This is a genomic window from Kitasatospora sp. NPDC023118, assembly GCF_055560875.1.
On record NZ_JBVHHW010000002.1, the window covers coordinates 221972 to 334202 of the forward strand.

The window sequence follows — 112231 nt, forward strand, 5'->3', positions numbered from 1 at the left end:
AGGTCGCCGTCCAGGAGCTGGGCGGAGCGCTCGGCGGCGCGGTCGGCTGGGACCTCAACCAGGCCTTCCGGCTGCTCGACTCGGCGGCCCTGCGGGAGGCGCTGAAGCACCGGGACGGCCCGTGCGTGCTCAGCGTCTCCGACGCGGTCTACCAGGGCGTCGTCCGGCACGGCCACGGCGGGCTGCCGACCGGCGCCTTCCACCGGATCACCGTCCAGGGCAAGGAGGGCGACTTCCCCGCCTGGCTGTACGGCCAGCCGGCGCCGGCCCCGGTCGCCGTCCCTCCGGCCCCCCAGGGCATTCCCATCGCGGCCGCCGCCCCCTCCACCGCCCCCTCCACCGCCCCTTCCACCGCCCCTTCGGCCGCCCCGGCCCCGGTCCCCGCCGCCGCCCCGGCCCAGAGTCGGACCCCCGCCACCTTCCAGTTCCTCGGCGGCTCACCGTCCTTCGGCGGCAACCTGATCGGCGGCGACCAGCACGTCGTCTCCGGCGGTGAGGTCCACGGCGACGTCAACACCGGCAACACCGTCGGCGGTGACCGATGACCGCCACCCCCGAGCAGGAGGCCGCCCAGCAGCCGGCCGACCCCGACCAGGACGGCGCCGAGCTCCAGGAGGCCCCGCCGGAGGAACCCCAGAACGCCTGGGAGGCCGCCCAGGAACTGCTGGAGCACGTCCCGGACGCCTTCGCCGGCCACGGCTTCCTCTTCGCCGGCGGCAACCCCCGCTTCGGCGGCGGCCTCGTCGGCGGCGACCAGCACACCGTCTCCGGCGGGCAGGTCCACGGCGACGTCGTCACCGGCCACAAGACCACCGTCTACCAGCTCGGCTCCGCGTTCGGTGCCCCGCTGCACGCCTCGGGCGAGGTCCCGGCGGAGGAACTCGCGGCCCTCGCCCAGGTCTTCCAGTACGGACCGACCTACGAGCAAGCCATCGGCCGGCTACGCGAACAGCGGGTCCTCATCCTCACCGGCCGGGCCGACACCGGCCGCCGCTACGCCGGACTGGCGCTGCTCGCCAACCTGGGAGCCCGCCGGATCCGCAACCTCGACCCCGACGTCTCCCCCGCCGCGCTGCTCACCGGCGCCGAACAGGCCGAGGGCTATCTGCTCGCCGACTACGCGACCTCCCGCACCCGCCCGCTGCGCCGACCTGACCTCGACCGCCTCCGCGAGACCCTCACCAAGCAGGACAGCTACCTGGTCATCACCACCGTCCGCTCCAACGCGATGCGCGAGTTGCCCACCGTCGACTGGCAGCCCCCCAACCCCCCGGACGTGCTGAGCAGCCATCTCCGCGCCCTGCTGGGAAACGCCTCGGCCGCGCAGATCCAAGCGCTGCTCGCCCTCGGTCCGACCCGGGCGTTCCTGAAGCACCCGCGGCCCGTCCGGGAACTGGCCGAGTTCGCGGTCAGGCTGTCCCAGTACTCGCCCGAGACGGACAACCTCCTGGACCTCGACAGGTTCGGCGGCGGCGTCGTCCAGGAACAGGTCGGCCGCTGGTTCGGCGACCCCGAACTCCCGCTACGTGAAAAGGCGTTCCTGCTCTCCCTGGCCGTCTTCGACCACGCCCCCTACACGCTCGCCGCCGAGGGCGCCGACCTCCTCTTCCGCCGGCTGGAGACCATCCGCACCGCCGGCGAGCCGGACGGCATCCCGCCCTTCGGCAGCTCGATCGAGGAGCGGATGACCCTCTCCCGGGCCGAACTCACCGAGGAGACCGAGCAGACCCCGTGGGGCCCGGTCCCGCAGCGGATGGCCTCCTTCCTCGACCCCCGCACCTCGCACACGCTGCTGCGCGAGGTCTGGGCGAGCCACCCCTCCGCCCGCCCCGCGATCACCGGCTGGCTGAACGCGCTGGCCACCGACTCCCGCGCCCTGGTCCGCACCCGGGTGGCCTCCGCCACCGCCCTGCTCGCCTCCGTCGACCTCTCCGCCACGATGAGCGGACTGCTCGGCCCGTGGTCCGGCGCCAAGGACTTCCGGCTGTGCGTCCAGGCCGCCAACAGCCTCGCCCTCGCGTACCACGCGGGCACCGCCGCCGTCCCGCGCATCCTGCGCAGCTGGGCGGCCGACGACAACGGCCACCGCCGCTGGACCGCCATCCGCTGCTACGCCCTGCTCGGCCCGCTGCTCCCGGCCCAGGCGCTGGAGGCCTTCGCGCTGGCCGCCGACCGGCTCACCGCCGGGGAACTCGACCAGCTCGCCGCCAAGCTCCGGCTCGGCAACCAGGCCCCGGGCGTCGACCAGCCCAACCGCTACCAGGTGCTCGGCCTGGTCGAGGCCGCCGAACTGCTGCTGCTCTCCCCCGAGGCCGAGGAGGCCCTGCGCGCCCTGGTCCGCTGGCTCTCCGGCCCGGCCGGCCTGCGGCAGCTCGCCCTGGCCACCTTCCTGACCGCCGCGCAGCGCACCGAGGACACCGCCGTGGGCCGGCCTCTGCTGCTCGACTGGTACGCCCGGAGCCCGCGCCCCGAACCGGGGGGCGTGGTCAGCGTCACGGTGCTGTCGGCCCCCGAGGAGCCGCCGCCGGTCCGGTCCCTGCTGGCCCTCCTGTGGCGTACGGCCCTCACCGACCGCCTCTACGGCACCGTCGCCCTGGGCGTGCTGCGCGGCTGGCTGATCGGTGCCGCCGACCAGCCCGAGACGGACTCCCGACTCACCGAGCTGTTCGACGACTTGGCGGTCACCGAGCGCGATCGCCAGCGGCTCGACCACCTCGTCCGCACCGTCCGCACCGTCCGCGACGGCGGCCCGGCCACCCCGCCGCCCGCGCCGTCCCCGTCCAGCGGCTGAAGCCGAAGCCCACCCGACCCGTCCCGATCCTGGAGCATCCGCGCATGTCGGCACGACACCGCCCCGACCTCCCCGCCGGGGACCTCAGTGACCCGGTCCTGAAGGTCCACCCGTTGGGCCACTCGCTCGGCCTGCCCAAGCGGCCGGCCGCCCGCGCCGACTCCGCGCTGGTACTGACCTCGCCCTCCGGCGAGCACCAGGTCTTCCTCCCGCCGCACCGCCCCGGCTTCAGCGATCTGGTCGGCCGCGGCTACCAGGCCGCGTACGAGATCGACCTCGGCCTGCACCACCTGCGGATGGTGGAGCGGCTGCCCGGCCGGGACGACGTCGGCGCCTTCGAGGCCGTGGTGGAGATCGACTGGCAGGTCACGGTCCCGGAGCTGGTGGTGACCAGCCGGATCGGTGACGTCCCGGCCGTGCTCGTCCCCCGCGTCCGGCAGCGGATGCGCGCGGTCACCCGCACCCTCACCACCGACCAGAGCGGCGAGGCCGAACTCGCCGTCCAGCAGGCGCTGGACGAGTACCCGGTCGCCGAGGCCGAGGGCCTGCGGGTGGGCTGCGCCGTCCAGCTCGACATCGACCAGGCCGCCCGCGACCAGAAGGAGCGGCTGCGCGGGTACCACTTCGACACCCAGGCTCATCCGCACGCCCTCCGGCAGGTCCAGGAGGCGAACGAGATCCTGACCGCGAAGGCGAAGTTCTACCAGTACCACCTGGAGCAGGGCGGGGTGGCCGCCTGGGCCCTCCAGGTCGCCGCCCACCCGGAGGACCTGCCGCGGGCGCTCGGCTACCTGAAGGACGAGCAGCAGGAGCTGGTCCAGGGGCAGCTCTCGGTGATCCGGCGACTGCTCGACCAGGACGCCCTGGAGGACTTCGAGCTGGAGGGCCCGCGCCAGGATGCCAAGGCCGCGTTCGAGGCCATCCTGCGCGCCCGGCCCGGCGCCCCGGGGACGCCCCGGCTCGACAAGGGCCCGAACCCGCCGCTCCCCCAGTGAACCCGCCGCTCCCCAGTGAACCCGAGGAACCCGTAGGCGCCGGCCCGTTCCCGCTGGTCACCGCCCTGCTGCTGGGCTGACCCGGTTCCGCACGCCCGTCCGCACCCGTCCGCACCCGTCCACACCCGTCCACCGCCGTACGGACGCCGCTGCCGCGCGCGTCCCGTCCCAAGGACTCCGTCATGACCGAACCGACCTATCCGGACGCTCCGCCGCCGCAGTACCCGACGTCCCCGCCGCCGTACCCGACCGTCCCGCCCCAGCATCCGCACGGCGCTCCCCAGCACCCGGCCGCGGCCCCGCCGCAGTACCCCACCGCCGCACCGGAGTACCCGGCCGCGGCCCCGCCGCAGTACCCGGCCCCGGCTCCTCAGTACCCCACCGCACCCCCGCCGCAGTACCCCACCGGCGTCCCGCCGCAGTACGCGCCCCCGCCCCAGCCCCAGCACCAGCCCCACCAGCAGCCCCCGCAGCAGCAGCCCCGCGTCCCCGCCCAGGGCTTCGCCCCGCCGCCCGCACTCGACCCCACGGTCGACATCGACCCGCACACCGGCCGGATCCACATGGCCGCCCGCCAGCGCGGCGCCGACGCCACCGCGATCGGTCAACTGCTGTTCCAGCTCCCGCACTTCCTCTGCAGCCTGCTGGTCGTCACGCTGGTCTCGCTGCTCCTCCCCTCCCCCGCCAACCTGCTGCTGATCGGTCTCTGGATCGCCTCGGGCGCACTGGTCTTCCACCGCCCCACCGAGAAGATCCTCGCCCGCTACCTGTTCCGGATGCGCCCGGCGCTGCACTCCGAGCTGACCCGCCTGGAGCCGATCTGGCACCAGGTGACGGCCAGGGCCGGGGTGAACCCGGAGTCGTACGACCTGTGGATCGAGGACCACAAGGCCGTCAACGCCACCGCGGCCGCCGGGCACATCGTCGGCGTCACCCGGTACGCGCTGGAGACCCTCCCCGACGCGCAGCTGGCCGCCGTGCTCGCCCATGAGCTCGGCCACCACCGCGGCGGTCACGCCTGGGCGACCCTCCTCGGCTACTGGTACTCGCTGCCCGCCCGGATCGCCTGGGTGGTCTTCCGGTTCGTGGCGGTCATCGCGTTCCAGATCGCCTCGATCTTCTCGCTGCTCGGCGCCCTGGTGGTGGGGCTGGTCGCGGTGGTCCTGGTGGTGGCCGTGGCCTTCTCCTTCCCGCCGCTGCTGCTGGTCCTCGTCACGCCGTACCTGCTCGCCGCGGTCGGCCGCCGCTCCGAGCTGCGGGCGGACGTCCAGGCCGCCGAACTCGGCTTCGCCGACGCCATGATCGAGGTCTTCCACGGCTTCCTGAGGGACGAGGAGCAGGCCATGGCGATCGCCGCGCGGGAGAACGGCGGCCGCGCCGTCCGCCCGGGCCTCGGCCAGCGGCTGCTCTCCAGCCACCCGGACACCCACACCCGGATCCGTCGCCTGGAGGACTGGCGCGCGGCCGCGGCCACCGGCGCGCGCTGAACCCGCCAGCTGAGCACGCCCGGTAGCCGGAAACGCCGCAGGGCGGCCACCCCGTGAGGGGTGACCGCCCTGGCGATCAGCGGCCGTCGCCGGCCGAAGAGGTGACTCAGCCGGTGTACGGGCCGTAGTCGTAGTCGTCCAGCGGAACCGCCTGACCGGAGCCGGCGCCGAAGGGCGACAGGTCGTAGTCGTCGTAGCCGACGGCCGAGTACATCGCGGCCTTGGCCTCCTCGGTCGGCTCGACCCGGATGTTGCGGTAGCGGGGCAGACCCGTACCGGCCGGGATGAGCTTACCGAGGATGACGTTCTCCTTGAGGCCCAGCAGCGGGTCCGACTTGGCGTGGATCGCCGCGTCGGTGAGGACCCGGGTCGTCTCCTGGAAGGAGGCGGCCGACAGCCAGGACTCGGTGGCCAGCGAGGCCTTGGTGATACCCATCAGCTGCGGACGGCCGGAGGCGGGGTGACCGCCCTCGGCGACCACACGACGGTTCTCCTGCTCGAAGCGGCCGCGCTCGACCAGCTCGCCCGGCAGCAGCTCGGCGTCGCCCGACTCGATGATCGTCACGCGGCGGAGCATCTGCCGGATGATGATCTCGATGTGCTTGTCGTGGATCGACACACCCTGCGAGTTGTAGACCTTCTGGACCTCGGCGACCAGGTGGACCTGGACGGCACGCTGGCCCATGATGCGCAGGACGTCGTGCGGGTTGGTGGCACCCATGGTCAGCTTCTGGCCGACCTCGACCGCCTCGCCCTCGCTGACCAGCAGCTTCACACGCTTCGAGACCGGGTAGGCGATCTCGTCGGTGCCGTCGTCCGGCGTGATGACGATCTTGCGGGTCTTCTCGGTGTCCTCGATCCGCGCCCGGCCGGTGGCCTCCGAGATCGGGGCCACACCCTTGGGGGTACGGGCCTCGAAGAGCTCGACGACACGCGGCAGACCCTGGGTGATGTCGTCACCGGCCACACCACCGGTGTGGAAGGTACGCATGGTCAGCTGGGTACCGGGCTCACCGATGGACTGGGCGGCGATGATGCCGACCGCCTCACCGATGTCGACCAGCTTGCCGGTGGCCAGCGAGCGCCCGTAGCACATGGCGCAGGTGCCGACGGCCGACTCACAGGTGAGGATCGAGCGGACCTTGACCTCGGACACGCCGTGGCGGATCAGCTCGTCGATCAGCACGTCACCGAGGTCGGTGTTGGCGGTGGCCAGCAGCTTGCCGTCGACGGTGATGTCCTCGGCGAGCATGCGGGCGTACACGCTGGTCTCGACGTCGTCGGCCTTGCGCAGCACGCCGTCGGCGCCCACGGAACCGATCGACAGCTTCAGGCCGCGCTCGGTGCCGCAGTCCTCCTCGCGAATGATGACGTCCTGGGAGACGTCGACCAGACGACGGGTGAGGTAACCGGAGTCGGCGGTACGGAGGGCGGTGTCGGCCAGACCCTTACGGGCACCGTGGGTGGAGATGAAGTACTCCAGCACGGTGAGACCCTCACGGAACGACGCCTTGATGGGCCGCGGGATGGTCTCGTTCTTGGCGTTCGACACCAGACCACGCATACCGGCGATCTGACGCATCTGCATCATGTTTCCACGAGCACCCGAGTCGACCATCATGAAGATGGGGTTCGTCTTCGGGAAGTTCGCGGCCATGGCGTCCGCGACCTCGTTGGTCGCCTGGGTCCAGATGCCGACGAGCTCCTGCTTGCGCTCGTCGTTGGTGATCAGACCGCGCTCGTACTGCTTCTGGACCTTCTCCGCCTTCGCCTCGAAGCCCTCCAGGATCTGGGGCTTGCTCGGCGGGACGATGACGTCCGAGATCGAGACGGTGACACCCGAGCGGGTCGACCAGTGGAAGCCGGACGCCTTCAGGTTGTCCAGGGTCGCCGCGACGACGACCTTGGGGTAGCGCTCCGCCAGGTCGTTGACGATCGCGGAGAGCTGCTTCTTGCCCACCTCGTAGTCGACGAACGGGTAGTCCTCGGGCAGCAGCTCGTTGAAGAGCGCGCGGCCCAGGGTGGTGCTCAGGCGGAAGGGCTCGCCCTCGAACCAGGTCTGCTGGCCGTCCTCGTCCACCGGAGCGGTCCAGCCGCGCGGCGGGACGGTGCCGGCGCCGAGGCGCAGCTCGATCGGGGCCTGGACGTCCAGCTCGCGGGCGTCGAAGGCCATGATCGCCTCGGCGGTCGACGAGAAGGTGCGGCCGGCGCCCTTCACGTTGTCGCGGTCCGAGGTCAGGAAGAACAGACCGAGCACCATGTCCTGGGTCGGCATGGTGACGGGGCGACCGTCGGCCGGCTTCAGGATGTTGTTCGAGGACAGCATCAGGATGCGGGCCTCGGCCTGCGCCTCCGCGGAGAGCGGCAGGTGGACGGCCATCTGGTCACCGTCGAAGTCCGCGTTGAACGCGGTGCAGACGAGCGGGTGGATCTGGATGGCCTTGCCCTCGACCAGCTGCGGCTCGAAGGCCTGGATGCCGAGGCGGTGCAGGGTGGGCGCACGGTTCAGCAGGACCGGGTGCTCGGCGATGACCTCTTCGAGCACGTCCCACACGACCGGGCGGGCACGCTCGACCATGCGCTTGGCCGACTTGATGTTCTGCGCGTGGTTCAGGTCGACCAGGCGCTTCATCACGAACGGCTTGAAGAGCTCCAGCGCCATGGCCTTCGGCAGACCGCACTGGTGCAGCTTGAGCTGCGGGCCGACGACGATGACCGAACGGGCCGAGTAGTCGACTCGCTTGCCGAGCAGGTTCTGGCGGAAACGACCCTGCTTACCCTTCAGCATGTCGCTGAGGGACTTCAGCGGGCGGTTGCCCGGGCCGGTGACCGGACGGCCGCGGCGGCCGTTGTCGAACAGCGCGTCGACGGCCTCCTGGAGCATGCGCTTCTCGTTGTTCACGATGATCTCGGGGGCACCGAGGTCGAGCAGGCGCTTCAGGCGGTTGTTGCGGTTGATCACGCGGCGGTACAGGTCGTTCAGGTCGGAGGTCGCGAAGCGGCCACCGTCCAGCTGCACCATCGGACGCAGGTCCGGCGGGATGACCGGGACGCAGTCCAGCACCATGCCGTTGGGCTTGTTGCTGGTCTGCAGGAACGCGGAGACGACCTTGAGGCGCTTCAGCGCACGGGTCTTCTTCTGGCCCTTGCCGGTGCGGATGATCTCGCGCAGGCGCTCGGCCTCTTCGGCCAGGTCGAAGGTCTCCAGGCGGTCCTTGAGGGCCGCCGCGCCCATCGAGCCGGAGAAGTAGGTGCCGAAGCGGTCGCGCAGCTCGCGGTAGAGCAGCTCGTCGCCCTCGAGGTCCTGGACCTTGAGGTTCTTGAAGCGGGCCCACACCTCGTCGAGGCGGTCGAGCTCGCGCTGCGCGCGGTCGCGCAGCTGCTTCATCTCGCGCTCGGCGCCCTCGCGCACCTTGCGGCGCACGTCGGCCTTGGCGCCCTCGGCCTCCAGCTCGGCCAGGTCGGTCTCGGCCTTCTTGGCGCGGGCCTCGAGGTCGGCGTCGCGACGGTTCTCGATCTGCTGACGCTCGACCGAGACGTGCGCCTCCAGGGACGGCAGGTCGCGCTGGCGGCGCTCGTCGTCGACCCAGGTGATCATGTAGGCGGCGAAGTAGATGACCTTCTCGAGGTCCTTCGGCGCCAGGTCGAGCAGGTAGCCGAGGCGGGACGGCACACCCTTGAAGTACCAGATGTGGGTCACCGGGGCGGCCAGCTCGATGTGGCCCATCCGCTCGCGGCGCACCTTGGCGCGGGTCACCTCGACGCCGCAGCGCTCACAGATGATGCCCTTGAAGCGGACGCGCTTGTACTTACCGCAGTAGCACTCCCAGTCCCGGGTGGGGCCGAAGATCTTCTCGCAGAAGAGGCCGTCCTTTTCGGGCTTCAGGGTGCGGTAGTTGATGGTCTCCGGCTTCTTGACCTCGCCGTGCGACCACTGGCGGATGTCGTCGGCGGTGGCCAGGCCGATGCGGAGCTCGTCGAAGAAGTTGACGTCAAGCACTGGTCGTCAAGCCCTCTTTCGTAATTCGAGAGTCTTATCTGTGGTCTGAGGGGGGCCTGGGGGCGGGCCGGCCGCTCGGGGCAGCCGGCCCGGCCTCCGTCAGACCTCTTCGACGCTGCTCGGCTCGCGCCGGGACAGGTCGATGCCGAGCTCCTCGGCGGCGCGGAACACGTCCTCGTCGGAGTCCCGCATCTCGATGGACTGGCCGTCCGAGGACAGCACCTCCACGTTGAGACAGAGCGACTGCATTTCCTTGATGAGAACCTTGAAGGACTCGGGAATGCCGGGCTCGGGGATGTTCTCGCCCTTGACGATGGCCTCGTAGACCTTGACTCGGCCGAGGACGTCGTCGGACTTGATGGTGAGCAGCTCCTGCAGTGCGTACGCGGCGCCGTACGCCTCCAGGGCCCACACCTCCATCTCACCGAAGCGCTGACCACCGAACTGCGCCTTACCACCGAGCGGCTGCTGGGTGATCATCGAGTACGGACCGGTCGAACGGGCGTGCAGCTTGTCGTCGACCAGGTGGTGCAGCTTGAGGATGTACATGTAGCCGACCGAGATCGGCATCGGGAACGGCTCGCCGGAGCGGCCGTCGAACAGACGGGCCTTGCCGGTGGAGTTCACCAGGCGCTCACCGTCACGGGTGAGGGTGGTGTTGTCCAGCAGGCCGGTGATCTCGTCCTCGCGGGCGCCGTCGAAGACGGGGGTGGCGAGGTTGGTGCCACCCACGACCTGGTCGGCACCGATCGCCTGCAGGCGCTTGGCCCACTCGTCGGCGAGACCGGAGACGTCCCAGCCCTGCTTGGCGAGCCACCCGAGGTGGATCTCCAGGACCTGTCCCGGGTTCATTCGGGACGGGACACCCAGCGGGTTGAGGATGATGTCGACCGGGGTGCCGTCCTCGAGGAAGGGCATGTCCTCGACCGGGAGGATCTTGGAGATGACACCCTTGTTGCCGTGGCGGCCGGCGAGCTTGTCACCGTTGGTGATCTTGCGCTTCTGGGCCACGTAGACGCGGACCAGCTGGTTCACGCCCGGGGGAAGCTCGTCGCCCTCCTCGCGGTCGAAGACGCGGACGCCGATGACCTTGCCCGACTCACCGTGCGGGACCTTCAGCGAGGTGTCGCGGACCTCACGGGCCTTCTCGCCGAAGATCGCGCGGAGCAGGCGCTCCTCGGGGGTCAGCTCGGTCTCACCCTTCGGGGTGACCTTGCCGACGAGGATGTCACCGGTGACGACGTCGGCGCCGATCCGGATGATGCCGCGCTCGTCGAGGTCGGCGAGGACCTCCTCGGAGACGTTCGGGATGTCCCGGGTGATCTCCTCGGGGCCGAGCTTGGTGTCACGGGCGTCGACCTCGTGCTCCTCGATGTGGATCGAGGAGAGGACGTCGTCCTGCACGAGGCGCTGCGACAGGATGATCGCGTCCTCGTAGTTGTGGCCCTCCCACGACATGAACGCCACGAGCAGGTTCTTGCCGAGAGCCATCTCGCCCGCGTCGGTGCAGGGGCCGTCGGCCAGCACCTGGCCGGACTCGACCCGGGCACCCTCGTCCACGAGCACCTTCTGGTTGAAGGAGGTGCCCTGGTTGGAGCGGGTGAACTTGGCGGCGCGGTACGTGGTGTACGTGCCGTCGTCGTTGGCCACGGTGACGTAGTCGGCCGAGACCTCCTGGACCACACCGGCCTTCTCGGCGGTGATCACGTCGGCGGCGTCGACGGCACAGCGGTACTCCATGCCGGTACCGACCAGCGGGGCCTCGCTCTTCAGCAGCGGCACCGCCTGGCGCATCATGTTCGAGCCCATGAGCGCGCGGTTGGCGTCGTCGTGCTCGAGGAAGGGGATCATGGCGGTCGCGACCGACACCATCTGGCGCGGCGAGACGTCCATGTAGTCGACCTCGGAGCCCGGCACGTAGTCGATCTCGCCGCCACGGCGGCGGACCAGGACGCGCGGCTCGGCGAAGTGGTTGTCCGCGGTCAGCGGAGCGTTCGCCTGGGCGATGACGTAGCGGTCCTCCTCGTCGGCGGTCAGGTAGTCCACCTGGTCCGTCACGAGGCCGGTCTCGTCGACCTTGCGGTACGGGGTCTCGATGAAGCCGAAGGCGTTGACCCGGCCGTACGAGGCCAGCGACCCGATCAGACCGATGTTCGGGCCTTCCGGGGTCTCGATCGGACACATGCGGCCGTAGTGCGAGGGGTGCACGTCACGGACCTCGAAGCCGGCGCGCTCACGGGAGAGACCACCGGGGCCGAGGGCGGACAGACGACGCTTGTGGGTCAGGCCCGACAGCGGGTTCGTCTGGTCCATGAACTGCGACAGCTGGCTGGTGCCGAAGAACTCCTTGATGGAGGCGACGACCGGCCGGATGTTGATCAGGGTCTGCGGCGTGATCGCCTCGACGTCCTGGGTGGTCATGCGCTCGCGCACGACGCGCTCCATGCGGGCGAGACCCGTACGGACCTGGTTCTGGATGAGCTCGCCGACGTTGCGCAGGCGGCGGTTGCCGAAGTGGTCGATGTCGTCGACCTCAACCACGATGTCGCGGCCGGTCTCGTCGCGCCACTCGGTCTCACCGGCGTGCAGCTTCACCAGGTACTTGATCGCACCGATGATGTCGGGCTCGGTGAGCACGCCGGAGTCCAGCGACTCGGCGTTGCCCAGCTTGCGGTTGAGCTTGTACCGGCCGACCTTCGCCAGGTCGTAACGCTTCGGGTTGAAGTACAGGTTCTCCAGAAGCGTCTGCGCGGCCTCGCGCGTCGGCGGCTCGCCCGGACGCAGCTTGCGGTAGATGTCCAGCAGCGCGTCGTCCTGGCCCTGGGTGTGGTCCTTCTCCAGGGTGTTGCGCATCGACTCGTACTCGCCGAACTCCTCGAGAATCATCTCGTTGGTCCAGCCGAGAGCCTTGAGCAGCACGGTGACGGACTGCTTGCGCTTGCGGTCGATGCGGACGCCGACCATGTCGCGCTTGTCGATCTCCATCTCCAGCCAGGCACCACGCGAGGGGATGACCTTGCAGGAGTAGATGTCCTTGTCGGACACCTTGTCCAGGGTGGAGTCGAAGTACACACCCGGGGAGCGGACCAGCTGCGACACGACGACACGCTCGGTGCCGTTGATCACGAACGTGCCCTTGTGGGTCATGAGCGGGAAATCGCCCATGAAGACCGTCTGAGACTTGATCTCACCGGTCTCGTTGTTGGTGAACTCGGCCGTGACGAAGAGCGGAGCCGCGTACGTGAAGTCGCGGTCCTTGCACTCGTCAATGGAGTTCTTCGGCGGCTCGAAACGGTGGTCGCGGAAGGTCAGGGACATCGACCCGCTGAAGTCCTCGATCGGGGAGATCTCCTCGAAGATCTCCTCCAGACCGGACTTGGTGGGGACGTCCTGACCGGACTCCAGCGCCTCCTCGACCCGGGTCTTCCAGGCCGCGTTGCCGAGCAGCCAGTCAAAGCTCTCGGTCTGCAGGGCCAGGAGGTTCGGGACCTCGAGGGGCTCCTTGATCTTCGCGAAGGAGACGCGGAGCGGGGCGGTGGATGCGGCGGAATTGTTCGAGGCGTTGCGCGGCGCGGCCAAGAGGGGGGTCCTTCCGAGGGCTCGGAGCTCACTACGCGCGTACCAGCCGGGCCTGCTTGAGCCTAGGTACCGCCTCCCGCCACTGGCCTCTGCCGGAGTCGAAACCCCAGGTCAGAGCCGCTTTGCGGAGGCGATGCCAGACCCCTTCAGGGCAACGCAAACTCCGGGCGACGAGTCACGGAGAAGCTAACAGGCAGCGCAAAGGGACAGTGTAGCCAAAGGCCACACTGCTGTCCAGCTCTGATTCGGAGACCGAATCGGAGACTCCTCCCGGTAGCCGGCGGGCGCGGGCGCCCACCGGGTACTGCTCTAACTCACGTGGAGTCATTTCCCGCCGGAGCCACTGGTTATGCATCCAGCCGCAAACCAACCGGGCGGACTCGCGCCTTGAGAATCGCGCGCCGCGCCGGGTTCGTCAAGGGCCCGCCGGCGGTGCGGACCTCGACCCGTCCATCGGCCCGAAGCCCTCCGGCGTTACAGAAGCCGTGGTGGGGGCCACCGTCGATGACGGTGATCACCATACTCCTCGGCGCCGACAGTGCCGAGTGAGCGTTCGGCCACACCGGTGGTTCGAGACGGCCTCCGGAGACGCGAAAAGGCCGGGCCGACCACCCGCAAGGGTGATCGGCCCGGCCTCAGGCCCCCTCAGAGGGGGCGAGAAGTCACTTGACGGTGACCTTGGCGCCGGCACCCTCAAGGGCGGCCTTGGCCTTCTCGGCAACGTCCTTGGCAACCTTCTCCAGGACCTTGGCACCAGCGGTGTCAACGAGGTCCTTGGCCTCCTTCAGGCCGAGGGAGGTCAGGGTGCGCACCTCCTTGATGACCTGGATCTTCTTGTCGCCGGCGGACTCGAGGATGACGTCGAACTCGTCCTGCTCCTCGACGGCCTCGGCGGCCGGGCCGGCAACGCCGGCGGCGGCCACGGCGACCGGGGCGGCGGCGGTGACGTCGAACTTCTCCTCGAAGGCCTTCACGAAGGCAGCGAGCTCGATGAGGGTGAGCTCCTCGAACTGCGCGAGCAGCTCGTCCTGGGACAGCTTCGCCATGATTGGCGTCCTTCCACTAAATCGGCAGGTGGTGCCGGATGTACGGGTTGGCGGGCGTACGGGCCCGCAGCGAGGCGTGAGCCTGCGGAATTACTCCGCGGCCTCGTCCTCGGCGGCGGGAGCCGGCGTACCGGCACCGCCCTGCTCGACCTTGTCGCGCAGCGCGTCCACGGTGCGGACGAGCTTCGACGGCAGGGCCTGGAAGAGCGCGGCAGCCTGGGACTGCTTGGCCTTCAGGGCACCCGCCAGCTTGGCGAGCAGCACCTCGCGGGACTCGAGGTCCGCGAGCTTCTTGATCTCATCGGCGGACAGCGCCTTGCCGTCAAGGACACCGCCCTTGATGATGAGAGCGGGGTTCTCCTTGGCGAAGTCACGCAGAGCCTTCGCCGACTCCACCGGGTCACCGGTGACGAAGGCGACAGCCGTCGGACCGTTGAACAGGTCGTCCAGCTCGGAGATCCCGGCCTCATTGGCCGCGATCTTGGTCAGCGTGTTCTTCACCACGGCGTACTCGGCGTTGTCGCCGAGCGAGCGACGCAGGGTCTTGACCTGCTTCACCGAGAGACCGCGGTACTCGGTCAGCAGCGCCGCGGAGGAGCCACGGAACTTGTCCGTGATCTCGGCAACGGCAGCAGCCTTGTCGGGCCTGGCCATAGGCTTACGCCTCCTTCCGTGATGTCGAAGTCCGGCCGACCGCGAAAGTCGACCATTCACACCTCGAACCGACCGGACGGAAGGAAAGCTCTTGCAGAAATGCAATGAGCCCCGGTGCGCAGGCGCACGGGGCTCGAAACGACCTCAACGGGCGGCCACGCGAACGCGGACCCGGAAATCGAAGCTCCAGACACACCTGCGCGGGCTGCCTGCGCTAAGCGCAGATCCTTCGGCCACCGGCTCCCTCACGGGCGCTCGGCGACAACCAGCGGTCTTTGGCTTCGGCAACAGTAACCGGACCGTTCGTGCGGCGCAAATCGCCCTCGGACGGGTGAAGGCCCGGGGCCGGCTCAGCGGGCCAGCGGGGAGATCGTCCGGACCCCGGTGTCCACGGTGTCCGTCTCGGCCGGGGCCTGGGCCGAGAGCAGCGGCCCGGCGAAGTCCGAGTAGAGCACCGAATCGTCCGCCCGGCCGCTGTCCCCGTTGCCGGTGCGCTGCAGCCGGACCAGCTGGTCCTTGTCGTTGAGCCAGAGGTCCACGGTGAGCGAGAGCGAGCCGCCGGGCGCCAGGGCCGCCCGCAGGCCGTCCCGGCGGGCCTGGCTCAGCTGGGTCTGGGCGGCCGCGTACTTCTCGGCGGTGGTGGTCACCCGGTAGTGCTCGACGGTCGAGTCCTCGTACTTCTCCTCGCCGACGAAGGTCGGGTCCACCCCGTCCGCGGTGGCCGCGGCCAGCGCCTCGACCGGGTTCAGCAGGTCGACCAGCCCCGCGTACGGGACCTCCTTGTGACCGTCCGGCCCGGGCGGGACGGAGAAGCGCTCCCAGTGCTTGCCTCCGTTGCGGGCCGCGGTCGCGGCGTCGCCGCCCTGGTAGGCGACGGTGTCCACGACGATCAGCTGCTCGGCTTCGGCCGGGGTGGAGCGCTTGATCTGCAGCGCCGTCTTGGGCGCCCAGAACAGCGGGCCGGAGCCGGCGTCGGCGCCCAGCCGGTAGCTGACCTTGGCCCGGCGGGCGGTCTGCGCGGCCAGCTCGGCGGAGAGCAGCACGCCGTGCGGCGACCGGTCGGTCGGCTTGGCCGGACCGGTCGGGGCCGCGCTGGTCGACGGGCCACTGGCGGACGTCGGACTGCCGGACGGCGTGTCGGCGGCGTCGTCGCCCCCGCCGCAGCCGGTCAGCCCGCTCGCGAGCACGGCGACCGCGGCCAGGGCCGCCAACCGCTGCCGTGCCGCCATCGTCCGTTCCTCTCTCACCCGGGCCACCTTGCCATCCGGACCGGGGTCAGCCGGTGGCGGCCCCCTCGTTGCGCTTCACCGGGTCGGGCCGCGCCACCGGGTCGGACGAATCGCGCACCGGGACGGAGCCCGGGGCGCCGTACGGCGGGCGGACGCGTCGGCCCGCGCAGAAAGACCCCGGGCGCCGGACGCGCCCGGGGTCGGTGACCCGGTCGGCCCGGACAGAACCTCGGCGGTCCGTCCGGGCCCTCCCGCTGCCGACCGTGGTCAGCTGTTGCCGCCCGCGAGCTTCTGCAGCTCGGAGGCCTCCACGGTGTCGGACGGGTCGGGCGAGGTGGTGGTGACCGCCACGCCGTAGTCCGTGTAGAGGACGGCGGCCTTGAAGGCGCCGGCCTTGGTGTCCCCCGTCTCGGTGCGCTGGACGACGAGCTGGTCGGCGTCGACCCAGACGTCGATCGTCTCCTGGGTGATGCCGGCGGTGGCCAGCTTCTCCTTGAGCTGGTCGAGCTGGTCCTGGGTCATGCCCTTGCCGGCCGCCGCGGCGATGTCGTTGGAGTTGAGCACGCCGGTGTAGTGGGTGGTGTCCTTGCCGGCCACGGTCTCCTGGCCGACCTCGGTCACCTTGCCGGTGGCGATCAGCGTGCGCACGCCCTCGACCGGGTCCGCGTCCTTGAGCTGGTTGGACGCACCGCCGGTGGCCTTGGCCTGGTCGGCCTGGCTGTAGTGCATCCAGTGCTTGCCGCCCAGGGCGTCGACGGCCTGGCCACCGATCTTCATGAACATGCCGTCCTTGGTGAAACGGTACGGCGCGGACTCGCTGCCGGTGATGTTCGCGATGACCTTGCCCACCGGCGAGCCGGACATGTCCATCGTGAGCTCACCCTGGAGGCCGTCGGCCCAGGCGATCGCGCCGGTGCCCTTCATGGCGACCGAACCGATCGTGATCGTCTCGTTGACCTTGGCCGACTTGGCGGCGCTGGTCTTCTGGGTGACCTGCTCCAGGTAGACCGCCGGGCTCACCTTGGTCGGGGTGGTGGCGGCGGACGGGGTGGCCGCGGCGGCGGCCGAGCTCGGCGCGGCCGGGGCCGCCGAGGCGGCGTTCTTGCTGTCGTCGTTGTTGTTGCAGGCGGTCGCGGTCAGCGCCAGGGCGGCGAGGACGACGGCGACGGCGGTCTTGCGGGTTCCAGCCATTGGTTCCCCCCTTGAGAACCTCCGGGCGCGCGGTGCGCCCGGAGGCGATAGCCGGTGGTCGGTGCGGATCGAGCGGGTGCGGGACCGGCTCAGCCGAACAGCTTGAGCAGGTCGGCCTGGGAGCCGAGGTCGCCGGCGGCGGGCGCCTCGATCCTGTCGCCCTTGCCCAGGTCGGAGTACTTGACGGTGACGGCCTGCGACTCGCCGTTCGTGTCGCCGTACTCCTGGTACTTGACGAGCTCCTGCTTGCCGTTCAGCCAGAAGTCGATGGTGAGGGTCTTGCCGTCCTCCTCCAGCTTCTTCTGGACGGACTGGCGCTGGTCCGCCGTGAGCGTGGTCATCCCGGCCACCAGGACCGAGGTGTCCTCGACCGCCCGCAGGTGGGTGGTCTGGACGCCGTCCACGGTCTCCTGGCCGACCTTGGTCAGCTTGCCGCTCTGGGCGGCGACGGTGAGCTGGGCGACCGGGTTCATCATCTGGCCCATCACCAGGAAGGCACCGCCCATCTCCTCCGAGGCGGGCACCTTGACCCAGTGCTTGCCGCCCAGGGCCGGGCCGCTGGTGTCGTCGCCGCCGACGTAGGCGTCCGTCCCGACCACCCGGACCTTGAGCTTCTTTCCCGACATGTCCATGGCCACGTCCGCGGCCACCTTGCCCGGGTCCTTCCAGTCGGCGGTGCCGCCGCCACCGGGGTTGGAGGTGTCCGCGGAGGTCATGGCGACCTTGCCGTTGCCGGCCTTCTGCATCACCAGGGCGGAGGCGGCCAGCGCGGCCTTCGGGTCCCCGGTCAGCGCGGCCGCGAGCGAGCCCGGGTCCTTGGCGTCGGCGCTCTTGGCGTCGCTGCCGCCCTTGCTGCCGCAGGCGGTGAGGGCGGCCAGCAGAACGGCGGCGGTCGCGACGGTCGAGGCGAGGCGCACAGCGCGCATGGAGGTACCCCCGTAGGTTCTTCGGAAGAGCCGATCCTCAGCTTCTTCTCACGCGGACTCTAACGGATCGCCGGATCCCTTCCGCACCGGATATCCCCCTCCCGTCACCCGGTTGCGGCGGCTGTCGTGTCCCCCGTGCCGGAGGCTGAGACGTCCGTCGTGGTCACCGTGGTTCCGGCGCTCCCCCGGGCCGTCTCACGCAACCTCAACAACCGCTGGCCGGGACCGATCCAGACGTCGTAGCCGATCTCCGTCACCCCTTGCCGGCGGTACCAGTCGACCACCACTGCGAGCTGCTGCGGGCTCAGCTCCCGGTCCGCGCCGAAGTAGTCGGCCACCGGCGCCGAGCCCTGGTAGTGCGCGACGGTCAGTCCGGCGAGCTGCTCGCCGCCGAGCGAGCCGAGCCGGTCGGTCTGGGCCATCGCGTACGCCCGGCTGCCCGGGTTGGTGACCAGGTCGGTGGTCCAGCCGCCCGCGTAGCCGTCCGGGTCGGCCCCGGCCTTCGGGTCGAGCGACTCGGCGGTGGCGCGGTCCGCGTGCTTGGCCACGCCGCCCTGGTAGGTGAGGTCGACGGCGCCGTCCCGGAGGGTCAGCTGCCCGGTGCCCAGTTCGTCGGAGACGGTCAGCGCGGCCTCGTCCCGGTCGCCCCAGGCCAGCGTGCCGCTCGCGGTGCGCTTGCCGGACGCGCTCTCCCGCACCACGTCGATCCGGGCGCCACCGGTGTCGTCCAGCGCCTGGGCGGCCGTGAGCACCACCTGCTTGGGCGGCACCGGCGCCGGCTCACCGGGAACGCGGGTGCCGGGGGCGGCCAGGACGCTGCAGCCGGTGACGGCGCCGAGCAGCAGCAGGGCCGCCGCGAGCGCGGCGGGGCGAAGGGCGGGCGGCACGGCACACTCCTGCGGTCACAGGTTCTCCACATGATCTGACCGGCAGAGCGTACGACGCTTCGGGCACACGTTCCCATCCGCCCGTGTCCCGATCCGGCAACCGTTTCGGTGACCCTTCCAGCGGCCCTTCCAGCGGCCCTCCCGGCGCCCCTTCCGCACCGACGAACGACGGCGGGCCCGCACCCCCGGTGAAGGGGGTACGGGCCCGCCGTACGGACTGCTCTAGAGCACTGGGGCTCAGACCGCGGCCGGGTCCTCCTCGACGAGGAGGTTGCGGGTGCGGTTCGGGTCCACCTGGATGCCGGGGCCCATGGTGGTCGAGAACGCGGTCTTCTTGATGTAGCGGCCCTTGGCGGCGGACGGCTTGGCGCGGAGCACCTCGTCCAGCGCGGCGGCGTAGTTCTCGACCAGCTGCTCGTCGGTGAAGGAGGCCTTACCGATGATGAAGTGCAGGTTCGAGTGCTTGTCGACGCGGAACTCGATCTTGCCGCCCTTGATGTCGTTGACAGCCTTGGCGACGTCCGGGGTCACGGTGCCGGTCTTCGGGTTCGGCATCAGACCACGGGGACCGAGCACGCGGCCCAGGCGGCCGACCTTGCCCATGAGGTCCGGGGTGGCGACGACGGCGTCGAAGTCCAGCTTGCCCTTCGCGACCTCGTCGATCAGCTCATCGGCACCGACGATGTCGGCACCCGCAGCACGCGCGGCCTCGGCACGCTCGCCGGTCGCGAAGACCAGGACCCGAGCGGTCTTACCGGTGCCGTGCGGGAGGATCACGGTGCTGCGGACCATCTGGTCGGCCTTGCGCGGGTCGACGCCCAGACGCATGGCGACCTCGACGGTGCCGTCGAACTTGGTGGTGCTGGTCGCCTTGGCGAGGCGGACGGCCTCGAGGGGGGCGTAAAGGCGCTCGCGGTCGACCTTGGCGTCCGCGGCCTTCAGAGCCTTGCTGCGCTTCACTGCTGCTCCTGAATGGTGATTGGAGTTGTGGTGTCTCGGGCCTGCGCAGGCCCTACCACAGAGGACGAGACTGTGACACCAGCCCCTGGCGGGACGGGGATCAGCCCTCGACGGTGATGCCCATCGACCGGGCGGTGCCGGCGATGATCTTCTCCGCCGCGTCCAGGTCGTTGGCGTTCAGGTCGGGCATCTTGGTGGTGGCGATCTCGCGGACCTGGGCGCTGGTGAGCTTGGCGACCTTGGTCTTGTGCGGCTCGCTGGAGCCCTTGTCGATACCGGCGGCCTTCAGGATGAGGCGCGCGGCCGGCGGCGTCTTCGTGATGAAGGTGAAGGAACGGTCCTCGTAGACCGTGATCTCCACCGGCACGATCATGCCGCGCTGCGACTCGGTCGCGGCGTTGTAGGCCTTGCAGAACTCCATGATGTTGACGCCGTGCTGGCCCAGCGCGGGGCCGACCGGCGGCGCCGGGTTGGCGGCACCGGCGTTGATCTGGAGCTTGATAAGCCCCGTGATCTTCTTCTTCTTGGGAGGCATGTCTCTCCGGGTCCTTCCGAGAGGTGATTGCTGGTGCGTGCGGAACCGGGGCGACACCCGGCCGCCAGCACACACATCGGACCAGGCTAACGCGTCCGCGCCGCTGGACCAAAACGAAATCCGGGGCAGGGCCCTCGGCCCCGCCCCGGATCCGAAGACCGTATGACTAGTTCTTCTGGATCTGGTCGAAGGAGAGCTCGACCGGGGTCTCCCGGCCGAAGATCTCGACCAGGCCCTTGACCTTCTTCGAGTCGGGGTTGATCTCGTTGATGGTCGCCTGCAGGGTCGCGAACGGGCCGTCGGTGACGGTGACCGAGTCGCCGACCTCGAAGTCCAGCACCTGGATCTCGGTCGGCTTGACCGGCGAGGGCTTGCCGGCCTCCTTGGCGGCCTGGCGCTCGACGTCCGGGGCGAGCATCTTGACGACCTCGTCCAGGGTCAGCGGGTACGGGTCGTAGGCGTTGCCGACGAAGCCGGTGACGCCGGGGGTGTTGCGCACGACGCCCCAGGACTCGGGGGTGAGGTCCATGCGCACCAGGACGTAGCCGGGGAGCTTGTTCTGGCGGATGGTCTTGCGGTCGCCGTTCTTGATCTGGACGACCTCCTCCTGCGGCACCTCGGCCTGGAAGATGTACTCCTCGACGTTCAGCGAGACGGCGCGCTGCTCCAGGTTCTGCTTCACCCGGTTCTCGTAACCGGCGTAGGTGTGGATCACGTACCACTCGCCCGGCATGAAGCGCAGGTCCTCGCGGAACTTGGCGACCGGGTCGACCTCGACGGCGTCCTCGACGGACTCCTCGACGACGTCCTCGTCAGCGGCGAGCTCCTCGTCGCCCTCCACGTGCAGCGCGGCCTCCTCGGCGGGCTCGCCGGCCTCGGCCTCGTCGTACGCCTCGACCTCGTCCTCGTCGCTGTCCGAGGCGTCCACGATCTGCTCGGCGGTCTCGACGTCGTCAGCCAGCTCGGCCGCGTCCAGCTCGGCGGCGACATCCGCCTCGCGGACGGTCTCGTCGGCGTCGTACAGGGGGGACTCAGACACGGTGGCTGCTTCTTTCCTGGAGATGGTGAAGGTGGCGCGCTCCGAAACCGGACCGGCGCGCCGCCGCTCGCGCGGGCGCCAGGAGAGGTCTCGGAGACTTCAACAGTACCGAGTCCACGGTACGCGCGCGTACGTCCGCCGCCGACAGCTCGACCCGGGCCGAGAATTCGGCCCGGGTCGGGAGGTGGTTCCGAAGGTGAGACGGCCGGTCAGCCGAAGACCAGAAGGCTCAGCTTGGAGAAGCCGTAGTCCAGGCCGGCGACGAAGGCCATCACGACCACGACGAAGGTCACCACCACCGCGGTGTAGTTGGTGAGCTCGTTCCGGGAGGGCCAAACGACCTTGCGCAGCTCGGCGATGATCTGCCGGTAGAACAGGCCCATCCGCGCGAACAGGCCCTTCTTGGCCCGCTTGCCGGACTTCTTCTTGCCGGACTTCTTGTCGCCCTCGGCAGACGTGGTCTCGGCAGCGCCGTCGGCCCCCTCGGGGTTGCCGCTCTCAGGCGTTGCGGTGGAGCCCGTGGTCTCCGTCACTCGTCCTCACCTGAATCCGGGTCCGGCCGAACATCACCTACGTACCCGTTTGAGGCACGAGCGGTCGGCTTAAGCGGTGCTGATCGGTGCCCTCTCCGCATCAAGCCCGCTCGCTCTGTGGAGCGAACGGGCTGATAACGGATCGAGCAGCAGGGCAAGAGGGACTCGAACCCCCAACCGCCGGTTTTGGAGACCGGTGCTCTACCAATTGAGCTATTGCCCTACGGAGCCTCGCGGCTCCTGGTGGCGACCAACCTACCGCATCTCCCCCCGCTGTCTGCACAGGCGGTGAAAGCTCCGGTCTTTTTCGGTGGGCCGTCGAGGAGCGAGTGTACGTGGTCGAGGGGTGTTTGGTCGAACCTCTTCTTCCGAGGCCACCGGCCGCCCGGCAGATGTCCGGCCCGGCGCGGCGATCACCGGCGGATCGGCGGGAGCCGCGATGCGGACGGAGCCGTACGGATACTGGAACCGCGATGCCCGGTCCGTCCCGGTTCTGCGACGATGCAGGCATGAGCGCTTCCACCCCGCAGCCCGACCAGTCCATCCGCCCCGCCGACCGCCGGGTCTCCGCCCGGATCGGCGCGATCGCCGAGTCCGCGACCCTCGCCGTGGACGCCAAGGCCAAGGCCCTCAAGGCCGCCGGCCGCCCGGTGATCGGCTTCGGTGCCGGCGAGCCCGACTTCCCCACGCCGGACTACATCGTCGAGGCGGCCGTCGAGGCCTGCCGCGACCCGAAGAACCACCGTTACACCCCGGCGGGTGGCCTGCCCGAGCTGAAGGCCGCGATCGCCGCGAAGACGCTGCGCGACTCCGGCTACCAGGTGGACGCGGCCCAGGTGCTGGTCACCAACGGCGGCAAGCAGGCGATCTACGAGGCCTTCGCGGCGATCCTGGACCCGGGCGACGAGGTCATCGTCCCGGCCCCGTACTGGACCACCTACCCGGAGTCGATCCAGCTGGCCGGCGGTGTCCCGGTGGAGGTCGTCGCCGACGAGACCACCGGCTACAAGGTCTCGGTCGAGCAGCTGGAGGCCGCCCGCACCGAGAACACCAAGGTGGTGCTCTTCGTTTCGCCGTCCAACCCGACCGGCGCGGTGTACACCCGGGCCGAGGCCGAGGCGATCGGCCGCTGGGCGCTGGAGCACGGCCTGTGGGTGCTCACCGACGAGATCTACGAGCACCTGGTCTACGGCGACGCGGAGTTCACCTCGCTGCCGGCCCTGCTGCCCGAGCTGGCCGACAAGTGCATCGTGGTCAACGGTGTCGCCAAGACCTACGCGATGACCGGCTGGCGGGTGGGCTGGGTGATCGGCCCCCAGGACGTGATCAAGGCCGCGACCAACCTGCAGTCGCACGCCACCTCGAACGTCTCCAACGTCTCGCAGCGCGCCGCGATCGCCGCCGTCGCCGGCGACCTGTCCGCGGTGCACGAGATGCGCACCGCCTTCGACCGCCGCCGCAAGACCATCGTGCGGATGCTCAACGAGATCGAGGGCGTCGTCTGCCCCGAGCCCGAGGGCGCCTTCTACGCCTACCCGTCGGTCAAGGGCCTGCTGGGCAAGGAGATCCGCGGCCGGCGCCCGCAGACCTCCGGCGAGCTGGCAAGCCTGATCCTGGACGAGGTCGAGGTCGCCGCCGTCCCGGGTGAGGCCTTCGGCACCCCCGGCTACCTGCGGTTCTCCTACGCGCTCGGCGACGAGGACCTGGTCGAGGGCATCAGCCGGATCCAGAAGCTGCTCGGCGAGGCCCGCGACTGAGACGCACCCCGAGGTAGTTCCGGCACGGACGTCAATCCGACATACGGGATTCACCCGGCACACCGCCCTCTTTCACCCCTTCGGGGGACGGAAAGGGGGCGGTTCCCGTTTGGGGGCCGCATACGGCAGTATCAGCGGATGGAACGCCTGTTGAACCCGCGAGACGTCAGCGGCCTCCCGAAGGCCCACCTGCACCTGCACTTCACCGGCTCGATGCGGCCCGCCACCCTGCTTGAGCTGGCCGACAAGCACGGCGTCCGGCTGCCGGAGGCGCTCAGCTCCGGCGAACCGCCCCGACTGCGGGCCACCGACGAACGCGGCTGGTTCCGGTTCCAGCGTCTGTACGACACCGCCCGCTCGGTGCTCCGGGACGAGTCGGACATCCGCCGGCTGGTCCTGGAGACGGCCGAGGACGAGAAGCGGGACGGCTCCCGCTGGCTGGAGATCCAGGTGGACCCGACCTCCTACGCGCCCCGGCTGGGCGGGCTGATCCCCGCGCTGGAGCTGATCCTGGACGCGGTGGAGCACGCCGCCGGGGCCACCGGGGTGGGCATCCGGGTGCTGGTCGCGGCCAACCGGATGAAGTCCCCGATGGACGCCCGGACACTGGCCCGGCTCGCCGTCCGGTACGCCGACCACGGCGTGGTCGGTTTCGGCCTCTCCAACGACGAGCGCCGCGGCCTGGCCCGGGACTTCGACCGGGCCTTCGCGATCGCCCGCAAGGGCGGGCTGCTGGCCGCCCCGCACGGCGGTGAGCTGGCCGGGCCGGAGTCCGTCCGGGACTGCCTGGACGACCTGGGCGCCGGCCGGATCGGCCACGGCGTGCGGGCCGCCGAGGACCCGCGACTGATGGCCCGGCTCGCGGACCGCCAGGTCACCTGCGAGGTCTGCCCGTCCTCCAACGTCTCGCTCGGCGTCTACGAGCGCCCCGAGGACGTCCCGCTGCGCAAGCTGTTCGACGCCGGGGTGCCGCTGGCGCTCGGCGCGGACGACCCGCTGCTGTTCGGCAGCCGGCTCGCCGCCCAGTACGACCTGGTCCGCGGTGTGCTGGGCTTCAGCGACGCCGAACTCGCCGAGCTGGCACGGCAGTCGGTGCGCGGCTCGTGCGCGCCGGAGGCCGTGCGCAAGGAACTGCTGGCGGACATCGACGCCTGGCTGGTGGACGGGCGCAGCGCCGCTTAGAGCTTGACGCCCACCATCACCGGCTCGTTCACGAGCTCCACCCCGAAGACCTCCCTGACCCCGTCCCGGATCTCCCGGGCCAGCGCCAGCAGGTCCTCGGCGGTGGCCGAGCCGCGGTTGGTGAGCGCCAGGGTGTGCTTGGTGGAGAGGGTCGCCGGGCCACTGCCGTAGCCCTTGCCGAAGCCCGCCTTGTCGATCAGCCAGGCCGCCGAGGTCTTGGTGCAGCCCTCCGGGGCCGGGTAGGCGGGGGCGTTCTCGGCGCCCGGGCGGGTGCGGAAGGACTCGTACTGCGCGGCCGTGAGCACCGGGTTGGTGAAGAAGGAGCCGGCCGACCAGGTGTCGTGGTCCGCCGGATCCAGCACCATGCCCTTGCCGGAGCGCAGCTTCAGCACCGCCTCGTACGCCTCCCCCAGCGGCACCCGCTCGCCCTGCACGACGCCGAAGTGCTTGGCCACCTCGGCGTACTTGACCGGGGTGGAGAGGCCCGCGTGGTCCGTCAGGGCGAACCGCACCCGCAGCACCACGTAGCGGTCCGGCTCCGCCTTGAAGCGGCTGTGGCGGTAGGAGAACGCGCACTCGGCGTTCGTCAGGGTGACCACCCGGTCGTCGGCGCGGTCGTACGCGACCACCTCGGTGATCGTCTGGGCCACCTCCTGGCCGTACGCGCCGACGTTCTGCACCGGGGTCGCGCCGGCCGAGCCCGGGATGCCGGCCAGGAACTCGACGCCGGCCAGGCCGTGCTCGCGCACCGCACGGCTGACCGCCTCCGACCACACCTCGCCGGCCGCCAGCTCCAGCACCGCGCCGTCCAGGGCGAAACCGGTGGTGGCGATCCGCAGCACCGTGCCGGGGAAGCCGGCGTCGCCGATCACCAGGTTGGAGCCGCCGCCCAGGACCAGCAGCGGCTCGCCGGCCGCGTCGGCCTCGCGGACGGCGGCGATCACCTCGTCATCGGTGTGGGCGGTCACCAGGCGGCGGGCCGGGCCGCCGAGCCGGAGCGTGGTCAGCGGGGCGAGGGGGGCGTCGTTTTCTACCAGCACGCCCACCAGCGTACGGGTGCGGGGGCGGCCGACCCGCCGCCCCCGTGGCCGGAGCCGCCCGTGCTCAGGCCTCGGCGGGCTCGGCGGCCTCAGCCTGCCCGCCCTCGGGCTCGGCGACCTCCGCAAGGACGGAAACCGCCCCAAGGGCCCGCCGAGCGGGCCTCCGGGCGGCCGATCGGCGACAGCCCGATCAGCGGAGGGGCCGCGGCTCAGGTGAGCCGGACGACGGCCTTGGACATCCCGAGCACCTTCTGCCCGCCGGTGGTGGCCAGCAGGTCGACCTGCACCTTGCGGTCGTCCAGCTTCTTGGCGACCTTGGCGGAGACCTCGACCACCGCGCCGACCCCGTCGTTCGGCACCGGCACCGGACGGACGAAGCGGACGCCGTACTCGACCACCGCGGCCGGGTCGCCGGCCCAGTCGGTGACCACCCGGATCGCCTCGGCCATGGTGAACATGCCGTGCGCGATGACGTCCGGCAGGCCGACCTCCAGCGCGAACTTCTCGTTCCAGTGGATCGGGTTGAAGTCGCCGGAGGCACCCGCGTACTGCACCAGCGTGGCGCGGGTCACCGGGAAGGACTGCGCCGGGAGCTCCGTGCCGACCTCGACCTCGTCGTAGTTGACCGTCATGCCGCTCACTCCCCCGCCTCGTCGGCGGCCCGGGCCACCAGCGTCATGATCGACGTCACCACGTGCTCGCCGCTCTCGTCCGCCACCTCGCCGCGCACGGTGAGCACGTCGTTGCCCGCCAGCGACTTGATGTTGTCGATGGTGATCGCGACCGTCAGCCGGTCGCCGGCCTGCACCGGGCGGGTGTAGACGAACTTCTGGTCGCCGTGCACCACCCGGCTGTAGTCCAGGCCCAGGTCCGGGTCCTCGACCACCTGGCCGGCCGCGCGGTAGGTGATCACGAACGGGAAGGTCGGCGGGGCGATCACGTCCCGGTGGCCGAAGGCCTTCGCCGCCTCCGCGTCGGTGTACGCCGGGTTGGCGTCCCCGATCGCGATCGCGAACTCGCGGATCTTCTCCCGGCCGACCTCGTACGGCTCGGTGGGCGGGTAGCTACGCCCGATGAAGGAGGGGTCGAGCGCCATGGCAGCTCCTCGAAACGCGGGTGGATACGAAAAAACTCCGGGCCACACCCCCGTTGAGGGATGCGGCCCGGAGTAGAAGACCTGAGTTCACACAGGCCCGACGCCCTGCGACAGGGTCAGCGGGTCTCGCGGTGCGCGGTGTGCGAGTTGCAGCGGGGGCAGTGCTTCTTCATCTCAAGACGGTCCGGGTCGTTACGCCGGTTCTTCTTGGTGATGTAGTTCCGCTCCTTGCACTCCACGCAGGCCAGCGTGATCTTCGGGCGGACGTCGGTGGCAGCCACGGGAGTGCCTTCCTTGGACAACGAATAAGAACACAACAAGAGTAGCCGACCGGGAGTGCGATCTCCCGACCGACTACGCGGGGTAGCGGTGACCGGACTTGAACCGGTGACACAGCGATTATGAGCCGCTTGCTCTACCAACTGAGCTACACCGCCACAGTGATCCGCAGGACAGCCTGAGCTGACTGCTTCTCACCAGAGCCCCCATGCGGAATCGAACCGCAGACCTTCTCCTTACCATGGAGACGCTCTACCGACTGAGCTATAGGGGCGAACGAGGAAGAGATTACACGTTCCGCGCCCAGAGGTGAAATCCGTATCCCGAGGCGAAGACCGCAGGTCGGCGAGGTGGACGGACGACCGATCCAGGGCAGGGCGTTCGACAGGCCCGCGAGCCGTACGCCCCGACCCGATACGACTATTGCCCGCCTCCCGGCGCCCCGCCCCCGCGCGCCATAGGCTCGACCCTCATTGACCGGGACACCGGCCGATCCCCACGGAGTCGATCCCGACCGGTCCCCCACCGGTCCCCACTGGGCAGCGCGAGAAGGAGCCGGCGATGGACAGCGCAGCCGCCGACGGGCCGCACTCCGGGCCCGGCCCGGCGGCCAACCCGCTCGGGCACGGCCCGGTCCTGCTGCTCACCGACGCCCGACTCGCCGACGGACGGGTGGTGGACGTCCGGATCAGCGGCGACCGGATCCAGGCCGTCGGCACCGTCGGCAGCCTCGGCCCGCTGCCCGCCCTGCCCGGCGCGCCCACCGTCACCACCGGCGCCCGGATCGACCTCAAGGGCTACCTGCTGCTCCCGGCCCCCGCCGAGGCGCACGCCCACTACGACGCCGCCTTCTCCGCCGCTCTGCCCGCCCCGCCGCCGGAGACCCCCACCGACCTCACCCGCCGGGTCACCGAGGCCGCGCTCACCTCGCTCGGCTACGGCGCCACCGCCCAGCGCACCCACGTGCGGATCGGCGACGTGCACGGGCTGCGCCGGCTGGAGGCGGTGCTCACCGCCCGGCAGGCGCTGCGGGGCCTCGCCGAGCTCCAGGCGGTGGCGATGCCCCGGCTGCTCACCGGCCGGGCCGGCGCGGACGGGCGGGCGCAACTGCGCGAGGCGCTCAAGCTCGGCGCCACCGCGGCCGGCGGCTGCCCGGAGCTGGACCCGGACCCGGCCGGGTACGTGCAGCTGCTGCTGGAGGCCGCCCGGGAGGCGGACTGCCCGGTGGACCTGCACACCACCGCCGCCGACTCGGCCCAACTGGCCCGCTTGGCCGGCGCGTTGGCCCCACTTCGGCCGCGGGTGTCGCTCGGGCCGTGCGGGGCGCTGGCCCGGGGCGCCTCCACCGTGCTGGCGACCAGCGGGGTGCGGGTGGTCTGCCTGCCGCAGAACGGCGGGTGCACCGGGCTGGAGGGCCGGGTGACCGGTCTACGGCCGGGCCTGCTACGGGAGTTGGCCTCGGCCAGGGTGCCGTTGGCGGCGGGCAGCGGCGCGCTGCGGGACCCGTCCAACCCGGTCGGCCGGGCCGATCCGCTGGAGTCGGCCTATCTGCTCGCCGCGGGCGGGGAGTTGGACCCGGACACGGCGTACGACGCGGTGGCGAACCAGGCCCGGGCGGCGCTCGGGCTCCCGCCGGTCCGGGTGGACGCGGGCTTCCCGGCGGAGCTGCTGGCGGTGCGCGGGGACAGCCTGGCCGGGGCGCTCGCGGGCGGGCACAGCCGACTGGTGGTACACAGCGGCCGGGTGGTCAGCCGGACCAGCGCGGTGCGGGAGTTCGCGGACACCGTGGCGCTGGCGCTGCCCCGGCAGTCCGACGGCGCGGACGGCTGAGGCCCGTACCGGGGAGGGCACGTACCCGGGACGTCACGTAGCGGCGAAATCAAAGGGGCGCGCGACGTGCGTCGCGCGCCCCTCCCCCACCTGCTGGCCGCCTTGGCGGCGGCTGGAGAGCGGCCCCGGGCTTCCCCCACACGGAGCGGGGCCCGCTCGTTCCAGCACTGACGCTACGCCCACGGAACACCCCCGCCGACCGGCCTTGACGCTCTCCTGTCGCCCGCCGAGCCGCCCTTGACGGTTCGTTGACGCCCTCAGGGCACGTAGCGGTACCCGATCCCCGGTTCGGTGACCAGATGGCGCGGGCGGGCCGGGTCCCGCTCCAACTTGCGGCGCAGCCCGGCGAGGTAGACCCGCAGGTAGTTGCCGCGCGCCTCCTGGGCCGGGCCCCACACCTCGCGCAGGATCTGCCGCCCGGGCACCAGCCGGCCGGGGTTGGCGAGCAGCAGGCTGAGGATCCGCCACTCGGTCGGGGTGAGCCGCACCGGGCCGCCCGGGCCGGTCACCGTGGTGGCCGCGAGGTCGACGGTGTGGTCGCCGATCACCGGCCGGCCCAGCGGGACCTCGCCTAACGGCCGGCGCAGCACCGCGCGCAGCCGGGCCAGCAGTTCGTCCATCAGGAACGGCTTGGTGAGGTAGTCGTCGGCGCCCGCGTCCAGGGCGCCGATCTTGTCGGCGGCGTCGGTCCGTCCGGAGAGCACGATGATCGGCACCGCGCTGCGGCTGCGCAGTCCGCGCAGCACGTCCATGCCGTCGATGTCGGGCAGGCCGAGGTCGAGCAGGACGGCGTCCGGGACGGAGTGCGCGGCCCGGTCGAGCGCCTCGCCGCCGCTGGCGGCGGTGCGCACGGCGTACTGGCGGGCGCTGAGGTTGATCCGCAGGGTGCGCAGCAGGGCCGGTTCGTCGTCGACGATCAGGACCTCGCACCTGTCGATGGTTCGCTCGCTTCGGTCACTCATACGGTGGTTCCTCCCCGGGGGCGGCTGGCTCGGTGGCGGCGGGCTCGGTGGCGGCGGGCAGGGTGAGCAGCATGGTGGTGCCGCCGCCGGGGGTGTCCTCGACCTCCAGGCTGCCGCCCATCGCCTCGGCGAGGCCGCGGGAGAGGGCGAGCCCGAGGCCGACGCCGGTGGTGTTGTCGGTGTCGCCGAGCCTCTGGAAGGGCAGGAAGACCCGGTCGCGGTCCTCGGGGGCGATGCCCGGGCCGCGGTCGATCACCCGGATCTCGACCTGGTCGGCGTGGTGGCTGGCGGTGACCAGGACGGGCGCGCCGGGGGCGTTGTGGCGCAGCGCGTTGGTGATCACGTTGGCGAGGACGCGTTCCAGCAGCGGCGGGTCGGCGAGCACCGGCGGGGCGCTGTCCAGATCGAGCGGCTGGATCGGCGCGTACGGGTCGGGGAGGCTGTCGAGCGCCCTGGGCAGGATCTCGTCCAGGTGGGTCTCGGTGAGGTGCAGGGTGAGCGCGCCGGCCTGGAGGCGGCTCATATCGAGCAGGTTGTCGACCAGGCGGGTGAGCTTGACCAGTGACTCGTCGGCGGTGGCGAGGAGTTCGGCCTGGTCCTCGGGCGAGAACTCGATGTCGGGGCTGCGCAGCGAGCCGACCGAGGCGCGGGCGGCGGCGAGCGGGGTGCGCAGGTCGTGGCTGACGGCGGCGAGCAGGGCGGTGCGCATCCGGTCGGCGGCCTTGATCGGCTCGACCTCGGCGGCGACCACGGCCAGCCGGTCGCGCTCCAGCGCGGCGGCGACGTGGGCGGCGAAGGCGGTGAGCACCCGCTGGTCGGCGGCGGGCAGCCGGCGGCCGGTGAGGACCAGCAGGGCGTCGACGCCCACCGGGACCTCGGTGGTCTCGTGCTGCCCGTCGCCGTCGTCCGGGTGCTCGGCCTCGCTGTGGGCGAGCACCTCGCCGCCGGCGCGGGAGAGCAGCGCGACGGCCTGCATGCCGAAGGCCGTACGGGACTTCTCCAGCAGGGCGGGCAGCGCGTCGGCGCCGCGCAGCACGCTGCCGGCCAGGGTGGAGAGAGTCTCGGCCTCGGCGGTGGCGCGGGCGGCCCGGGTGGTGAGCCGCCCCGCGTGGTCGACCACGGTGGAGACGGCGAGCGCGATGGCGGCGAAGACCACCAGGGCGACGATGTTGTTGGTCTCGCCGATGGTGAGGCTGTGCACCGGCGGGATGAAGTAGTAGTTCAGCAGCACCGAGGCGATGAAGGCGGCCAGCAGGGCGGACATGGCGCCGCCGAGCAGGGCGACGATGACCACGCCGAGCTGGAAGATCAGGGCGTCGGTGGTGAGGTTGATGGTGTCGTGCGCCTGGGAGAGCACGGCGGTGAGCAGCCAGGGCAGCACGAGGCCGGCCAGGTAGCCGGCGATGGTGCGGCGCCGGGAGTGGCGGCGGCCGAGCGAGGGCAGCCGGCCGCGGCCGGTGAACTCGTGGGTGACCATGTGGACGTCGATGTCCTCGGAGGCGTCCACGGTGGTCTGCCCGGTGCCGGGGCCGGTGAGGAAGCGGTTGATCCGGCCGCGGCGGCTGGTGCCGAGCACCAGCTGGGTGGCGTCGTGGGCGCGGGCGAAGGCGAGCAGCGCGGTGGGGATGTCGTCGCCGACCACCACGTGGTAGCTGCCGCCGAGGGACTCGACCAGCTGCCGCTGCTGGGCGAGCGCGCCGGAGGAGGCGCCGGCCAGGCCGTCGCTGCGGGAGACGTGGACGGCCAGCAGCTCGCCGCCGGCGGCGACGGCGATCCGGGCGGCCCGTCTGATCAGGGTCTCGCCCTCGGGGCCGCCGGTGAGGGCGACCACGACGCGCTCGCGGGTCTCCCAGACCCGGTCGATCTTGTGGCTGGCCCGGTAGTCGCGCAGGCCCTCGTCCACCCGCCCGGCCACCCAGAGCAGGGCGAGTTCCCGCAGGGCGGTGAGGTTGCCGACCCGGAAGTAGTTGGAGAGCGCGGCGTCCACCTTCTCCGCCTTGTAGACGTTGCCATGGGCCATGCGCCGGCGCAGCGCCTGCGGCGCCATGTCGACGAGTTCGAGCTGGTCGGCCCGACGGACCACCTCGTCCGGGACGGTCTCGCGCTGGGGGATGCCGGTGATCTTCTGGACGACGTCGTTCAGCGATTCCAGGTGCTGGATGTTGACGGTGGTGATGACGTCGATCCCGGCGGCGAGCAGCTCCTCGACGTCCTGCCAGCGTTTGGCGTTGCGGCCGCCGGGGATGTTGGTGTGCGCCAGTTCGTCCACCAGGACGACGGCCGGGCGGCGGGCGAGCACCCCGTCGAGGTCCATCTCCTCGAACTCGGCGTCGCGGTAGGAGCGGTGGACGCGGGGCAGGATCTCCAGACCGTCGGTCATGGCCTCGGTGTGGCGGCGGCCGTGGCACTCGATGTACCCGACCACGACATCGGCCCCGCGCTCCTGTCTGCGCCGGGCCTCGTCCAGCATCCGGTAGGTCTTGCCGACCCCCGGGGCGGAGCCGAGGTACACCCTCAGCCGGCCGCCGCGGATGCCGGAGCCGGGGGTGAGGTCGCGGGCCATGGGCACTGCTCTTTCCATCATCGGGAGGTGACAGCCGGGTGGTGCGTGCGCGTGCGGATACGGGGGCGGCCGACCCGGGCGCGGGAGGCATCCTCCCTCGCCCGGGCCGGCCCGGTCATCCACGCACGTGGTGGGACGTCACTGCTCGGTCACTTCTGCTCGCTGATGGCCTTGTTGAGGAGGACGACGTTGACGCCCTCCTGGCCGAGGAAGCCGGCGGACCGGCCTTCGGTGTACGTGTCGACCAGCTTGGCCACCGTCTCCGCCGGCAGGTTGCGCTCCTTGGCGACCCGGTTGACCTGCTCCTTGGCGTAGGCCACCGAGATGTGCGGGTCGAGGCCGGAGCCGGAGGCGGTCAGCGCGTCGGCCGGGACGCTCGCCGGGTCGACGCCGTCGAAGGCGGCGACGGCGGCGCGGCGGTCGTTGACGGCCTTGAGCAGGTCGTCGCTGTTCGGGCCCAGGTTGCTGGCGCCCGAGTTGTCGCCGGCGTAGTTGTTGGCGGAGGGCCGGGGCTGGAACCACTTCGGGTCCGGCTGGGCCTCCTCCTTCGGGTCGTCCGGGTTCTTCTTCGGCAGGTTGAAGTTCTGGCCGATCAGGCTGGAACCGACCGCCTTGCCGTCGGACTTCACGATCGAGCCGTTGGCCTTGTCGCTGAACGCGACCTGCGAGATGCCGGTGACCAGCAGCGGGTAGGCGATTCCGAGGATCACGGTCAGCACCAGGAGCACGCGCAGGGCGGTGAAGTGGGTGCGGACGGTCGTCGGCAGGGGCTTGGACATGGTGTTCTCTCCTTCCCTGCGTCAGTTGAGGCCGGGGATGAACTGGACGATCAGGTCGATCAGCTTGATGCCGACGAACGGCACCACCAGGCCGCCGAAGCCGTAGACCCCGATGTTGCGGCGCAGCAGCGAACTGGCGTCGGACGGGCGGTACTTCACGCCGCGCAGGGCGAGCGGGATCAGGCCGATGATGACCAGGGCGTTGAAGATGATCGCCGAGGTGATCGCGGACTGGGGGCTGTGCAGGCCCATGATGTTGAGGTGGCGCAGGCCCGGGTAGACCCCGGCGAACATCGCGGGGATGATCGCGAAGTACTTGGCCACGTCGTTGGCGATCGAGAAGGTGGTCAGCGCACCGCGGGTGATCAGCAGCTGCTTGCCGATCTCCACGATCTCGATCAGCTTGGTCGGGTTGGAGTCGAGGTCGACCATGTTGCCGGCCTCCTTGGCCGCCATGGTCCCGGTGTTCATCGCGACGCCGACGTCGGCCTGGGCGAGGGCGGGGGCGTCGTTGGTGCCGTCGCCGGTCATCGCGACCAGCTTGCCGCCCTCCTGCTCCTTCTTGATCAGGGCCATCTTGTCCTCGGGCGTGGCCTCGGCGAGGAAGTCGTCCACGCCGGCCTCCTCCGCGATCGCCTTGGCGGTCAGCGGGTTGTCGCCCGTGATCATGATGGTCTTGATGCCCATCCGGCGCAGCTCGTCGAAGCGCTCCCGCATGCCCTCCTTGACCACGTCCTTGAGGTGGATGACCCCCAGGACCTTGGCGGGAGCGTCGCCGATCTTCGTCGCGACAACGAGGGGCGTGCCACCCGCGGCCGAGATCCCGTCGACCAGCGTCGACACCTCGTCGGTGACCGGACCGCCGTTGGCAGTGACCCAGTTGGACACCGCGGCCGCCGCGCCCTTGCGGACCTGGTGAACCCCGTCGGCCTCGTCCAGGTCGACGCCCGACATGCGGGTCTGGGCGGTGAACGGGACCCAGGTCGCGTGGGTCAGCTCGCCCTGGGCGCGGGCTCGCAGACCGTACTCGGTCTTGGCCAGGACCACGATCGAGCGGCCCTCGGGGGTCTCGTCCGCGAGGGAGGACAGCTGAGCGGCACTGGCGAGCTCGTCGGTGGAGACGCCACTCACCGACAGGAACTCGGCGGCCTGACGGTTGCCCAGGGTGATGGTGCCGGTCTTGTCGAGCAGCAGGGTGTTGACGTCGCCGGCGGCCTCGACGGCGCGCCCGGACATCGCCAGCACGTTGCGCTGGACCAGGCGGTCCATACCCGCGATGCCGATCGCGGACAGCAGCGCGCCGATGGTGGTCGGGATGAGCGCCACGATCAGGGCGACCAGGACGATCATCGACTGCGGGGCGCCCGCGTAGGTGGCCATCGGCTGCAGGGTCACCACGGCGACCAGGAAGACGATGGTCAGCGAGGCCAGCAGGATGTTGAGCGCGATCTCGTTCGGCGTCTTCTGCCGGGCGGCGCCCTCGACCAGGGCGATCATCCGGTCGATGAACGACTTGCCGGGCTCCGAGGCGATCTTCACCACGATCCGGTCGGACAGCACCTTGGTGCCGCCCGTCACCGCGGAGCGGTCGCCGCCGGACTCGCGGATGACCGGCGCGGACTCACCGGTGATCGCCGACTCGTCCACGGACGCGACGCCTTCGACGACGTCGCCGTCACCGGGGATGATCTGCCCGGCCTCGACCACCACGTGGTCGCCCAGCCGCAGGGCCGTCCCCGGCACCTCCTCCTCGGCGTCACTGGCGGGCCAGTTGGTGAGCCGGCGGGCGACGCTCTCGGTCTTGGTCTTGCGCAGGGTGTCGGCCTGGGCCTTGCCGCGGCCCTCGGCCACGGCCTCCGCCAGGTTGGCGAAGATCGTGGTGAGCCAGAGCCACACGGTGATGGCCCAGGCGAACACGGACGGACTGGCGATCGCGGAGATCGTGGTGACCACCGAGCCGACCTCGACCACGAACATCACCGGGTTCTTGACCATCACCCGGGGGTCGAGCTTCTTCACCGCGTCCGGCAGGGACGCGACGATCAGCTTCGGATCGAGCAGACCGCTCGCCACTCTGTGCGGCGCGGCGGGCTCGGCCTTGTCGGCCGGTGCGGGGTTGAGCATAGGGGTGGACATCAGGAGAGACCTTCCGCGAGCGGCCCGAGGGCCAGGGCCGGGAAGTAGGTGAGGCCGACGACGATCAGGACGACGCCCGACAGCAGGCCCACGAACAGCGGCTTGTGGGTGGGCAGGGTGCCCGGAGTGGCCGGAACCGGCTGCTGCTGCGCGAGCGAACCCGCCAGCGCCAGAACGAAGACGATCGGCAGGAAACGACCGAACACCATGCACAGGCCCAGCGCCGTGTCGTACCAGTCGGTGTTGACGGTGATGCCCGCGAACGCCGAGCCGTTGTTGTTGGCGGCCGAGGTGAAGGCGTACAGCACCTCGGAGAAGCCGTGCGCACCGCTGTTGAGCATCCCGGCCCGCTCACCCGGCAGAGCCATCGCCACACCGGTGCCGACCAGCACGATGGTCGGGGTGGTGAGGATGTACAGCGAGGCGAACTTCATCTCGCGACCGCCGAGCTTCTTGCCCAGGTACTCGGGCGTGCGTCCGACCATCAGACCGGCCACGAACACCGCGACCACGGCGAGGATCAGCATGCCGTACAGACCGGAACCCACACCGCCGGGCGCGATCTCACCCAGCATCATGTTGAAAATCGTGATCCCACCGCCGAACGGCGTGAACGAATCGTGGAACGCGTCCACCGCACCGGTCGAGGTCAGCGTCGTCGAGGCGGCGAACAGCGTGGAGGCAGCGATGCCGAAGCGCTGCTCCTTGCCCTCCATCGCGCCGCCGGCCGCCTGCAGGGCGGTGCCGTGGTGCTGCGACTCCGCGAAGGTCAGCAGAGCCACCGAGGCGACCCAGAACAGGCCCATCACGGCGACGATCGCGTAGCCCTGACGGTTGTCACCGACCATCCGGCCGAAGGTACGCGGCAGCGCGAACGGGATCACCAGGATCAGGAAGATCTCCAGCCAGTTCGTGAACCCGGTCGGGTTCTCGAACGGGTGCGCCGAGTTGGCGTTGAAGAAACCACCACCGTTGGTGCCCAGCTCCTTGATGACCTCCTGCGAGGCCACCGGCCCGCCCGGGATCTTCTGCGCGTCACCGGCGAGACCGGCCACCTCGTGGAAACCGTGGAAGTTCTGGATCACGCCGTTGGCCACCAGGACCAGCGCGAACACGATCGAGACCGGAAGCAGCAGGCGCAGCGTGATCCGGACCAGGTCCACCCAGAAGTTGCCGACCCGATCCGTCCTGTTCCGGGTGAAGCCCCGGATCAACGCGGCGACGACGGCGATACCGACGGCCGCGGAGACGAAGTTCTGCACCGCCAGGCCCGCCATCTGCACCAGGTGGCCCATCGCGGACTCACCGCTGTAGGACTGCCAGTTGGTGTTGGTGACGAACGAGATCGCGGTGTTCCAGGCCTGGTGGCCGTCCATCTGCGGAACGCCCAGGTTCAGCAGCAGGAAGGTCTGGAGGCGGATCAGGCCGTACAGGAAGAGCACCGAGACGGCCGAGAAGGCCAGCACCGAGCGCAGGTACACCGGCCAACGCTGATCGGCGTCACCGTCCACACCGATCAGCTTGTAGACGCCGCGCTCGACTCTGAGGTGCTTGGCGGTGGTGAGGAACTTGGCGATGTAGTCGCCAAGGGGGCGGTAGCACAGGGCCAGCGCGCCCACCAGGGCGAGGGCCTGCATCCAGCCCGCGAGAGTGGATCCCATGTCAGAACTTCTCCGGGAAGATCAGCGCCACGACGAGGTAGCCGACGAGCGCGACGGCCACGACCAGACCAGCGATGTTCTCGGCACTCACAGCTTCTCCACCCCCCGCGCGATCAGGGCGATGACGGCGAACACGGCGACCGTGACACCGACGTAGATGAGATCGGACATGGGCTCCACCAGACTGGCTAGAGGATGTGCTCGCGAGCGGACAGGACGGCCTCGCGCGGCACCGGCGGACGACCGGCAGACGCAGCAAATCAGCCGTCTAGGGCGCGTTAGGGGGCCCTGACGCCCTCCATACGGGTGAAAGCTGGTCGTTGACGCGACCTTGACGCTCGCTTCACCGGGCCGAGACCGTCGTAATCGGGCCGAGACCGCCGCGATCCGGCCGAGACCGTCGCGATCCGGCCGGCACCGGACACACATCAGGCCCCGGTGCGAAACGCAGTCGCACCGGGGCCCGTTCATTGCACCTGCCAGGGCAGTCGGGTCACATCCGCATCCGCAGCCGGCAGACCACCGCGTCGGTGTGCCGGCGCAGGGCGCGGTCGATCACGGCGCCGCGCCGGTTCTGCAGCGCCCGCTGCCACCAGTGGGCAGGCTCGACCTCGGGGATCAGCACGGTGAGCCGGTCGTAGGCGTGCTCCTCGCCGAGCCTGTTGACGAACTCGGCGATCGGCAGGCCGAGGCGCCGGTGGTCCTCCGGTATCTCCAGCAGGGGCACGCCCGGCTGCCACAGCTCCCAGTCCCGGCGCAGCGCCTCGGCGTCGGCCGGCTCGTGCACCACGGTGACCGCGAGCACCTCGTCGCCCAGCGAGAGCGCCGCCGACAGGCCGTCCCGGGTGAGCCGGGTGATCGCTGTCACCGGGACCACCACCAGGCTGCGCTGGCGGGTCACCGCGTCCGGCACCCGGCCGAGCTCCAGGCGCTCGCCGATCCGCTCGTAGCTGCGGTGGATCGCCTCGAACAGCACCACCAGCAGCGGCAGGGCCACCACGATGCCCCAGGCGCCCTCGGTGAACTTGGTGCCGGTCACCACGAGGGTGGCGACGCCCGTCAGCAGCGCGCCGAAGCCGTTCAGTGCGGCCTTCCACTGCCACCCGGCCGGGCGGTTCAGGAGCCAGTGCCGGACCATGCCGACCTGGCAGATGGTGAAGCCGACGAAGACGCCGATCGAGAAGAGCGGCACCAGGCTGTTGACGTCACCCCCGGAGCCGACCAGCAGCGCGGCCGACACCGCGGCGAGGAACAGCACGCCGTACCGGTACACCTGGCGGTCGGCGCGCAGCGCGAACACGTGCGGGAGGTGGTTGTCCCGGGCCAGCAGGTCCATCAGCACCGGCAGGCCGCCGAAGGAGGTGTTGGCGGCCAGGCCGAGCAGGACCACGGTGGCGAACTGGACGACGTAGAAGCCGGCGCCGTGGCCGAGCGAGGCGTCGGCGAGCTGGGCGAGCACGGTGACGCCCTCGACCGGCTGGAGGTGGAAGCGGCCGATCAGCACGGCCAGGCCGATCAGCATCACGCCGAGCAGGGCGCCGAGCGCGACCTCGGTGTGCTGCGCCCGCTTCACCCGCGGGGTGCGGAAGGAGGGGACGGCGTTCGCCACCGCCTCGACGCCGGTCAGCGCCGAGCAGCCGGCCGCGAAGGCCTTGAGCAGCAGCAGCGCGCCGACCGCGGTGGCGTTCTCGGCGAGCACGGAGGCGTGGCCGGCTGCGGCCTCGGTGCTGGCCGGGGCGTCCCGGAACAGGCCGACCGCGATGATCGTCAGGATGGCGAGGACGAAGACGGCGGTCGGGACCATGAACCAGCGCGCCGACTCGGCGATGCCGCGCAGGTTCACCGTGGTGACCAGGGCGAGCACGCCCAGGCAGAGCCAGACCCGGTCGTCGTACAGGCCGGGGACGGCGGAGGTGAGTGCGGCGACGCCGGCGGTCACCGAGACCGCGACGTTCAGGATGTAGTCGATCACCAGCGAGGCGGCCGCCGTCAGCGCCGTCCGGCGGCCCAGGTGCGCCTTGGCCACCGCGTAGGAGCCGCCGCCGTCCGGGTAGGCCGCGATCACCTGCCGGTAGGAGGCGACCAGCACCGCGAGCAGCACGGCGATCGCCACCGTGACCGGCAGGGTGAAGCCCAGCCCGTACGAACCGGCGGCGGCCAGCACCAGCACGATCGATTCGGGGCCGTACGCGACCGAGGCCATGGCGTCCAGCGAGAGCGCCGCCAGCCCGCCGAGCGCGCTGAGCCGGTGGCGCTCGTCACCCGCGCCGGTATCGGGCGGTTCGTCGGCCGTCACGGCCGGAGTGGAGATGGCGCTGGACATCGGACCGGACCTCCGCAGTCGGTAGTTGCTCCGAATCCTGCGGTCCGCGCGCCCGGCACTCCCCTGGCCCCTACGCGTTCCTGACGCCGCCACGAGCGCCTTTGACGCGCTCTTGACGCGACTGCCGTCGCGGCGGGAGGGACGGGAGGGGCGGTTGGCGGGGGTGGGCGAGCCGTTGTCCCGGCGGGCGCCGGTTGGGAAGACGATCAGCTCAGTCGAAGGACTCCCACCCCCGAGCTCCCACTCTGCTGCCTGCACGGCGTAATTGCAAGCAATGTGCAATAACTGGCGCCACTCGGCGTCCGGGTAAACGAAACAGCCCCTGATCCGCGTTTCCGCAGATCAGGGGCTGTTTTCTATCCTGTGGCTGGTGCAGGGTTCGAACCTGCGTAGCTTGCGCGACAGATTTACAGTCTGCTCCCTTTGGCCGCTCGGGCAACCAGCCAGGATTTCCGCTTCCCGGGGCGACGCCCCGTTCGACTTGGTAAACCATACCTGATCCCGGGGGGTGCTCCGCCACTCGATAGATCACGCGACGATCAAGAAGCGTCGCGCCGCTGTCACGGGCGGGGCCGGGGTGGCGCTGGATAGGCTGGGGCGGCGGACGCCCGGTGGGGCGGGCCGTGCCAGTGAAGCCAGAGCATCAAGGAGACCAACACCCATGGCCGACTCCAGTTTCGACATCGTCTCGAAGGTCGAGTGGCAGGAGGTCGACAACGCGATCAACCAGACCTCCCGTGAGATCGCCACCCGTTTCGACTTCAAGGGCGTGGGTGGCGAGATCAGCCGCTCCGGCGAGAAGATCGAGATGAAGGCCAACGGCGAGGAGCGCGTTCGGGCCATCCTCGACGTGCTGCAGACGAAGTTCGTCAAGCGCGGCCTGTCGCTGAAGGCCCTGGACGCCGCCGAGCCGCAGCTGTCCGGCAAGGAGTACAAGATCTTCGCGAACGTGAAGGAGGGCATCACCACGGAGGATGCCAAGAAGGTCGCGAAGATCATCCGGGACGAGGGCCCCAAGGGCGTCAAGGCCCAGGTCCAGGGCGACGAGCTGCGCGTCAGCTCGAAGAGCCGCGACGACCTCCAGACCGTCCAGGCCCTGCTCAAGGGCAAGGACCTGGACTTCGCGATCCAGTTCGTGAACTACCGCTAGCAGACCCCGCTGACCTGCGGACACGCTAGTTCTTCGGCCCGGGAGGGCACATCGAGGGCACAGCGCTGGAGACATCGAGCGCTGTGCCCTTGGTGCCTCACCGTTTCCGGGCAGCCGCACGACTCGCCGCCCACCGAACCAGTTTCGGCAGTGCGCCGTCCGCCGCCAGTTCGCGCAGTGCCTCAGCCCCGCCGGGGCAGCCGATCAGGTCCGAGATCGCCAGCTGGCGGCGGACCGTTGTGGATGTGCAACTCGCCTATCGTCCGGGCCTGAACAACCGGTCCGTGGAACTCACCACCCGTGATCCGATTCTCCACCCCGACATTCTGCCGACGTCTGGTCTTGTGGAGGGCGATTCCAGCCGAAGAACGCATGCCCCGGGTGGACAAAGCGGCGGATGTTGCGGGCCTCGGTCCACTCGGTCGGCCAGCACCACGGCTAGTGCTGTGACCGGGACGGTTCACCGTGACCGGAAGGCGGCTCGCGGGACGAGCGCACGCGAAAAGGCTGGTATTACTGGGGCATGCAGGAAGAGACCGCACGCTCCGCGATCGACACGTTCATCTCCGCGTTCAACGCCTCGGACGAGAGCTATGTGCCTGCCCTGCTCTCCCAGGCCCTGACCTCAGACGTGGTCTTCTGGGGGCCGTTGGGCCGCAGCGAAGGAATCGCGGCGGTCGAGCGGTTCGTGCTGGACATCCGGCGCCACCCGGCGGGGACCGGCACGATGGTGCGCTGCTCAGAGGTGGACATGCCTGACGAGTGGGCCCGGTACCGGTGGGTCTTCACCACGCCGGATGGAGGCCCCCGCCTGGCGGGAACGGACGTCGTCCATCTGCGGCGGAGCCTCATCGACCAGGTCATCGTCTTTGCGGGGGAGATCGAGCCGTCCGCCTCCTGAGTCATCTGTCGCTGTCCTTCTCCTGAACTTGCCCCCCTTCGGCGCTCGGGGGCTGCGGTTCGCAGTTGGCCCGGTCAGGGGTGAGCGAGCAGGTGGTTACAGGTCTTCGCGCGAAAATCACCCGGATCTACGAGGAGCACCCCGACGAGTGGCCGTGCTCCACCGTTGAACCGGTGCAGGCCGGGGCACATTCAGGGCACATGCGGGCGGAAACGGCACTGACCGGTGAAACTCCCGACAAGAGCTTTCCCAGGTCAGCGCCATGATCGCCGTAAACTCGCAGGTCAGCGCGGCGCTGGTGCAGTACGTGAACTACCGATGACGTCGGTCCGGTCGGACCACGGCACGGCCCCGCTCCCGGGTTCGGGGGCGGGGCCGTTCGCGTCGGCGGGTGGCGTCAGTCGGCGGCGGGTCGGGGGTGGGCGGCGGCCAGGGCCTGTGCCTGGGCGCGCAGGGTGTCGAGCTGCTGCTGGAGGGTCTCGACGGCGGTCGCTTCGCCGGTGCTGCGGTGCGCGGCCAGCCCGACCGCGTCGAACTCGTCCGCCCGCCCCGGGGTGACGGACGCGCCGAGCCGGCGCAGCGCCCGGGAGATCGGGGTGCCCTCGGGGGCCGGCTCGAACTCCCCACCGACGAGCGGCCCGAGGACCACCCGTCCGTCCTCCCAGACGGCGGCGCGCTGGGTGCCGCTGCCGCCGAAGTACTCGGCCTGGACGCAGGCGATCGACCCGGCCTTGGACCAGGCGGCGAGCCGCAGTTCGAAGCCGTCCGAGGGCCATCCGAAACCGGCTCCGCCACCGACCTTCGGCATCGCGTCATCGCCTTGCAGCGCCGCCAGCACGGCGGAGGTGACCGGGATCAGGGCCAGCCCCTGGGCCAGCGGCACCACCCGGGCCGCCGGGACCTCCGCCGCCGCCAGCGTCAGCAGCTCCAACGTGCCTATCAGCGCCTGGAGTTCATAGGACATGCCGGACATGGTGTCCCACCGCACTGACAGTCGGCCCGAAATTTATGATTCCGTGCCCACTCGGAGACCGTAGAGCAGGGTGAAGAGGGTCACGTCCACCGCGTCCTCGGACGTACTCGGCCCTTCCTCGCTCAGCTCGTCGAGGATTTCGCCCAGTTGGGAGCGCAGGCGGGTCAGCCGGTCCGGGTCGAGCCGCAGGGTGAAGTTCGCGAACAAGCCGGGCGAACCGTCCTTCGTGGCGCTGAAGTCCAGTCGGCCGTCGGCCACATGGGCACGGAAGTCGCCGCGCAGCCGGTCGATCGCGGCCAGCATGGCGTCGTACGCCTCGGAGCGGGCCGGGGAGTCCGTGGTGAACATCGCCGGGGCGAACCGGATCGAGTCCTGGGCAGCCCTGCGGGTGATGCTCGACCTGCTGGTGTTCCGGCAGGTCCCGGACCGGCTCCGCGGCCGGGTGATCGCCGCGACCATCACGCTGCTCACCGCCGGGATGCCCGCCGGGGCCTTCGCCGCCGGCCTGCTGCTGGACCACTTCTCCCCCGCCGTCGCGCTGGCCGCGATCGCCGGTGTGCTCGCCGCCGCCCTGCTGCCCGCCACCGCGAGCCGCACGCTGCGCCGCGCCGTCTGGCCCGCCGCCACCCCGGGCGCCGAGCCGGGCTGAACGCGGGCCGCCGAGCAGGCTGACCGCGGGCATGACCGCGGCCGACCGGGCATCACCCGCACGGGCGTACGCCGCGTGCGGGGGCCTCGGCAACCGGGTGAACTGGCCGGGTACGGCCCGCCCCGGGCCCCTTCCCGGCGGCCACCCCGCGCACCCGACCGGGGCCGTACCGGAGGAGAACCGATGAGGTCCACGGACGCGCCATCACCCGACCGGGAGAAGCCGGACGGCCCGGCCGCCGGCTCCGCCATCCGGGAGTGGACCGGGTCGGCGGCCGGCCGGGTGGCGAGTGCCCCGCGGACGTCCTGGATCACGCCCGCGCTGATGACCACCGGTTCGGTGGCCGGCCCGCGCTCCGCGCCGACCATCCGCGGCACCGTCCGCAGGTAGCCGCGGCGCCGCCCGCAAGCAGCCTCCAGGAGCGCCGAATGACCGACGAACTCGCTCGTCGAATAGCCGAGTCGATGCCCCGAGCGCGGGCCGATCTGGCCGAGCTGGTGGCCATCCCGTCCGTCGCCGACCCCCGGCAGTACCCGCCGGAGAAGTGCCGGGAGGCCGCCGAGTGGGTCGCCGCCGCCTTCACGGAGGTGGGCCTGCGCGACGTCCACCTGGAGGAGACCCCGGACGGCAGCCTCGCCGTGGTCGGCCACCGCCCACCCCCGCCGGGCGCCCCGACCGTGCTGCTCTACTGCCACTACGACGTTCAGCCCCCGCTCGACGAGGCCGCCTGGACCTCCCCGCCGTTCGAGCTCACCGACCGCGACGGCCGCTGGTTCGGGCGCGGCGCCGCCGATTGCAAGGGCAACATCGTCATGCACCTCACCGCGCTGCGGGCGCTCGGCGACGACGTCCCGGTCGGCCTCAAGCTGGTGGTCGAGGGCTCCGAGGAGCAGGGCACCGGCGGCCTGGAGGAGTTCGTGCCCCCGCGGGCCGGGGAACTGCACGCGGACGCGCTGCTGATCTGCGACACCGGCAACGCCGCCGTCGGCATCCCCACCGCCACCACCTCGCTGCGCGGGGTCGTCACCGTGGTGGTCACCGTCCGGGCGCTCAAGGGCGACATGCACTCCGGCACGTTCGGCGGCCCCGCCCCGGACGCCCTGGCCGCGTTGATCCGGATGCTCGACTCGCTGCGCGACGCCGACGGCGGCACCCGGATCGACGGCCTGGACTGCGCCGGCACCTGGAGCGGGGCCGGGTACGACGAGGCACGGTTCCGCTCCGACGCCGGAGTGCTGGACGGCGTACGGCTGACCGGATCCGGCACCGTCGCCGACCGGCTCTGGGCCCGCCCGGCCGTCACCGTGCTCGGCATCGACTGCCCGCCCGTGGTCGGCTCGGCCGCCGCCGTCCCGGCCGTCGCCCGGGCCCGGGTGAGCCTGCGGGTGCCGCCCGGCACCGACGCCCGCGCCGCCCAGGACGCGCTGGTCGCGCACCTGGAGGCGGCCGCGCCCTGGGGCGTGCGGACGGAGGTCGAGCGGGAGAGCGCCGGCTCGCCGTTCCGCGCCGACACCGGCGGGCCCGCGTACGCCGCGCTGGACACGGCGATGCGGGAGGTCTACGGCAAGCCGATGTCCTTCCTCGGCCAGGGCGGCTCGATCCCGCTCTGCAACGTCCTCGCCACCGCCTTCCCCGAGGCGGAGCTGATCCTGATGGGCGTCGAGGAGCCGCGCTGCCTGATCCACGCGCCGAACGAGAGCGTCGACCCGGGAGAGATCCGGGACATGGCCCACGTGGAGGCGCTGTTCCTCCGACACTTCGCCAACACGCGCTGAACGTGCTGGAGTTGGAGGAAGTCCGCCCGGACACCGAGGAGGAAGAACCGTGCCCCGTCCGTTCACCACCGAGGACTACACCGCCCGGATGGCCCGGGCCGCCGCCGACGCGACCGCCGCCGGGCTGGCCGGTCTGGTGGTCGCCCCCGGCCCCGACCTGACCTACCTGTGCGGCTACCAGCCCACCGCGATCACCGAGCGGCTGACCGCCCTCGTCCTCACCTCCGGGCGCGAACCCGCCCTGGTCGTACCCAAGTTGGAGCGCCCGGACGCCGAGAAGGCGCCCGGCGCCCCGGCCGTCGAACTGCTCGACTGGTCCGACGGCGAGGACCCGTACGCCGCCGCCCACCCGCTGTTCGACCCGGCCGGGCGGTACGGCGTCTCCGACAACGCCTGGGCGATGCACCTGCTCGGCTTCCAGGCCGCGCTGCCCCGCGTCGCCTTCACCTCGCTCACCGAGACCCTGCCGATGCTGCGCGCGGTCAAGGACCCCGAGGAACTGGAGCGCCTCGCCGCGGCCGGCGGGGCCGCGGACGCCGCCTACCGGGGCATCCTGGAGGTCGCCTTCGCCGGCCGCCGGGAGACCGACGTGGCCGCCGACCTCGGCGCGCTGCTGATCCAGTACGGGCACAGCCAGGTCGACTTCACCGTGGTCGGCTCCGGCCCCAACGGCGCCAACCCGCACCACGAGGCCGGAGAGCGGATCATCCGGCCCGGCGACACCGTGGTGCTGGACTTCGGCGGCCTCAAGGACGGCTACGGCTCCGACACCTCCCGCACGGTGCACGTCGGCGGGGACGTCCCGGCCGAGGTGCGGAAGGTGCACGAGCTGGTCCGGCTGGCCCAGCAGACCGCGTTCGAGGCGGTCCGGCCCGGAGTGGGCTGCCAGGAGATCGACCGGATCGCCCGCCGGGTGATCACCGAGGCCGGCTACGGCGAGTACTTCATCCACCGCACCGGCCACGGCATCGGCATCACCACCCACGAGCCGCCGTACCTGGTCGAGGGCGAGGAGCGGCCGCTGATACCCGGGATGTGCTTCTCGATCGAGCCCGGGATCTACCTGCCCGGGAGTTTCGGGGTGCGGATCGAGGACATCGTCACCGTCACCGCGACCGGCGGCCGCCGCTTCAACAACACCCCGCACGAACTCGGCATCGTGGCCTGACCCGTCGAGCCCGTCGACCCCGCCGAGCCCGTCGAGCCCGTCGACCGACGTTCGGGACCTTCGCCCGGTGAGATTTGACCCAACCGTGCGATTTTCTTACGAGTCGGTCATGGTTCACCCAGAGTCCTCCAAGCTCGCGTTGCTAGTTTCCGTGGGCATGACGAAGCTGCTCAGTCCGGCCCCACCGCCCCCGGTGCGGGCCGGACGACTGCGCCCCGTGACCGCCCACAACCGCCGAACCGGCCTGTCGAGACTGCGGCTGCTGGCCTGGCCGGCCTACCTGACCGCCTTCGTCTGGTTCCTGAGCACCCAGGGCATGGCCTTCGCCAACGACGTGGTGTTCCTCTGGCTGATCGGCGCCCTGCTGACCGCCGCCGTGCACAGCGGGCACGGCCCGCGCGGCTTCCTGATGGTCCTGCGCGACTGGATCCCGGTGATGGCCGTGGTCTGGGTCTACTCGCTGCTGCGCGGCTACGGCGCCCACACCCCGTGGGCCCCGCACTGGCTGCCGCAGCTGCGCGCCGACGGGGTGCTCGGCCTCGGCGAGACCTGGACCGTCCGGATCCAGCACGCGCTCTACACCCCCGGCTCGCCGCACTGGTACGACTACGCGGCGACGGCCGTCTACCTCTCGCACTTCCTCGTGGTCTTCGTGCTGCTCGCGGTGCTCTGGCGGCGCGCCCGCCACCACTTCCGGCAGCTTCTCGTTTGCTACTTCACGCTGACCTTCGCCGGCTTCGCGACCTACCTGCTCTACCCGGCCGACCCGCCGTGGCTGGTCGCCCAGCAGGGCAACCTGCCGCCGCTGCACCGGGTGGTCTGGGAGACGATCTCCACCATGGGGCTGCCCCAGGCCGACTCCCTGCTGGAGAACGGCAGCCAGTTCGCCAACGACGTCGCCGCGATGCCCTCGCTGCACTCCGCCTATCCGGCGATGCTGCTGTTCCTCTTCTGGCCGACCGCCGGGCCCCGGCTGCGCGCGCTGCTGGTCGCCTATCCGCTCGCGATGGCCTTCACCCTGGTCTACGGCGCCGAGCACTTCATCGTGGACGTCTTCGCCGGCTGGGCGTACGCGGCCGTGGTGGTCTTCGGGCTGCGGTGGCTCGGCAACCGCCGTACGGCCCGGTCGGTGGCCGGGGCAGACTTGGCCGCGTGAACCCGCAGCCCGTCAAGACCCAGGCGCCGATGAAGCCGACGAAGCCGTCCCCGATGAGGCCCACGCCCGAGCAGCTCCGGGCCGCCCAGGACACCACCATCCCGGACGTCACCGGGCCCGGGCTGCGGGTGCTCTTCTGCGGCATCAACCCGGGCCTGTGGTCCGGCGCCACCGGGCACCACTTCGCCCGCCCCGGCAACCGCTTCTGGCCCGCCCTGCACCGCTCCGGCTTCACCGCGCGCCAGTTCCGCCCGGACGAGCAGGACGAGCTGCCCGCACTCGGCCTCGGCATCACCAACGTCGCCCCGCGCACCACCGCCAAGGCGGACGAGCTCACCGCCGAGGAGCTGCGCGCGGGCGGCGCGGCGCTCACCGAGCGGGTGCTGCGGCTGCGGCCGAAGGTTCTGGCGGTGCTCGGCATCGGCGCCTACCGGACGGCCTTCGGGCGGCGGCAGGCCGTGATCGGGCGCCAGCCGGAGGGCATCGGCGACACCGAGGTGTGGGTGCTGCCCAACCCGAGCGGGCTCAACGCCCACTACACCCTGGACGCGCTGGCGGCGGAGTTCCGCAGGCTCCGGGAGAGCCTGGAGTCCTCCGACGATTAGGCGGCGGTCAGCCCGGCCGGGAGCGGCAGCTCGCGCAGCTCGCGGATCAGCGCCCGGACGGCGGCCGTCCCGGCCAGCTCGGGCGTGGTGACGTACCCGACGAAGCGGCTGGGCGGGTTCGGGCCGAGCTCGGTGACGGCCAGCCCGGGCGGGGCGCCGAGCAGCGCCGTCCGGGGCATGATCGCCATACCGAGGCCCTGGGCGACCAGTGACAGGGCGACCGTGTCGTCCTCCGCGTCGACGGTCGCGGGCGGCAGCCAGTCCTGCCGCTGCCACCAGTCCTTGGTGTAGGAGTCGCAGTTCTCCGCCCAGTCCACCAGCGGCAGCCCGCGCGGCGCCGGGTGGTCCTGGGGGTGCGCCAGCGCGTACGACTCCCGGTACAGGCGCACCGCGACCAGGCCCGGCACGGGCGGCGGGCCGCCCGCGTCCAGGGTGGCCAGCCCGAGGTCGGCCCGGCCGTCGGCGACCTCCCCGGCGGCGCCGCGGCCGAGCTCCCGGACGATCCGCACCCGTGGGGTGAGCCCGGGGTGCCGGGCCGCCAGCGCGGCCAGGACGGGCGGCAGCAGCTGGGCGGCGGCGCTGCGGAAGGCGGCGATCCGCAGTTCACCGGTGACCGGGCCGCCGTCCGCGCCCGCGCCGCGCACCTCCGGGCCCATCGCGGCCAGCAGCCGTAGGATCCGACGGGCGTACGCCACCGCCCGCGCGCCGGCCTCGGTGGGGCGTGCGCCGCGGCGCCCACGCTCGAAGAGCACCGCGCCGAGCTTCCGTTCGCAGACGCGCACGGCGTGCGAGACGGCGGACTGGGTGGTGCCCAGGCGCGCGGCGGCCGCCGTGAAGCTCTGCTCCTCCTCAACGGCGACCAGAACGCGCAGCTCCTGCGGAGCGAGATCGGTCATGCGGGCGAATCTATCGGCAGCCGTCGGCATCCATCGACACCGCTCATGGAAGGCGCCGATCCATCGACATGGACCCCTGGTCGGCCGCTCCCCCCGCTCCCTACGGTGATCACGTCCCGCCCGATCTCCACCCGTACGGAGCACCGCCGATGTCCCGCCCCACCGCCCGCGCCGTCCACCTGGTCTCCCGCCCCACCGGCGCGCCGAGCGCCGAGAACTTCGCCTTCGTCGACGAGACCGTCCCGGCGCTCGCCGCGGGCGAGGCCCTGGTCGAGAACCTCTACCAGTCCGTCGACCCGTACATGCGCGAGGAGATGGACGAGGGCGGCTGGGAGCTGCACGCCCCGCTGGAGGGCCGCACCCTCGGCCGGGTGGTGGAGTCCCGGGCCGACGCGCTGCCGGTCGGCACCCTGGTCTTCCACCGCCAGGCCTGGCGCACCCACTCGGTGGTGACCGCCGAGCGCGCCCAGCCGCTGCCCGACTTCGCCGGCGTCCCGCTCAGCGCCCACCTCTCGATCCTCGGCGGCACCGGCCTGTCCGCCTGGGTCGGCCTGACCCGGATCGCCCGGCTCCAGCCCGGCGAGACCCTGTTCGTCTCGGCCGCGGCCGGGGGCGTGGGCACCGCCGCCGGCCGGATCGCCCGGCTGCTCGGCGCCGGACGGATCATCGGCAGCGCCGGCTCCGCCTCCAAGGTCGCCCACCTCACCGGGCAGCTCGACTTCGACGCCGCCTTCGACTACCACGACGGCCCGATCGCCGACCGTCTGCGCGAGGCCGCTCCGGACGGGCTGCACGTCTACCTGGACAACGTCGGCGGCGACCACCTGGAGGGCGCCATCAGCGCGATGCGCGACCGCGGCCGGATCGCCTGGTGCGGCGCCGTCGCCCAGTACAACAACCCGCAGGACCCGCCGCCCGCGCCGCGCAACCTCTACGACGTGGTCGGCAAGAACCTGCGGCTGGAAGGCTTCCTGGTCCGCGACCACCTGGACGCCCGGCCCGAGCTCTACGACTTCCTCGTCCCGCATCTGCGCTCCGGCGCCGTCGTCCCGGACGAGACCGTCGTGGACGGCTTCGACCACGTGGTGGACGCCTTCCTCGGCATGCTGCGCGGCGCCAACACCGGCAAGATGCTCGTCCGGATCGGCGGCTGAGGACCCCGCGCTACAGCGGGGTGACGGCCTTCAGCACCACCAGCAGGGCCACCGCGGCGTTCAACGCGCACAGCGCCGAGGCCGCCGTACCGACCGCGGCGACCATCGCCGCCAGGCCCGCCGGCGTCTTGGCCGGCGGCCAGTTGCGGGCCGTCGGCACCGGGCCGAGCAGGGCGGCCACCCGGCGCGGCACCGGGCCGGGCGTGGCGGCCGGGGCGGCGAAGGCCGCGAAGCCGGGCATCGGGGCGGCGTGCGAGACCAGGGCCGCCCGGGCCACCGCCCGCGCGGTGATCCGCCGGTCCCCCACTGCCTGGGCCGACTCCTCGTCCGCCCAGCGCTCGGCGCTGAACGCCACCGCGTCCTGCAACGGCCGCAGGAAGGGATTGACGCAGGCGGCGAGCTGGGTGGTCAGCAGGTAGCGGTGGTGCCGGTGGCGCAGGTGCGCCCGCTCGTGCGCGAGCAGCGCCCCGCGCTCGTCCTCGGCCAGCCGGTCCAGCATCCCGGTGGAGACCACGACCCTCCCGGGCGAGCCGGGCAGCGCGTAGGCGTACGGGCTGCGGTCCGGCAGCACCGCGAGGTCGCCGGCCTCGGCCGGCCCCTCGGGCAGCCCGGCCAGCGCCCGCCGGGCCCGGGCGCGGACCCGCAGGTGCCGCACGACCGTCCGGGTGCAGGCGAAGCCGACCAGCACCAGCAGCCACATCGCGGCCGTGCCGACCGTCTCGTGGTACGGCAGCGCGCGGCGCACCTCCGGGTCGGACCAGCTGTCCGGCAGCGGGTTGCCGGGGATCTGCGCAGTGCCCACCACGCCGATCAGTCCGAGGCAGAGCACGCTGCACACCGCCATCACCGCGCTGATCGCGGTCATCAGCCGGGCCGCGCCGCGCGGGTGCAGGTGCTGCTCGGTCAGGCGCGCGATCGGCACCGCGGTCAGCGGCAGGATGAGCGGGAGGAAGACGAAGAAGCCCACGGGTCAGCTCTCACGGTCGGCCGCTGCCGGCTCCGCGGACGCGGCGTCCAACAGCGCCCGCAGCAGCTCCTCGTCGTGCGGCAGCAGCGCGCTGACGAAACTGGCCAGGACGGCGTCCCGGTCCGCCTCGCCGTCGAGCATCCGGCGCATCCGCAGCGCGGCCAGCCCGGCGGCGTCGGCGGAGGCCTGCCACAGGTAGGAGCGGCCGGAGCGGCTCCGGGAGACGGCGCTCTTGGCGTGCAGCCGGGACAGGATGGTCATCACCGTGGTGTACGCCAGGTCGCCCTCCAGGCGCTCCTGGACCCACCCCGCGCTGGCCGGACCGGGCGCCTGCTGGAGCACCGCCAGCACCTGCGCCTCCAGCTCGCCCTGACCGCGTCGTCGGGTCGGCGCGTCCCCGGACGCCGGGGCGTGCCTCTCGTCTGCCATGACGGCCCACTCCCTCCGGATGCCGCGCCCGGACCGACGGGGCGCGGGATCATCCTAACGAGCGGGAGGCCGCTCCGGACGGCTCCGGACGAGGGTTCGGGGACGGAGGAGGTGGCTACGCCCGGGCCCGTTGGGTCACCGCGATGCAGACCAGCACCACCACCGCCGTCACCGGCGCGGCCGCCGGCAGGTGCTCGCCCAGCAGCAGCACCGACCACACCAGGGTCAGCAGCGGCTGCGCGAGCTGCAGCTGACTGGCCCTCGGCACCCCGATCCCGGCCATCCCCCGGTACCAGAGCACGAACCCGCCGAACTGCGAGACCGCGGCGATGTACGCCAGCCCGGCCAGCGCCTTCGCCCCGAGCCGCACCGGCTCGGTGGCCAGTCCGAACGCGGCGGTCAGCACCATCACGGGCAGCGCGGCCACCACCGCCCAGGCGATCACCTGGGCGCCCGGCATGTCCTTGGACAGCCGCCCGCCCTCGGCGTAGCCGGCCGCGCAGATCACCACGCCGACGAAGAGGTAGAGGTCGGCGAGGGTCGGCCGGCCGTGGCTCTGCAGCAGGGTGAAGGCGAGCACGGCGGCCGCCCCGGCCAGCGCCGCCGCCCAGAACGCCCGGGACGGCCGGCGGCCGGTGCGCAGCGCCGCGACCACCGCGGTGGCCAGCGGCAGGACACCGATGACCACCGCCGAGTGGGCGGTCGAGGAGGTCCGCAGGGCGAGCGTGGTCAGCAGCGGGAAGCCCAGGACGCAGCCGGCGGAGACCGCCAGCAGGCCGGGCCACTGCCGGCGCTTCGGCAGCGGGGCGGCGGCGGCCAGTAGGTAGAGCGCGGCCAGCACCCCGGCCAGGGCGCCGCGCAGCCCGGTCGAGGTCCACGGGCCGAAACCGGTCAGGGACCACGCGGTGGCGGGGAAGCTGAGCGAGAAGGAGGCCACCCCGAGGGCGGCGAGGGCGGTGCCGGGGGCGGGGCTGTGCTGAGGTGCTATCGCTCTGGGCAGGGTAGCGCTATCTTGTGCCGTCATGAACGAGCGTAGCAGCGTGGCCGAACTCGCCGACAGTCTGCGGAGAGAGGTCGAGCGCTACCCGGAGGGGCGAAAGCTCCCCTCCAGCCGTGCGCTGATGGAGCGCCACCAGGTCAGCCCGGTGACGGTCTCCCGGGCCATCGCGGTGCTGGTGGCCGAGGGGCTGGTGGTCTCCCGGCCCGGCGCGGGCGTGTTCCGGGCGGCGGCCTTCGCCGCGGCCCCGGCCTCCCCGGCCGCACCGGCCGCCCGGCCCGGCGACCTCTCCTGGCAGGAGATCGCACTCAGCGCCGATCACGGCCCGCGCGACCTGCTGGCGGCCCCGGTCTTCGCCACCCTCCGGGTGCCGCCGCCGGACGTCATCGACCTCAACAGCGGCTACCCGCACGCCTCGCTGCTGCCCGAGCGCCTGCTCGGTGGCGCCCTCGCCCGGGCCGGACGCCGCCCGGGCGCCTGGGACCGCCCGCCCACCGACGGCCTCACCGAGCTGCGCGGCTGGTTCGCCCGCGACATCGGCGGCCACGCCGGGCCGATCGGCGCCGGAGACGTCCTGATCACCTCCGGCGGGCAGGGCGGGCTGACGGTCGCGATGCGGTCGCTGGCCGCGCCGGGCTCGCCGGTGCTGGTCGAATCGCCGACGTACTCGGGCATCCTCGCGGTCGTCCGGGCGGCCGGGCTGCGGCCGGTGCCCGTCCCGATCGACGCGGACGGCGTCCGGACGGACCTGCTGGCCGAGGCCTTCGAGGCCACCCGGGCGCGGGTGTTCGTCTGTCAGCCGCTGTTCCAGAACCCAACCGGCGCCGTGCTGTCACCCACCCGGCGGGCGGAGGTGCTGCGGATCGCCCGGGTGGCCGGCGCCTTCGTGGTCGAGGACGACTTCGCCCGGCTCCTGGTCCACGCGGACGCCCCGGCGCTGCCGCGCCCGCTCGCCGCCGACGACCAGGACGGGGTCGTGGTGCACCTGCGCTCACTGACCAAGGCCGCCTCCCCCAACCTGCGGGTCGGCGCCCTCACCGCACGCGGCCCGGCGCTCGCCCGGCTGCGGGCCACCCAGGTGGTGGACAGCTTCTTCGTGCCCCGGCCGCTCCAGGAGGCGACCCTCGAACTGGTCTCCGACCCTGCCTGGGCCCGCCACCTGCGCACCCTCGGCGCCGAACTGCGCGACCGCCGCACCGCCGCCGTCGCCGCCCTGCACCGCGAGCTCCCCGGCGTCCTCGGCGCCTACCGCCCCGGCGGCTACCACCTCTGGCTGCGCTTCCCGGAGGGCATCGACGACACCGCCCTCGCCGCCGCCGCCCTGCGCACCGGCGTCCAGGTCACCCCGGGCCGCCCCTACCACCCCGCCGAACCCCCGGCCCCGCACCTGCGCCTCAGCTACGCCGCCGCGGACAGCCCCGCCCAGGTGGCGGAGGGCATCCACCGGCTACGGGTGGCGTACGAGGAGCTGGCGGGCTGAGGAGGCGATCCGCCCCACCGTCCAGGGGCGGACGGCGAACAGCCGCGCGCCCGATCGCCCCCCGGACCCCACCCCACCCTGCCCCGCGCAGCGGCCCTACTGCCGGTACCCGGCCATCCGCTCCAGGCGGGCGATCCGCTCGGCCATCGGCGGGTGGGTCGAGAACAGCCGGGTGCCCGCCTCGCCGGGGCGGAAGGGGCTGGCGATCATCATGTGGCTGGCGGTCTGCAGCTGGGGCTCGGGCGGGAGGGGGAGCTGACGGGTGCCGGCGTCGAGCTTGCGCAGGGCGCCGGCGAGGGCGAGTGGGTCGCCGGTGATCCGGGCGCCGTCGGCATCGGCCTGGTACTCACGGGAGCGGCTGACCGCCATCTGGATCAGTCCGGCGGCGATCGGGCCGAGGATCATGATCGCGAGCATCCCGAACAGGCCCGGGCCGTCGTCGTCCTCGTCCCGGCCGAACGGGATCAGCCAGGCGAAGTTCACCAGGAACATCACCACCGAGGCCAGCGCCCCGGCGACCGAGGAGATCAGGATGTCCCGGTTGTACACGTGGCTCAGCTCGTGTCCGAGCACGCCCCGCAGTTCGCGCTCGTCCAGGATCCGCAGGATGCCCTCGGTGCAGCAGACCGCCGCGTTGCGCGGGTTGCGGCCGGTGGCGAAGGCGTTCGGGGCCGGGGTCGGGGAGATGTAGAGGCGGGGCATCGGCTGGCGAGCGGAGGTGGAGAGCTCGCGCACGATCCGGTACAGCCCGGGTGCCTCGAACTCGCTGACCGGCCGGGCCCGCATGGCCCGCAGCGCGATCTTGTCGCTGTTCCAGTAGGCGTAGGCGTTGGTCCCGAGTGCGACCAGCAGGGCGATCACGAAGCCGGTCCGGCCGAAGAAACTGCCGATGACCAGGATCAGCGCCGAGAGGCCCCCGATCAGAACGGCGGTCCGCAGTCCGTTGTGCCGGCTGTGCACGTCAGGCCCTCCAGTGGTGCGGTGGGGAAGCCATTTCTGCCTCGTCCCTCTTGCCCGGTCAACGGGTGGGGCCGGGGGCCTTGTTCCCTTTTGACCGACGCGACGCCCGCCCAGGCGTCACCCGCACCCCGGCCGGGCCTCGCCCCCACCCCGCCCAACGGCTCAGAACAGGCTGCCGCCCGCCACCTGGAGGACCAGCTGCGGCGCGACCGAGAGCACCACCGCCGCGGTGGCGGTCAGCCCCAGCGTGGCGGTCAGGCTGACCGGCAGCCGCCGCTCGCCGCCGCCCTCGACCGCAGCCTCGGCCTCCGCCGGGGCGAACAGCCGGGCCGTCCAGAGCAGGTAGTAGTACAGGGCGATGACCACGTTGACCGCCATCACCACGGCCAGCCAGCCCAGCCCGGCGTCCACCGCGGCGCGGAACACCACGACCTTGCCGAACAGGCCGACCACGCCCGGCGGCAGCCCGGCCAGGCAGAGCAGGAAGAAGGCCAGCGCCAGCGCCGTCCAGCGGTTGCGGGCGAACAGGCCGCGGAAGTCGTCCACGCTGGTCCCGGCCCGGCGTCCGACGGCGGCGACCACCCCGAAGGCGCCGAGGTTCACCACGCCGTAGATCAGCGCGTAGGCGACGGTCGCGCCGAGCGGGTCGACCCCGGTGGGCGCGTAGCCGGCCGCGGCCAGCGGCACCAGCAGGTACCCGGCCTGGCCGACCGAGGACCAGGCGAGCAGCCGCACCGCGCTGTACCGGGTGTCGAAGCGCTGCCGCAGCGCGCCGACGTTGCCGACCGTCATGGTGACGGCGGCCAGTACGGCGAGCGCCAGGCCCCAGGTGTGGGCGTACGGGCGGAAGGCGATGGTGGTGGCGAGCGCGAGGCCGGACAGGCCGGCCGCCTTGCCGACCACCGAGAGGTAGCCGGCCACCGGCAGCGGGGCGCCGGTGTAGGTGTCGGGCACCCAGAAGTGGAACGGGACGGCGGCGACCTTGAAGGCGAAGCCGACCAGGGTCAGCACGGCCCCCGCCTCGGCCAGCGGCTTGAGCTGGCCGGGCGCGTGCTCCAGGCCTTGGGCGACGGCGCCGAGGTGCAGGCTGCCGCTGGCCGCGTAGACGAAGCCGATGCCGAGCAGCATCACGGCGGTCGCGGTGACCGAGGAGACGAAGAACTTGAGCGCGGCCTCCGCGCCCCGCCCGTCCCGGCGCAGCGCGACCAGGGCGAAGGCGGGCAGCGAGGCGACCTCCAGGGCGATCACCATGGTGGCGAGGTCGCGGGAGGCGGGCAGCAGGGCGGCGCCGGTGGCGCTGGAGAGCAGCAGGAACCAGTACTCGCCGCGCGGCAGCTTCTCCTGGTCCACCGTGTGCATCGACAGCAGCGCGGCGATCAGCGCGCCGCCGAGGGCGAGCAGCTGGAACACCAGGGCGAAGTGGTCGGCGACGTAGGAGCAGCCTCCCGCGGCAGAACCGCTGATCGATGGAGTGTCAGTGGCTCCTGCTACGTTCTGCGCACAGAAGGTCGCCCGGGGTGACCCGCTGGTGAGGGGGAGGAGTGCGATGAGCGCGAGGGCGAGTCCGGCCGCGGTGAGGCGGCCGAGCCACTTCTTGTGCCGCTCGGGCAGGAACAGGTCGGTGACCAGGACGGCGAGGGAGGCCACCGCGGCGATCAGCGGGGGCGCGATCGCCACCCAGTCCACGGACTGGATCAGGCTGCCCGGGTTGGCTACGGCGAGGGAGGTCACAGTGTGCTGCCCCGTGGAGTGAGGTCCGAGTGCGGCGGTGTGGGCTGCGAGCACGGTCAGCCACCCCCGAGGAGGTGCTTGACGGCGGGGTCGGAGAGGCCGAGCAGGAGCGCGGGCCAGACGCCGGCGGCCAGGGTGAGCGCGGCCAGCGGCGTCCAGCTGACGGCCTCGTACGGGCGCAGGTCGGCCAGCTCGGCCACCGGCGCGGGCTGCTCGGGGTCGCCCATGCAGACGCGCCTGACCACGATCAGCAGGTACCCGGCGGTGAGGAGGGTGCCGAGGCCGGCCAGGACCATGTAGGTGACGAAGGCGGGGCGCGACAGGCCGTCGGCCGGGTGGAAGGCGCCGAACATGGCGAGCACCTCGCCCCAGAAGCCGGCCAGGCCGGGCAGGCCGAGGCTGGCGACGGCGGCGAAGGCGAGCAGCGCGCTGATCCGGGGCGCCCGGCCGTACAGGGCGGCGCCGGTGGCACCGGAGAGGGTGTCGAGGTCCGCCGTGCCGTAGCGGTCCTTGATGGCACCGACCAGGAAGAACAGCAGACCGGTGATCAGGCCGTGGGCGATGTTGGCGAACAGGGCGCCGTTGACGCCCACCGGGGTGAGGGAGGCGATGCCGAGCAGCACGAAGCCCATGTGGCCGACGGAGGAGTACGCGATCAGTCGCTTGAGGTCGCCCTTGGATCCGGGGCGGGCGAGCGCCAGGCAGGCCAGCGAGCCGTAGACGATGCCGACGGCGGCGAACGCGCCCAGGTAGGGGGCGAGCGTCGCGGTGCCGTCCGGCACGATCGGCAGCAGGACGCGGACCAGACCGTACGTCCCCATCTTCAGCAGCACGCCGGCGAGCAGCACCGAGCCCACCGTGGGGGCGGCGGTGTGCGCGTCGGGGAGCCAGCTGTGCAGCGGCCAGGCGGGGGCCTTGACCGCGAGCCCGACCATGATCGCCAGCGCGGCGATCACCTGGGTGGTGTGGCTCAGGCCGTTGCCGTGCCCTGCGGCCAGCGCCTGCATGTCGAAGGTGCCGGCCTTGCTGCCGATCAGCAGGAAGCCGAGCAGCATCACGGCCGAGCCGAGCAGCGTGTAGAGGATGAACCGGTTGGCGGCCGGGGCCTTCGCGCCGCTCCCCCAGCGGGCGATCAGGAAGTACATCGGGATCAGCACGATCTCGAAGGCCACGAAGAAGAGCAGGAGGTCCAGCACCGCGAAGGTCGCGAGCATGCCGACTTCGAGGAGGAGGAACAGCCCGACGAAGGCCTGCGCCGACGGGACGCCTTCCCCGTCCGGCAGGCGCTTCTCCGAGTAGAGCGCGCAGAGGAAGGTGAGCAGCGCGGTCAGCACGATCAGCGGCAACGAGACGCCGTCCACGCCGAGGTGGAAGCGCACGTGCAGGGCCGGGATCCAGGACACGTCGGTGGTGGCCTGCATCCGGGCGGGGTGGTCGTGGTCGAAGCCGGCCGCCAGGGCGACGGTGAGCAGGAACACCGCGCCGGTGACGACGGAGTTCAGCCGCAGGGCCCGCCGGTCGGCGGCGGCCCGGTCCGGCCCGAACACCGGCGCCAGGGTGAGCGCGGCGCCGAGCAGTGGCAGCACCAGGAGGGCGATGAGGACTGCGTTCATCGGGGGCTCCTAGGGGCGGCGGTGGAGAGGACGGGGATGGAGGAGAACGGCACCGGCTACACCGCCACCAGGACGGCCAGCAGGACGACCGCGGCGAGCAGGGCGCTGAGGTAGGTCTGCGCGTTGCCGGTCTGCGCGAGCCGGACGGCCCGGCCGAGCAGGTTGGCACCGATCCCGCTGCCCTGGACGTAGCCCTCGACGACCTCGCGGTCGAGGAAGCGGACCAGCTGGGCGGCGGCGGCCACCGGCCGGACGAACAGCGCGTGGTACAGCCGGTCCACGCCGAAGCCGTGCCGGGCCGGGCCGAACAGCGGGCCGAGCAGGGTGCGCCCGGGGTCGGCGACGATCACCTCGGCGACCGGGGCTCCGGCCTGCACGGGCACCCGGTCGACAGCGGCCGGGGCCGGACGTCCGGTGGCCACCCGCGCGGTCGCCGAGCGCCAGGCGCCGTACGCGGCAAGCGCACCGACCACGGCGAGCCCGGTGCCGGTCACGGCGGTGACGCCGGTGGGGCGCAGCGAGCCGCCGTCCAGCAGCGCGGGCAGCCAGTCCGAGCGCAGCCCGGCGATGCCGAAGGCCATGGTCGGGACGGCCAGCACCCAGAGCGGCCAGCGCATCGCGGGCGGCTCGGCGGTGGCCGGGTCGGCCTCGTCCAGCTCGGGCGAGTACGGCGCGTCGGCCTCGTGGTCGGCCGCCGCGGTGGCCCGGTCGGCGGCGGGCAGCACCTCGGGTGCCGCCGCCGAGGCCCCGGCCGGGCTGTGGAAGCCGAGCAGGAACAGCCGGGTCGCGTAGGCGCCGGTGAGCAGCGCGGTGAGCGCCGCCGAGATCAGCACGATCCACCCGGCCGCCTGCGGCACCGCCGAGACCGGGCCGAGCCCGTTGGTCAGCGCCTCGCCCTTGGCGGCGTGCTCGGCGGCGGTCAGCACCGCCTCCTTGCTGAAGAAGCCGGAGAACGGCGGCAGGCCGGCCAGGGCGAACAGGGCGATGCCCATCGTCCAGTACGCGTCCGGCACCCGTCGGCGCAGCCCCGGGATCCGGGACATCGCGGAGAGCGAGTTGGTGTGCGCGGCGTGGATCACCACACCGGCGGCCAGGAACAGCAGCGCCTTGAACGCGCCGTGGCTGACCAGGTGGAAGACGGACGCCTCGCGGTCACCGCTGGCCAGCGCGCCGGCCATGTAGCCGAGCTGGCCGACGGTGGAGTAGGCGAGCACCCGTTTCAGGTCGTCCTGGGCGAGCGCGCAGAGTGCCGAGCCGATCATCGTCACGGCGGCCGTCACCGCGAGCACCACCAGCGCCGCACCCGACAGCAGGAACACCGGCAGCAGCCGGGCGACCAGGTAGATGCCCGCCGCGACCATGGTGGCCGCGTGGATCAGCGCGGAGACCGGCGTCGGACCGGCCATCGCGTCCGGGAGCCAGGTGTGCAGCGGGAACTGCGCGCTCTTGCCGGCCACGCCGGCGAGCAGCAGCAGGGCGGTCAGCGTCGGATGGCCGAGCTTGCCCTCACCCGCGGCCGCCAGCACGTCCGGGATCCGGAAGCTGCCGGCGTCCGCCCCGAGCAGGAAGATCCCGAACAGGAACGGCACGTCGCCGAGCTTGGTGACCAGGAAGGCCTTGAGCGAGGCCGAGCGGGCGTCCGCGGTCTCCCAGTGGTGGCCGATCAGGAAGTACGAGCAGACGCCCATGACCTCCCAGCCGACCAGCAGCACGATCAGGTCGCCCGAGTAGACCACCAGGAACATCGCGGCGGTGAACAGCGAGACCAGCGCCGCGTACGAGGGGTAGCGGGGGTCGGACTTCAGGTACGCGGTCGAGTAGACCTGGACGCAGGTGGCGACCACACCGACCAGCACGGAGATCAGCGAGCTGAAGCCGTCCAGGTGGATGGCGAGCGCGATGTCCGGGCCGCCGGTCGGGGTGAGCCGGGTGGCGGCGTCCAGGGCCTGGCCGGTGCCGAGCTGGAGGGCGACCACCAGGGCGAGCACGGCCGAGACGGCGACCGGGACGATCGCCAGCGGCCGGGCCAGTCCGGGCGCCTTCTTGCCGACGGCGAGGGTCGCGGCGGCGCCGAGCGCCGGCAGCGCGGGGACGAGGGCGGGCAGGGCGAGGTTCATGCGGCGGCCTGGCCCTTCAGCGCCTCGGCTCCGTTCGGCGCCTCCGCGACGGGGAGCGTCTCGGCCGGGTCGCCGAGCGCGGTGGCCCGGTCGATGTCCGCGGTGCCCCGGGTCCGGAACAGCAGCAGGACGATGGCGAGCCCCAGCCCGATCTCGGCGGCGGCGACGGTGATGGTGAACAGGGTGAGCGCCTGCCCGGCGTGCAGCGAGTCGCGCAGCCAGGCGTCGAAGGCGACCAGGTTGAGGTTGACGGCGTTGAGCATCAGCTCGACGGACATCAGCACCAGGACGGCGTTGCGCCGGGCGAGCACGCCGTACACACCGACGCTGAACAGCAGCGCGGCGAGGACGACGGGGTAGGCGAGGTGCATCAGCTCTCCTCCGACGCGGACGACGCGGGTGCGGACGACGCGGGTGCGGAGGGCTTGGGCGCGGTCGCGGCGACCGTCCCGTTGGACCCGACCGGCCGCCCGGCGCGCAGCTTGCCCGCCCGGGGCGCCGGCACCCGCCGCTTGGACCCGCGTGACAGCACGATCGCGCCGACCAGCGCCGCCAGCAGCAGCACGGACAGCGCCTCGAAGGGCAGCACCCAGTGCCGGAACAGGCTGGCCCCGGTGACGGAGGCCGAGCCGCCGCCCGCGCCGAGGTCGATCCAGGAGGTCCGGAAGGCGTCGACCACCAGTGTCACCAGCGTCCCGGCCGAGGCCAGCGCCACGACCAGCGCGACCCAGCGGTTCTTGGAGTCGGCGTCCGGCGAGCGCCCGATCGGCGCCTTGGTGAGCATCAGTCCGAACAGCACCAGGACGATCACCGAGCCCAGGTAGATCAGCACCTGAACCCAGGCGATGAACTCGGCCGTGAGCAGCAGGAACTCCACCGCCAGCCCGCCGAGCGCGACCACCAGCCAGAGCGCGGCGTGCACCAGCTGCTTGGTGGTCACGGCGACGATCGCCGAACCGAGCACCGCGATGCCGACCAGCAGGAAGACGATCTCCTGGCCGGTCGGGGACAGGAACGAACGGGCGGCCGGCTCCAACGAACCGGTCGCCGCGAGAAGCGTGGCAGCGGCGGTCATGCGTCGTCACCCTTCTCCTCAAGAGCGGCCGCGGCCGCCAGCTTGTCCGCCGCCTTGCGCGCGGTGGCGATCTCCTTGGGCTCCTCGGCCGCCGGGTCCAGGGCCGGCGGCGCCGGGACGGTCCACATCCACTCCCGGAGCTTCTCCCGCTCGTGGGTCAGCTCCAGGATGTCCGTCTCCGCGTACTCGAACTCCGGCGACCAGAACAGCGCGTCGAAGGGGCACACCTCGATGCAGATCCCGCAGTACATGCAGAGCGAGAAGTCGATGGCGAAGCGGTCCAGCACATTGCGGGTGCGGGCCCGCGCGTTCGGCTCGGCGGCCGGCAGCGTCTCCTTGTGGGAGTCAATGTAGATGCACCAGTCCGGGCACTCGCGCGCGCAGAGCATGCACACCGTGCAGTTCTCCTCCAGCAGCGCGATGACGCCGCGCGAACGCGGCGGCAGCACCGGCTGCACGTCGGGGTACTGCGCGGTGACGCTCTTCTTCGTCATCGTCCGCAGCGTCACGGCCAGCCCCTTGGCAAGGCCGACACCGGGGAAACTCATGCGCCCACCTCGCTGCGCTCGGCAGGGGCATGCGCCCGTACGCACCTTTTGATGATTCGCTCTCCCCCAGCCTTCGGCCGGGGGTACCCCCATTGCTCGCTCATGAGATCGCCACCTTGATGATGCCGGTGAGGGCCAGCTGGACGAGTGCGAGCGGGATCAGCACCACCCACGCGAAGCGCATCAGCTGGTCCTCGCGCAGACGCGGGTAGGTGACCCGCAGCCAGATGACCACGAAGGCCAGCGCGAAGGTCTTGAGGATCATCCAGAGCCAGCCGAGCTGGTCCGACATCGGTCCGTGCCAGCCGCCCAGGTAGAGCACCGCCGTCAGCGCGGACACCACCAGGATGCCCGCGTACTCGGACAGCAGGAACAGCGCGAAGCGCAGGCCGGTGTACTCGGTGTACGCACCGAAGATGATCTCCGAGTCGGCGACCGGCATGTCGAACGGCGGCCGCTGGAGCTCGGCCAGACCGGCCGTGAAGAAGACGAAGGCGCCGATGATCTGCCAGGGCAGCCAGTACCACTGCCAGGCGTCCAGGATCCCGGGCAGCGACAGCGTGCCGGCGGCCATCGCCACCGAGGCCGCCGCCAGCACCATCGGCAACTCGTACGACATCAGCTGCGCGGCCGTGCGCAGACCGCCGAGCAGCGAGAACTTGTTCGCCGAGGCCCACCCGGCCATCAGCTTGCCGATCACGCCGACGCCCATCACGGCCAGTACGAAGAACAGGCCGGCGTCGATCGCCTGGCCGACGAAGCCGTTCGGGCCGACCGGGACGGCCAGCAGCACGAACAGGTACGGCAGCAGCGAGACGGCGGGGGCCAGCTGGAAGATCCGGCGGTCCGCCCCGGCCGGGACGATGTCCTCCTTCTGCGCGAACTTCACGCCGTCCGCGACGAGCTGCGCCCAGCCGTGGAAGCCGCCCGCGTACATCGGGCCGAGCCGGCCCTGCATGTGCGCCATGACCTTGTGCTCGGTCTGGCCGATGACCAGCGGGAAGACCAGGAAGACGACGAGGGTGGCGACGCAGCGGAGCGCCGTGTCGAGCAGGTTCACGCGCCGTCTCCGTCCTGGTCGGCCGCGTCGGCCGGGTTCTCGTCCTGCTGCCCGCCCGGCTCGCCCGGCTGCTCACCCGACGGCTTCTCGTCGTGGGCGGGCACCGGGTTGTGCCAGGGCGCGTCGGAGGACCGGGGCCGGGCGGGGACCTTGGGCTCGGCGGCCGGTTCGTCGGCCGTCTGGCTGACCGACCCCTCGGACACCGACCGGGTCCGCCGCGGCCGGTCCGCCCGCACGGCCGGGGCGCCCTCGGCCGGAGCAGCGGGAGCAACCGGAGTGGCCGGAGCCTCAGCGGCCGCCGGAGCCTCGGCACCCGTCTGGCTCGCCGACCCCTCCGACACCGACCGGGTCCGCCGCGGCCGGTCCGCCCGCACCGCGGGCGCACCCTCGGCACCGACGGCACCGGCGGCACCGGCGGCGGCACCGGCCGCAGCCGCCCGGGGCGTCCGCCCCGCCGCGCCCGCCGCCCGCGCACCGCGCGCGGGCCGCTCGGCCACCGGCGGCAGGGTGCCCTTGAGCGGCCCCCACTCGTTCGGGTCCGGCACACCGGCCGGCTGCATCTTGCGCCGGGCCGGCCCGTCGCCGTGGTCCGACTCGCCCGGCTCCTTGGCGCCCGGCCAGGCCTTGGCGACCCGTGCCGCGAGCACGAACTCCTTGCGCAGCGGGTGCCCCTCGAAGCCGTCCGGCAGCAGCAGGGTGGCCAGGTAGGGGTGCCCGGAGAAGCCGATGCCGAACATCTCGTGGGTCTCGCGCTCGTGCCAGGCGGCACCCGCGTACACCGCGACGGCGCTCGGCAGCGCGGCCCCGTCGCGCGGCACCCGGGTGCGCAGCGCGAGGTGGCGCACGCCCGGCGCCTCGACGGCGGCCAGGTGCGCGACCACGGAGAAGCCCTCGGCGAGCTCGTCGACCGCGCTCAGCCAGTCGAAGAACGCCAGGCCCAGCACGTCCCGGGCGTTGGTGAGCGCCTCGATCCAGCGCTCGGCCGGGACGTCGACGGTGATCAGTCCGTACGCCTCGGCGCCGGTCGCCCACTCCCCGACCGACGCCGCACACTGCTCAGGCGTGGTCACGAGACCCCTCCCTCAGAGGAACCGGCCGACGAACCGGCCGACGAACCGGCGGAAGGCCCCGCCACCAGCGGACGGCGCAGCGCCGCCGCGGGCGCGGCGTAGCGGCCGGGCAGGGACTCGGCGGCGATCTTCTCCTGCAGCTTGAGGATGCCCTGGAGCAGCGCCTCGGGCCGGGGCGGGCAGCCGGGCACGTAGACGTCGACCGGGATGATCTGGTCCACGCCCTTGGTCACCGAGTAGGAGTCCCAGTACGGGCCTCCGGAGTTGGAGCAGGCGCCGAAGGAGATGACGTACTTCGGCTCGGGCATCTGCTCGTAGAGGCGCTTGACGGCGGGCGCCATCTTGTCGGTGACCGTGCCGGAGACGATCATCAGGTCCGCCTGACGGGGCCCGGGCGCGAAGGGGATGACACCCATCCGGATGAAGTCGTGCTTGGCCATGGACGCGGCGATGAACTCGATCGCGCAGCAGGCCAGGCCGAAGTTGAAGCACCAGAGGCTGTAGCGACGGCCCCAGTTGAGCACGACCTTGACCGGGTCGGGCGCGAGCCGCGCGAGCGGGCCGATGCCGCGGCGCTCGACGGCGCCGGGGCGGGACGGGTCCGGCAGGCCGAGCGCGACGGGACCGCCCTGCGTGCCGTGCGAGTGGGTGTGCGTCACGTCCATTCCAGAACGCCCTTCTTCCAGGCGTAGAGCAGCCCGACCGCGAGGAAGCCGATGAAGAGGAACATCTCGATCAGCGTTCCGGCCCCGTACCCGGCGCTGGCGAAGACCGTCGCCCACGGGAACAGGTAGATCGCGTCGACCGCGAAGATCACGTACAGGAACGCGTACACGTAGTAGCGGATCTGGGTGTGCGCCCAGTCCTCGCCCACCGGGTCCACACCGCACTCGTAGGTGAGGAGCTTCTCGGGCGAGTAGACCACCGGCCGCAGCAGGCGGTTGGCTGTGAACGCCACGGTGACGAAGAGCACCCCGACGACGGCCAGCAGGCCCATCGCGGCGTACGCGTCGAAGTAGCCGCTGCCGACCGCCGGGTCGGCCACGACGGCAGCCGCCTGCTGCCCCTTCATGCTTCGCCTCCACCTCGGCCGTGAATCCGTCCCTCAAGACAGTTCTACGACTTTTCCTCGCACACTCTTAACGATGGCCAATGCGTGAGTCTAAGGGGACGGCTCCGCTCCACCCGAACCGTGCCCGATCGGCAAGACGGCTCGTGGACACCCGGGCACGTGCCCGGGTGCCGGGGCAGGGGGGTGGGGCAGGGGGTGAGGCAGGGGGTGAGGCAGGGGGTGGGGATAACCCCCGGCCGGGAAGACGCATCACCCCCATGGCACCTCCTGTCCCCGGTTCGGGAAGCTTGGTCCACCAGTCCACCAGCTCGACCGACAGGAACGGATGATCCGATGAAGCCGCTGCACCGCCGAGCCGTGGACGCCGTCAAGGAGCAGGACGCTCGGATGGAGCGCCCGCCGCTGTACGGCGCAGGGATGTGGCGGCAGGTCGGTCAGCTGATGCTCAACCTGCCGCTCGGCATCGCCGGCTTCGTCCTGGCGGTCATCACGCTCTCGGTCGGCCTGGGCCTGTCGATCACGGTGATCGGTCTGCCGCTGCTGGCCGGCGGGCTGGCCGCCTCCCGCTCCCTGGGCGGGCTGGGCCGGCGCCGGGCACGCTCCGCGTACGGCTCCGCGATCGACGATCCGGAGCCGGTCCGGCCGCGCCGCCCGGGGCTGGTCGGCTACACCATCGCCCACCTCACCGACCTGCTGAACTGGCGGTCGGCGCTCTACAACGTGCTGATGCTGCCCTGGGGCATCCTCGGCTTCACGCTGTCCCTGGTCTCGGTCGTGGTGCTGTGGCCGGTGCTGCCCTGGGTGGTGCGGGCGCTGGCGGCGGTCGACCGGATCCTGATCGAGTCGCTGCTCTTCCCGGGCGCCCTGGCCGAGCGGGTGCGCGAGCTGGCGGACGACCGCGGCACCGTGGTCGACACCGCCGCCGCCGACCTGCGCCGGATCGAGCGCGACCTGCACGACGGTGCCCAGGCCCGGCTGGTCGCGCTGGCGATGGACCTCGGCATGGCCAAGGAGCGGCTGCGCGAGGTGGAGTCCGAGGAGGACATGGCGGCCGCCACCCGGATGGTCGACAACGCGCACGGCGAGGTGAAGCTGGCCCTGCAGGAACTGCGCGACCTGGCCCGCGGCATCCACCCGGCGGTGCTCACCGACCGCGGCCTGGACGCGGCGCTGTCCGCGGTCGCGGCCCGCTGCACCGTCCCGGGCGGGGTGAAGGTGAACGTGGACCTGGCGGGGTCGGACGGCGAGCCCGAGCGCCCGGACTCGGCGGTCGAGGGCATCGCCTACTTCACCGTCAGCGAGCTGCTGACCAATGTCTCCAAGCACGCGGGCGCCCGCACCGCCTCGGTCGAGGTCTGGCGCTCGGACGACCAGCTGATGCTGCTGGTCCAGGACGACGGCAAGGGCGGGGCGGTCCCGTACCCGGGCAGCGGCCTGGCCGGGCTGGCCGAGCGGATCCGGGCGGTGGACGGGGTGTTCCTGGTGGACAGCCCGGCGGGCGGCCCGACCGCGGTCACCGTCGAGCTGCCCTGGCGCACCCACACCGCCCGCCGCTGAGCGCCCGCAGGCGGCGAGAGGCGCCGGGACCCGGTCGAGGCGGTGGACGGGGTCCCGGCGTCGGTCCGGTGCGGCGCCCGGCCCGCGGAACCCTTGCGCGGCGTGCGGGCCGACGGCGCACCGGAGCTCAGGTCACGTCTACGAGCCGGTCGCCAGCGTGCCCAGCGTGACGTCGGCGGTCTGGCTTCTGCCGTCCCGGGTGTAGGTGACGGTGACCTTGCTGCCCGGGGTGAGCGAGGCGAGCGCGGTGGTGAGCGCGTTCAGCGAGTCGACCGGGGTGTCGTCGATCTTGGTGATGACGTCGCCGGGCTGCAGCCCCGCCGCGGCGGCCGCGCCGCCCGCGCTGATCGCGACGATGACCGCGCCGGCCGGCTGGAACTGCTGGTTGAAGCTGGTCCGGGCGGTGATGCCGAGGGCGGCCCGGCCGGAGTTGGTGACCTTGCCCTGCTTGATCAGCTGGTCGGTGATGCTGGTGATGGTGGACGCCGGGATGGCGAAGCCGATGCCGGGGGCGGACGCGCCGTTGGTCTGCGGCTCGGCCGCGGCGAGGGTGTTGATGCCGATCACCTGGCTGTCCAGGTTGACCAGCGCGCCGCCGCTGTTGCCCGGGTTGATCGCGGCCGAGGTCTGCACCATGTTGCCGATGGTGGCGCCCGGCGAGCCCGCGCCCCGGGGTTCGGTGACGGTCCGCCCGGTCGCCGAGACGATGCCCTGGGTGACGCTGCTGGAGAGCCCGAGCGGGCTGCCCATGGCGAGGGTGATCTGGCCGAGCTCGACCTTGCTCGAATCACCGAAGGTCGCGGGCTTGAGGCCGCTCGGCGGGCTGCTGAGCTTGATCACCGCGAGGTCGGAGTCGGGGTAGCTGGCGACCAGGGTGGCGTCCAGCGACTTGGTGGTGTTGGCGAGGGTGACGGTGAAGGCGGTCGCGGTGCCGACCACGTGGGCGTTGGTGACGATGTCGCCCTTGTCGTCGTAGACGATCCCGGAGCCGAGGCTCTCCCCGGTGGTGATCTGCACCACCGAGGGCAGTACGTCGGCGATCACCTTCTGGTAGGCGCCCTGGAGCTGGTTGCCGCCGCCCGGCTGGCTGGAGGGGGCGGAGGCGGCCTGCTTGGTGGCACCGGACGAGGAGCCGGCCGACGCCGGGGAGGAGGCGGAGGACGAAGGGGAGGGCGAAGGGGAGGACGAAGGGGAGGACGAGCTGCTGCAGCCGGCCAGCGCCAGCGCCGTCAGCGCCGCGACCGCGCCCGGGGCGAACAGCCGGCGGTGGGCCGCCTTGGGCCCGGTCGGCCCGGGGCCGGCCGGCAGCGGACGGTTGCGTTCCTTCTTGCGGCTCACCTGGCGCCTCCGATTCGTCACCACGCCGAAGGGCGCGGGTGTGAGAGCACGGAAATCTTTGTCAGCATTTCACCGATTTGTCTGAATTGCTGGCTGGACTCGCCCGCCCGGGGTGACCCGCATGCGAACGCCTAGGATTGCCGCATGACTTGGTTGATCACCGGCGGTGCCGGATACATCGGCGGGCACGTCGTCCGTCAGCTGCTCGACGCCGGCGAGCGCGTCGCCGTCCTGGACGACCTCAGCACCGGCGACGCCTCCCGGGTGCCGGCCGGCGTCCCGCTGATCCAGGGCTCCACCCTGGACCGCGCCGCCCTGGACGCCGCGATCCGCGAGCACGGCGTCGAGGGCATCCTGCACTTCGCCGCCAAGAAGCAGGTCGGCGAGTCGGTCGAGCAGCCGTTCCTCTACTACCGCGAGAACATGATCGGCCTGCAGACGGTCCTGGAGGCCGCGGCCGAGGGCGGCGTCAAGCGCTTCCTGTTCTCCTCCTCCGCCGCCGTCTACGGCATGCCGGACGTCGACCTGGTCACCGAGTCCACCCCGTGCGCCCCGATGAGCCCGTACGGCGAGACCAAGCTGGCCGGCGAGTGGCTGGTCGCCGCCGCGGGCAAGGCCCACGGGATGTCCACCGTGGCCCTGCGCTACTTCAACGTGGCCGGCGCCGCCTCGCCCGAGCTCTCCGACGCCGGTGTGTTCAACCTGATCCCGATGGTCTTCGAGCGGCTCACCGCCGGCAAGGCGCCGCTGGTCTTCGGCGACGACTACCAGACCCCGGACGGCACCTGCGTCCGCGACTTCATCCACGTCTCCGACATCGCCTCGGCCCACGTGGCGGCCGCCAAGCGGCTGGCCGCCGACCCGGCCGGCGCGACCTCGCTGGTGCTCAACATCGGCCGCGGCGAGGGCGTCAGCGTCAAGGAGATGATCGAGGTGATCGGCAAGGTCACCGGTTACGACACCACCCCCGAGATGGCCCCGCGCCGCCCCGGCGACCCGGCCCGGGTGGTGGCCTCCGCCGACCTGATCCAGCGCGAGCTGGGCTGGAGCGCGAGCCACGACGTGGCGGAGATGGTCTCCTCCGCGTGGGAGGGCTGGTGCAGCCGCCACCCCGAGGCCCGCAAGGCCTGAGGCCTGATCGCCCGGGCCTGACCGCCCGGGCCCCGGCCCTCGGCCACCACCGGACCGGCGGTGTCCGCCCCGCTCAGCGGACGGGCACCGCCGTGCCGTAGTAGGCGTCCAGCGCGTACACGCAGCGGTCCCTGGAACCGACGAAGACCCGCCCGCCGACCGCCACCGGGGAGCCGGTGAGCTCGCCCTTGGTGCCGAGCTCCCAGCGCAGCTGACCGGTCGCCAGGTCCAGCGTGTGCAGCGAGTGGTCCCGGCTGCCCAGGTGCACCAGGCCGTCGGCCACCGCCGGGGAGCCGACGATCTCGCCGCGCGCGGTGTAGCGCCAGCGCTCCCGGCCGGTCGCCGCCTCGAAGGCGTACAGCACCTCGCCGCTGCCCAGCAGCACCATGCCGTCCCCGACCACCACCGGCTCGGCGCCCTGGCGGCTGCCGGTGACCCCGCGCCAGCGGTCCAGGCCGGTGGCCGCGTCCAGCGCGTAGACCGTGCCCAGGTAGTCGGCCACGTAGACCGCGTCGGCGTCCAGGGCGGGCGGGGCGAACAGCACGACGGGAGCCTCGAAGCGCCAGCGCTCGGCCCCGCTGGCCGCGTCCAGCGCGTACACCCGGGTGCCGGCCGTCACGTACAGCACGCCGCCGCGCTCGACCGGGTGCGAGGGCACGTCCTCGCCGACCGGGAAGGACCAGCGCAGGCCCGCGCCGCGCGGGTCCACGCAGCGCAGCCGCCCGGCACCGTAGTAGTAGGCGGCGCCGGCCACCAGGACCGGGCCGGACTGCGGGTTCTCGTAGTCCTGCTGGGCGTCGTCCGCGCGCCACAGCTCGGCGCCGGTGGCGGCCGCCCGCAGCTGGACACCGCCGCCCCGGACGCCGCAGCAGAGCACGCCGTCGACGGCGGAGAGCGAGTAGACCCAGCCGTCCAGCGAGGTGCGCCAGCGCTCGGTGCCGTCCGCGACGTCCACGGTGTACAGGTGCGGGCCGTCCGCGGCGTGCACCCGGCCGGCGTCCACCGCGAGCGCCCAGGCGACGTCCCGGGTCTTGTAGCGGCGCTCGCCGGAGGCGATGTCCAGCGCGTGCACCTCGAAGCTGGAGACGAAGAGCGTGCCGTCGGCGACCACCGGGGTGCCCCAGACGTCGTTGGACATCCGGAACCGCCAGGGGCGCCAGCGGGCGGCCGGGGCAGGGAGCGGGGTCGGCGCCGGGGGTGCCGGCGGGGTCGGGGTCGGTGCCGTCCGACGGACCCAGTCGGTCTCGGCCGGGGCGGTGGTCGGTCCGGGCTGCTCGTGCTCGGCCCGCGGCCCCGGGCCTATCCGCACCGAGGCGCCGGACAGCTGCACCTCGACACTGACCCCGCCGGTGGGCGCGCGGTGCTTGTTCTTGGAGGGGATCTTCGCGGTCGGGATCTCGGTGTCCGAGCCCGGCCCGGGGCGCGGCACGCTGTGCACCGGCCCGGCCGGCGGCGCGTGCCGGGCGCCCGGATGGGTGCGCGGGTCGTCCAGGCCGGGGTTCTGCGGCGGGATCTGCGGCTGCGGGGCCGACGGGTGCGACGGCTGCGGGTGCGACGGCTGCGGCTCGACCGGGCCGGCGTACGGGCGGGGCGGCGGCGCGCTCGGGCGGCGCCCGCGCTTGCGCTCGATCAGCTCCAGCGCGTTGGCGGGCAGCCAGTCGCCGGCCTCGCCGGAGGCGTCGTCCCGGGAGAACAGGTGCGGGGCCAGCTCGGCCTGGATCTGCGCCGGGGTCGGCCGGCGCTCGGCCGCCTGCTGCATGCAGGCCCGGACCAGGTCCATCAGCTCGGGCGGCATGCCGGACAGGTCCGGCTCCTCGCGCAGCAGCTGGAACACCGTCTCGACCGGGTTGGAGCCGCGGTACGGCGGGTGCCCGGTGGCGCAGAAGACCATCAGCGAGCCGAGCGAGAAGACGTCGCTGGCGCCCCGGACGGTCCGGCTGTCCCGGGCCTGCTCGGGCGACATGTAGGCCGGGGTGCCGACCGCGACGTTGGTCATGGTGAGCCGGGTGCTGGAGACCCCGGACGCGATGCCGAAGTCGATCACCTTGGGGCCGTCCTCGACCACCAGGACGTTGGAGGGCTTGAGGTCGCGGTGGATCAGCCCGGCCCCGTGGATGGACTGCAGCGCCTCGGCGATGCCCGCGACCAGCCAGCGGGTGGCCTCCACCGGCAGCGGGCCGCACTCCTCGACCAGGTCCTCCAGCGAGGGCGCCGGGATGTACGCGGTGGCCAGCCAGGGCACCCGGGCGTCCGCGTCGGCGTCCACCACGGCCGCGGTGTAGAAGCCGCCGACCGTCTTGGCGGCCGCGATCTCCCGCGCGAAGCGGACCCGGAACAGCTCGTCCTCGGCCAGTTCCCCCCGGACGGTCTTGATGGCCACCCGGCGCCCGGACGCGGAGCGCGCCAGGTAGACCAGCCCCATCCCACCCGCACCGAGTCGCCCCAGCACCTCGAAGGGCCCGATCCGCCTCGGATCGTGCGCCGTCAGCTGGTCCACTCCGCTGCCACCTCCCCGTTTCCGCACCCGCCGCGTGGTGCCGGTCCCGATTCTCCAATGCCGCCCGGCGCATCTCCAACCTCCCCCGCCCGGAGGGGCCCGCCGGACAGTGGCCTGGTCAGCGATGACGGAACGGCCGGATTCTGACGCCCGCTCCGGCTGCGGCTTGCGCCAGCCGACCCGGATCGCCGGCTTTCCATCCCGTAGATGGTCACGCTCTGTCACCCGACCACCCCTCAGCGGACTCGCCGTCACGCTATGGGGTCAAAAGCACACGGGGGGGCTTCAACAGCACCCTCGGAGCCCGGTGAATATCCGTCCGACGTGGTTCATGCCGCTATACCAGCCCCCGTGCGGAGTAATAGTCGCATCACCGAATCGCGCCAAGATCGTGCCACGGTAAGCTGACGGCATGACAGGACAAGTTCGCACCGTCGACGGTCGCGTCGCCGGGCGACGCGGACAGGAGACGCGGCAGAAGCTGCTCGACTGCCTCCGCGAGATGCTCAGCACGTCGCCCTATCGGGACGTCAAGGTCATCGACGTCGCCCGTATGGCGGGTACCTCCCCCGCGACCTTCTATCAGTACTTCCCGGATGTCGAGGGCGCAGTCCTCGAAATCGCCGAGGAAATGGCCAAGGACGCCGACACCCTCAAAGAGCTGGTGGCCGGAAAGTCCTGGGCAGGGAAGTCCGGACCGACCACTTCGGAAGAACTGGTCGACGGATTCCTTGCCTTCTGGCGCAAGAACGACGCCATTCTGCGAGTGGTCACGCTCGGTGCCGCGGAAGGGGACAAGCGGTTCTTCAAGATCCGCATGACCGTCCTCAACTCGGTCGCCAAGCCGCTCGCGGAGGCCGTCAAGGAACTCCAGGCGAAGGGTCAGGCCGACAAGTCGCTCGATCCGAACGCCGTCTCCGGGGCCCTGGTCTCGCTGCTCGCATCGGCGGCCGAGCACCAGAAGGCCTTCACCTCCTGGGGCGTCAAGGTCAAGGACCTCAAGCCCAACCTCGCTCCCCTGGTGTACCTGGGCGTCACCGGGAAGAAGGCGCCCAAGTAAGACCATCCGTTCGATCCACCATCCGCTCCGCGCGCAGCCCCGGCCTCCTGTCCGGGGTACGACGGACGGCGGCCGTGTCCTCGGGGGAGGTCCGCCGACGTACCGCAGGCGCGCCCGACATGCCGGTGGGCGAGCACCCCTCACACAGGGTGCCCGCCCACCGGCATTTTCGGTTTCCACGTTCCGTTATCGGGGCCGAATGGGAGGAGCGAGAGAGCGACGCCCCGTCGGCGCCGGGTCAGGAGCGCCTGGAGGCGAGCGGGTGAGTCACGGCGTCCCGAGCCGAAGGGCGCGCCGGCGCCGAAAGGGAGAAGCGAGGGAGCGACGGAGGAGCGAGGGAGCGACGACCGTCGGCGCCGGGTCAGGAGCGCCCGGAGGCGAGCGGGTGAGTCACGGGCACCGGACGACCTGGCCCGCGTAGGCGAGGCCGCCGCCGAAGCCGAAGAGCAGCACCGGGTCGCCCGGGGAGAGCTCGCCGCGTTCGACCAGCTTGGAGAAGGCGAGCGGGATCGAGGCAGCCGAGGTGTTGCCGGAGTCGACCACGTCCCGGGCCACCACGGCGTCGCCGAGGCCCAGCTTCTTGGCGATCGCGTCGATGATCCGCAGGTTGGCCTGGTGCGGGACGAAGCCCTTGAGCTCCGAGGGGTCGATCCCGGCCCGCTCACAGGCCTCCCGGGCGAGCGGGGCGAGCTGGGTGGTGGCCCAGCGGAACACCGACTGGCCCTGCTGGCTGATCACCGGGTCCCAGCCCGTGATCACCACGGCGTCGCCCTTCTCCGGCTCGGAGCCCCAGACCACCGGCCCGATGCCGGGCTCGGCGCCCTCCTCCTGGGCCTCGACCACCGCGGCGCCCGCGCCGTCGCCGAAGATCACACAGGTGGAGCGGTCGGTCCAGTCGAGGGTGTCGGACATCCGCTCGGCGCCGATCACCAGCGCGCGGCGGGCCGCGCCGGCCCGGATCGCGTGGTCGGCGGTGGCCAGCGCGTAGGAGAAGCCCGAGCAGACCGTGTTGATGTCGTACGCGGCGGGCGAGCGCACGCCCAGCCGGGCGGCCACAGCGGCGGCGGTGTTGGGGCTGCGCTCGATCGCGGTGCAGGTGGCGACCACGACCAGGTCGATGTCCTCGGGCGCCCGGCCGCTGTTGGCCAGCGCCTTCTGCGCGGCCTCGGTGGCGAGGTCGACCAGGGTCTCGCCCTCGGCGATGTGCCGGGTGCGGATGCCCACCCGGGTGCGGATCCACTCGTCATCGGTGTCGACGAGCGCCGCCAGGTCGTCGTTGCTGAGGACCTTGGGGGGCTGGTAGTGGCCGAGTGCCACAATGCGCGAACCGCTCATAGTGCCATGGAACCGGGTTACTCGCTGGTCAGCGGGGCATGACCGGCTACAGGATCCGAACCTGTGATCTGTAGGAGATCGACAAGGGCTGTTGGGGCGCCTGGGTTGGGCGTATGCCGAGGTCAGGCCGCCAGGGCGGTGGCGTCGCCCATCACGATGACCGGGTGGGCGCTCGGGTCCAGGGTGCGGATCAGCTGGGCCATCTTGTCCTCGGGAATCGAAACGCAGCCGTGGGTGGGCCCGTCGTGGTCCACGTGGAGCCAGATGCCTCCGCCCTTCTTGGCGCCCATCGGGCGGCGCGTGTCGAGCGGGGAGTTGCCGGGGACCCGGTTGTAGTTGATCGCGACCACGTAGTCGAAGGAGCCGGCCAGCTGGTCGCCGAAGAAGCCGGTGCCGGAGACCACGAAGCTCGGGTCCTTGTCGTACGGGAGCTTGCTGCCCGGGTCGGCGTTGCGGCCGCCCGCGTCGGTGAGCGAGAAGACGCCGATCGGGCTGCGCAGGTCGCCCTCGTTGTGGTCGGCGGTCCAGCCGTTCTTGCCGTTGTGGCCGTTCCACGTCTCGCCGGCCAGCCAGCGGCCCTCGGGGGTGCGGGTCCAGAGGACGACGGTGTTCTTGTCGGTGTTCTTGTCGGCGCCGGAGGCGACCACGACCTGGGTGGTCTCGGCGGGGATCTTCGCGGTGAAGGCGGCGCCGAGGCCGGGTATCGCGGCCAGCGAGCCGTCCGGGCGGGTCTCGCCGCGACCGGCGGCCGGGGGCGCGGACTGCCGGTCGGCGGCGGCCTGGACGGCGGCGGGCGCGGGTGCGGGCTGGTCGGGCTTGCTGACGTCCTCGGGGCCGGGGCCGTCGGCGGCGGTGATGCCGGGCTTGGCGTCGTCCTGGCCGACGGTGTACCAGCCGGCGGCGGCCGCGACCAGCAGGGCGGTGCCGGCCAACACGGCCTTGCCGTGACGTTTCTGCTTCGCCTTGCGCCGCCGGCCCCGGGCGGCGGCCCTGCCACCCGGCACAACCGCCGCGGCGGGGACGACGGAGGCGAGGGGAGCGAGGGGCTCGACCGGTGCGGGCTCCTCGTGGACCGGCTGGTCGTACGCCGGCTGCTCGTACGCCGGCTGGTCGTACACCGGCTCCGGCTCCGCCGGGTACGGCTGGAACGGCTGCTCGTACGCCTCGAAGTACCCCTCAGCGGCCTGCGGGGCCTGCTGGTACTCGCCGTAGTAGTAGTCCTGCCGGACCGGCTGCCGGTACGGCTCGTACGCGTCGTACGGCGCCTCGTGCGACTGCTGCGGCACCCCGTACACCGGCTCCTGCATCGGCTCGTACGGCGGGTACTCGGTGGCGCGATGAGAACCGGACATGCCGTCGATCCTGCCAAACGCCGTACCCGTTGGTAAACCCGGGTCGCGTGCGGGGGCCGTGAAGACGCCGCCGTCCGGGCCCGATTACGGCCCGGACGGCGGGGAGTTCGCAGGTCAGAGGCGCATCGCCTGCGGGGCCTCGCGGCGCATCGGGTCCGGGCCCTCGTACTCGCGGATGACCTCGTAGCGGGTGTTGCGCTCGACCGGGCGGAAGCCGGCGTCGCGGATCAGACCGAGCAGGTCCTCGCGGCCGAGCTTGTTCGGCGTGCCGAAGTTGTCCGCGTCATGGGTGATCTTGTACTCGACCACCGAGCCGTCCATGTCGTCCGCGCCGTGGCTGAGCGCCAGCTGCGCGGTGGTGACGCCGTGCATCACCCAGAAGACCTTGACGTGCGGGACGTTGTCGAACAGCAGCCGGGAGACGGCGAAGGTCTTCAACGCCTCGGCGCCGGTGGCCATCTCGGTACGGGCCATCAGCTTGTTGCGCACGACGCCGTCCTTGGAGTCGTGGAAGTCGTGCTGGTAGCGCAGCGGGATGAAGACCTGGAAGCCGCCGGTCTCGTCCTGCAGCTCGCGCAGCCGCAGCACGTGGTCCACCCGGTGGCGGGGCTCCTCGATGTGGCCGTACAGCATGGTGCAGGGCGTCTTGAGGCCCTTGCTGTGCGCGAGGCGGTGGATCCGCGACCAGTCCTCCCAGTGGGTGTCGTGGTCGACGATGTGCTGGCGGACCTCCCAGTCGAAGATCTCCGCGCCGCCGCCGGTCAGCGACTCCAGGCCGGCGTCGATCAGCTCGTCCAGGATCTCGTCGGCGGACAGGCCGCTGATCTTCTCGAACCAGTGGATCTCGGTCGCGGTGAAGGCCTTCAGCGAGACGTTCGGCAGGGCCGCCTTCAGCTCCCGCAGCGAGCGCGGGTAGTAGCGCCACGGCAGGGTCGGGTGCAGGCCGTTGACGATGTGCAGCTCGGTGAGGGACTCGCTCTCCATCGCCTTGGCGAGGCGGACGGCCTCCTCGATGCGCATCGTGTACGCATCCTTCTCGCCCGGCTTGCGCTGGAACGAGCAGTACGCGCAGGACGCGTTGCACACGTTGGTCATGTTGAGGTGGCGGTTGACGTTGAAGTGGACGACGTCGCCGTTCTTCCGCGTCCGCACGTGGTGGGCCAGCCCGCCCAGCCAGGCCAGGTCGTCGCTCTCGTAGAGCGCGATCCCGTCCTCGCGGGTCAGTCGCTCACCCGCGTAGACCTTCGCCTCCAGCTCGCGCTTGAGCCCTGCGTCCATGCGGTGCCCCGCCTCCTCCGACATTCGATTCCTTGCCGGACTGAGCGTACGCCTATGCCGAGAGCAGCTCCGCGAGCAGTGCGGGTTCGATGTTCCCACCGCTGACCACGGCCGCGACCGTCTGGCCCCCGGTCTCGGCGGCGCGGTGGAAGTACGCGGCCGGGGCGACGGCACCGGAGGGCTCGGCGACCAGCCGGCCGCGACGGGCCAGCAGGGCGACGGTGGCGCGGATCTCGTCCTCGGTGACGGTGACGATGTCGTCCACGTAGGTGGTGATGTGCTCGTACGGCAACACGCCGACCGAGGGGGTGCGCAGCCCGTCCGCGATGGTCCGGTAGGTGTCGGCGACCGGCCACTCCACCCGGCGCCCGGAGCGCAGGCTGGCCTGCGCGTCGGCGGCCAGCTCCGGTTCCACGCCGATCACCCGGATGCCCGGGCGGGTGAGCTTGAGCGCGGCCGCCGTCCCGCCGATCAGGCCGCCGCCGCTGACCGGCACCAGGACAGTGTCCAGCTCGGCCGGGGCGTCCTCGGCCATCTCCAGCCCGACCGTGCCCTGGCCCGCGATGATGAACGGGTCGTCGTACGGGGGCACCCAGACGTAGCCGTGCCTTTCGGCCAGCTCGCCGGGCAGGGTGTCCCGCTCCCCCGGCGACACCAGGATCACCTCGGCGCCGTACGAGCGGGTGGCCTCCACCTTCACCGCGGGCGAGGTGTCCGGCATCACGATCACGGCCTTGATGCCGAGCAGCTGCGCCGCGTACGCCACCGCCTGCGCGTGGTTGCCGCTGGACTGGGCGACCACGCCGCGGGAGCGTTCCTCCGCGGTGAGCGCGGCCAGCCGGTTGTAGGCGCCGCGGGTCTTGAAGGCCCCGGTCGGCTGGAGGTTCTCGGGCTTGAGCCAGAGCCGCCGCTCCCCCTCGGCCGCCCAGGGGGCGGGAACCAGCGGGGTGCGCACGGCGACCCCCGCGATCCGCTGCCGAGCGGCGCGCAGCTCCTCCAGACCGACCAGTGCCATACGTCACTCTCCTACAGGAGGAAGCTCACTCACCCGGTTCTCCCACTTCGTGGAGAGTACGACGGTGGTGCGGGTCCGGGCCACACCCTTCGTGCCCGAGATCCGCTTCACCACCGACTCCAGGCCGGCCACGTCGGCCACCCGGACCTTGAGCATGTAGGAGTCGTCACCCGCGATGAACCAGCAGTCCTCGACCTCGTTGAGGTCCTTCAGCCGGAACGCGACGTCCTCGTGGTCGGCCGCGTCGGTGAGCTGAAGGCCGATCAGGGCCGTGACGCCGAAGCCGAGCGAGGCCGGGTTGACCGTCGCGCGGTAGCCGGTGATGACCCCGGCCTGCTCCAGGCGGTTGATGCGGTCCGTGACGCTCGGGCCGGAGAGGCCGACCAACCGGCCCAGCTCGGCGTAGGACGCGCGGCCGTTCTCCCGGAGCGCCTGGATGAGCTGTCTGTCCACCGTGTCCATATACCGTCCGCGTCCTTCCGAACCTCACCAGACCCACAGATCATTATCCGGATTCAAAGGCGCCATGCGCTGACCGACCCGGATATCGCAGAGAAGATACTCTCCCGCCCTCGCTCTCCTTACTCCCCCTCAGCCGCAGCGCCCCCGCCGCTCACGCTCTGGCGGGCCGCCGCCCCCAACTCCCCTTCCCAGCGCAGGTACAGGGAATGCGGCACGCCCACGGCGTCCAGCACCCGGCCGGCCACGAAATCCACGAGTTCGCGCACGGTGGAGCCGCCGGCGTAGAAACCGGGCGAAGCGGGCAGGACCACCGCGCCCTGCGCGTCGAGTTCCACCAGGTGCTTCAACGTCACCCCGTTGAGTGGTGTCTCGCGCACGCAGACGACGAGCGGTCGGCGCTCCTTCAGGGTGACACTGGCGACCCGCTGCAGCAGGTCCTTGCTCAGGCCGAGCGCGATCCCGGCCACCGCGCCGGTGGTCGCGGGCACCACCAGCATGCCCTTGGCGGGGTACGAGCCGCTGGAGGGGCCGGCCGCGAAGTCCCCGGCGGACCAGTAGCGGACGTCCTCCAGGCCCTGGTCGGTCCCCAGCCAGGCGGCGAGGTCGGTGCGCCAGTGGGCGTCCCGGAAGGAGATGCCGGTCTCGTCCAGGATGGTGAGCCGGGCGGCCCGGCTGACGATCAGGTCCACCGCCTCGCCGGCGGCCAGCAGCGCCCGGATCACCGAGGCCGCGTACGGCGTCCCCGACGCCCCCGAGACCCCGACCACCCACGGCTGACGCTTCGTGATTCCCATGGGGCATTTCTACCCCGGCTTCACCCGGGGCCCCGGCCGGGGCGTGCCTCGGAGGCCGCCGCCCGGCCGGGCGGAACGGCTCCGGGAGCGCGCGCCCCCTGGGAGGATGGGGGCATGGCAGCGACCCTCGTCGACCTCACCCATCAGGTGACCACCGCGATGCCGGTCTACCCCGGCGATCCGACCGTGCTGTTGGAGCCCGCGCTCACCACCGCGACGGCCGGGGTGAACGTGCTGGCCCTGCACCTCGGCTCGCAGTCCGGGACCCATGTGGACGCGCCGTACCACGTGGACGTCACCTGGCCGACGCTGGACGGGCTGCCGCTGGAGCGGTTCACCGGGCCCGCCGTGGTGGCCGACCTGCGGGGGCTGGAGCCCCGGGCGGCCGTCACCCCCGAGCTGCTGGCGCCCGCGCTGGAGCGCTGCGGGGAGGGTTCCGTCCTGCTGCTGGCCACCGGCTGGGCCCGGCACTGGGGCACCGACGCCTACCTCGCCCACCCCGGCCTGACCGCCGAGGCGGCCGAGGCGATCGTCGCCGCCGGGGTGCGCACGGTCGGGGTGGACGCGCTGAGCGTCGACCCCACCCCCGACCCGGGCCCGGGCGACCCGGCGGTGGCCGCGCTGCTCGCCGACCTCACCGACGAGCACGACCAGCCCGCCGAGGAGCCGACGCTGGCCGCCCACCGGGTGCTGCTGGGGGCGAGCGGCGGCGGGGTGATCGCCGAGAACCTGACCGACCTGCGGGCGCTGCTGGAGGCGCAGGAGGCCGGTCGGCCGGTGGAGGTCTCGCTGTTCCCGCTGCGGCTGGTGGCGGCGGACGGCGCCCCGGTTCGGGCGGTGGCCCGGCTGGGCTGAGCCCAGCGGCCCGCCCCGGCCCGGGACTTGGTCTAGACCATCCCCCGGTGGCGCCAGTACGCTGTCCGGCCATGGCTGAGATCATCGGAGTGATCGAGCGACTCTGGCGCTACCCCGTGAAATCCACCGGCGGCGAGCGGCTCGACTCCGTCGAGGTGGACGTGCGCGGCCTGGCCGGCGACCGCCTCTACGCCGTCCGCGACTCCTCCGGCAGGCTCGGCTCGGGCAAGACCACCCGCCGCTTCCGCCGGATGGACGGCCTGCTGCGACTCTCCGCCCGCCTCGGCCACCGGATCGACGGCCCCGAGCTGTTCGACCCGCTCGGCCGCCCGGTCGACCACCCCACCGCGTTCCTGCGCGCCTACCTCCAGCGCGAGGACGTCGGACTCGCCCGCGAGGACGCCGTCCCGCACTTCGACCGGCTACCGGTCAGCGTGCTCACCACCGCCACCCTGGACTGGGTCCGCGAGGCCGTCCCCTTCGCCGTGGTGGACGAGCGCCGGTTCCGCCCCAACATCGTGCTGCGCACCCCGCCCGGCACCCCACCGTTCGTCGAGGACGGGTGGTTCGGCCGCCAGGCCCGCGGCGAGGCCCCGGACAGCGCCCGACTCGCCTTCGTCACCTCCAGCGAGCGGTGCGCGATGACCGCCGCCCCGCAGCCCGGGCTGCCGCACGCCCCCGAGATCCTCAAGGCGATCGTGCACGCCCACGACGGCCGCCTCGACGCGCTCGCGGAAGTGGCCGCCCCGGGGCGGCTGCGGCTGGGCGACCGGCTGGTGCTGGACTGAGCGGGGAGCCGTTTCCTCAAGCCGTTCAGCCGCGGACCAGGCAGAAGGGGTGGCCGGCCGGGTCCGGGCAGTCGAGCACCAGGCACTGCAGTTTGCCGATCACGGTTCTCCTCAGAGTGCTTTCTCGTCCGGTCCGGACGGGGTGACCGCCCGCAGGTAGGCGTCGGCGAAGAGCTCGAAGGACTCGTCCAGCGAGGGCAGCCCGTCGCCGAGGACGGGTTCGAGCACCGGCCGCACCAGGACGTGGCTGAGCAGCGGGCCGAGCAGCAGCTGCACCAGCACCGGGAGCGGCAGCGGCCGGATCCGCCCGGCCTCGACGTGCGGCAGCAGCAGGCGGCCCAGGCCGTCGATGATCTGCGGCATGTTGGCGGCCATCATCCGGGCGGCGGGCCCGTCCGGGCGGCCGAACAGATCGGCGAAGACCGCCGGGATGATCCGCGGCTCGCCGGTGAAGGCGGCGAGGAAGGTGCGGTGGAGCGCCCGGACGGTGTCCTCCAGACGCTCGGGCGGGTCGGCCGCCAGCGCCTGGATGTCCGGCAGCGGGCCGTACTGCAGGAAGACGGCGGCGAGCAGGCCGTCCCGGCCCGCGAAGACGGTGTGCAGGCTGGGCAACGAACACTCGGCGCGGTCCGCGACCGCGTCCAGCGTGACCCCGCCGAGGCCGCGTTCGGCCACCAGGTGGGCCGCCGCCGCGATCGCGCGCTCCCGTACCGGCGGCCGTCCGCCCGGGTCGATGCCGGTCCGCCGGACCGCTTCGTCCAGGGGTGCCCGGGAGCCGCCGAGCCGGCGCAGCAGAGTGCTGCGCGAGACGCCGGCCGCCGCCGCGATCGCCGTCAGCGGGACGTCCGCGACGTCCTGGCCCCGTTCCTTCGCCGCCGTGAGCGCGGCCGACACCAGATCCTTCATGTGGAGCATCATACTACTTGACACCTGAGACGGTTCCAGAGAGTCTGTATATGCGAGTTCCACGCAGAGGTCGCAAGGGAACCAGGGATTCACGGATCGAGGGGAGAGAGCCATGAGCGTCGTCATCTCCGGGGGCGGGCCGGCCGGAATGGTGCTGGGCCTGATGCTGGCCCGGGCCGGCGTCGAAGTGACCGTGCTGGAGAAGCACGGCGACTTCCTGCGCGACTTCCGCGGTGACACCGTCCACGCCTCCACCGTGCGGCTGATGGACGAACTCGGCCTGGGCCGGGAGTTCGCCGCACTGCCGCAGAGCCGGCTCGGCAACCTGGTGGTGCCGGTGCCCGGCGTCGGGCAGGTCGCGCTGAGCGCCTTCGACAAGCTGCCCGCGCCGTACAACTACATCGCGATGATCCCGCAGTGGGACCTGCTCAACTTCCTGGTGGCGCAGGCCGAACGGGAACCCACCTTCACCGTCCGGATGAACACCGAGGCGACCGGGCTGATCCGGGAGGGCGGCCGCGTGGCCGGCGTGCGCTACCGCACCCGGGACGGCGAGGAGGGCGAGATCCGGGCCGCGCTCACCGTCGCCGCCGACGGCCGGCACTCCACCCTGCGCCGGGAGGCCGGGCTGGTGCCCGAGGAGTACCCGGTGCCCTTCGACGTCTGGTGGTTCCGGCTGCCCCGGCACGCCCACGAGCAGGCCGCACCGCCCAACCTCGCCCCCGGCTTCGGACACGGCGAGATGGCGCTCAGCCTGACCCGCGACGACTACTTCCAGATCGCCTACTTCCTGCCCAAGGGGGCCGACGCGCAACGCCGCGCCGAGGGCATCGAGCGCCTCCGCGACCGGATCGCCCGGCTGATGCCCCAGTACGCCGACCGGGTCGACCAGTTGGCGAGCCTGGACGACGTCCACCTGCTCGACGTCAGGCTCAACCGGCTGGACCGCTGGTACACCGACGGACTGCTGCTGATCGGCGACGCCGCCCACGCGATGTCCCCGGCCGGCGGGGTGGGCATCAACCTCGCCATCCAGGACGCCGTCGCCGCCGCCACCCTGCTCGCCGAGCCGCTGCGGCGCGGCCGGCCGACCGTCACGGCGCTGGCCCGGGTGCAGCGGCGGCGCCAACGCCCGACCGTGATCATGCAGCGGATGCAGCGGATGCTGCACGGCCTGATGTTCACCCCGGTGCTCAACGGGCGCCGGGTCGGCCCGCCCCTCCAGTTCGTGCTGCTCGCCCGCTACGTCCCGGCCGTGCGGCTGGGCATCTCACGGATGATCGCGCTCGGACCGCGGCCGGAGCACGCGCCGGACTTCGCCCGGCGGCCGGCCGCCTGAGAACGGCGCCGGTGCCGGCCATCCGGACCGCGAACCGGCCGTTCGGGCGGGCGGTTTCCGGGGAACCACCGATGGCATGACGATCCCTCACCGCTTGACCGGCACCGGCGACCACCACGTCCTGGTCCTGCACGACTGGTTCGGCACCAGCGCGGGCTGGGGCCCCTTCCTCGACTACCTCGACGGCAGGACCTTCAGCTACGCCTTCCTGGACTACCGCGGCTACGGCGAGCGCAAGGACGTCCCCGGCACGTACACGCTCGCCGAGATCGCCTCCGACGCGCTCGCCCTCGCCGACCAACTCGGCTGGGAACGCTTCTCCTTGCTCGGCCACTCGATGGGCGGCAAGGCCGCCCAGCAGGTGCTCGCCGAAGCACCGCTGCGGGTGCGCAAGCTGGTCGGCCTGGCCCCGGTGCCGGCCGGGTCGTACCCGCTGGACGAGGCCGGCGAGTCGCTGTTCTACGGCGCCGCCGAGGACCGGGAGAAGCGCTACGCGATCCTCGACCTGGTCACCGGCCGGCGGGCCGGGCGGGTCTGGCTCGACCGGATGGTCGACCAGTCCCTGCGGCTGTCGACCGCCGAGGCCTTCGACGGCTACGTCCGGGACTGGACGACGGCCGACCTGTCGGAGCGGATCAGCGGGAACCCCGTCCCGGTCAAGGTGATCGTCGGCGAGCACGACCTCGCGCTGACCGCCGACGTCATGCGGGGCACCTGGCTCAGCCACTACCCCAACGCCGAACTGGAGGAGCTCGGCGGCAGCGGGCACTACCCGATGTACGAGACGCCGGTGGCCCTGGCGTCCGCGCTGGAGGGCTTCCTGCACAACTGACGCGGGCGCTCACCCGTTCGGGTGGCGGTCGCGGCCGGGGGCGGGGATCTGTAGCAGGCTCCTCCCGACAGATCACCAACCCATCGGTGGAGGGGCCCTCCGTGTCCGACATCCCGGCGAACCTCAGCTACACCACGGCGCACCAGTGGGTGCTGATCGAGGGGAACATGGCCCTCCTGGGCATCACCGACTTCGGGCAGACCCAACTCGGTGACGCCGTCGACGTCGTACTCCCGACGGTGGGGGCCACGGTGGCGGCCGGACAGTTCCTCGGCTCGGTGGAGTCGGTCAAGGTGCTGTTCGAGCTGACCTCGCCGGTGTCCGGGACGGTCGCAAGGGTGAACGAGGTGTTGAGCAGCCAGGCCGGGCTGCTCAACACCGACCCGTACGCCACCGGTTGGATGATCGAGCTGACGCTGTCCAACGCCGACGAGCTGAGCCAGCTGCTCACGGCGGAGCAGTACGCGGCCCAGCTCCGGGCGGGCACGCCGGGGTAGTCCCTATGCTCCGGTGATCACGAGTGATGAGCAGCTGCGGCACCGTCTGGACCGCGTACGGCGCGAACGGCCCCTCGGCTCATCCAGTAGCCGCGCACAGGAAGTCAAACCCGCCGACTCCACGCGGCGCTGTTTCGTCGAACCGGGCTTGACCTTGACCCAAGGTCAAGCCTCACGCTCATACCCATGACGACGAACACGAACGCGAACGCCAAGCCCAACACCACCTGGACCGGCATGGTCCGCGTCGAGGACACGGCGCTGGCCGTCACCGACACCCGGGGCACCGGCCGTCCGATCATCTACCTCAACGGCTCCTACTGCACTCAGAAGGACTGGCGGCACGTCATCGCCCAACTCGGTGACGGCTACCGGCACATCACCTTCGACGAGCGCGCCCGCGGCAAGTCGAAGCGCTCCTCGGACTACTCCTTCGAGGCCTGTCTACGCGACATCGACGCCGTCCTCGGCGCGACCGGCGCGCAGAAGCCGATCATCGTCGGCTGGTCCTACGGCGCGGCCCTCGCGCTGCACTACTCCACCCGCAACCCCGACCACGTCGCCGGTGCGGTGATGGTCGACGGCGGCTACCCGTGGGACTACCTGGCCACCGTCGAGGGCGGCCGGGAGGCCGGCAAGGAGCAGATCCGCACCCTGTTCAAGCGCTTCGGCCCGCTGATGCCGCTGGTACGCCCCCTGGGCATGGCCGCCCGGATGTCCGCCGCCGAGCACGCCGAGATCAACATCGAGCTGAACGAGATCGTCGCCGCCAGCGACCCGGTCTTCGACCTCGTCTCCTTCCCCATGCGCTACGTCGTCGCCACCGGCGCCAGCCTCGGCGGCACCGCCGAGGGCCTGGCCGCGATGCGCGCAACGCTCGACCCGATCCTCGCCCGCAACCCCAACGTCCAGGTCAGCGCCACCGTCCCGAGCAAGCACACCACCATCGTCCGCAAGGACTTCCGCGCCATCGCCACCGCCGTCCGCGAGGTTGCCGCCATGACGGGGGGTGCGGTCAACTGACCGCATGACAGACGGAGTGACCATCAGCCAGGCCGCGGCCTTCGCCGGCGTCACGGTGAAGACCATCCGGCACTACCACAAGAACGGCCTGGTCGAGGAGCCGGAGCGCGACCTGTCCGGCTACCGCCGGTACGGAACGGCCGAACTGCTGCGGCTGGTGCAGGTGCGGACCCTGGCCGGGGCGGGCGTACCGCTGGCCGAGATCGGCCCGATCCTCGACGCCGACCCGGACGAGTTCGCGGCCTCCCTCGTCGAGGTCGAGGAGACCCTCAGCGGCAAGATCGACGAACTGATCGCCCGACGTGAGACCCTGCGCCAACTCGCCCACGGTGACCGGGTCCTGTTGCCGAACCGCGCCCTCGCGCTGCTGGACCGGATGCCCGGGCTCGGATTCTCCGCCGCCGACATGACGACCGCCCGCGAGGCCCTGATCCTGGTACGGGCCCTGATGCCCGAGGGCTTCGAGGAGTACCTCGCCCAGATCGAGCACGGCCTCGACGACCCCAAGCACGTCGCCATCGTCAAGATGACCTGGGCCGCCGGGAATTGGGACCCGGACGATCCCCGGATCGAGGAACTCGCCACCGAGGTCGCCGAGCACTTCATCGCCGACCCCTCCCTGATGCCCACCCTCTCCGGCCTCCAGAACCGCGAGGACGGCGACACCCGCAAGGAACTGCTCACCCACCACGGCGAGGACCAGCGGCCGGGCTGGACCCGGCTGACCACGCTCATCGAGCACAAGGTGCGGGCGGCAGGCGTCAACATCCGCTGAGGCCGACCACGGTGGGGTTCTGACCGCGCAGCGCCGTGCCGATGCGGTCGGCTCGCCAGTCGGCCGTCACGAACCGAACTCGCCGTCGCGGACGGCGGTGACGAAAGACTGCCAGGCAGTCGTAGTGAAGCGGAGGCTCGGACCTTCGGGGTCCCTGGAGTCACGGACCGAACCGGGGCGGGCGTCATCGACATCGACGCACGCACCCACGGCAACGGAGTCGACACAAGTGGTGACCGTGCGGGACTCAGATTCCGAGCCCACGAAGGAGCAGGTCCACGAGCGCGAAGAAGAACAGCGAAACGCCGACGAAGCTGTTCGTCTGGAAGAACGCGCGGTCGAGCTTCGACAGGTCGTTCGGCTTCACGATGGTGTGCTCGTACACGAATGCGCCCGCAACGACCGCAAGGCCGATCCAGAACGCCGCACCGGCGTCGGTGAGCACCGCGAACCAGCCCAACAGAAGCGTTGTCAGGACGTGGCACACCCGCGCGCCCCAGATCGCCGCCGGCACGCCGAAGCGGGCCGGCGGCGAGCCGACGCCGTGCTCGCGGTCGGACTCGACGTCCTGGCAGGCGTAGATGAGGTCGAAGCCGCCGATCCAGATGCCGACCGCGACGCCCAGGACGACGGCCTCCCAGGACCAACTGCCCGTCACCGCGAGCCAGGCGCCCACCGGGCCCATCGCCTGGGCGACGCCCAGGATCGCCTGCGGGAAGTTGGTGAAGCGCTTGCCGTACGGGTAGACCACCATCGGCACCACGGCCACCGGCGCCAGCACCAGGCACAGCGGGTTGAGCATCGCCGCCGCGCCGAGGAACACCACCAGCGCCACGGCCGAGCCGACGTACGCCGTCTTCAACGACACGGCCCCGGTGACGAGTTCGCGCGAAGCCGTGCGCGGGTTCCGGGCGTCGAGCTCGCGGTCGATGATCCGGTTGGCCGCCATGGCGAAGGTGCGAAGGCCGACCATGCACACCGTGACGATGAACAGCTCGCCCCAGTGCACCCGCCTGTCGGCGAGGAACATGGCCGTTAGCGCGGCGATGTAGGCGAAGGGCAGGGCGAAGACCGAGTGCTCGATCATCACCAGGCGAAGGAACGCCTTCGTGCGCCCCGGGGTCTCAACTGCGGCCGTGCTCACAGCCCGTACTCCTTCCAGCGGCGCGAAACCAGCTCAGCCGTCGCCGGGTCCGAGGAGACCATCTCCGGCCAGCCGCCGTCCCGGGTGTAGCCCTCCTCCGGCAGCTTCCTCGTCGCGTCGATGCCCGCCTTGCCGCCCCAGAACTGCTGGTAGGAGGCGTGGTCGAGGTGGTCGACCGGGCCCTCGACGACGGTGAGGTCCCGGCTGTAGTCGACGTTGCCGAAGGCCCGCCAGGCGACTTCCTGGTAGTCGTGCACGTCGCAGTCGGCGTCCACCACGATGATCAGCTTGGTCAGCGACATCATGTGGGCGCCCCAGATGGCGTGCATCGTCTTCTGGGCGTGCTTGGGGTACTTCTTGTCGATCGAGACGATCACGCAGTTGTGGAAGCCACCGGCCTCGGGCAGGTCGTAGTCGACGATGTCCGGGATGATGATCTTCAGCAGCGGCAGGAAGAAGCGCTCGGTGAACTTGCCGAGCGGGCCGTCCTCCGTCGGCGGCCGGCCGACCACGATGGACTGCAGGATCGGACGGCGGCGCATCGTCACGCAGTCGATCTTGAGCGCCGGGAAGGGCTCCTGCGGGGTGTAGAAACCGGTGTGGTCGCCGAACGGGCCCTCGGGGAGCATCTCCCCGGGCTCCAGCCAGCCCTCCAGCACCACTTCGGCGTCGGCCGGGACCTGGAGCGGGACGGTCTTGCAGTCGACCATCCGCACCCGCTCGCCCGCGACGAAGCCGGCGAAGAGGTACTCGTCGATGTCCCCGGGCAGCGGGGCGGTGGCCGCGTAGGTGACGGCGGGCGGGCAGCCGAAAGCGATCGCGACCGGGAGGCGCTCACCGCGCTTGGCCGCCACGGCGGCATGGTTGCGGCTGTCCTTGTGGATCTGCCAGTGCATCCCGATGGTCCAGCGGTCGTGCCGCTGGAGCCGGTAGAGGCCGAGGTTGCGGATGCCGGAGTCCGGGTCCTTGGTGTGGGTGAGGCCCAGGTTGAAGAAGGAGCCGCCGTCCAGCGGCCAGGTGAAGAGGGCGGGCAGCTCGTCCAGGTTGACGTCGTCGCCGGTGAGCACGACCTCCTGGACCGGGGCGTCACCGGACTTCACGTGCCGGGGCGGGACGTGCGCCATCGAGGCGAGCTTGCCGAAGGCGTCCCGGAAGCCGGTGAAGCCATGCGGCAGCTCGGGCTTGAGCAGGCCGGCGATCTTCTCGGAGATGTCATCCGGGCCCTTGAGGCCGAGCGCCTTGGCCAGTCGGCGTTCGGTGCCGAAGACGTTCATCGCCAGCGGCATCGACGAACCCTTGACGTTCTCGAACAACAGCGCCGGACCCTTGGCCTTCTGCACGCGATCGACGATCTCGCCGATCTCCAGGTGGGGGTCCACCTCCGCCTTGATGCGCTTGAGATCGCCCTCGCGGTCGAGGGCCCGGAGAAACGAGCGGAGATCGTCGTATGCCATGCCTGTCAGTATCCGCCACCCGATAGCCTGGCTTGCGTCAAGGGCCCCGGGAAGGCGCCCGCCACTACCGCCGTCGCCGGGGGGAGATCGCAGCCGTGCTGAGGATTCTTCTGACCATCGTCCTTCCGCTCGCGCTGTGGGTGTGGGCGTTCATCGACTGCCTGGTCACGCCCGAGGGCGAGGTGAAGCACCTGCCGAAGCCGATCTGGCTGATCATCGTGCTGCTCTTCCCGCCGCTGGGCCCGATCGCCTGGCTGGTGGCCGGCAGGCAGCGCGGGTTCCTGCGGGCCGGCGGGCCCGGCGGCTACCCGGGGCAGCCGGCCGGTGCCGCGCGCCGCGGGCGTCCGCTGGCACCGGACGACGACCCGGAGTTCCTCGCCTCCCTGAAGGGTGACCCGGCGAAGGGCGACCCGGCGAAGGGCGGCGACGCGAAGACCGGCGGCACCCCGAAGGGCGACTCCTTGAAGAGGAGCGACAAGGAGCACGAGGACATGCTCAAGCAGTGGGAGGCCGATCTGCGCCGCCGCGAGGAGGAGCTGCGCGGCAAGGACGAGCCGGAGGACGGCCGAAAGAGCTGATCGGAGCGGTTGGACCATTCGCTCGGACAGCCCACCCGGGGCCCCTCGGGTGGGCTTCGGCGTTTTTGGCGCTTCCCTACGACTGCGGGCCCTCTACCACGAGTCGGCCCCACTGGAGCGCCGGACTTGAGCGTCGCTTGACCGGCGCACAAGATGTCCCCCCTACATTGGTGAGAGACAGCCCTGACCTGCACTTTTCTTCATGCTCAGATCATCGGACCATCACCTGCCCGACAACCCCCAGTATTCGAACAGATACCGAGCGCTGAGACTTCGGCCCGACCGCTTCTGTGCAGCCCTGACAGCTAAACGAACTCGACCTTGTACGGAATCGACGCCGAAACCAGCGCACGGCCCCTCGTACAGTCATAAGTGAAGAACGTGATTCGCAGCTGGGGGCACAGCAGACGTTGGCTGTCGGACAGTTCCCTCACCCTTGGAGTGGTTCGAGATGACGGTTGTGCATGAGGCGCCGGTCGGCGGCGAGGTCCCCGAGGTCCCGGCCGACGCCCGCGGGCGAGTCGCCGAGCTGCACGAGCTCCGCGAGAAGGTACGGCGCGGCCCCAGCGAGAAGGCCACCGAAGCCCAGCACGCGAAGGGCAAGCTGACCGCCCGCGAGCGCATCGAGCTTCTGCTGGACGAGGGCTCCTTCCACGAGGTCGAGCCGCTGCGCCGGCACCGCGCCCAGGGTTTCGGCCTGGAGGCCAAGAAGCCGCACACCGACGGTGTGATCGTCGGTTGGGGCACCGTGCACGGCCGGACGGTCTTCGTGTACGCGCACGACTTCCGGATCTTCGGCGGCGCGCTGGGCGAGGCCCACGCGCAGAAGATCCACAAGATCATGGACATGGCCATCGCGGCCGGTGCCCCGCTGGTGTCGCTGAACGACGGCGCCGGTGCCCGCATCCAGGAGGGCGTCACCGCCCTGGCCGGCTACGGCGGCATCTTCCAGCGCAACACCAAGGCCTCCGGCGTCATCCCGCAGATCTCGGTGATGCTCGGCCCGTGCGCCGGCGGCGCCGCCTACTCGCCCGCGCTGACCGACTTCGTCTTCATGGTCCGCGAGACCTCGCAGATGTTCATCACCGGCCCGGACGTGGTCCAGGCGGTGACCGGCGAGAAGATCAGCCAGAACGGCCTGGGCGGCGCGGACGTGCACGCCGGGGTCTCGGGCGTCTCGCACTTCGTCTACGACGACGAGCAGTCCTGCATCGAGGAGGTCCGCTACCTCCTGTCGCTGCTGCCGCAGAACAACCGCGAGATGCCGCCGTCCGTCGCGACCGAGGACCCGGTCGAGCGGCGCAACGACAGCCTGCTGGACCTGGTGCCCGCCGACGGCAACCGCCCGTACGACATGCGCAAGGTGATCGAGGAGATCGTCGACCACGGCGAGTACCTGGAGATCCACGAGCGCTGGGCGACCAACGTGCTGTGCGTGCTGGCCCGCATCGACGGCCACGTGACCGGCATCATCGCCAACCAGCCCCAGTCGCTGGCCGGGGTGCTGGACATCAACGCCAGCGAGAAGGCCGCGCGCTTCGTCCAGATGTGCGACGCCTTCAACATCCCGCTGCTCACCCTGCTGGACGTGCCGGGCTTCCTGCCCGGCGTCGACCAGGAGCACGGCGGCATCATCCGCCACGGCGCCAAACTGCTGTACGCGTACTGCAACGCCACCGTGCCGCGCATCTCGCTGATCCTGCGCAAGGCCTACGGCGGCGCCTACATCGTCATGGACTCCCGCTCCATCGGTGCGGACCTGTCCTACGCCTGGCCGACCAACGAGATCGCGGTGATGGGTGCCGAGGGCGCCGCCAACGTCATCTTCCGCCGCGAGATCAACGGCGCCGAGGACCCGGACGCCATGCGCGCCCAGAAGATCAAGGAATACAAGAACGAGCTGATGCACCCGTACTACGCGGCCGAGCGCGGCCTCGTGGACGACGTCATCGACCCGGCCGAAACCCGCCAGGTGATCGCCGCCGCCCTCGCGATGCTCCGCACCAAGCACGCCGACCTGCCCAGCCGCAAGCACGGCAACCCGCCGATGTAGCACCTGCACGACGTACCACCCGTACGACGCAGCACGCAGCAGGCCTTCCGAGCGACACCACACCACTTTCACCGGGGGAGAAACCAGGACATGACCGCTTCCGCCGAACCCCTCGTCCACATCGTCCGCGGCAGCCTCTCCGACGAGGAACTCGCCGCCCTCACCGCAGTGCTGATGGCCCGCGCGGCCGCCGCGCAGCAGGCCGCCGCCATCGCGCCGATCGAGCCGATCGCCAGCTGGCAGCGGCTGGAGCGCCGCCCGGCCTACTACTCGCCGGTCAGCTGGCAGCAGGCCGCCTGACGGTCCGGAGCCCTTCCGACGGCCGGTCACCCCACCCGGGTGGCCGGCCGTCGGGCGTACCCGAGCCGTGCGCGAGGCCGTACGCAAGCGGTACCCGCCCGTCCGGTCGGGTGCGAAGCGGCTCGGTAGGATACCTACTGGACGGTATGCGCCCGTCGCCCCGTCGGCCCCCATAGGATCGGCCGCTGCTGAGGTAGAGAACTTTCCAGGGAGGCTGCGATGGCCAGGCAGGCCCGCGCGCTGGCAACCCGCCAGGCGGTACTCCTCGCGGCGGCCGAGGTGTTCGACGAACGGGGCTACGCCGCCGCCACGATGTCCGAGATCCTGGACCGGGCCGGCGTCACCAAGGGCGCGCTCTACTTCCACTTCCACTCCAAGGAGGAGCTGGCGCTCGCCGTGATCGAGGGCCAGGGCGCCTGGATCGCCTCCTGGGAGCCCTCCTCGGACAGCCCGGTGCAGACCCTGATCGACCTCGGGTACGCCTTCGCGCACGCGCTCCAGGAGGACCCGCTGGTGCGCGGCAGCATCCGGCTGACGATCGAGCACGGCAGCTTCACCCAGCCGCAGATCGCCGCCTACCAGGGCTGGATGGACCTGGTCCGCGAGCTGCTGGAGCGCGCCCGGGACGCCGGGGACCTCCACCCGGGGATCGACCTGGCGGCGGCCTCCGGGGTGATCACCGGGGCGGTCACCGGAATCCAGCTGAGCTCCCAGGTGCTGGCCGACCGGCGGGACCTGATCCAGCGGATGGCCGACCTGTGGACGCTGCTGCTGCCGGGGCTGGTGCAGCCGCACGCGCTCGCCCGGCTGAGCGTGGCCGAGCGCACCTGAGTCCGGCGGATCAGACCCGGTAGCCCGGGCAGCGCTCCGCCGCCACCAGGGCGGGCAGCGCGGTCGTCCAGAGCCGGCGGACGGCCTCCGGGGCCGGCCGGCCGAGTTCCTCGGCGGCCAGCAGCACCTGGCCCGCCACCACCGAGCTGAGCAGTTCGGCGCAGGCCCGCCGGTCCACCCCCGGGCGCAGTTCGCCGGCCTCGGCGGCGCGGTCCAGCAGTCGGTGGACGACGGCGGTGAGGCCGCGCCAGGTGGCGTCGGCGGGCCGAGCGTCCGGGGCACCGGCCGGGCGCGGGCCCGGGCGGCCGAGCCGGACGCCCGCCCGGACCACGACGTCCTCGCGCAGCAGTCGGGCCAGCTCGTGCGAGAGGTCGATCAGCCGCTGGACGGCCGGGCCCTCCGCGCGCAGGGCGCGCAGCGCGGCCGAGCCGATCTCCCGCCCGGCGGCGGCCCGTACGCCGTCGGCCAGGGCCTGCTTGGAGACGAAGTGGAAGTAGAGGGCGCCCTTGCTCACCCCGGCCCGGCGGCTGATGTCGACGAGGCTGGCGGCCTCGAAGCCGACTCGGGCGAAGGCGTCCGCCGCGGCGAGCAGGACGGCCTGCCTGGTCCGCCCCGCGCGTTCCTGCTTGACCACTGGCCCCTCCGGACTCGGCCGGACGCGTTCCCCCGCCTCGTCCGGCTGCTGTCGGCGCGCCCTCGGTGGGGGCGGCGCCTCGCATGCGGACGACCCCGGCCGAAACCGCATGGTTGGTATCTAATCTAGCGCCCTTGTCGACCCCGCCGTCCAGCGGGGACAGGCCCCCGCCCAAGGTCTGCCCTCCCCGTTTCGGGCATTCCCGCAGTCCAGAGGCCGGGTAGCGTGGTCAGGCCGGGCATTGCGGCCGGGGTGACCCCGACCACAGAACACAAACCGGGTGGTATGTATGTTTTGCTGTGGGGCGTCCGTAGCGGCCGCTCGACCGACACCCTGGAGCGGGGCCAGTCATGCCATTGATCGTAGAGCCGGACGCCGGCGGCCCGTACGCCCACCCCGGCTCCGCCGCCCTCCCCAACCCGGGTTACGACTTCCACGACCGGACCGTCTCCCGGCACCTGGTGCACCGCGCCTCGGTGTCCGAGGTCTTCCTCACCGGCTGGCAGGCCACCGGCCCGTACGACTTCCTGCTCGGCGCCCAGTGGCCCCGGCTGCACGGCTTCTACCGGCTGCCCGGGGACCGCTACCACGACCCGGTGCTGGTGGCCGAGACCGTCCGGCAGGCCGGACTGCTGATCGGCCACGCCGGCTTCGGGGTGCCGCGCGGACACCACTTCGTCATGGAGGAGCTGGGCTACGCGCTCGGCGAGGCGGGCCTGCCAGGCCTCGCCGTCACCGCCGGGCCGGCTTCGCTGATGCTGACCGTCGGCTGCGAGGACGTCCGGATGCGGCACGGCCGACTGGCCTCGCTGCGGGTGCACGCCGAGATCACCCGGGACGGCCTGCGGATCGGCCACGGCTCCGGCCAGCTGCGGGTGATCACCCCCGCCTCGTACGAGCGGCTGCGCGGGCCCGGGCGCCGGCCCGTCATCCCGCCGCGGCCGCCGGAGCCCGCCGCGCCCGAGCTCGTCGGCCGGGCGCAGCCCGCGGACGTGGTGCTCAGCCCGACCCTGCGGCCGGACACCTGGCTGCTGCGGGCCGACGCCGGGCACCCGGTGCTGTTCGACCACGAGCTGGACCACGTCCCCGGGATGCTGGTGCTGGAGGCCGCCCGGCAGGCCGCCCAACGGCTGCACCACCCCGAGCCGGTGGTTCCGGTCGAGCTGGTGACCTCCTTCGACCACTACATCGAGCTGGACCGGCCCTGCTTCGTCCGGGCGGTGCGCGAGCAGTCGCCGGACGGCCGGCGTACGCCCGTACTGGTCCGGCTGGTCCAGGACGGGCGGACGGCGGCCGAGTGCCGGCTGCTCACCGAACCGGTCGACGGCCCGCGGGTGCCGGTCCGGCGGGACGCCTTCGACGGCCGCCCCGCCACCCCGGGCCTCGGCAGCACCCGGCTACCGCTGGCGAGTTGACCCAAGGGTCAGGCCCTCTCCCGTTACGCCGCCACCAGCGCGGCCGGCCGCCGCCCGGCGTGCATCACGCTGAGGTTGGCCGCCAGCCGGACCGGATCCTGGGCCAGCCACAGCCGCAGCGCCGCGCCCAGAGCCGCGCTGGCCGACTCGATCCGGACGTCGGTGATCTGGGCGATCCGGGCCGCGCCGGGCACCAGCAGGTCGGCCAGGGCGGTCGGCAGCCAGACCGTCAGGGCGCACGGCGCGGGCGTGGCGAGGGCGCTCAGCAGCCGGTAGGCGTCCCCCGGCGCGCTGAGCGTGGGGATGATGTCCAGCAGAGCGTCGGCCACCACTTCGGAAACGTCGCTTCGGTGTCCCTGGGCGAGCCGGCGGAGCAGCAGTTGCTCGGCGGCGGTGATTCGGACGGTCAGCATGACCTCGTCGCACTCCATTGCGCGATTTCCTCCTCGTTCCTCCCCGTACCGGCACGGACGGCCGGCACGAACTACCCCTGTTGCACCTCGGCCCGGCTACCTCCTGCGGAAAGCCGGGCCGGTGGGTGGGTGCCCCCGGTCAGATCCCCGCGTAGGAGTGCTTGCCGGTGACGAAGATGTTCACGCCGTAGTAGTTGAAGAGCCAGCAGGCGAAGGCCGCCAGGGCCAGGTACGCGGCCTTGCGGCCCTTCCAGCCGGCCGTCGCACGGGCGTGCAGGTAGCAGGCGTAGGCGACCCAGGTGATGAACGACCAGGTCTCCTTCGGGTCCCACTCCCAGTACTTGCCCCAGGCCGCCTCGGCCCAGATCGCGCCCGCGATGATGGTGAACGTCCACAGCGGGAAGACCAGGGCGTTGATCCGGTAGGACAGCTTGTCGAAGGTGGAGGCGGCGGGCAGCCGGCGCCAGATCGAGGGCGCGGTGCCCAGCGGGCCGGTGGTCAGGCCGGCCGCCATGCGCCTGTCGAAGGAGTCCTTGCCGAGGTACAGCAGCGTGGCGATGAACGCCGCGTAGAAGGCGCCGCCGCAGAAGATCGCGGTGGAGACGTGGATCGCCAGCCAGTACGAGTGCAGCGCCGGGACGAGCTGCTCGGAGTCGGTGTACAGCACCTGGGTGGCGATGCCGAGGGTCAGCAGCACCGCGACGACGACCGGCAGGCCGAGCCAGCGGACGTTCTTCCTCGCGGCCAGCAGGACCAGGTACGCGGCCGTCATCGCGAAGGCGAAGGCGCAGGAGAACTCGTACATGTTGCCCCACGGCCAGCGGGACACCGACAGGCCGCGGGCGACGATGCCGCCGCCGTGCAGCAGCAGCGCCAGGACGGTCAGCGAGACCGCGATGCGGCCGGCCAGGTCGGCCTTCTCGCTGGTGCCGGCCGCGCCCGGACCGTCCACCTCGTCGTCGCCGCGACCGCCGGTGACGACGGTCGCGCCCTCGCCCGCCAGGACGGTGCGGGTGAGCGTGGTGGTGCCGCCCTTCGCCCCGGCCACGGTGACGGTGACCCGCTTGGCGGCCTTGGGCTCCGCGGCGGCGACGGTCTCGGCCAGGCTGCCCGACTGCTCCTTGGAGCGGACGGCGACCGCGCCCTTGCTGCCGAACGTCCACTCGAACATGTGGGCGAACATGGCGATCGTGTAGACCGCCATCGCCGAATAGATCAGCTTGTTGGAGAGGTCGGCCAGCTGTGGGTCGACCCCCGAGGCGAGATGCACCGTCTACTCCTTGGAGTTCTGGTCGGCAGGGGCTGTGGGGTCTTCTGCTGCGTGATCTTCTGGTGCCCGGTCGTCTTCCCCGGGCGCGGATCCGTTCTCGTCCTCGGCCGCCGGGGTCTCCCCCTCGCCCGCCGGGGCGTCGTCCTCAGACGCCGGGGCGTCGTCCGCAGACGCCGGGGCGTCGTCCTGGAGGTCGACCGCCAGTTCGGCCAGCTCCTCGGCGATCTTCGCCGACTCGCTGCGGCCCAGACCGGCCAGCTCCACCTGGGTACCGCCGCCCGGCAGGGCCACCGCCCGCACCCAGATCCGGCGGCGCTGGATGAACAGCGAGCCGATCAGGCCGAGGATCGCCATGACGGCACCGGTCAGCGCGATCGCGTTGCCGGGGCGGTGCGAGACGTTGAAGCTCGCCCACTGCTTGTAGCCCTCGAAGGTGACGCTGCCGTAGCCGTCCGGCAGGGTCCAGCCCTGGCCGGGCTTGAGCCGGGCCTTGGCCGGCTGGTCGTCCACCTTCATCTGGGTGAGCTTGCGGGTGTTCAGCTGGTAGATGTTCTGCGGCAGGCCGGAGTCGGTGCCGAGGTCCCCGGAAAAGGCGTTCAGCACCAGCTCGGGCTCGGCGTCGCCGGGGAACAGCGAGACCGGGCCGGTCCCCGCGAAGCTCACCGGCGCCGTCGGCAGGAAGAAGCCGGAGAAGCCCAGCTGGGTCTTGTTGCCGTCCGGGCCGGTGCCGTAGTCGGAGACCTTCACGACACCGGTCGAGGTCAGGTTGGCGTCCTGCGGCAGGAACGGCACGACGTCGTGGTAGACCACGTCGCCCTTGCCGTTGCGGACGGTGATGACCGGGGCGTAGCCGTGGCCGATCAGGTAGACCTTGCTGCCGCCGATCTCCAGCGGGTGGTTGACCTCGATCGTGCCCTTCTTGAGCTTCGACTCGTCGCTGCCCTGGTAGTACTCCACGTTCGCGGTGAACTGCCGGGCGGCGCCGATCTGGTCGCCCTGGTTCTGGAACTTCGAGGTGAAGTCATCGAGCTTCAGGTAGAAGGGGTCGAGGTCCTGGTTGTTGTAGAACCGCGTGCCGGTGAAGTCGTCGAGCTGGGTGATGGTGTTGGAGTAGCCCTGGCCCTCGACTATCAGCTTGCCGCCGGTGCCGGAGGCCAGGCTCGCCCAGGCGAAGCCGCCGAGCAGCGCGAACAGCGACAGATGGAACAGCAGGTTGCCGACCTCGCGCAGGTAGCCCTTCTCGGCCGCCACCGCGCCGCCGGCCAGGTTGGCCCGGAAGCCGCGCTTGCGCAGCAGCCGGTGGGCGGCGGCGTTCACCTTCTCGGCGTCCGCCTCGGTGCGCCAGGCCGCGTGGACCGGCATCCGGGTCAGGTTGCGCGGCGCGGCCGGCGGCTGGGACCGCAGCACGCCGACGAACTGCCAGGTGCGCGGGATGATGCAGCCGGCCAGCGAGATGAACAGCAGGATGTAGATCGCGGAGAACCAGACCGAGCTGTAGACGTCGAACAGCTGGAGCTTCTCGTAGATCGGCGCGACCGTGGTGTGCTGTGCCTTCCAGGTCTGCACCTTGAACTGGTTCTGGCCGTTCTGCGGGATCAGCGAGCCCGGGATGGCGGCCAGCGACAGCAGGAACAGCAGGATCAGGGCGACCCGCATCGAGGTCAGCTGGCGCCACATCCAGCGCGCCCAGCCGAACGCCCCTATGCCGGTGGGCCCCTCGGACTCGACCGGCGCGGTGCTGAGCCGCTCGGCGGCGGTGTCGTCCGGCGCCGGGGGCAGCTCGGTCTCGGTCGTGGTCTTGCTCACGGTCAGATTCCGATCCGGAAGTCGGCGGTCCAGGACTGCAGTTCGCTCATCATCGAGTCCCAGATCCCGGTGACGAGCAGCAGACCGACCGCGACGAGCATGCCGCCCCCGATCCGCATGACGAGCGGGTAGTGCCGCTTGACCCACCCGAAGGCGCCCAGCGCCCGGCGGAAGGCGACCGCGGCCAGGATGAACGGTACGCCGAGGCCCAGGCAGTAGAAGGTCGTCAACAGCGCGCCACGCTGGGCGTCGGCCTGGTTGAGGGCCAGGTTCTGCACCGCGGTCAGGGTCGGGCCCATGCAGGGGGTCCAGCCGACGCCGAAGACCACGCCCAGCATCGGGGCGCCGAGCAGGCCGACGGCGGGGCGGCGGTGCGAGCGCACCTCCAGCATGTTCAGGCCGGGGATCAGGCCCATGAAGGCCAGGCCCATCACGACGGTGAGCGAGCCCAGCACGATGCTGATCGGCCGCTTGTAGTCCTGCAGCTCCTGGCCGAAGAAGCCGAACAGCGCGCCGGTGGAGACGAAGACGGCGGTGAAGCCGAGGATGAACAGCACCACGCCGAGCAGCATCCGGCCGCGCTTCGAGCCGCGGGCGTCCGCGAGATCGGCGGCGGAGAAGCCGGTCACGTACGACAGGTAGCCCGGCACCAGCGGCAGCACGCAGGGCGAGAAGAACGACACCAGCCCGGCCGCGAGCGCGATCGGCGCCGCGGCCAGCAGCGCCCCGCTCTGCATGGTCGTGGTGGTGTCGGCCAGCTGGAGTTCGGCCAGCCGCAGTGCCCCACTCACTGCTTCTGCTCCGCGACCACCGGCTGGAGGATCGACTCCAGCGCGTCCTCGGTCGTACCGCCGACGGCGCGGGCGGCCAGCTTGCCGTCGCGGTCGACGACCAGGGTGGTCGGGATGGACTGCGGGTTGAGGCTGCCCTTGGGGAACTTGAGCAGCTGGGTCCCGGCCGGGTCGAAGATGCTCGGGAAGGTGACGCCCTGCTCCTGCTCGAAGCGGACGGCGTTGGTCTTGTCGGTGTCCCGGGTGTTGATGCCGAGGAACTGGACGCCCTGGTCCTTGTACTTCTCCGAGACGGTCTGCAGGCTCTTCGCCTCGGCCCGGCACGGCCCGCACCAGGAGCCCCAGACGTTCAGCACCACGACCTTGCCGCGGTAGTCGGAGAGCTTGGCCTGGTTGCCCTCCAGGGTCTCCCCGGTGATGTCCGGCGCGTCCCCGCGCTTGCCGGCGTCCGCCTTCGACAGGTTGGTGCCCGTGACGGTGACGAAGCCCACCTGGCCTTCGCCGCTGCTCGACGAGCCCGAGGAGGAACAGCCGGTGAGGACGAGCGCAGCGGCGGCGACGGTGGCAGCGGCTGCGGCGACACGGGGACGGGGGCGCGTCATGGCGGACATGTGAAAAGTTTCGCATGGAGTTCCGGGCAGGTTCGCCGGGGTCCTGCCTTGCGCGCCGCACCCCATCTGACCTGCAACGGAACCGGGCCACCCGGCGGTTGCCGGGTGGCCCGAAGCCATACTTACCCAGGGCTTACACGCGGTGGCGGATGCTCGTACGCGCGGTGCCGCGGGCTCGGGCTCCGAAGCCGCCGCGGGCTCAGGCTCCGAAGCTCTTGCCCACCGGCTTGCCCTTGCCGCCCTTGCCGACCAGGTGCGCCGGCAGCAGGTCGCGGGCCGGCTCGCGGTAGCCGACCGAGACGATCCGGTCGCCCTCGAAGGTGAAGCTGGTCAGCGAGGCCAGCGAGCACTGCCGACGGCGCGGGTCGTGCCAGAGCCGGCGGCGCTCCACGAAGGAGCGGACGATCCAGACCGGCAGCTGGTGGCTGACGCAGACCGCCTCGTGCCCGCGGGCGGCGTCCCGGGCCGCGCCGAGCGCGCCCATCATCCGCACCACCTGGTCGAGGTACGGCTCGCCCCAGGAGGGCTTGAACGGGTTGGTGAGGTACTTCCAGTAACCGGGGTTGCGCAGCGAGCCGTCGCCGACGCCGAAGGTCTTGCCCTCGAAGACGTTCTCCGCCTCGATCAGCCGCTCGTCCACCGCGATGTCCAGGCCGTGCGACTTGGCGATCGGCGCGGCGGTCTCCTGGGCGCGCTCCAGCGGGGAGGCCACCACGTGGGTGATGTCCCGGCCGGCCAGGTCCTCGGCGACCCGCTCGGCCATCTCCCGGCCCAGCTCGGACAGGTGGTAGCCGGGGAGCCGCCCGTACAGGACGCCCTCCGGGTTGTGCACCTCGCCGTGGCGCATCAGGTGGACGACGGTGATCTCTTTGGCGCTCACTTCTCAACTGCTCCTGGGGCTCGGGGTGGACTGGGCCGTGGCGGCTAGACCGTGGCGGCGGCAGCGGCGCGCGCGGCGGCCGGCAGGGCGGCGGCGATCCGCTCGATCGCCCGCGCGTCGTGGGTCGCCGAGACGAACCAGGACTCGAAGGCGGACGGCGGCAGGTAGACGCCCTCGGCCAGCATCGCGTGGAAGAAGGCGGTGAAACGGTACGCCTCCTGGGTCCGGGCCTCGTCGTAGTTGGTGACCGGGGCCTCGGTGAAGAACACCGAGAACATGTTCCCGGCGGTCTGCAGGCGGTGCGCCACGCCCTCCTTGGTGAGCGCCTCGGCGACCAGGCCGGAGACCTCTGCGGCGACCTTGTCCACCGTCGCGTACACCTCGTCGGTGCAGCCGCGCAGCTGGGCCAGGCCCGCCGCGGTGGCGACCGGGTTCCCGGACAGGGTGCCCGCCTGGTAGACCGGGCCGGCCGGGGCCAGGTGCGCCATCACGTCGGCGCGACCGCCGAAGGCCGCGGCCGGGAAGCCGCCGCCCATGACCTTGCCGAAGGTCAGCAGGTCCGGCGCCCAGCCCTCGTTCGCCGCCTCCAGGCCGTACCAGCCGGCCTTGGAGACGCGGAAGCCGGTCATCACCTCGTCGGAGATGAACAGCGCGCCGTTGTCCCGGCAGAGCCGGGCCAGTCCCGCGTTGAAGCCGGGCAGCGGCGGGACGACGCCCATGTTGCCGGGCGAGGCCTCGGTGATCACACAGGCGATCTCGCCCGGGTGGGCGGCGAAGGCCTGCTCGACGGCGGCCAGGTCGTTGTACGGCAGCACGATGGTGTCGCCGGCCTGGGCACCGGTGACGCCCGGGGTGTCCGGCAGGCCGAAGGTGGCCACACCGGAACCGGCGGCGGCCAGCAACGCGTCCACGTGACCGTGGTAGCAGCCGGCGAACTTGACCACCTTCGCGCGGCCGGTGAAGCCGCGGGCGAGCCGGATCGCGGACATGGTGGCCTCGGTGCCGGAGGAGACCAGCCGGACCTGCTCGACCGGGGCGACCCGGGCGACGATCTCCTCGGCCAGCTCCACCTCGCCCTGGCCGGGCGTGCCGAAGGAGGTGCCGTTGGCGACGGCCCGCTGGACGGCGTCGATCACGGCGGGGTTCGCGTGGCCGAGGATCATCGGACCCCACGAGCACACCAGGTCGACGTACTCACGGCCGTCGGCGTCGGTGAGGTAGGGGCCGGTGCCGGACACCATGAAGCGCGGCGTGCCGCCGACCGCGCGGAAGGCGCGCACCGGGGAGTTGACGCCGCCGGGCGTGACCACGGAGGCGCGATCGAAGAGCGACTGGGACTGGGGGGCTTCGTAGGGGTAGCTCACGGGAGACATGGTCTCAAATCGTGTCCTTGAGCTCTGCATGTCCGGCCCGATCATCTGGAACGATGATCCGGGCACCGTTGTCTGTACGGTTGTCCGTGACGGGTTGTCCGTACGGACGGGGCCGCTGGCTGCCCCGGAGCACGGACCAGTCAGACTGTGTACACAGAGTGCGCGAGCGCTCCGGTTGTGTGCAGGGGTGTGGAGAGGACTGCTGTGTGCCGCGAGTGGGTACGGCCCGCGAGTGGGTACGGCGGCGCATGACGGGTAAGGAGCACGTCCGGAGGGACGCCGGGCGTGCGGGGGTCTGTCGATTCCGGCGAATTCCGGTGAGGATGGTCCGAGTGTCCGAGGCGCAGGACGGCTACGACGAGGCCGCGGGGGGCTCCCGCAGGCCCGCCGAAGCCGCACGCGGGGGTACGGGAGCGGGTACGGGTCGTGGTCGCCGCGGCGGCGAGAGGCGGGGTGAGGGACGCGTGGGGGTGACGTACAAGTACTTCGGCGCACCGGACCGCGCCACCGCCGCCAGGGTCCCCACCGCCCTCGGCCCGGGCGGCCTCGGCCTGGACGCCGGCGAACTCGGCGCGCTGGGGCGGCTCGGCGACCTGATGGAGACCAGCGGATCCCCCACCGGCCACCTCTCCACCAAGATCAAGCCGGAGACCATGAGCGCCATGGTCCTCACCGGCATCCAGGGCGTCCCGCTGCACCAGGTCCCGCCGCTGGAACTCGTCGTGCTGCACCCCGACTACGCCGTCGTCCAGCTCCCGCACAACGTGGTCGAACCGCTCCGCAAGGCCGACGTCACCGAGCTCGGCGCGGCCGCCTTCATCTGGTCCACCGTCCCGGACCGGCGCGGGCCGCGCGACGCCTTCGTGATCTACAGCATGCTGCACGAGTGGCAGGACTTCGCCAACCGGCTGCACGACGCCGGGCACCAGCTGTACTGCCTGGTCTGGCCGTAGCGCCGAACCCCGACCCGCTGAACGCGGGCCGGGGCTCCACAGGCTGACGACTCGTCATAACGTGCTCATTTGTCAGTTCCTGGCGGCCGGTCGGAGCACCACCGCCGCCAGCACCAGCGCCACCGCGAGCAGCCCGGCGGCCACCGCGAAGGCGAGCCGGAAGCCGCCGGTGAGCGCGTCCGGCGCGGAGTGCCCGGCGGCGAGCAGGGCACCGGTGCGGCCGTCGGCGAGGGTGGTCAGCACCGCGACCCCGAGCGCGCCGCCGACCTGCTGGCTGGTGTTGAACAGGCCGGAGGCGGTCCCCGCGTCCTCCGGGCCGGCGCCCGACATGCCGAGCACGGCGAGCGCCGAGAGCACCAGCCCGCCGCCGCCGATCAGCAGCATGGTCGGCAGCAGATGGGCGGCGTAGTCGGCGTCGGACGGCAGCCGGGTCAGCAGGCCGAGCGCGACCACCAGCGCGGCCAGGCCCACCAGCAGCACCGCGCGCTCACCGAACCGGGCGCTCAGCCGGGCCGAGAGCAGCAGCGACACCGCGCCGATGGCGACCGCGGCGGGCAGCATGGCGAGACCGGTGGCGGCCGCGCCGTAGCCGAGGACCTGCTGCATGTAGAGGGCGACCAGGATCTGGAAGGCGAACATCCCGGAGATGGTCAGGATCTGCACGGCGTTGGCCCCGGAGACGCTGCGGGAGCGGAACATCCGCAGCGGGAGCAGGGGCTGGGCGGCCCGGGCCTGGCGGAGCAGGAAGGCGGCCAGCAGGGCGAGCGAGAGCGTGCCGAGCCCCAGGGTGCGGGCGGAGGCCCAGCCGTGCGCGCCGGTGCCGACGATGGTGTAGATGCCGAGCATCAGGGCGGCGGTGATCAGCGCGGCGCCCAGCGCGTCGGCGCCGGCCCGCAGGCCCGGGCCGCGCTCGGACTCCAGCACCCGGACGGCGAGCAGGGCGGCGGCGAGGCCGAGCGGCAGGTTGATCAGGAAGATCCAGTGCCAGCTGAGGGCCTGGGTGAGCACGCCGCCGAGGACCTGGCCGATCGAGGCGCCGGCCGCGCCGACGAAGCTGAACGCGCCGATCGCGCGGCCGCGTTCGCCCGGCTCGGGGAAGAGCGTGACGATCATCCCGAGGCTGACCGAGGAGGCCATCGCGCCGCCGACGCCCTGCAGGAAGCGGGCGGCGATCAGCACCCCCTGCCCGGTGGCGAGGGCGCAGAGCAGCGAGGCCGCGGTGAAGAGGGCGAGTCCGGCGACGAAGACCCGCTTGCGGCCGATCAGGTCGCCGAGCCGGCCGGCCAGCAGGAGCAGCCCGCCGAAGGCGATCAGGTAGGCGTTGACCGTCCAGGTGAGGTCGGCGGGCGAGAAGTGCAGGTCGTTCTGGATGGCGGGCAGCGCCACGGTGACGATCGAGCCGTCCAGGATGATCATCAGCATCCCCGCGCAGAGCACCGCGAGGGCCAGTGCGCGGGAGCGGACGGGGGTCGCGGCCGCCGCGTCGGGCGCGGCCGGGGCGTGCGTGGTCATGGCGGGTCTCCCGGTTCGTCGAGTACCGGGAGGGACGCTATCAGATTGTCTTGTTCGGGACTATCTATCTCGGGAGCAAGCCATGGGGGTGCGGTACCGGATCACTGCCCCCGGGGGCGGCGGGCGCGGCGGACGGTGCGGTCGCTCTCGACCGGCTCCGCGAGGTGCCCGTCCACCAGGCGTGTGAGGGCGGAGACGAAGGCGTCCTGTTCGGGCTGCGGCAGTGACTCCAGGAGTTCGCGGTGCACCCGGTCGGCGATCGCGGTGCCCTTCACCACGGCGCGGGCGCCCTCCTCGGTGACCGAGATGATCCGGGCCCGGCGGTCGGTGGCGGACGGGCGGCGCTCGGCCAGGCCCGCCTTCTCCAGCTCGTCGACGGTGACCACCATGGTGGTCTTGTCCAGGTCCGTGAGCTCGGCCAGCTGGATCTGGGTGCGCTCGGCCTCCTGCGCGTGGAACAGCACGCAGTACGCGCGGGGCGTGATGCCGAGCTCGGTGAAGGCGGCCGCCATCCGGGTCGCCAGCACGTGGCTCGCGTGGTCCATCAGGCCGGAGATGTCGCGAATCTGGCGCACGGGCGGGGTCGTCGTCATACGTCCGAGGTTAGCAACGGCCCGTCTGCTGCCGGATGATCCCGTTGCCAACCAACACCCGGGTTACGGGATACCCAACTCGAACAGCGCATACCCCGCGTACCAGCCCGCCGCGATGGCCGGCATCGCGAACAGGCCGATCAGCGAGGGGGTCCGCACCCGCCGCAGCGCCACCGCCAGGCCGATGAACAGCGGGAAGGCGGGCAGCAGGTAGCGGGAGATGTTGCCGAAGATCTGGTTGCTGCTCAGCGCGGTGAAGATGGTCATCGCGGTGTACACCCACAGGACCAGCGGCGGGCGGACCCGCCAGAGCAGCACCAGCAGGCCGGGCAGGGCGATCAGCAGGGCGATCGCGATCAGGTCCGGGACGGGGTTGGACTGCCAGAAGTCCCAGTGACCGGTGATCACGTCCATGATCGTGCGGAGGGTGGAGGCGCCGAAGTCGAAGTAGCGGTTCCAGGCGCCGCGCTGGAGCTTGAAGTAGCCGCCCCAGTCGCCCATCCGCCAGCCGACCCAGGCCACGTAGCCGATCAGGCCCCACGGGGTGATCAGCATCGCGGTCAGCGGGCGGGCCACCCCGTCGGTACGGCGGATCAGCGCGACCAGCGCGGCGATCGACACGGCCGCGATCAGCGCCGCGGCGGTCGGCCGGTTCAGGCCTGCCACCAGTGCGAGCAGGCCGGCGGCCGGCCAGCGGCGGGTCATCACGCAGTAGCAGGCCCAGGCGGACAGCGCCACGAACAGCGAGTCCGAGTAGATCGCCCACTCCACGCCCGAGCCCGGGAACAGGCCCCAGATCACCGCGGCGATCACACCCGCCCGGAAGCCGCCGAGCCGCTCGGCGATCGCGAAGATCCCGGCCGCGGCGACCAGCGAGGCGACCACCGAGACCACGATCCCGGAGCCGTACGGGCCGAGCCCGGTGACCGCGCCCACCAGCCGCATCAGCCAGGGGTAGAGCGGGAAGAAGGCGGCCGAGTTCTCGTAGTAGGTGGCCAGCGGCCAGCCGTGCAGCGGGATCAGCTGCGGGTCGTAGCCGTTCTCGGCGATCCGCTGGTACCAGACGCCGTCCCAGGTGCCCAGCACGTCCCACGCGTGGGTGCCGCCGCCGCGGCCGACCTGCTTCTTCAGGTAGTCCCCGGTGTGCTCCAGCAGCACCAGGAAGACGGTCAGACCGATCGCCTTGACCACCGCGTACGCGCCCAGCGCGGGCGCGAAGCGGTCCACCAGCGCCCCGAACCGACCGGGCACCCGGCCCGCCCGCTCCTCAGTCCGCTTCTCGGCCGGCGCCGCCGGCGACTCGGGCTCGGTACTGGACGACTCGATGCTCGATGCCGTGCTCATCTGCTCTGGGTACTCCCCGCCCCGCTCAAGGTGCGCGCGGCTCCGGCGCAACGATTTTCCCGTGAGCCTACGGCACGCCCCCGCCGGCCCCGCCCTCCCCCGCCGCCCTCCCCGATGAGCGCGGCCGTCGCCGCCCGGCTGGGGGCGGCGACGGCCTGAGGTGCTCCGGGGCCTGCGTCAGCTGTGCAGGTAGACGATGCCGAGCTTGGTGAGTTGCCAGAGCTGGGCCGGGGCGCCGGTGTCCTGGGCGAGTTCGACGTAGGGGTTGCCCTTGGCGTCGAGGTTGGCGCCGGCGGCGAGGACCTTGGTGGGGTCGGCGGAGTCGGCGATCTCGTAGTTGCCGTTGCCGGCCGGCTTGAAGATCCAGTGCTGGTTGGCGCCGCCGTTGCAGCCCCACTGCTGGATCCGGGTGCCGACGGCGGTGGCGGCGGCGTTGGCGTCCAGGCACATGTCGCGGTTGCCGCTGAAGTCCAGCTCGTAGCTGCCGCCGGCCTTGGCCTCCAGGACGAAGGACTGGTTCAGCCCGCCGCTGGCCGGGTAGCTGATGGCGGCCCGGCCGTTGGTGGAGTCGCCGTAGGTGCCGCCGCCGGTGAGGTCGAGGGCGTTGCCGGTGGCCGCGTTGGTGAGCTGGTACCAGGAGCCGTCCTCGGGGACGTCGCCGAAGGGCTTGCCGGGGGTGAGCGGCTGAATGGACGTGGTGTTCTGCTGGTTGAGGGTGCAGTACGCCTCCGGCTGGTCGGGCTCGGCGAAGAACTGGCCGAGGCAGACGCCCTCACCGCGGTAGCCGGCCACCCGCAGGTGGTACGACTGGCGGACCATGTTCATGCACAGCCCGGGGATGCCGATCTGCGAGTCGCAGCCGTTGCGCGCCCACTCGGAGAGGTTGATGACGTCCCCGTTGGTGTACTCGTACGGCGAGCTGGTCCACTCCGCGCACACCTCGTGCCCGAAGGCGACCCTCCGCTGGTCCAAGTACCTTACGCCTGGCACCTGTTCGGCCGCGCCACGGAGCGCGTCGCTGAACGTCGGCACCACCCAGTTGTGGCCCCAGGCGAGGTCCTCCGGGAAGGCCGGGCAGCCGTCGGCGATCTTGCCCAGGTAGTCGTTGCGCCGGATGTCCGGGGTGATCGGGTTGAAGTACGACTGGTAGACCAGCTGGTACGAGGAGTCGGCGTAACCGGCCCTGCGCATGGTCTGCCGGATGTTCTGCAGCGCGGCCACGACCTTGGGCTGGACCCGCTTGGCGCGCTGGCGGATCTCGTCGCTGCCGATGGTGTCCCGGCAGCCCTGGTCCTTGGGGATCGGGAAGTACTGCGCGAGGCAGTGCATCATGATGCCGCTGAAGTCGAAGTCGTCGTTGGCGCCGATCGTGACGACGACCAGCTTGACGTCGTACTTGGCCGCCGTGTCGGCGAGTTTGACGTCCTGCTTGGGCTCACCGTAGTCACCGCTGCCCGAGCCGGTGATCTTGGCCAGCTCGGGGTCGCTCACCAGGTCACCGGTCTGGGCGCCGGAGCAGGCGAGGTCGATCGGGGTGACCCCGGGGATGTCGGTGGTGAAGATCTCCGACTTGGGATGGCGGTGGCAGTAGTTGGTGGGGCTGTCGGTCTCCGGGAAGTAGCCGTCGTTGGTGTCGGTGCCGGCGCCCTCCCCGGAGATGGCGCTGTCGCCGAGGGCGACGATCGCGGCCGGGCGGACGGCGTCGGGCGCCGGGGTCGGGGTGGTGTCGGCGAGGGCGGCGGGGGCGCCCGCCAGACCGAGGGCGGCGACGAGGACGCCGGTGGCGAGCAGCGCCGCGGACCGGGATGCGCCCGTTCGCGTTCGCCGCGCCGCTGGGATGCGGAACCTGATCACACGCGACTCCTTGCGGGGGGGTGGGGGAACCGCCCGGCCGGGGGCGCCGAGCGGCGCGGAGCAAGAGAGGGGCAGGAAAGGTGAGCAGGTCTCACATTCTAGGTACTGACAAGTAGTGCAACAAGGCTTGTGACACCACCGCGCATTGACGCGGCGACAGCGGCGGGCGCACGAAAAGAGCCGCCGCCCCGCGCCCCAGGAGGGAAGCGCGGAACGGCGGCTCTCACCGGCCGAACCGGAGGTGGAATCAGCCCACGTTGGCGCAGTGGTTGCCGAACGCCGGGTTCAGCAGGCCCCCGACGTTGACGGTGTTGCCGCACAGGTTGACCGGAATGTGCACCGGAACCTGGATCTGGTTGCCCGAGATGACACCGGGGGAACCCGCGGCGACACCCTCGGCGCCGGAGCTGGCCATCGCGGTGCCGGCGCCGGCGGCCACGATGCCCACCACGGCCGCGCCAACGGCGGCGGTCTTCTTGACGCTCATGTGAGCCTCCTGACTGTTCAACAGAAATGCACGGGGAGTGCGACATCTAGAACGAGACCCGTCCGGGGCGGTTGCGACGGTGCGCATACTGTCACCCGCCTGGCCCAATGGGGGCCGGTGACCGGCATTCGGGTGATCTCGGGCGATCGACGGGCCGGACCGTTTCCCTCCGCGCGCTGCCTCGTTCTCCCTGACGAAGACGATCCACCCGGCCCTGCTCCTGAATCGAGTACCGCCCATGCGCAGCTCGCCCACGGCCTCGTCGGCACCGAGGCCACCGGCAAGTCGGTCGACGTGGCGGGCCCCTCAGAACCCGGCGTTCGGCGACACCGCCTGAACGCCTGACCGGGAATTCCTGGTCGCGCCTCGCCCGAACCGTTCCCGGCCGTGCGGGAATCGTTCGCCAGGCGCTGGAACAACGCGGCGGCTGCGGCGACGCCCGAGCCATGGGCGGAACACGCCGGTGTGCGCCGTCGGAGTGACAATCACGGCAATCCCTGAACCCTTCGGGTGAGTATTCCCGCTCGCCCGGCACCCGACATTTCCCTTCCGTCGGGCAGAAATCGGAGGAAAGACAATGCGTAACCTCAAGAAGGCCGCCGCCCTGTCGCTGGCCGCCACCGGTCTGGTGCTCGGTGCCGCCGGCGGAGCGTTCGCCAGCGCGGGCGCCGAGGGCGTGGCCGCCGGCTCCCCCGGTGTCATCTCGGGCAACCAGATCCAGGTGCCGATTCACATCCCGGTCAACATCTGCGGCAACACCGTCAACGTCGGGGGCCTGCTGAACCCGGCGTTCGGCAACCACTGCGCCAACGTCGGCTGAACCGGCGGTCGCCGCACCGGCGACAGCTGATTCACCGAGCCCGTGCCGCGCCCGCTGCGTCGGGGCGCGACACGCTCCACCCGTGCGTGATCGAGGAGATCAATCCCCATGCAGAACATGAAGAAGGCCGCCGTCCTGTCCGCCGCCGCTGCCGGCCTGGTGCTGGGCGCGGCGGGCTCCGCCGCCGCCAGCGCGGGCGCCGAGGGCGTGGCCGCCGGCTCCCCCGGTGTCATCTCGGGCAACCAGATCCAGGTGCCGGTGCACATCCCGGTCAACCTGTGCGGCAACAGCATCAGCCTGGTCGGTGCGCTGAACCCGGCGTTCGGCAACACCTGTGTCAACGCCGAGGCCCACCCGAAGCCCGCGGACGACTGCTGATCACCGATCGGCACGCGTTTCGGCCGTACTGCCCCCCGACCAGCCGGCCGGGGGGCAGTTCGGCATCCCCGGACACCCGACCGTCCGGGACCCCGATCCACCGAAGGGTGATCCGTATGGTTTCGATGGTTTCGATGAAGAGCGGCGCCGGCCTGGCCGCCGCCGTGGGTGCCGTGGTGCTGCTCGGCACCGGTTCGGCGCAGGCCGCCACCGCCTCGGGCCAGGCGCCCGCGGCGGGCCCGACCACGCTGGCGAAGACGGACGTCGGGCAGGCGCTCAACGGGACGACGTCCGGCCTCGGCTACGGCGTCGCGCCGATCAAGAGCCTGCGCCTGGACCCGTGGGCCAACTCCTCGGCCGACGTGCTCAACAACGGCGCGACCGTCCAGCCGGACCAGGGCCTGGCCCCGCTGGGCACCGGCACGCTGACCGGTCCGCTGAGCGCGGGCGGGGGCGTCAAGGACCTCCCGCTGGTCGGCGGGCTGACCGGCGTCCTGCCGGGCTGAGGCCGGACGCGGCGGAGCCCGGCACCCCTGATACGAGGAGGGTGCCGGGCTCCGCCGTGCCCGGGGCGGCTCGGCTCAGAGCTTGGTCAGACCGGCGAGCCCGCTCTGCTGGACCAGGCCGGTGGCCGTCGCGGTGGTGGTGTCGGCCAGGTCCGTCCGCTGCAGGACGCCGGTGGCCGTCGCGGTGGTGGTGTCGGCCAGGTCGTTGACCTCATCGGTGGCGGAGAGCCGGCTCTGGTCGCCGCCGAGGCTGGCGGTGGCCCCGGGCACGGTCTGCACGGCGCCGGGCACCAGGCGCGGGTCCACCTCGTCCACCTTAAGCCGGCCGTCGGCGAGCTGACCGGTGCCGTCGTGGACCAGCGCCAGCGGCTTGCCGACGTCCAGGCCGGGGGTCTTGGCGTTCAGCGGCGCGGCCGGGGCCTCCAGCAGCACCTCGCCGAGGTCGGCACCCTGGTCGACCAGCGGCAGCGGCAGCTGAGCCTTGGCGCTCGGGCCGACCTTGCCGGTGGTCAGCTGGGGCACCAGGTGGTCCGGGAGCAGCCCGTTGTCGGTGGTCCGGCCGGGCACCGGCGGCATGAGCAGCGAGGTCGGGATGTCGGAGTGGACGTGGCTGCCCAACGGGGCGAGCGGCACGTCCGCCGGCACCTGCTGGGTGGCCAGCTTGTCCTCCAGGGTTCCGACCTGGCCGGGGCTTACCGGGGCGGCACAGGCCGCTCCCTGAGAGGCGAGCACGCCCGCACCGACCGCCAGCAGCATCGCGCCGGCCCGCTTGGAGAACTTCATGCTTTTCACCGTTCTGCCTGTCCGTACTGAAGGCGTACTGGAGATCCAGGGGGAAGGGCTGCGGGGCCGCAGCCGGAAAACAATCTGCCTCAACGAGTGACCGCGAGTTCGGATTGCGGGCGTTAACCAATTCGGCCTAGTAATCCGACCGGAAACCACCCTTGGACGCGCCTCCCGGACTCTTTTCAGAAATCCCCGTAACCTTCCGTGCCGTCATTCTTTGATCTGGACGTCAGTGACTGCAGACCGGGTCTGAGCGTTCTACGCGTTGCTACGCACGGAAATCCGAAAGCATTTCAGAGAGGGATCACCCCATGATCCAGAAGTCCTTCGCCGCCGCCGGCCTGGCCGTCGCCGCGCTGGCCGCTGCCGCCGCGCCCGCCTCGGCCATCAGTGACGCGGACGGCGCCGCTGCCACCATCCAGGGCAACGGCGGCAGCAACTTCACCGGCACCGTCGGGAACAACAGCCCGAACTTCCACTTCCTGGACAACGCGAACGTCTGCCTCCCGGAGATCCACAACATCGCCGTGGGCGCGGTCGGGGGGATCGCGGTCCCGATCGAGGTCCCGATCGCCAACAGCGGCGGCAAGCAGTACTGCACCCAGGGGCAGGGCACCCAGAGCCACGGCGACGCGGGCGTGTCCCACCTGATCGGCTGACCGCTCCCCGCGCTGCTCTCCCCAGCACCGCTCCCCGAACCACCCCGAACCACCCCCGAATCGCTCCCCGATTCACCCCCGAGAGGAAAAACCGGAAATGATCAAGAAGTCCCTCGCCGCCGCCGGCCTGGCCGCCGCCGCCCTCGCGATGTCCGCGGGCTCGGCCTCCGCCATCGCCGACTCGGATGGCGCCGCCACCTCCGTCCAGGGCAACGGCGGCACCAACCAGACCGGCACCCACGGCAACGGCAGCCCGAACTTCCACACCCTGGACAACCCGAACGTCTGCCTGCCGGAGATCCACAACATCGCCGTCGCCGCCGCGCTCGGCCTCGCGGTTCCGGTCGAGGTGCCCGTCCTGAACAGCACCCCGAAGCAGATCTGCAACGTCGGCCAGAACACCCAGTCCTCGGGCGACGCGGGTGTCTCGCACCTGATCGGCTGATCAAGGGGCATGGCACGGACGGAGGGCCCGGGGAGGAAGGTCTCCCCGGGCCCTCCGGGCTTGCGGGACGAGGAATCCGACCGAGCCGACGGCCCGGCCGGGTGAGCGCCCGTCCGGCCCGGTGCGTGGGGCGCCGGGCCGGACGGGCGGGATGTGATCACGAGTCAGAGCACGAGTCAGAGGCAGAGCGCCCGCGGGGGCGCTCCCACAGAGAGGGCAGATCCATGAAGAGCAGGCTGGCCAAGGCCGCCCTGACCGCCACCGCCGCGCTGGCGCTCGCCGGCGCCGCCACCCCGGCGTTCGCGCACGTCGGCCTCGTGGGCGGCGAGGGCATCACCGCCTCGGCCGACGAGCCGTTCGTGGCCGGCGGTGCCTGGGGCGTCGCCCACACCTCCGACGTCACCGCCGGCGGCAAGGGCGGCGGCGCGGCCACCGCCACCGACCTGGTCGGCGGCGGCGAGGGCTTCGCCCACATCAACGGCTGGAAGTAGGACGCCGGAA

105 protein-coding genes and 4 tRNA genes (1 of these 109 only partly in view) are annotated in these 112231 nt (G+C 71.8%); 39 read left to right on the forward strand and 70 right to left on the reverse strand.

Features of this window, described 5'->3' with window-relative positions:
- From ACZ3UD_RS03460 to ACZ3UD_RS03475, 4 genes are all read left to right on the forward strand, one after another.
- Positions 1 to 545, forward strand: partial view of a hypothetical protein gene (locus tag ACZ3UD_RS03460; RefSeq protein ID WP_465581722.1) — the 3' portion only. 340 nt of this gene lie to the left of the window's left edge; the window shows 545 of its 885 coding nt (coding positions 341-885); its start codon lies beyond the left edge, outside the window; the stop codon is at positions 543 to 545.
- Positions 542 to 2791, forward strand: a complete 2250-nt coding sequence (locus ACZ3UD_RS03465) for a hypothetical protein (protein WP_465581724.1) — start codon at positions 542 to 544, stop codon at positions 2789 to 2791. The genes ACZ3UD_RS03460 and ACZ3UD_RS03465 overlap by 4 nt, the downstream gene beginning before the upstream one ends.
- A 44-nt stretch (positions 2792 to 2835) precedes the next feature.
- Entirely contained in the window at positions 2836 to 3786 is a 951-nt protein-coding gene (locus tag ACZ3UD_RS03470; protein WP_465581726.1) for a hypothetical protein, read from the forward strand.
- Between the two features lie 182 nt (positions 3787 to 3968).
- Positions 3969 to 5273 (forward strand): M48 family metalloprotease, encoded by a 1305-nt coding sequence (locus ACZ3UD_RS03475; protein WP_465581728.1) that lies wholly within the window; start codon positions 3969 to 3971, stop codon positions 5271 to 5273.
- Between the two features lie 106 nt (positions 5274 to 5379).
- On the opposite strand, the gene ACZ3UD_RS03480 is transcribed toward ACZ3UD_RS03475, so the two are convergent.
- The 13 genes from ACZ3UD_RS03480 to ACZ3UD_RS03540 all read right to left on the reverse strand — a co-directional run bounded on the left by ACZ3UD_RS03480 (position 5380) and on the right by ACZ3UD_RS03540 (position 22075).
- Entirely contained in the window at positions 5380 to 9273 is a 3894-nt protein-coding gene (locus tag ACZ3UD_RS03480) for a DNA-directed RNA polymerase subunit beta' (protein WP_465581730.1), read from the reverse strand.
- Positions 9274 to 9372: 99 nt separating this feature from the next.
- Positions 9373 to 12852, reverse strand: coding sequence for a DNA-directed RNA polymerase subunit beta (gene rpoB / locus ACZ3UD_RS03485; RefSeq protein ID WP_465581732.1), 3480 nt, complete (start codon positions 12850 to 12852; stop codon positions 9373 to 9375).
- Positions 12853 to 13514: 662 nt separating this feature from the next.
- Entirely contained in the window at positions 13515 to 13898 is a 384-nt protein-coding gene (gene rplL, locus ACZ3UD_RS03490) for a 50S ribosomal protein L7/L12 (RefSeq protein WP_465581734.1), read from the reverse strand.
- A 90-nt stretch (positions 13899 to 13988) separates the two neighbouring features.
- A complete protein-coding gene (gene rplJ, locus ACZ3UD_RS03495) occupies positions 13989 to 14552 on the reverse strand; it encodes a 50S ribosomal protein L10 (RefSeq protein ID WP_030290437.1) in 564 nt (187 codons plus the stop codon).
- A 350-nt stretch (positions 14553 to 14902) separates the two neighbouring features.
- Complete coding sequence (locus ACZ3UD_RS03500) at positions 14903 to 15781, reverse strand: SCO4651 family lipoprotein (RefSeq protein WP_465581736.1); 879 nt, start codon at positions 15779 to 15781, stop codon at positions 14903 to 14905.
- Positions 15782 to 16048: 267 nt separating this feature from the next.
- On the reverse strand, positions 16049 to 16972 hold the full coding sequence (locus ACZ3UD_RS03505; RefSeq protein WP_465581738.1) for an SCO4651 family lipoprotein: 924 nt from the start codon (positions 16970 to 16972) through the stop codon (positions 16049 to 16051).
- Between the two features lie 89 nt (positions 16973 to 17061).
- Positions 17062 to 17898, reverse strand: coding sequence for an SCO4651 family lipoprotein (locus tag ACZ3UD_RS03510; RefSeq protein WP_465581740.1), 837 nt, complete (start codon positions 17896 to 17898; stop codon positions 17062 to 17064).
- Positions 17899 to 18002: 104 nt separating this feature from the next.
- Positions 18003 to 18785 (reverse strand): hypothetical protein, encoded by a 783-nt coding sequence (locus ACZ3UD_RS03515; protein WP_465581742.1) that lies wholly within the window; start codon positions 18783 to 18785, stop codon positions 18003 to 18005.
- A gap of 237 nt (positions 18786 to 19022) precedes the next feature.
- Positions 19023 to 19745: a 50S ribosomal protein L1 gene (gene rplA / locus ACZ3UD_RS03520; protein ID WP_030290441.1), complete on the reverse strand. Its 723-nt coding sequence runs from the start codon at positions 19743 to 19745 to the stop codon at positions 19023 to 19025.
- A gap of 100 nt (positions 19746 to 19845) precedes the next feature.
- The gene (gene rplK / locus ACZ3UD_RS03525; RefSeq protein WP_196951776.1) at positions 19846 to 20280 is read right to left on the reverse strand and encodes a 50S ribosomal protein L11; all 435 of its coding nucleotides are present in this window, start codon (positions 20278 to 20280) and stop codon (positions 19846 to 19848) included.
- Between the two features lie 166 nt (positions 20281 to 20446).
- A complete protein-coding gene (gene nusG, locus ACZ3UD_RS03530) occupies positions 20447 to 21319 on the reverse strand; it encodes a transcription termination/antitermination protein NusG (protein WP_465581745.1) in 873 nt (290 codons plus the stop codon).
- Between the two features lie 209 nt (positions 21320 to 21528).
- On the reverse strand, positions 21529 to 21852 hold the full coding sequence (gene secE / locus ACZ3UD_RS03535) for a preprotein translocase subunit SecE (protein WP_465581747.1): 324 nt from the start codon (positions 21850 to 21852) through the stop codon (positions 21529 to 21531).
- A gap of 150 nt (positions 21853 to 22002) precedes the next feature.
- A tRNA-Trp gene (locus tag ACZ3UD_RS03540) sits at positions 22003 to 22075 on the reverse strand.
- 286 nt (positions 22076 to 22361) lie between these two features.
- On the opposite strand from ACZ3UD_RS03540, the gene ACZ3UD_RS03545 reads away from it, so the two are divergent.
- Together ACZ3UD_RS03545 and ACZ3UD_RS03550 are read left to right on the forward strand one after the other, a co-directional pair.
- The gene (locus ACZ3UD_RS03545) at positions 22362 to 23609 is read left to right on the forward strand and encodes a pyridoxal phosphate-dependent aminotransferase (protein ID WP_465581749.1); all 1248 of its coding nucleotides are present in this window, start codon (positions 22362 to 22364) and stop codon (positions 23607 to 23609) included.
- Between the two features lie 138 nt (positions 23610 to 23747).
- A complete protein-coding gene (locus tag ACZ3UD_RS03550) occupies positions 23748 to 24791 on the forward strand; it encodes an adenosine deaminase (RefSeq protein ID WP_465581751.1) in 1044 nt (347 codons plus the stop codon).
- Here the strand turns inward: ACZ3UD_RS03550 and ACZ3UD_RS03555 are convergent.
- The 6 genes from ACZ3UD_RS03555 to ACZ3UD_RS03580 form a co-directional block, all read right to left on the reverse strand.
- Positions 24788 to 25831, reverse strand: a complete 1044-nt coding sequence (locus ACZ3UD_RS03555; protein ID WP_465581753.1) for a UDP-N-acetylmuramate dehydrogenase — start codon at positions 25829 to 25831, stop codon at positions 24788 to 24790. The two genes, ACZ3UD_RS03550 and ACZ3UD_RS03555, sit on opposite strands and share 4 nt — an antisense overlap.
- 209 nt (positions 25832 to 26040) lie before the next feature.
- On the reverse strand, positions 26041 to 26463 hold the full coding sequence (locus ACZ3UD_RS03560) for a MaoC family dehydratase (RefSeq protein ID WP_465581755.1): 423 nt from the start codon (positions 26461 to 26463) through the stop codon (positions 26041 to 26043).
- A 5-nt stretch (positions 26464 to 26468) separates the two neighbouring features.
- On the reverse strand, positions 26469 to 26927 hold the full coding sequence (locus ACZ3UD_RS03565) for an FAS1-like dehydratase domain-containing protein (protein ID WP_380608312.1): 459 nt from the start codon (positions 26925 to 26927) through the stop codon (positions 26469 to 26471).
- 116 nt (positions 26928 to 27043) lie between these two features.
- A complete protein-coding gene (rpmG, locus tag ACZ3UD_RS03570; protein WP_006604855.1) occupies positions 27044 to 27208 on the reverse strand; it encodes a 50S ribosomal protein L33 in 165 nt (54 codons plus the stop codon).
- Between the two features lie 83 nt (positions 27209 to 27291).
- Positions 27292 to 27364 (reverse strand) — tRNA-Met (locus tag ACZ3UD_RS03575).
- Positions 27365 to 27407: 43 nt separating this feature from the next.
- A tRNA-Thr gene (locus ACZ3UD_RS03580) sits at positions 27408 to 27480 on the reverse strand.
- Positions 27481 to 27767: 287 nt separating this feature from the next.
- Between ACZ3UD_RS03580 and ACZ3UD_RS03585 the strand changes: the two genes are divergently transcribed.
- On the forward strand, positions 27768 to 29036 hold the full coding sequence (locus ACZ3UD_RS03585; RefSeq protein WP_465581758.1) for an amidohydrolase family protein: 1269 nt from the start codon (positions 27768 to 27770) through the stop codon (positions 29034 to 29036).
- Between the two features lie 257 nt (positions 29037 to 29293).
- On the opposite strand, the gene ACZ3UD_RS03590 is transcribed toward ACZ3UD_RS03585, so the two are convergent.
- The 8 genes from ACZ3UD_RS03590 to ACZ3UD_RS03625 form a co-directional block, all read right to left on the reverse strand.
- On the reverse strand, positions 29294 to 29998 hold the full coding sequence (locus ACZ3UD_RS03590) for a response regulator (protein WP_465581760.1): 705 nt from the start codon (positions 29996 to 29998) through the stop codon (positions 29294 to 29296).
- Positions 29991 to 32561 (reverse strand): ATP-binding protein, encoded by a 2571-nt coding sequence (locus ACZ3UD_RS03595; RefSeq protein ID WP_465581762.1) that lies wholly within the window; start codon positions 32559 to 32561, stop codon positions 29991 to 29993. Before ACZ3UD_RS03595 ends, ACZ3UD_RS03590 begins: the two co-directional genes overlap by 8 nt.
- Positions 32562 to 32710: 149 nt before the next feature.
- The gene (gene kdpC / locus ACZ3UD_RS03600; protein ID WP_465581764.1) at positions 32711 to 33340 is read right to left on the reverse strand and encodes a potassium-transporting ATPase subunit KdpC; all 630 of its coding nucleotides are present in this window, start codon (positions 33338 to 33340) and stop codon (positions 32711 to 32713) included.
- A gap of 21 nt (positions 33341 to 33361) precedes the next feature.
- Positions 33362 to 35476: a potassium-transporting ATPase subunit KdpB gene (kdpB, locus tag ACZ3UD_RS03605; RefSeq protein ID WP_465581766.1), complete on the reverse strand. Its 2115-nt coding sequence runs from the start codon at positions 35474 to 35476 to the stop codon at positions 33362 to 33364.
- Positions 35476 to 37137, reverse strand: coding sequence for a potassium-transporting ATPase subunit KdpA (kdpA, locus tag ACZ3UD_RS03610; protein ID WP_465581768.1), 1662 nt, complete (start codon positions 37135 to 37137; stop codon positions 35476 to 35478). Before kdpA ends, kdpB begins: the two co-directional genes overlap by 1 nt.
- A 1-nt stretch (position 37138) precedes the next feature.
- A complete protein-coding gene (kdpF, locus tag ACZ3UD_RS03615) occupies positions 37139 to 37228 on the reverse strand; it encodes a K(+)-transporting ATPase subunit F (protein WP_045693083.1) in 90 nt (29 codons plus the stop codon).
- A 402-nt stretch (positions 37229 to 37630) separates the two neighbouring features.
- Entirely contained in the window at positions 37631 to 39460 is a 1830-nt protein-coding gene (locus ACZ3UD_RS03620; protein ID WP_465581770.1) for an APC family permease, read from the reverse strand.
- Between the two features lie 364 nt (positions 39461 to 39824).
- Positions 39825 to 39905, reverse strand: a tRNA-Tyr gene (locus ACZ3UD_RS03625).
- A gap of 216 nt (positions 39906 to 40121) precedes the next feature.
- On the opposite strand from ACZ3UD_RS03625, the gene ACZ3UD_RS03630 reads away from it, so the two are divergent.
- Both ACZ3UD_RS03630 and ACZ3UD_RS03635 read left to right on the forward strand, forming a co-directional pair.
- Complete coding sequence (locus ACZ3UD_RS03630; protein WP_380608344.1) at positions 40122 to 40610, forward strand: YajQ family cyclic di-GMP-binding protein; 489 nt, start codon at positions 40122 to 40124, stop codon at positions 40608 to 40610.
- A 523-nt stretch (positions 40611 to 41133) separates the two neighbouring features.
- On the forward strand, positions 41134 to 41511 hold the full coding sequence (locus ACZ3UD_RS03635; protein WP_465581773.1) for a nuclear transport factor 2 family protein: 378 nt from the start codon (positions 41134 to 41136) through the stop codon (positions 41509 to 41511).
- Between the two features lie 397 nt (positions 41512 to 41908).
- Here the strand turns inward: ACZ3UD_RS03635 and ACZ3UD_RS03640 are convergent, their stop codons facing one another.
- Positions 41909 to 42475 carry a hypothetical protein gene (locus tag ACZ3UD_RS03640; RefSeq protein ID WP_465581775.1) on the reverse strand — a complete coding sequence of 189 codons (567 nt, stop codon included), beginning with the start codon at positions 42473 to 42475 and terminating at the stop codon, positions 41909 to 41911.
- Between the two features lie 42 nt (positions 42476 to 42517).
- Entirely contained in the window at positions 42518 to 42832 is a 315-nt protein-coding gene (locus ACZ3UD_RS03645; protein WP_465581777.1) for a hypothetical protein, read from the reverse strand.
- On the opposite strand from ACZ3UD_RS03645, the gene ACZ3UD_RS03650 reads away from it, so the two are divergent.
- The 6 genes from ACZ3UD_RS03650 to mug all read left to right on the forward strand — a co-directional run bounded on the left by ACZ3UD_RS03650 (position 42825) and on the right by mug (position 47837).
- Entirely contained in the window at positions 42825 to 43133 is a 309-nt protein-coding gene (locus tag ACZ3UD_RS03650) for a hypothetical protein (RefSeq protein WP_465581779.1), read from the forward strand. The genes ACZ3UD_RS03645 and ACZ3UD_RS03650 overlap by 8 nt on opposite strands.
- 183 nt (positions 43134 to 43316) lie before the next feature.
- Positions 43317 to 43523 (forward strand): hypothetical protein, encoded by a 207-nt coding sequence (locus tag ACZ3UD_RS03655; protein WP_465581781.1) that lies wholly within the window; start codon positions 43317 to 43319, stop codon positions 43521 to 43523.
- A gap of 38 nt (positions 43524 to 43561) precedes the next feature.
- Complete coding sequence (locus ACZ3UD_RS03660) at positions 43562 to 44908, forward strand: M20/M25/M40 family metallo-hydrolase (RefSeq protein ID WP_465581783.1); 1347 nt, start codon at positions 43562 to 43564, stop codon at positions 44906 to 44908.
- 88 nt (positions 44909 to 44996) lie between these two features.
- Positions 44997 to 46076 (forward strand): M24 family metallopeptidase, encoded by a 1080-nt coding sequence (locus tag ACZ3UD_RS03665; protein ID WP_465582064.1) that lies wholly within the window; start codon positions 44997 to 44999, stop codon positions 46074 to 46076.
- A 157-nt stretch (positions 46077 to 46233) separates the two neighbouring features.
- The gene (locus ACZ3UD_RS03670) at positions 46234 to 47232 is read left to right on the forward strand and encodes a phosphatase PAP2 family protein (protein WP_465581785.1); all 999 of its coding nucleotides are present in this window, start codon (positions 46234 to 46236) and stop codon (positions 47230 to 47232) included.
- A gap of 53 nt (positions 47233 to 47285) precedes the next feature.
- Positions 47286 to 47837 carry a G/U mismatch-specific DNA glycosylase gene (mug, locus tag ACZ3UD_RS03675; protein WP_465582065.1) on the forward strand — a complete coding sequence of 184 codons (552 nt, stop codon included), beginning with the start codon at positions 47286 to 47288 and terminating at the stop codon, positions 47835 to 47837.
- On the opposite strand, the gene ACZ3UD_RS03680 is transcribed toward mug, so the two are convergent.
- Entirely contained in the window at positions 47834 to 48733 is a 900-nt protein-coding gene (locus ACZ3UD_RS03680; protein WP_465581787.1) for a LysR family transcriptional regulator, read from the reverse strand. The genes mug and ACZ3UD_RS03680 overlap by 4 nt on opposite strands.
- Positions 48734 to 48882: 149 nt before the next feature.
- Between ACZ3UD_RS03680 and ACZ3UD_RS03685 the strand changes: the two genes are divergently transcribed.
- The gene (locus tag ACZ3UD_RS03685) at positions 48883 to 49887 is read left to right on the forward strand and encodes an NADP-dependent oxidoreductase (RefSeq protein ID WP_465581789.1); all 1005 of its coding nucleotides are present in this window, start codon (positions 48883 to 48885) and stop codon (positions 49885 to 49887) included.
- Positions 49888 to 49897: 10 nt separating this feature from the next.
- Here ACZ3UD_RS03685 and ACZ3UD_RS03690 read toward each other — a convergent pair whose 3' ends face one another.
- The 3 genes from ACZ3UD_RS03690 to ACZ3UD_RS03700 all read right to left on the reverse strand — a co-directional run bounded on the left by ACZ3UD_RS03690 (position 49898) and on the right by ACZ3UD_RS03700 (position 52307).
- A complete protein-coding gene (locus ACZ3UD_RS03690) occupies positions 49898 to 50854 on the reverse strand; it encodes a M48 family metalloprotease (protein ID WP_465581791.1) in 957 nt (318 codons plus the stop codon).
- 3 nt (positions 50855 to 50857) lie between these two features.
- Positions 50858 to 51283 (reverse strand): BlaI/MecI/CopY family transcriptional regulator, encoded by a 426-nt coding sequence (locus tag ACZ3UD_RS03695; protein WP_465581793.1) that lies wholly within the window; start codon positions 51281 to 51283, stop codon positions 50858 to 50860.
- Between the two features lie 115 nt (positions 51284 to 51398).
- Positions 51399 to 52307: a DMT family transporter gene (locus ACZ3UD_RS03700; RefSeq protein WP_465581795.1), complete on the reverse strand. Its 909-nt coding sequence runs from the start codon at positions 52305 to 52307 to the stop codon at positions 51399 to 51401.
- On the opposite strand from ACZ3UD_RS03700, the gene ACZ3UD_RS03705 reads away from it, so the two are divergent.
- Complete coding sequence (locus ACZ3UD_RS03705) at positions 52306 to 53760, forward strand: aminotransferase-like domain-containing protein (RefSeq protein ID WP_465581797.1); 1455 nt, start codon at positions 52306 to 52308, stop codon at positions 53758 to 53760. The genes ACZ3UD_RS03700 and ACZ3UD_RS03705 overlap by 2 nt on opposite strands.
- Positions 53761 to 53856: 96 nt before the next feature.
- Here the strand turns inward: ACZ3UD_RS03705 and htpX are convergent, their stop codons facing one another.
- The 11 genes from htpX to ACZ3UD_RS03760 all read right to left on the reverse strand — a co-directional run bounded on the left by htpX (position 53857) and on the right by ACZ3UD_RS03760 (position 64931).
- Complete coding sequence (htpX, locus tag ACZ3UD_RS03710; protein ID WP_465581800.1) at positions 53857 to 54720, reverse strand: zinc metalloprotease HtpX; 864 nt, start codon at positions 54718 to 54720, stop codon at positions 53857 to 53859.
- 162 nt (positions 54721 to 54882) lie between these two features.
- The gene (locus tag ACZ3UD_RS03715; protein ID WP_465581802.1) at positions 54883 to 56451 is read right to left on the reverse strand and encodes an NADH-quinone oxidoreductase subunit N; all 1569 of its coding nucleotides are present in this window, start codon (positions 56449 to 56451) and stop codon (positions 54883 to 54885) included.
- Positions 56452 to 56507: 56 nt separating this feature from the next.
- A complete protein-coding gene (locus tag ACZ3UD_RS03720) occupies positions 56508 to 58064 on the reverse strand; it encodes a complex I subunit 4 family protein (protein ID WP_465581804.1) in 1557 nt (518 codons plus the stop codon).
- Between the two features lie 56 nt (positions 58065 to 58120).
- The gene (locus ACZ3UD_RS03725) at positions 58121 to 60181 is read right to left on the reverse strand and encodes an NADH-quinone oxidoreductase subunit 5 family protein (RefSeq protein ID WP_465581807.1); all 2061 of its coding nucleotides are present in this window, start codon (positions 60179 to 60181) and stop codon (positions 58121 to 58123) included.
- Entirely contained in the window at positions 60178 to 60552 is a 375-nt protein-coding gene (gene nuoK, locus ACZ3UD_RS03730; RefSeq protein ID WP_465581809.1) for an NADH-quinone oxidoreductase subunit NuoK, read from the reverse strand. The genes ACZ3UD_RS03725 and nuoK overlap by 4 nt, the downstream gene beginning before the upstream one ends.
- A complete protein-coding gene (locus tag ACZ3UD_RS03735) occupies positions 60552 to 61256 on the reverse strand; it encodes an NADH-quinone oxidoreductase subunit J family protein (RefSeq protein ID WP_465581811.1) in 705 nt (234 codons plus the stop codon). The genes nuoK and ACZ3UD_RS03735 overlap by 1 nt, the downstream gene beginning before the upstream one ends.
- The gene (locus ACZ3UD_RS03740; RefSeq protein WP_465581814.1) at positions 61253 to 61804 is read right to left on the reverse strand and encodes a NuoI/complex I 23 kDa subunit family protein; all 552 of its coding nucleotides are present in this window, start codon (positions 61802 to 61804) and stop codon (positions 61253 to 61255) included. The genes ACZ3UD_RS03735 and ACZ3UD_RS03740 overlap by 4 nt, the downstream gene beginning before the upstream one ends.
- Positions 61805 to 61904: 100 nt before the next feature.
- Complete coding sequence (nuoH, locus tag ACZ3UD_RS03745; protein WP_465581816.1) at positions 61905 to 62864, reverse strand: NADH-quinone oxidoreductase subunit NuoH; 960 nt, start codon at positions 62862 to 62864, stop codon at positions 61905 to 61907.
- Entirely contained in the window at positions 62861 to 63934 is a 1074-nt protein-coding gene (locus ACZ3UD_RS03750) for an NADH-quinone oxidoreductase subunit C (RefSeq protein WP_465581818.1), read from the reverse strand. The genes nuoH and ACZ3UD_RS03750 overlap by 4 nt, the downstream gene beginning before the upstream one ends.
- Positions 63931 to 64599: an NADH-quinone oxidoreductase subunit B gene (locus ACZ3UD_RS03755; RefSeq protein ID WP_465581820.1), complete on the reverse strand. Its 669-nt coding sequence runs from the start codon at positions 64597 to 64599 to the stop codon at positions 63931 to 63933. Before ACZ3UD_RS03755 ends, ACZ3UD_RS03750 begins: the two co-directional genes overlap by 4 nt.
- Complete coding sequence (locus ACZ3UD_RS03760; protein ID WP_465582066.1) at positions 64590 to 64931, reverse strand: NADH-quinone oxidoreductase subunit A; 342 nt, start codon at positions 64929 to 64931, stop codon at positions 64590 to 64592. The genes ACZ3UD_RS03755 and ACZ3UD_RS03760 overlap by 10 nt, the downstream gene beginning before the upstream one ends.
- 408 nt (positions 64932 to 65339) lie before the next feature.
- Here ACZ3UD_RS03760 and ACZ3UD_RS03765 point away from each other — a divergent pair, with 408 nt between their 5' ends.
- Complete coding sequence (locus ACZ3UD_RS03765; RefSeq protein WP_465581822.1) at positions 65340 to 66563, forward strand: sensor histidine kinase; 1224 nt, start codon at positions 65340 to 65342, stop codon at positions 66561 to 66563.
- A gap of 138 nt (positions 66564 to 66701) precedes the next feature.
- Here the strand turns inward: ACZ3UD_RS03765 and ACZ3UD_RS03770 are convergent, their stop codons facing one another.
- Complete coding sequence (locus ACZ3UD_RS03770; RefSeq protein ID WP_465582068.1) at positions 66702 to 67823, reverse strand: S1C family serine protease; 1122 nt, start codon at positions 67821 to 67823, stop codon at positions 66702 to 66704.
- Between the two features lie 222 nt (positions 67824 to 68045).
- Between ACZ3UD_RS03770 and galE the strand changes: the two genes are divergently transcribed.
- Positions 68046 to 69032 (forward strand): UDP-glucose 4-epimerase GalE, encoded by a 987-nt coding sequence (galE, locus tag ACZ3UD_RS03775; RefSeq protein ID WP_465581825.1) that lies wholly within the window; start codon positions 68046 to 68048, stop codon positions 69030 to 69032.
- 73 nt (positions 69033 to 69105) lie between these two features.
- Here the strand turns inward: galE and ACZ3UD_RS03780 are convergent, their stop codons facing one another.
- Complete coding sequence (locus ACZ3UD_RS03780) at positions 69106 to 71529, reverse strand: outer membrane protein assembly factor BamB family protein (RefSeq protein ID WP_465581827.1); 2424 nt, start codon at positions 71527 to 71529, stop codon at positions 69106 to 69108.
- 412 nt (positions 71530 to 71941) lie between these two features.
- Here ACZ3UD_RS03780 and ACZ3UD_RS03785 point away from each other — a divergent pair, with 412 nt between their 5' ends.
- Complete coding sequence (locus tag ACZ3UD_RS03785) at positions 71942 to 72589, forward strand: TetR family transcriptional regulator (RefSeq protein WP_387626943.1); 648 nt, start codon at positions 71942 to 71944, stop codon at positions 72587 to 72589.
- Between the two features lie 390 nt (positions 72590 to 72979).
- On the opposite strand, the gene ACZ3UD_RS03790 is transcribed toward ACZ3UD_RS03785, so the two are convergent.
- The 6 genes from ACZ3UD_RS03790 to ACZ3UD_RS03815 all read right to left on the reverse strand — a co-directional run bounded on the left by ACZ3UD_RS03790 (position 72980) and on the right by ACZ3UD_RS03815 (position 78825).
- Positions 72980 to 73924, reverse strand: coding sequence for a beta-ketoacyl-ACP synthase III (locus tag ACZ3UD_RS03790; RefSeq protein WP_465581829.1), 945 nt, complete (start codon positions 73922 to 73924; stop codon positions 72980 to 72982).
- Between the two features lie 122 nt (positions 73925 to 74046).
- Positions 74047 to 75276 carry a L,D-transpeptidase family protein gene (locus ACZ3UD_RS03795; protein WP_465581831.1) on the reverse strand — a complete coding sequence of 410 codons (1230 nt, stop codon included), beginning with the start codon at positions 75274 to 75276 and terminating at the stop codon, positions 74047 to 74049.
- 114 nt (positions 75277 to 75390) lie between these two features.
- Positions 75391 to 76554, reverse strand: a complete 1164-nt coding sequence (gene mqnE / locus ACZ3UD_RS03800; RefSeq protein WP_465581833.1) for an aminofutalosine synthase MqnE — start codon at positions 76552 to 76554, stop codon at positions 75391 to 75393.
- Between the two features lie 52 nt (positions 76555 to 76606).
- A complete protein-coding gene (locus tag ACZ3UD_RS03805) occupies positions 76607 to 77569 on the reverse strand; it encodes a threonine ammonia-lyase (protein WP_465581835.1) in 963 nt (320 codons plus the stop codon).
- A gap of 3 nt (positions 77570 to 77572) precedes the next feature.
- Positions 77573 to 78031, reverse strand: a complete 459-nt coding sequence (locus ACZ3UD_RS03810) for an Lrp/AsnC family transcriptional regulator (RefSeq protein WP_030055719.1) — start codon at positions 78029 to 78031, stop codon at positions 77573 to 77575.
- A gap of 119 nt (positions 78032 to 78150) precedes the next feature.
- Positions 78151 to 78825, reverse strand: a complete 675-nt coding sequence (locus tag ACZ3UD_RS03815; RefSeq protein ID WP_465581838.1) for a UbiX family flavin prenyltransferase — start codon at positions 78823 to 78825, stop codon at positions 78151 to 78153.
- Between the two features lie 114 nt (positions 78826 to 78939).
- Here ACZ3UD_RS03815 and ACZ3UD_RS03820 point away from each other — a divergent pair, with 114 nt between their 5' ends.
- Together ACZ3UD_RS03820 and ACZ3UD_RS03825 are read left to right on the forward strand one after the other, a co-directional pair.
- On the forward strand, positions 78940 to 79680 hold the full coding sequence (locus tag ACZ3UD_RS03820; protein ID WP_380608374.1) for a cyclase family protein: 741 nt from the start codon (positions 78940 to 78942) through the stop codon (positions 79678 to 79680).
- A 71-nt stretch (positions 79681 to 79751) separates the two neighbouring features.
- Positions 79752 to 80468 carry an MOSC domain-containing protein gene (locus tag ACZ3UD_RS03825; RefSeq protein ID WP_465581840.1) on the forward strand — a complete coding sequence of 239 codons (717 nt, stop codon included), beginning with the start codon at positions 79752 to 79754 and terminating at the stop codon, positions 80466 to 80468.
- 111 nt (positions 80469 to 80579) lie between these two features.
- Here ACZ3UD_RS03825 and ACZ3UD_RS03830 read toward each other — a convergent pair whose 3' ends face one another.
- A complete protein-coding gene (locus ACZ3UD_RS03830) occupies positions 80580 to 81374 on the reverse strand; it encodes a TetR/AcrR family transcriptional regulator (protein ID WP_465581842.1) in 795 nt (264 codons plus the stop codon).
- A gap of 112 nt (positions 81375 to 81486) precedes the next feature.
- On the opposite strand from ACZ3UD_RS03830, the gene ACZ3UD_RS03835 reads away from it, so the two are divergent.
- From ACZ3UD_RS03835 to ACZ3UD_RS03855, 5 genes are all read left to right on the forward strand, one after another.
- Positions 81487 to 82713 (forward strand): FAD-dependent oxidoreductase, encoded by a 1227-nt coding sequence (locus tag ACZ3UD_RS03835; RefSeq protein WP_465581844.1) that lies wholly within the window; start codon positions 81487 to 81489, stop codon positions 82711 to 82713.
- Between the two features lie 76 nt (positions 82714 to 82789).
- Positions 82790 to 83545: an alpha/beta fold hydrolase gene (locus ACZ3UD_RS03840; protein WP_465581846.1), complete on the forward strand. Its 756-nt coding sequence runs from the start codon at positions 82790 to 82792 to the stop codon at positions 83543 to 83545.
- Between the two features lie 101 nt (positions 83546 to 83646).
- A complete protein-coding gene (gene gcvH, locus ACZ3UD_RS03845) occupies positions 83647 to 84042 on the forward strand; it encodes a glycine cleavage system protein GcvH (protein ID WP_465581848.1) in 396 nt (131 codons plus the stop codon).
- Between the two features lie 186 nt (positions 84043 to 84228).
- Positions 84229 to 85065, forward strand: coding sequence for an alpha/beta fold hydrolase (locus ACZ3UD_RS03850; RefSeq protein WP_465581850.1), 837 nt, complete (start codon positions 84229 to 84231; stop codon positions 85063 to 85065).
- A gap of 4 nt (positions 85066 to 85069) precedes the next feature.
- On the forward strand, positions 85070 to 85840 hold the full coding sequence (locus ACZ3UD_RS03855; RefSeq protein ID WP_465581852.1) for a MerR family transcriptional regulator: 771 nt from the start codon (positions 85070 to 85072) through the stop codon (positions 85838 to 85840).
- A gap of 66 nt (positions 85841 to 85906) precedes the next feature.
- Here the strand turns inward: ACZ3UD_RS03855 and ACZ3UD_RS03860 are convergent, their stop codons facing one another.
- From ACZ3UD_RS03860 to ACZ3UD_RS03870, 3 genes are read right to left on the reverse strand one after another with little or no spacing between them, the layout of a single operon-like run.
- Positions 85907 to 86104, reverse strand: coding sequence for a DUF397 domain-containing protein (locus tag ACZ3UD_RS03860; RefSeq protein ID WP_465581854.1), 198 nt, complete (start codon positions 86102 to 86104; stop codon positions 85907 to 85909).
- A complete protein-coding gene (gene mqnP, locus ACZ3UD_RS03865; protein WP_465581856.1) occupies positions 86088 to 86984 on the reverse strand; it encodes a menaquinone biosynthesis prenyltransferase MqnP in 897 nt (298 codons plus the stop codon). Before mqnP ends, ACZ3UD_RS03860 begins: the two co-directional genes overlap by 17 nt.
- Complete coding sequence (locus tag ACZ3UD_RS03870; protein ID WP_465581858.1) at positions 86981 to 88438, reverse strand: menaquinone biosynthesis decarboxylase; 1458 nt, start codon at positions 88436 to 88438, stop codon at positions 86981 to 86983. Before ACZ3UD_RS03870 ends, mqnP begins: the two co-directional genes overlap by 4 nt.
- A 95-nt stretch (positions 88439 to 88533) precedes the next feature.
- Here ACZ3UD_RS03870 and ACZ3UD_RS03875 point away from each other — a divergent pair, with 95 nt between their 5' ends.
- From ACZ3UD_RS03875 to ACZ3UD_RS03890, 4 genes are all read left to right on the forward strand, one after another.
- Positions 88534 to 89016, forward strand: a complete 483-nt coding sequence (locus ACZ3UD_RS03875) for a PLD nuclease N-terminal domain-containing protein (protein ID WP_465581860.1) — start codon at positions 88534 to 88536, stop codon at positions 89014 to 89016.
- A gap of 451 nt (positions 89017 to 89467) precedes the next feature.
- On the forward strand, positions 89468 to 91069 hold the full coding sequence (locus ACZ3UD_RS03880) for an acyl-CoA carboxylase subunit beta (RefSeq protein WP_465581862.1): 1602 nt from the start codon (positions 89468 to 89470) through the stop codon (positions 91067 to 91069).
- 90 nt (positions 91070 to 91159) lie between these two features.
- Positions 91160 to 91369, forward strand: a complete 210-nt coding sequence (locus ACZ3UD_RS03885) for an acyl-CoA carboxylase subunit epsilon (RefSeq protein WP_465581864.1) — start codon at positions 91160 to 91162, stop codon at positions 91367 to 91369.
- A 219-nt stretch (positions 91370 to 91588) separates the two neighbouring features.
- Positions 91589 to 92200 (forward strand): ScbR family autoregulator-binding transcription factor, encoded by a 612-nt coding sequence (locus ACZ3UD_RS03890; RefSeq protein ID WP_465581866.1) that lies wholly within the window; start codon positions 91589 to 91591, stop codon positions 92198 to 92200.
- 10 nt (positions 92201 to 92210) lie between these two features.
- On the opposite strand, the gene ACZ3UD_RS03895 is transcribed toward ACZ3UD_RS03890, so the two are convergent.
- Positions 92211 to 92834, reverse strand: a complete 624-nt coding sequence (locus tag ACZ3UD_RS03895; protein ID WP_465581868.1) for a ScbR family autoregulator-binding transcription factor — start codon at positions 92832 to 92834, stop codon at positions 92211 to 92213.
- 350 nt (positions 92835 to 93184) lie between these two features.
- Between ACZ3UD_RS03895 and ACZ3UD_RS03900 the strand changes: the two genes are divergently transcribed.
- Positions 93185 to 94249, forward strand: coding sequence for a ScbA/BarX family gamma-butyrolactone biosynthesis protein (locus ACZ3UD_RS03900; RefSeq protein ID WP_465581870.1), 1065 nt, complete (start codon positions 93185 to 93187; stop codon positions 94247 to 94249).
- Positions 94250 to 94272: 23 nt separating this feature from the next.
- On the opposite strand, the gene ACZ3UD_RS03905 is transcribed toward ACZ3UD_RS03900, so the two are convergent.
- The 7 genes from ACZ3UD_RS03905 to hemL all read right to left on the reverse strand — a co-directional run bounded on the left by ACZ3UD_RS03905 (position 94273) and on the right by hemL (position 101393).
- Complete coding sequence (locus ACZ3UD_RS03905; RefSeq protein WP_380608396.1) at positions 94273 to 94680, reverse strand: hypothetical protein; 408 nt, start codon at positions 94678 to 94680, stop codon at positions 94273 to 94275.
- A 121-nt stretch (positions 94681 to 94801) separates the two neighbouring features.
- A complete protein-coding gene (gene ccsB / locus ACZ3UD_RS03910; RefSeq protein ID WP_465581873.1) occupies positions 94802 to 95932 on the reverse strand; it encodes a c-type cytochrome biogenesis protein CcsB in 1131 nt (376 codons plus the stop codon).
- A 3-nt stretch (positions 95933 to 95935) separates the two neighbouring features.
- The gene (resB, locus tag ACZ3UD_RS03915; protein ID WP_465581875.1) at positions 95936 to 97738 is read right to left on the reverse strand and encodes a cytochrome c biogenesis protein ResB; all 1803 of its coding nucleotides are present in this window, start codon (positions 97736 to 97738) and stop codon (positions 95936 to 95938) included.
- A gap of 2 nt (positions 97739 to 97740) precedes the next feature.
- Positions 97741 to 98475, reverse strand: coding sequence for a cytochrome c biogenesis CcdA family protein (locus tag ACZ3UD_RS03920; RefSeq protein WP_465582070.1), 735 nt, complete (start codon positions 98473 to 98475; stop codon positions 97741 to 97743).
- Between the two features lie 50 nt (positions 98476 to 98525).
- Positions 98526 to 99140: a TlpA family protein disulfide reductase gene (locus ACZ3UD_RS03925; RefSeq protein ID WP_465581877.1), complete on the reverse strand. Its 615-nt coding sequence runs from the start codon at positions 99138 to 99140 to the stop codon at positions 98526 to 98528.
- A 199-nt stretch (positions 99141 to 99339) separates the two neighbouring features.
- Positions 99340 to 99987: a histidine phosphatase family protein gene (locus ACZ3UD_RS03930; protein WP_380608723.1), complete on the reverse strand. Its 648-nt coding sequence runs from the start codon at positions 99985 to 99987 to the stop codon at positions 99340 to 99342.
- A 77-nt stretch (positions 99988 to 100064) separates the two neighbouring features.
- Entirely contained in the window at positions 100065 to 101393 is a 1329-nt protein-coding gene (gene hemL / locus ACZ3UD_RS03935; RefSeq protein ID WP_465581880.1) for a glutamate-1-semialdehyde 2,1-aminomutase, read from the reverse strand.
- A gap of 470 nt (positions 101394 to 101863) precedes the next feature.
- Between hemL and ACZ3UD_RS03940 the strand changes: the two genes are divergently transcribed.
- A complete protein-coding gene (locus ACZ3UD_RS03940) occupies positions 101864 to 102346 on the forward strand; it encodes a hypothetical protein (RefSeq protein WP_380608401.1) in 483 nt (160 codons plus the stop codon).
- A 72-nt stretch (positions 102347 to 102418) separates the two neighbouring features.
- Here ACZ3UD_RS03940 and ACZ3UD_RS03945 read toward each other — a convergent pair whose 3' ends face one another.
- The 5 genes from ACZ3UD_RS03945 to ACZ3UD_RS03965 all read right to left on the reverse strand — a co-directional run bounded on the left by ACZ3UD_RS03945 (position 102419) and on the right by ACZ3UD_RS03965 (position 108136).
- A complete protein-coding gene (locus ACZ3UD_RS03945; RefSeq protein ID WP_465581882.1) occupies positions 102419 to 103858 on the reverse strand; it encodes an MFS transporter in 1440 nt (479 codons plus the stop codon).
- 101 nt (positions 103859 to 103959) lie between these two features.
- Positions 103960 to 104451: a MarR family winged helix-turn-helix transcriptional regulator gene (locus ACZ3UD_RS03950; RefSeq protein WP_465581884.1), complete on the reverse strand. Its 492-nt coding sequence runs from the start codon at positions 104449 to 104451 to the stop codon at positions 103960 to 103962.
- A 63-nt stretch (positions 104452 to 104514) separates the two neighbouring features.
- Complete coding sequence (locus ACZ3UD_RS03955; protein ID WP_465581886.1) at positions 104515 to 105795, reverse strand: hypothetical protein; 1281 nt, start codon at positions 105793 to 105795, stop codon at positions 104515 to 104517.
- A gap of 177 nt (positions 105796 to 105972) precedes the next feature.
- Entirely contained in the window at positions 105973 to 107649 is a 1677-nt protein-coding gene (locus ACZ3UD_RS03960; RefSeq protein WP_465581888.1) for an RICIN domain-containing protein, read from the reverse strand.
- Between the two features lie 247 nt (positions 107650 to 107896).
- On the reverse strand, positions 107897 to 108136 hold the full coding sequence (locus ACZ3UD_RS03965; protein WP_465581890.1) for a chaplin: 240 nt from the start codon (positions 108134 to 108136) through the stop codon (positions 107897 to 107899).
- Positions 108137 to 108713: 577 nt separating this feature from the next.
- Between ACZ3UD_RS03965 and ACZ3UD_RS03970 the strand changes: the two genes are divergently transcribed.
- The 3 genes from ACZ3UD_RS03970 to ACZ3UD_RS03980 all read left to right on the forward strand — a co-directional run bounded on the left by ACZ3UD_RS03970 (position 108714) and on the right by ACZ3UD_RS03980 (position 109840).
- On the forward strand, positions 108714 to 108956 hold the full coding sequence (locus ACZ3UD_RS03970; RefSeq protein ID WP_465581892.1) for a chaplin: 243 nt from the start codon (positions 108714 to 108716) through the stop codon (positions 108954 to 108956).
- A gap of 108 nt (positions 108957 to 109064) precedes the next feature.
- Positions 109065 to 109334 carry a chaplin gene (locus ACZ3UD_RS03975; RefSeq protein ID WP_465581894.1) on the forward strand — a complete coding sequence of 90 codons (270 nt, stop codon included), beginning with the start codon at positions 109065 to 109067 and terminating at the stop codon, positions 109332 to 109334.
- Positions 109335 to 109468: 134 nt separating this feature from the next.
- The gene (locus ACZ3UD_RS03980; RefSeq protein ID WP_465581896.1) at positions 109469 to 109840 is read left to right on the forward strand and encodes a hypothetical protein; all 372 of its coding nucleotides are present in this window, start codon (positions 109469 to 109471) and stop codon (positions 109838 to 109840) included.
- 75 nt (positions 109841 to 109915) lie between these two features.
- Here the strand turns inward: ACZ3UD_RS03980 and ACZ3UD_RS03985 are convergent, their stop codons facing one another.
- Positions 109916 to 110623: a hypothetical protein gene (locus ACZ3UD_RS03985; RefSeq protein ID WP_465581898.1), complete on the reverse strand. Its 708-nt coding sequence runs from the start codon at positions 110621 to 110623 to the stop codon at positions 109916 to 109918.
- 314 nt (positions 110624 to 110937) lie between these two features.
- On the opposite strand from ACZ3UD_RS03985, the gene ACZ3UD_RS03990 reads away from it, so the two are divergent.
- From ACZ3UD_RS03990 to ACZ3UD_RS04000, 3 genes are all read left to right on the forward strand, one after another.
- Positions 110938 to 111285, forward strand: a complete 348-nt coding sequence (locus tag ACZ3UD_RS03990) for a rodlet layer protein (protein WP_465581900.1) — start codon at positions 110938 to 110940, stop codon at positions 111283 to 111285.
- Positions 111286 to 111382: 97 nt separating this feature from the next.
- The gene (locus ACZ3UD_RS03995) at positions 111383 to 111730 is read left to right on the forward strand and encodes a rodlet layer protein (RefSeq protein ID WP_465581902.1); all 348 of its coding nucleotides are present in this window, start codon (positions 111383 to 111385) and stop codon (positions 111728 to 111730) included.
- 224 nt (positions 111731 to 111954) lie between these two features.
- A complete protein-coding gene (locus ACZ3UD_RS04000) occupies positions 111955 to 112221 on the forward strand; it encodes a hypothetical protein (RefSeq protein WP_465581904.1) in 267 nt (88 codons plus the stop codon).
- Positions 112222 to 112231: the final 10 nt, after the last annotated feature.

Coding starts and splice junctions, on each gene's coding strand:
- ACZ3UD_RS03465 (WP_465581724.1), top strand. CDS start 542: ATGACCGCCACCCCCGAGCAGGAGGCCGCCCAGCAGCCGGCCGACCCC.
- ACZ3UD_RS03470 (WP_465581726.1), top strand. CDS start 2,836: ATGTCGGCACGACACCGCCCCGACCTCCCCGCCGGGGACCTCAGTGAC.
- ACZ3UD_RS03475 (WP_465581728.1), top strand. CDS start 3,969: ATGACCGAACCGACCTATCCGGACGCTCCGCCGCCGCAGTACCCGACG.
- rplL (WP_465581734.1), bottom strand. CDS start 13,898: ATGGCGAAGCTGTCCCAGGACGAGCTGCTCGCGCAGTTCGAGGAGCTC.
- rplJ (WP_030290437.1), bottom strand. CDS start 14,552: ATGGCCAGGCCCGACAAGGCTGCTGCCGTTGCCGAGATCACGGACAAG.
- ACZ3UD_RS03500 (WP_465581736.1), bottom strand. CDS start 15,781: ATGGCGGCACGGCAGCGGTTGGCGGCCCTGGCCGCGGTCGCCGTGCTC.
- ACZ3UD_RS03505 (WP_465581738.1), bottom strand. CDS start 16,972: ATGGCTGGAACCCGCAAGACCGCCGTCGCCGTCGTCCTCGCCGCCCTG.
- ACZ3UD_RS03510 (WP_465581740.1), bottom strand. CDS start 17,898: ATGCGCGCTGTGCGCCTCGCCTCGACCGTCGCGACCGCCGCCGTTCTG.
- rplK (WP_196951776.1), bottom strand. CDS start 20,280: ATGCCTCCCAAGAAGAAGAAGATCACGGGGCTTATCAAGCTCCAGATC.
- ACZ3UD_RS03545 (WP_465581749.1), top strand. CDS start 22,362: ATGAGCGCTTCCACCCCGCAGCCCGACCAGTCCATCCGCCCCGCCGAC.
- ACZ3UD_RS03550 (WP_465581751.1), top strand. CDS start 23,748: ATGGAACGCCTGTTGAACCCGCGAGACGTCAGCGGCCTCCCGAAGGCC.
- ACZ3UD_RS03560 (WP_465581755.1), bottom strand. CDS start 26,463: ATGACGGTCAACTACGACGAGGTCGAGGTCGGCACGGAGCTCCCGGCG.
- ACZ3UD_RS03565 (WP_380608312.1), bottom strand. CDS start 26,927: ATGGCGCTCGACCCCTCCTTCATCGGGCGTAGCTACCCGCCCACCGAG.
- ACZ3UD_RS03585 (WP_465581758.1), top strand. CDS start 27,768: ATGGACAGCGCAGCCGCCGACGGGCCGCACTCCGGGCCCGGCCCGGCG.
- ACZ3UD_RS03590 (WP_465581760.1), bottom strand. CDS start 29,998: ATGAGTGACCGAAGCGAGCGAACCATCGACAGGTGCGAGGTCCTGATC.
- ACZ3UD_RS03595 (WP_465581762.1), bottom strand. CDS start 32,561: ATGGCCCGCGACCTCACCCCCGGCTCCGGCATCCGCGGCGGCCGGCTG.
- kdpC (WP_465581764.1), bottom strand. CDS start 33,340: ATGTCCAAGCCCCTGCCGACGACCGTCCGCACCCACTTCACCGCCCTG.
- kdpB (WP_465581766.1), bottom strand. CDS start 35,476: ATGTCCACCCCTATGCTCAACCCCGCACCGGCCGACAAGGCCGAGCCC.
- kdpA (WP_465581768.1), bottom strand. CDS start 37,137: ATGGGATCCACTCTCGCGGGCTGGATGCAGGCCCTCGCCCTGGTGGGC.
- ACZ3UD_RS03620 (WP_465581770.1), bottom strand. CDS start 39,460: ATGTCCAGCGCCATCTCCACTCCGGCCGTGACGGCCGACGAACCGCCC.
- ACZ3UD_RS03630 (WP_380608344.1), top strand. CDS start 40,122: ATGGCCGACTCCAGTTTCGACATCGTCTCGAAGGTCGAGTGGCAGGAG.
- ACZ3UD_RS03635 (WP_465581773.1), top strand. CDS start 41,134: ATGCAGGAAGAGACCGCACGCTCCGCGATCGACACGTTCATCTCCGCG.
- ACZ3UD_RS03640 (WP_465581775.1), bottom strand. CDS start 42,475: ATGTCCTATGAACTCCAGGCGCTGATAGGCACGTTGGAGCTGCTGACG.
- ACZ3UD_RS03645 (WP_465581777.1), bottom strand. CDS start 42,832: ATGTTCACCACGGACTCCCCGGCCCGCTCCGAGGCGTACGACGCCATG.
- ACZ3UD_RS03655 (WP_465581781.1), top strand. CDS start 43,317: ATGAGGTCCACGGACGCGCCATCACCCGACCGGGAGAAGCCGGACGGC.
- ACZ3UD_RS03660 (WP_465581783.1), top strand. CDS start 43,562: ATGACCGACGAACTCGCTCGTCGAATAGCCGAGTCGATGCCCCGAGCG.
- ACZ3UD_RS03665 (WP_465582064.1), top strand. CDS start 44,997: ATGGCCCGGGCCGCCGCCGACGCGACCGCCGCCGGGCTGGCCGGTCTG.
- ACZ3UD_RS03670 (WP_465581785.1), top strand. CDS start 46,234: ATGACGAAGCTGCTCAGTCCGGCCCCACCGCCCCCGGTGCGGGCCGGA.
- mug (WP_465582065.1), top strand. CDS start 47,286: ATGAGGCCCACGCCCGAGCAGCTCCGGGCCGCCCAGGACACCACCATC.
- ACZ3UD_RS03680 (WP_465581787.1), bottom strand. CDS start 48,733: ATGACCGATCTCGCTCCGCAGGAGCTGCGCGTTCTGGTCGCCGTTGAG.
- ACZ3UD_RS03685 (WP_465581789.1), top strand. CDS start 48,883: ATGTCCCGCCCCACCGCCCGCGCCGTCCACCTGGTCTCCCGCCCCACC.
- ACZ3UD_RS03695 (WP_465581793.1), bottom strand. CDS start 51,283: ATGGCAGACGAGAGGCACGCCCCGGCGTCCGGGGACGCGCCGACCCGA.
- ACZ3UD_RS03705 (WP_465581797.1), top strand. CDS start 52,306: ATGAACGAGCGTAGCAGCGTGGCCGAACTCGCCGACAGTCTGCGGAGA.
- ACZ3UD_RS03700 (WP_465581795.1), bottom strand. CDS start 52,307: ATGACGGCACAAGATAGCGCTACCCTGCCCAGAGCGATAGCACCTCAG.
- ACZ3UD_RS03720 (WP_465581804.1), bottom strand. CDS start 58,064: ATGAACGCAGTCCTCATCGCCCTCCTGGTGCTGCCACTGCTCGGCGCC.
- ACZ3UD_RS03725 (WP_465581807.1), bottom strand. CDS start 60,181: ATGAACCTCGCCCTGCCCGCCCTCGTCCCCGCGCTGCCGGCGCTCGGC.
- nuoK (WP_465581809.1), bottom strand. CDS start 60,552: ATGCACCTCGCCTACCCCGTCGTCCTCGCCGCGCTGCTGTTCAGCGTC.
- ACZ3UD_RS03735 (WP_465581811.1), bottom strand. CDS start 61,256: ATGACCGCCGCTGCCACGCTTCTCGCGGCGACCGGTTCGTTGGAGCCG.
- ACZ3UD_RS03740 (WP_465581814.1), bottom strand. CDS start 61,804: ATGAGTTTCCCCGGTGTCGGCCTTGCCAAGGGGCTGGCCGTGACGCTG.
- ACZ3UD_RS03755 (WP_465581820.1), bottom strand. CDS start 64,599: ATGGACGTGACGCACACCCACTCGCACGGCACGCAGGGCGGTCCCGTC.
- ACZ3UD_RS03760 (WP_465582066.1), bottom strand. CDS start 64,931: ATGGGCCTGCTGGCCGTCGTCGGGGTGCTCTTCGTCACCGTGGCGTTC.
- ACZ3UD_RS03765 (WP_465581822.1), top strand. CDS start 65,340: ATGAAGCCGCTGCACCGCCGAGCCGTGGACGCCGTCAAGGAGCAGGAC.
- galE (WP_465581825.1), top strand. CDS start 68,046: ATGACTTGGTTGATCACCGGCGGTGCCGGATACATCGGCGGGCACGTC.
- ACZ3UD_RS03785 (WP_387626943.1), top strand. CDS start 71,942: ATGACAGGACAAGTTCGCACCGTCGACGGTCGCGTCGCCGGGCGACGC.
- ACZ3UD_RS03790 (WP_465581829.1), bottom strand. CDS start 73,924: ATGAGCGGTTCGCGCATTGTGGCACTCGGCCACTACCAGCCCCCCAAG.
- ACZ3UD_RS03795 (WP_465581831.1), bottom strand. CDS start 75,276: ATGTCCGGTTCTCATCGCGCCACCGAGTACCCGCCGTACGAGCCGATG.
- mqnE (WP_465581833.1), bottom strand. CDS start 76,554: ATGGACGCAGGGCTCAAGCGCGAGCTGGAGGCGAAGGTCTACGCGGGT.
- ACZ3UD_RS03805 (WP_465581835.1), bottom strand. CDS start 77,569: ATGGCACTGGTCGGTCTGGAGGAGCTGCGCGCCGCTCGGCAGCGGATC.
- ACZ3UD_RS03810 (WP_030055719.1), bottom strand. CDS start 78,031: ATGGACACGGTGGACAGACAGCTCATCCAGGCGCTCCGGGAGAACGGC.
- ACZ3UD_RS03815 (WP_465581838.1), bottom strand. CDS start 78,825: ATGGGAATCACGAAGCGTCAGCCGTGGGTGGTCGGGGTCTCGGGGGCG.
- ACZ3UD_RS03820 (WP_380608374.1), top strand. CDS start 78,940: ATGGCAGCGACCCTCGTCGACCTCACCCATCAGGTGACCACCGCGATG.
- ACZ3UD_RS03825 (WP_465581840.1), top strand. CDS start 79,752: ATGGCTGAGATCATCGGAGTGATCGAGCGACTCTGGCGCTACCCCGTG.
- ACZ3UD_RS03830 (WP_465581842.1), bottom strand. CDS start 81,374: ATGAAGGATCTGGTGTCGGCCGCGCTCACGGCGGCGAAGGAACGGGGC.
- ACZ3UD_RS03835 (WP_465581844.1), top strand. CDS start 81,487: ATGAGCGTCGTCATCTCCGGGGGCGGGCCGGCCGGAATGGTGCTGGGC.
- ACZ3UD_RS03840 (WP_465581846.1), top strand. CDS start 82,790: ATGACGATCCCTCACCGCTTGACCGGCACCGGCGACCACCACGTCCTG.
- ACZ3UD_RS03850 (WP_465581850.1), top strand. CDS start 84,229: ATGACGACGAACACGAACGCGAACGCCAAGCCCAACACCACCTGGACC.
- ACZ3UD_RS03855 (WP_465581852.1), top strand. CDS start 85,070: ATGACAGACGGAGTGACCATCAGCCAGGCCGCGGCCTTCGCCGGCGTC.
- ACZ3UD_RS03870 (WP_465581858.1), bottom strand. CDS start 88,438: ATGGCATACGACGATCTCCGCTCGTTTCTCCGGGCCCTCGACCGCGAG.
- ACZ3UD_RS03880 (WP_465581862.1), top strand. CDS start 89,468: ATGACGGTTGTGCATGAGGCGCCGGTCGGCGGCGAGGTCCCCGAGGTC.
- ACZ3UD_RS03885 (WP_465581864.1), top strand. CDS start 91,160: ATGACCGCTTCCGCCGAACCCCTCGTCCACATCGTCCGCGGCAGCCTC.
- ACZ3UD_RS03890 (WP_465581866.1), top strand. CDS start 91,589: ATGGCCAGGCAGGCCCGCGCGCTGGCAACCCGCCAGGCGGTACTCCTC.
- ACZ3UD_RS03900 (WP_465581870.1), top strand. CDS start 93,185: ATGCCATTGATCGTAGAGCCGGACGCCGGCGGCCCGTACGCCCACCCC.
- ACZ3UD_RS03905 (WP_380608396.1), bottom strand. CDS start 94,680: ATGGAGTGCGACGAGGTCATGCTGACCGTCCGAATCACCGCCGCCGAG.
- ACZ3UD_RS03920 (WP_465582070.1), bottom strand. CDS start 98,475: ATGCAGAGCGGGGCGCTGCTGGCCGCGGCGCCGATCGCGCTCGCGGCC.
- ACZ3UD_RS03925 (WP_465581877.1), bottom strand. CDS start 99,140: ATGTCCGCCATGACGCGCCCCCGTCCCCGTGTCGCCGCAGCCGCTGCC.
- ACZ3UD_RS03930 (WP_380608723.1), bottom strand. CDS start 99,987: ATGCGCCACGGCGAGGTGCACAACCCGGAGGGCGTCCTGTACGGGCGG.
- hemL (WP_465581880.1), bottom strand. CDS start 101,393: ATGTCTCCCGTGAGCTACCCCTACGAAGCCCCCCAGTCCCAGTCGCTC.
- ACZ3UD_RS03945 (WP_465581882.1), bottom strand. CDS start 103,858: ATGACCACGCACGCCCCGGCCGCGCCCGACGCGGCGGCCGCGACCCCC.
- ACZ3UD_RS03950 (WP_465581884.1), bottom strand. CDS start 104,451: ATGACGACGACCCCGCCCGTGCGCCAGATTCGCGACATCTCCGGCCTG.
- ACZ3UD_RS03955 (WP_465581886.1), bottom strand. CDS start 105,795: ATGAGCACGGCATCGAGCATCGAGTCGTCCAGTACCGAGCCCGAGTCG.
- ACZ3UD_RS03965 (WP_465581890.1), bottom strand. CDS start 108,136: ATGAGCGTCAAGAAGACCGCCGCCGTTGGCGCGGCCGTGGTGGGCATC.
- ACZ3UD_RS03970 (WP_465581892.1), top strand. CDS start 108,714: ATGCGTAACCTCAAGAAGGCCGCCGCCCTGTCGCTGGCCGCCACCGGT.
- ACZ3UD_RS03975 (WP_465581894.1), top strand. CDS start 109,065: ATGCAGAACATGAAGAAGGCCGCCGTCCTGTCCGCCGCCGCTGCCGGC.
- ACZ3UD_RS03980 (WP_465581896.1), top strand. CDS start 109,469: ATGAAGAGCGGCGCCGGCCTGGCCGCCGCCGTGGGTGCCGTGGTGCTG.
- ACZ3UD_RS03985 (WP_465581898.1), bottom strand. CDS start 110,623: ATGAAGTTCTCCAAGCGGGCCGGCGCGATGCTGCTGGCGGTCGGTGCG.
- ACZ3UD_RS03990 (WP_465581900.1), top strand. CDS start 110,938: ATGATCCAGAAGTCCTTCGCCGCCGCCGGCCTGGCCGTCGCCGCGCTG.
- ACZ3UD_RS03995 (WP_465581902.1), top strand. CDS start 111,383: ATGATCAAGAAGTCCCTCGCCGCCGCCGGCCTGGCCGCCGCCGCCCTC.
- ACZ3UD_RS04000 (WP_465581904.1), top strand. CDS start 111,955: ATGAAGAGCAGGCTGGCCAAGGCCGCCCTGACCGCCACCGCCGCGCTG.